Source organism: Pseudoflavitalea sp. G-6-1-2 (assembly GCF_012927185.1).
Lineage (GTDB): Bacteria > Bacteroidota > Bacteroidia > Chitinophagales > Chitinophagaceae > Pseudobacter.
Window position 1 is genome coordinate 1384110 of the sequence record NZ_JABBGB010000001.1, and the last position, 115343, is coordinate 1499452.

The window sequence follows — 115343 nt, forward strand, 5'->3', positions numbered from 1 at the left end:
CAGGGCAGAGTTTGAACAACTCTGTATTACTTATCCTGAGTTGGTGCAGGCCCGTGAGGCATTCGAAGCGAAACTGGAGGATTTTTACATCCAACAGACGTCTACCATCGTATTACCCGCAGAGTTAAGGCTCAGATTTACAGAAGCAATGGAAAACTCTTCTATAAATCAAACACCAACTAAAGTTTTCGCTATGGAAAATTCGAACAGACCCCGGCGGACTAACTGGCTCGCCGTCGCATCCGTTATTCTGTTGATTGCATGTGCCTACTTTGCTTACCAGTTCTATTCTCAGAATGAAACCCTGAAGAAGGCCAACGCCGAACTCCAGCAAAAAGCTGATTCAACCGACGCTATCCTCCAGCAGATCATTGCAGAGCAGAAAGTATTCAAAGATTCGAACGTAACCGTTGTAAGCATGGAAGGAACCAAAGTGGCTCCCCGTTCTTCTGCCAACGTTTACTGGGATTCTACCAATTCGAGCGTATTCCTCGTAGTGAAGAATATGCCGAAACTTCCATCAGATCAGCAGTACCAGCTCTGGGCGCTCATCGATGGAAAACCCAAAGACCTGGGTGTATTCGATTCGGAACAGGAAAAGCTGATTCTGAAGATGAAGGGCACTCAGAAAGCTGAAGCCTTTGCTATCACTATCGAGAAGAAGGGAGGTAATCCGTCGCCGACTCTTGAGAAGATGCAATCGCTTGGTAAAACAAAAGCGCCGTTATGACGCCGCTGACCGCTTGATTGCAACGATGATATTTAAAAAAAAGATTCCTCCGGGAATCTTTTTTTATGTACACCTTTCAGTATCATTGTTGCAAACACCGCCCCCCGTGGAGATCAAACCTTTGTACTTGAAGAAAATTACCGAAAACCTGTTTGTGCCTCTTGCCTGGACCATCGCCGTTCAGGTGCTGCTCTGTCTCCCCGGTTCAACTATCAGCGGAATACCCGGGCCGAAAATCCCCCATTTCGACAAGTTTGTACATTTCATCCTCTTTGGGGTGCTTGGCGTCCTTTGGAGCTATTATGCATGGGCTAAGAAAAAATCAGGACTGAATGTGGCGAAATGGTTTCGTCTCGTATTTCTCGCCGTAGTTGCCAATGGGATAGTGCTGGAGATAATTCAGTACTGCTTTATTCCGGACCGGAGCTTCGACTGGTGGGATATTCTGGCCGATACGGCAGGCGCCGCTGTGGCCTGGGCAATTTGCTATTTTAAGCTGCTGAAAATCAATTAAGGCATCAACCCTCATAAAAAAAATTGGCCTCTGTAGAAACAGAGGCCGTAACCAAAACTAACTGCTTATGAGAAAATTGACTGCTTTATGTGAGTTTAAGAACTACTCATTTTTTATAACGCAAATCCAATGCCATTAGTATAACCTTCTCCGTTAAAGAAGGGTTAACCTCCTACTTATTCTGTTCTGCTGGATCTGCAAAGAGCGTTGTTCTTTTGACACCACAAAGGAACCAAGAGTAGCCGATATTTCCTCGGTTTCGAAGGTGTTTTTTCAAAATGTTAACAATCCATTCATTTTAAATGCGCCTGCATTTACTGGTTTTCCGTGATCTACGAACAGTGCTACGATTAAAATAATATTAAACATCGGTAACAATGTGGTTTATACTGTCACCTTGTCTAAAAAAAATGGAGAAATGCCATACTGGTATGCATTTCTCCACTATCACTAACCCGTAAACGAAAGGGTATTGTTTAATTCGGTTTGGTAAGCTTTTCTGCATTTTCAGCAAACTGCAATGCATCGATGAACTCCTGAATGCTGCCACTCAGTACATCGTCAAGATTATAAACGGTCATGCCTATACGATGATCCGTTACACGTCCCTGAGGGAAATTGTAGGTGCGGATCTTTGCACTTCTGTCGCCGGAACTTACGAGACTTTTTCTGTGACGGGCAATCTCATCTTCCTGCTTGCGCACTTCCTCTTCGTAGAGTTTGGTACGGAGCATCTGCATCGCTTTTTCGCGGTTGCCGAGCTGTGTACGCTCTGTCTGGCACATCACCACCGTTCCGGTAGGAAGGTGGGTAAGTATCACTTTGGTTTCTACCTTGTTTACGTTCTGTCCACCCGCACCACCGCTTCGCGCAGTTTCCATCTTCACATCACTGTCTTTCACTTCTACGTCTACTTCTTCTGCTTCCGGCATCACGGCTACCGTTGCAGCAGATGTGTGAACACGGCCAGATGCTTCCGTGTCGGGAACGCGCTGCACGCGGTGAACACCGCTCTCGAATTTCAGCGTGCCGTACACATCATCTCCGGTTACTTCTACCTGCACCTCTTTGTATCCGCCCACGGTTCCTTCTGTTTCGCTGAGTACGGCAGTTTTGAATCCGCGTTTTTCACAATAGCGAAGGTACATGCGCACCAGGTCGCCGGCAAAGAGACTGGCTTCGTCGCCACCGGTACCTGCACGGATCTCCAGAATACAGTTCTTCTCGTCCTGCGGATCTTTTGGAATCAGCAATTGACGTATATGTGCTTCCAGTTTTTCTTTCTTTTCTTCCAGTGCAGGCAGTTCTTCTTTTGCCAGCTCACGGAGTTCGGCATCATTGCCGTTCAGAGCGTCGCGATAGCTTTCAAGGTCGTTCAGCAGAGTAATGTACTCCGTGCGGGCCAGAACGATCTTTTCCAGACCCCTGTACTCCTTGCTGAGTTCCATGAATTTCCGGTTATTGCTTACGATCTCAGGGTTGGTTAAGGCCACCCCCAGATTCTCAAACCGCGCAGCGATCGCTTCTAATTTGTCTAACATGATTACATTATTTTTACGCCCGGAATTGATTTCCTCCGGATGAAAGGACGGCAAAGTTAATCGATTCACCGTTTATATGGCTTACCGAAAATTCAAAGCAGACCAATTATTTACGGGCAACCGCATGCTGGATGGCGGAGAAGTGCTGATAACCACAGAGCAAGGTTGGGTCGAAGACATTGTGCCCGCCTCCGAAGCCGGGGACGATGTGCAGGTACTCAATGGCTTACTCAGTCCGGGTTTTGTAAATGCACATTGCCACCTCGAACTCAGCCATATGAAAGGCCGCATTCAACCGGGAACCGGCATGGTAGATTTTTTATTGGGGGTGATGAAACAACGGAACTTCCCGCAACCCGAAGTGCAATCCGCCGTATCCGCCGCTGCTGCCGATATGTGGAATGATGGTATCGAAGCCGTAGGCGATATCTGCAATACCCCAGATACGATTTCTGAAAAAACAGACAGCCGCCTCCACTGGCATAATTTCATCGAAACGATGGGCTTCATTCCCGCTACTGCTGCACAACGTTTCGCTCATGCGAAATCTGTATTCGATCAGTTTGAAGCACAGCTTCCCGGCCATAACTCCATTGTGCCGCATGCGCCTTATTCTGTGTCGGCAGCATTGATGCAACTGATTGCCGATCATCCCGGCAACCAACTGCTGAGTCTGCATAATCAGGAGAGCGATGCAGAAGCACAATTCTTACTCGATGGCACCGGCCCCATGACAAGACTCTACGGGTTTCTTGGAATAGATCTATCTTTTTATCAGCCTTCCGGCAAACAAAGTCCACAACTGATATTGCCTGCATTGCATGCCAATCAGTCGATGATATTGGTGCATGATGTAAAAACTGGGGCCTCAGACCTGCAATGGATCACAGGTACCGGTCAATGGAAGAGTGATGCAACTGCACAATCAAATTTATTCTTCTGTCTTTGCCCTAATGCCAATCTCTATATCGGCAACGGTCTCCCTGATATCGACCTCCTGCGCACAAACAATGCTGCTGTTGTATTGGGTACGGACAGTCTCTCCTCCAATCACCAGTTAAGTATTCTGGAAGAAGTGAAAACCATCGCGCATCATTTTCCTCATATTCCATTAGTAGAATTATTACAATGGGCTACGCTTAATGGCGCAAAAGCTTTACAGCTGGATGGTATCATCGGAAGTTTTGAGAAAGGAAAGAAACCGGGAGTGGTGCTGATCGAAAATTTGTCCGACGGCCTGAAAACCGCCTCAGCAAAGCGTTTGATCTGATCCTTCGATTTACGAAAGTACTTCCTGTAAAACCGGTAATGTTTTCAATGTTCCGAAATCAGGCACATGCAACACATAGAATGTCTGGAAGGCATGCAGCAATACCCTTCTTGTTTCCTGATTCAATGGAATCTGATTCAGCTCTTCGGGGTGCATCACTTTCAGCAATTGTGAGGTGATGTAACTGTAAGGATTATCGAGAAAATGCGGATGCACCGGATGTTCGGATGTGAACTCTCCTTCCTGCAAATCGAGGTAATGCGCTTCGGACGTGTATTCGTCGTTCAGTCTGAAACCGTAGATGGTGGCAAGATGCAGTGCAAAGAAAAGCGGGAAGTTTCCGATGGCTTGTCCCTTCGCTTCATCGAGGTGAATGAATGCATCTTCAATAAAAAGATACAAATCCTGATTGGCCTCCGGCTGCTTCAACGTTTTCTGCAACAGCTCCACCATAAAGAGCGCTGCCGCATTCTTCATCACATCGAAAAAGATATTTTGATAGAGATGCGCCCAGCGATATTCTTTGATGCGTTGCAGGTTCTTCAGCTCATTGTGGTACACCTGCATGTCGAGCAATGCACCGGGCTGGAACATATTCGCTTTGCTGCTTCCTTTTTTGGAAGTGGTTCGTACTCCATTCACGATATAACTCTGTGTTCCGAACAGCTCTGTGTAAATAGTTACAATCACGCTGGTTTCGCCATACTTCACCGACCGCAGCACAATGCCTTTTGTATGATGAATAGTCATTGGGACTTATTTTTTGATGAAAACAATTTTGGTGACCATTTGCTCCTTCTTGTTTTCATCGGTAACCAGTACAAGATATATGCCCGATGAAACGGCACTGCCATTGTAGTGGCGGCCATTCCAGATGGCTTGTCCGCCCAATGCGCGGGTCTGGTGAACCAGTCTGCCGTCGGGTTCAGTGATCTTTACGATGGCATTGTTCACCAGTCCCCGGATAGCGATGCTGCCATTGTATCCGGGAGGAACGGGATTGGGAAATACGAGTACATTTTTATTGACTGATTCACCTTCGGTAGCAGTGCTTCTGAACGAGCAGATGCCACTGGGGGTAGAGAAGAATGCTTCGCCGGAATTTCCGTCGATGGCAATCTGTTGAACATCGTTGTTCACGAGTGGACTATTGCCCGCATGAAATCTGAATATAGTTTTTGCACCGTCGGAGCTGATCAGCCAGACGCCGTTTTTTGTTCCGATCCATTTTCTGTCCGCTCCGTCAACGGCCATGGATTGTACCTGCTCATCACGGAAAAGGTAGCCTGCGAAATTATCCGATTGAACTACAGGAAGGATGGCTTCGCATCCGGTATTGGTGGTGGCATCCTGCGGACATTGAATAATGCCGATTCCTTTTGATGTGCCTGCCCAGATGAATCCGCTCTTGTCTTTGGCGATGCTGAGCACATTGTTGTCGGGCAGATTGCCATTGCCACGACCAACGCGGTACCATTTCCATTGATCATCTGCCGGGTTGTCGATATTGTTCCCGTAAGAGAAACAGAAGAGCCCGTTGCCTTTGGGAGCGATGATCCAGATCTGATTGTAATCGTCTGCAATCAGCTGCCCCACTGCGTTTTCGCCAACAGGGAACGGAATGGTGAACGACTTCCAGCTGCCATCCGCTTTTTTCACCAGCAGTTCTCCCGGAGCTCCGTAGTTGCCGGCCCAGAGATTGCCGGAGGCATCGAAACAGAGTCCGCTTACGCGATAGCTTTCTGTGGCGAAGTAAGCAGGCTGAATGGGCGACTGCTGTTTGAGAACAGAGAGAGGTTGCTTGTCGCCGAAGTGCAGCAGGCCATCATCGAACGATCCTCCCCACACCGACTGATCTTTCGGATCGATAGCGATTGCGATAATATCATTGATGCTGTCCGGAAGATTTCCCGCAGCAGCATTGTAATTGGTCCATGTATTGTCGCTGAAACGATAAAGGCCGTTGCGGTTGCCCAATGGTTCCCATTGCGAACTCACGCTGCCGGCGGCTACCCATAATGTATTGTTCTGCACCTGCATGGCTCCGGTAGCGATCGAAGCCGGTGATGCAGGAACATACAATTCAAAGGATGATGGATTCGATGCTGCACTTAATCCATGCACTTCATCTGCGATCCAGTATTGTTGTTTTGAATAGATGGCCTGCAAAGGAGCAGAGATAAAATCAGCTTGCTGCAAAGTGGTTTCTACAGTGCCCGATTGATCGAGCACGAGCACTCTTGCCGACGCTCCGTTTGTTTCGCTGAGCAGAAGTTTGTTCTCTGAAACCCTTGCCTGACGGATATTCCAGCCATCCTGCCAGAAAAGATTCCAGCTGTTGTTCTTCCAGATGAACAATTGATTATTCTGCTGCGCAATCAGCTGATTGTTGAGTATGTTCACAGATTGAACAGGGCCTGCAGGTAATCCATCCTTCCCTGATAACAATTCCCAGTTTCTGTAATCGGCGGGATTGGCGCCGTTTACGGGTGCGCGTTTCAAGCCTTGTTCTGTGGATGCATAATAATAGGAAGCATCAGTAATGGTGTTGAATACACTGATCTTTTCTCCGTTGTTACCGATGATCCAGGTATCGCTCACCTGATGTTTTGCAAGATCGAGTACAATGATGCCCAAGCCGGTGCTGAGCCAGGCTTTCTGCTGTTTCACAAAAATATGATGGATGCTTCTGTTGCCTGAGACAGAGGAGTTCTTAATGTCGGGAATATTCTTCACCACATTGCCGCGGAGCACATCGATATTGCTGCTGTTGTAGGCGATCACCAGCTGATCTCCTGTTTCATCGGCTCCGATAGCGCTGACGCCGGTTTCGGTGAGACCGCTGATGCGGCTGAACCGCTCGATGGATTTATCTGAAAGATCAACGGAAAAAACGCTGAAACCAGTTGCACACCAGATAGTGGATTGCTGTGCCGTTACGGCGATTGCCCGGTGGTATGGGAGGTGATCTCTCCATTGTCCCACCGGTTGAAGCTGCGCAACAACAGTGGAATGAATAAGCAGGTAAAGGATTCCCAATAAGGGTTGCCGGCATGTCATAGTCAAAAATACAAAGGAAAAGAGCAAACCCATAGCGGCAGGGTAGCATTTGTTGCTTTGGAAATCCGGGGGTGTGTGGTGGCAACGCCCGGCGTAATGCTGTCTGAATCAATTCTTCTTTGCGAATCTCACAATATTGGTTTTCTTTGTCCCGGCTTAATTTATCTCATAAAAATCTTTTCTATGTGGGGAACCATTGCCAGAGTGGTGTTGAAATTCCGTTGGATCTTACTCGCCCTGTTGGTATCAGCAACTGCAGTGATGGCATATCACGCATCCAAAGTGCAACTGAGCTATGAATTTACCAGGGCCATCCCCACAGACAATCCTAAATATCAGGAGTACCAGCAATTCCGTCAGCTCTTCGGGGAAGATGGCAATATGATGGTGATCGGTGTACAAACGAAAGATTTCTTTCATCATAAATTCTTCAACGACTACGCAGAGCTGGTGAAAAAAGTACGCGGAGTGAAAGCCGTGGAAGATGTGCTGAGCGTACCTGCAGCCGCCAATCTGCTGAAAGATGCCGAATCGGAGAAGCTGAATGCTGCACCGGTATTTCCAGACAGGTCGATGTCTCAATCGGAGATGGACAGCTGCGCAGCTGCTTTTCTCAGTCTGCCTTTCTATCAGGGATTGCTGTACAATCCTTCCACTTCTACTTACCTGATGGCCATCCGCATCAATAAAGATGTATTGAATTCAAAGGCCCGTAATGAAGTGGTAGCCGAGATCGTAAAAGCCGGAGAAGAGTTTGCAAAGAAACACAGAGTTGAGATGCATTACAGCGGTCTGCCACTGATCCGTACCAATATGGCCACTAAAGTTGCGTCGGAAATGCAGTGGTTTTTGCTGGGATCGATTATCCTTTCCGCCGTGATTCTGCTGCTGTTCTTCAGAAGCGTATCGGCGATGGTGTTGTCGTTAGCGGTAGTGATAATTGGAGTGGTGTGGAGTCTCGGAACAATCGAATGGTGCGGATATAAGATCTCTTTGCTGAACGCATTGATTCCGCCATTGGTAGTGGTGATAGGTATTCCCAACTGCATTTACTTCCTCAATAAATTCCATACGGCTTTCAATGATACGGATGTATCGATGCCGGTGAAAGAAAGAAAATTCAAGGCCCTCCACCTGATGATCGAACGCATGGGGGTGGTAACGCTTTTCTGCAATATTGCAGCAGCCATCGGTTTTGCGGTGTTTGCACTCACCAAGAGTGCGATACTGAAAGAGTTTGGTGTAGTGGCTGGTATCAATATCATGGCGCTGTTCTTTATTTCCATCATACTCATTCCTGCAGTACTCAGCTTTTTGCCTGCGCCAAAACCAAGGCATACAAAGTATCTCGATAACAAATGGCTGCAACGCTTACTGGATAAACTCGAAGTATGGAGTCTCCACAATCAGCGCCAGATCTACATTGTAACAGGTATTGTGCTGATTGTTGCAGTGGCTGGCATCTTCCGTTTGCGTACCGAAGGTTTCATCGTAGACGATCTTCCCAAGACCGATAAGATCTATACCGACCTGAAGTTTTTCGAGAAGCATTTCAAAGGAGTGATGCCGCTGGAAATTGTAGTGGATACCAAAAAGAAGAATGGACTTCGCGTGAGTCCATTGCAGCATTTTGAGAAGATCGACTCCATGAGCCAGTTTATTGCGCATCATCCGGAGATGGCAAGGCCGCTCTCCATTGTTGAAGGATTGAAATTCGCAAGGCAGGCATATTACGAAGGAGACAGCGCCAGCTACGGATTGCCCAACTCATTCGACATCGCTTTTCTTGCACAGTACCTCGGCAGTAAAGACGCAGATTCAACCGGAAAGCAAAACAACTTCACACGCATTGTTCGCACCTTTATGGATAGCACGCGCCAGCGTGCAAGAATCAGTGTGAACATGGCCGATGTAGGCACCAAACGATTGCCGGTGATCATCGACTCGCTGAGCCAATACAGCAAACAGATATTCGATACCGCCAAATACAATGTGCAGTTCACCGGAACAACGGTAACCTTCCTCGAAGGAAGTTCTTTCATCATCAATGGTCTGAAAGAAAGTATCCTCTGGGCATTCGGACTGATAGCGCTTTGCATGCTTTATCTCTTCCGCAGTGTGCGCATACTCATCTGTTCGCTGGTGCCGAATATCATTCCACTGGTTATCACAGCGGGAGTAATGGGATGGGCAGGAGTAGCTATCAAACCATCAACTGTACTGGTTTTCTCCGTAGCGCTGGGGATAGCCATCGACATCACCATACGCTTTCTGGTGAACTACAAACAGGAGTTGCAGCTGAGTTCCAAAACCTCCAGGGAGATTGTAGTGGACACCATTCATAAAACAGGTATCAGCATCATTTATACTTCATTGGTGCTGATAGCGGGTTTTGTAATTTTCTGCCTCAGCGATTTTGGCGGAACAAAAGCGCTGGGATGGCTTACCTCCATGACGCTGGTGTTGGCTACGCTGACAAATCTTATATTTTTACCTGCACTTTTATTATCGTTAGTGAAAAAATAAAGTTATCTTGACTTTCGGAAACGTATTGCTGCTTTTGGGTTTACTCAACAATTGTGATACGTTCCCGGAAATCAAACTAACGTCACATGAGAAAGAAGCAATCACTGCTGTCTGCAGTATTGTATTCGGGTAACTTCTTGCCGGGCTTTGTAAGCAAGCCTGATACTTCGGAGCCATTGAGCGCTCCGGCTCTCCCTGTGTTTTCTGTTTTTCGGGATACCCATGCAGGTAATTCCGTTCAATCCGATAAAACTTTCGATGTATTGTGTCTGATAGGCGACTGCCTGTTAAGGCCTTTCTGTACTGTGTTTCAGCCGTTTTTTTATGCAAACGTGTTGAAGGGCTGGTGTGCGTATGCAGGTGTTTGCCGATACAGCTGAAGCAATTCAATCAATCATTTTAGTGCGTGAATTATAAGCGGGTGTGCCTTTCCAGGCGCGCCCTTTTTATTTCTTATGTTTATCATGAATGCAATTTATCTTCGATAAATAGTAAATATGTAAATGATTTATAAACAATAGCACTTTTGATTGATGTATGGTTTTGGTAGAAATTTACCTGTATTTGAGCAGCATTTTTTTCAAAATACTGCTCATTAATCTTATCTTGAATTGACTGTTTACGGGTATTAAAAAGCAGTCTGTAGACTGAAAATGCCCGTTTGCAAAACATCAGACCAAAACCAAAACTGACTCAAATGAGAAAATTTCTAGCCCTGCTACTGGCAGCAGTGTTTTCCATTGCGTATGCCCAGTCGCAAACCCGTACAATCACGGGTAAAGTCACGGATGAAACAGGAAACCCAATCCCCAATGTTTCCGTTATCATCAAAGGTTTGAACACCGGAACAACCACAGCTGCAGACGGCAGCTTCTCACTCCCGGTTCCTTCCTCAGCAAAAATATTGGTGTTCACTTCGGTTGGCCAGGCGCCGCAGGAAGTGGCAATCGGAACCAAAACTGTACTGTCTGTTCAGTTGAAGCCGGCCGATAAGGAGTTGCAGGAAGTTGTGGTAGTAGGTTATGGTCAAACACTGAAGAAAAAAGATCTTACCGGGTCGGTTGCTTCGGTTAAAGGAGCGGCCATTGCTGAAAAACCTGTTCAGAGTTTTGAAGCAGCGCTTGGCGGCCGCGCCGCAGGTGTGCAGATCTCGGTTCCCAACGGTGTGCTCAACAATCCACCCGTATTCAGAATTCGTGGTACCAATACCATTTCGCTGAGCTCCTATCCATTGGTGGTAGTGGATGGTATTCCGGTATTCACTGGCGACGTGAGTTCTTCCAGTGCATCGAGCAATGCCCTTTCTTCTATCAACCCGGCTGATATCGAATCCATAGATATTGCCAAAGATGCTGCATCAGCTGCCATCTATGGAAGCCGCGCTGCCAACGGCGTTGTGTTCATCACCACCAAAAAAGGCAAACCCGGAAAAGCAAAAGTCAATTACAACGGATGGGTTGGCTGGAACCAGACGCAGCGTTTGCCCAAACTGCTGAATGCACAGCAGTACACCGATATCAAGAACGAAGCCCTGAAGAATACAGGCCAGTTCGATAACGATCCTTCCAATACCAAAACAGATTTTTATTTCGCGCGAACAAATGATAAAGACGGAAAACCTATCGAAACAAACTGGTTCGATTATATCTATCGCACCGGTCTTTCTCATAACCACACTGTAAACGTTGCTGGTGCAAACGACAACACCAGTTACTACTTTTCGATCGGTTACTCCGATCAGGAAGGTGTGATCAGAAAGAACGCGTTCAAACGCATGAACGTACTCTTCAATGTTGATCAGAAAGTAACCAAATGGTTGAATGTTGGCGGTAAGATCAGTTACTCCAACGAAAAGAATATTTCTGCAACCAGCTCTGGCTCGCTGCCTGGAGAAGCCTTCGCCACCGGAGGTCTCGGTCGTATTGGTCTGGTGCTTCCTCCAAATGTTGGACCTTACAATCCCGACGGATCTTACAACCAGGCAAGCAACGGAGCGCTGGGTGTAATGAACAACAAGATCCCCAATCTCGGTTATTACAATCCACTTGCGTCACTCGATCTCAACAGAGGCAATGCCGAAGTGAATCACGTTACTGCCAGTGGTTATGGACAGGTGAAACCCTTCCCCTGGCTCACTTTCCGCAGCTTGTATGCCATCGACTACATCAATGTGGACAATGATATTTTCTGGCATCAGAACTCCGGCGAAGGAAACGCAGCCAGAGGCCAGGCTTACGGCATCTTCTATAAGACCAAACGTGGTGTATGGACCAACACCCTCGCATACGATAAGGTGTTCGATGATAAACACACTGTTCAATTGCTGGTAGGTTCTGAAGAACAGGTGTCCAACTCCACAGGATATGGCATCAACAGAACAGGGGTGCCCGATCCATACTTCACAAATGTTCAGTCCGGTGGATGGGCAGTTAACCAAAACTCAAGCCCTGTGCTCGGACAGAACTATCTCTACTCCATGTTTGCGAGTGCCAAGTACAATTATGATGAAAAGTATTACCTCACTGCCAATGTTCGTCAGGATGAATACTCAGGTCTTGGTTTCAATAACAGAAAAGGAACCTTCTACGGATTTTCTCTCGGATGGGAAATGTCTCAGGAGAAATTCTTCACCAAAGCTGGTCTCGATAAGATCTTCGACAACTTCCGAATCAGAGGAAGCTACGGAACTGTAGGTAATATCGGCGGTATCGGAAACTTCGAATCTTACAACCTGTATTCAGCCAGCTTATATGGTGGCAACCCCACACTGGGCTTCACTGATATCGGTAATCCTGGACTTACCTGGGAAACCAGTAAGAAACTCGATGTGGGTCTGCAGTTCGGCGTATTCAACGACAGAATAAATGTTGAGTTTGCCTATTACAAAAACGATGTGGATGGACTGATTCTTGGCGTACCGCAGATTCCATCGGCAGGTATTCCCGGCAATACCATTCGCATGAACGTTGGATCTCTGTACAACAAAGGATATGAGCTCACCATCAATGCCACTCCGGTAAAAACAAAAGACTTCACCTGGACAACCTCCTTCAATATCGGCATCAACAAAAATGAAGTAACGGAGTTGGCTCCCGGACTCACGCAGATCATCACCACCACTCCTGCAGGAGCTTCCACCAGTGAATCTGTAAGTTCAACGCAGGTTGGATATTCAGTGGGAACACTGCGTGTAGTTCGCACCGGAGGTGTAGATCCTGGTTCAGGAAGAAGAATCTTCTTCAATGCAAAAGGAGAAAAAGTAATGTACAGTCATGATGCGCAGGGTTGGAGATATGCCGACGGTTCTCCTGCGCCATCACTCTCTCCCAATGATGGCTTGCCATTATACAACGCACTTCCCAAACAAATGGGTGGCCTCAACAATACATTTTCTTACAAAGGATTTGATCTGGATGTGATGGTTACCTATCAATACGGAGCCTATATCTATTACGGAACCAATTCCGGATTGCACGATCAACGTTTCTGGAATAATCAGGACGACATTCTCGATCGCTGGCAAAAGCCCGGTGATGTAGCCAAATTCCCTAAAGTGATGTATGGCGATAATATCTCCAATGGCTCAACCATGCCGCTTGACATCAATGTGTTCAAAGGCGATTTCATTAAGCTGCGCAACGTACAGCTCACCTATTCTCTGCCAAAATCGCTGATCTCCAAAGCCAAGCTGAGCAATGTAAGGGTATACGTTAGTGCGCAGAACTTCGCGATGATCACCGATTATCCCGGACCTGACCCTGAAGTATCTACCAATGGTAACAATGCGGCCAACCCTGGGGTTGATCGCAACCAGGCAGGTAATGCGCGCACTTACACAGCCGGTATAAGCATTGGATTTTAATTGACTCAATTAAAAAAAGAAGTATGAAACATCTACTTATCATAGCATTGGTGGTTAGCATGCTCGGTGGCACTTCGTGCATGAAGAAAGACCTGATGGAGCCGCTTCCGCCCACATCACTGATCGATAGTTTAGCATTCGATACCAAGGATCGTATCAGCAATCAGATCCGCAGCATTTACGCAAGCTTCAAAAGCGGGCAATTCTACGGCGGACGTTATGTTATATACAATGATATCCGCGGGGAAGATTTCATCAACAACGGATCGAATCTTGTAACGGGCACATCCACCTGGAACTTCTCGCTCACCAATACAGCGCAGGAAGTGCAGGGACTCTGGAGTCAGGCTTACAACGTGATCAATCTCGCCAATCTCTTCATTGAAGGCATGGAAGCAAAAGGAAAAGCAGTGATCGGAGACAGCATTGCTTTGGATTATATTGCTGAAGCAAGAATGCTCCGCGCTATTTCTTATTATAGCCTGTTGCAATTGTATTGCCGTCCGTACTGGGATGGAAACGGAAGTAAACCTGGCCTTCCGCTGCGACTGGTAGGCAACAAAAAAGTAGCTGATTATTCTATGGCGCGCAGCACTGTTGCTCAGATCTATGATCAGGTGATTCAGGATCTCGATTATGCAGAACAGAATCTCCCGCTGGAATATCTCACCAATAAACCGGGTGATCCTAAAGCATGGAGCCTTAATCTGAGCACCACCAGAGGACATCGCAACACTGCCATTGCATTCAAAACCCGCGTTTATCTTTCCATGAGAAAGTATGAGGATGTAATCCGGGAAGCCAACAAGATTGTTGCGCAGGATGTTGCTCCATTCTCTGCAACTTCCGGCACGCCCCATAAAATGCAGGCAGATTTTCTGAGTGTTTTTAAAACTTACGAAAATTTGGAATCCATTCTTTCCATGCCGATGGCGGCAGCTGAAGCGCCCGGCACGCAGAATCAGCTGGCATATTATTTCAATGCAGCAGTGAATGGAATCGAGTACAGGCTCAGCCTGGAACCTGATGGCATTTTCAAAAGCGCTGAGTGGAAGGCTTCTGATATCCGCCGCAATCAGATCTATACATCCGATGCTGGCAAACCTTCCGAAGCAAAATGGCTGACCAAATATTCTGTGGGTAGTCCATATACAGACTGGGTACCGGTGATAAGATATTCTGAAGTGCTGTTAAACCTGTCTGAAGCGTTGGTAAGAAAAGATCTTGCATTGAATGCGCGTGCTACTGCATTGCTCAATGCGGTTAGACAAAGATCGGATCCAGCTACTACTATTACTCCACTAGACTTCGATGACATGATAAGCAAATTGTTGATCGAACGTCGCATCGAGTTTTTGGGAGAGGGAAGAAGAAGTCCTGATATAATGAGGCTGGGCCTCACTTTCCCGGCAAAAGGCGGAGTGCCGGCAGTGCCTCCTACCGAGTTGAAATACATCTGGCCGATATCCGCGCAGGAGTTATTGCTGAATACAAAAATGGAAGACAACAGGTAAATTAAATTTTCAGTTATATCAATCTTTCCAACAGCCCAGGCCGCTCAGCAATGAGCGGCTTTTTTATTTTCGTATGTGCCAGTGAGTAATATGATCGCGTGAAACGCTTTGTGGACGCAGGTTCTGTTGCTTGTGCAATCGGTAATGCAGGTATGATGTTTCTGCAGAAAAGGGGAAAAGTAGTGCATAAAAAATCAACGGTAAGTGGGTAGAATATTAAAAAAAGAAAATGCAGTTATTAATTCTTTGCTAAAAAAATTGATTTGTTATGCAACTATCCGTATATATTTGCCCTCCTTTTAGCGGTTTAACAGGTTGCGAATACGCGTAACCGTTACATGATTATTCTAAAACATAAACTCACGTACATGAGAAAAATGCTGTTGCTCGTAGCATCTTTCCTGCTATTGTCCTGGCAACTCTCGGCTCAATCCCGTACCATCTCGGGGAAGGTGACGGATGCAAAGTCTGCACCCGTTCCTAACGTTTCAGTTACAGTTAAGGGTGCAACATCCGGAACAACTTCCAATGAAGAGGGTGTGTACTCCATCACTGTGCCCGACAACGCCAAAACGCTGGTATTCTCGGCAATTGGCATGGCTTCAATGGAAGTAGCCATCGGTTCCCAGACAAATATTTCCGTAATCATGAAGCCCGAAGAGAAGCAGCTGCAGGAAGTTGTGGTGGTTGGTTATGGTAAAACAACCAAACAAGCTTACACAGGTTCTGCTACCGTGGTGAAAAGTGAAAGGCTTGAGAACAAGAGCGTAGCTAACGTATCGCAGGCATTAGCCGGTGAGGTAGCTGGTGTTCGTGTGATCAACCCTTCTGGCCAGCCTGGTACTGAAGCTACCATTCGTATCCGCGGTTTCGGATCTGTAAACGGAAACAGAAACCCGCTTTATGTTGTTGACGGAATTCCTTACACAGGAAGCATCAACGCCATTAACATGGCGGACGTTGAGTCGACTACTGTTCTGAAAGATGCGACTGCTACTGCCATTTATGGTGCGAGAGGCGCAAACGGTGTGATTGTGATCACCACAAAAAGCGGAAAAGGCAAAGGGTTTATTGAAGTTGATGGAAGCCTTAGCACCAACAGATCGATGATCCCGCGTTACAAAGTGATCAAGAATCCTGAGCAATATATTGCACTCGGATGGGAAGGTCTGGTTGGTGAAGGTGAGCTCTATGGTGAAGCCGATCCTATCCAATACGCTAATGATAATATTTTTGGCGCTGCTGGTTTGGGTTCTTTCTACAATATGTGGAAGGTAACAGATGGCAGTCAGCTGATCGATCCTGTTACAAAACAGGTAAGACCTGGCGTAGAAAGAAAATACACTCCTGAAAACTGGGAAGATTATGCATTTTCTGCCAGCAACCGTCAGGAAGTAAATCTCAAAATGGGTGGTGGTGATGCTAAAACCAGCTTCTATACTGGTTTGGGTTACCTTAATGATGTTGGTTACTCCATCAACACCAGCTACAAAAGATTGTCTGCCCGCCTGAATGTTAACCATGAGATCAAGAAATGGCTGACTGGTTCAATGAACCTCTCTTATGCCAATTCAAAAAGACAAAGCAATGGTCAGGGTAGCAATTCCAACAGCGTTTTCTGGTTTGTAGACAATATGCCTTCGATCTATCCTCTTTTCAAAAAAGATAAAGACGGCAACAATATTACTGAACCTCAGTTTGGTGGTTTTGAATACGACTATGGTGGAACACGCAGAAGATTTGCAGGTCAGACAAACGCCATTGCCGATGCTAACTACGATACACATAATGACGACAGAAATGAACTGAACGGTGCTACTGCACTGACACTGAAGTTCACAAAGAACCTGTCTTTCGAGACTCGCCTGGGTGTACAGTACTACAATAATAACTTCATCAATCGCAGCAATAAGTACTTTGGATCTTCTGCAAGTCAGAATGGTTCAATTTTCAGCAGAAAAACTGAGTTACTGAACTACAATGTGCTGAACATGCTTCGCTACAGCAAATCATTCGGAGATCACAACTTCGAAGCTTTGGCTGCTCATGAAAATACAGACTGGAAGCTGGTAACAACCACGCTCTCCAAGTACAACATGGTGAAGAATATCTCCGAAGACTTCAACAATGCTGTAGTAACCAGCCCTACAACATCTTTCACTGAGCAATACAGGCTCGAAAGTTACTTCGGTCAAATCAACTATGATTTCAAAGGAACTTACTATCTGAGCGGAAGCTTCAGAAGAGACGGCTCATCAAGATTCCGTAAAAACAAATGGGGCAATTTCGGTTCCATCGGCGCAGGCTGGATTGTGAGCAACGAAGATTTCATGGATAAGCAAAATATCTTCACATACCTGAAGTTGAAAACCAGCTATGGTCTGGTGGGTGATCAGGCGGGTGTTGGTTATTATCCTGGTTACGATCTCTACAATATCGATAACCTGAATGATCAGCCAGCGTTCTCTTTTAATTCAAAAGGCAACCCAGATCTCACATGGGAGAAATCAAAGATCTTCCAGGTGGGTACCGAGTTCAAGATCAAAAAGTTCCTGACGGGTTCACTTGAGTACTATATCAAGAACACCGATAACCTGATCTTCGACAGAAGAGTAGGACCTTCTATCGGTTATGCACTTACCCGCATTAACGGTGGAAACCTGAGAAACCAGGGTCTCGAAATTGATCTTACCGGACACATCCTTCAGCAAAAAGATTACTACGTTAATCTTGGTGTGAACGCAGAGATCTTCAAAAACAAGATCACTGAGATGCCGCTTGATCTTACAACCGGCAAGGAAAAAACAATCGACATTCAAGGCAGAATGGGTTGGGGTAAGGGCCACTCCATTTATGATTACTACATGCGTGAGTTTGTTGGTGTAGATCCGGCAGATGGTTCTTCTACCTGGACTACCTTCTACAATGATGCCAACAACAACGGCAAAATGGATGCTGGAGAAAGAATCGCTTCTTTGACGCAATTCAATGCAGAAAATCCTGATAAGGCAGATGCCATCAAAAAAACAACAACCAAGAGCTATTCACAGGCAACCCAGTTCTATGTTGGCAAATCTGCTCTTCCAAAGATCAGAGGCGCTGTAAACCTCACTGCAGGTTACAAAGGATTTGATCTGGCAGTTCAGATGCTGTACAGCTTTGGTGGATATGCATACGATGATGCATATGCAGGTCTCATGGCCGATGGAATTGTTGGTGAGAACAACTGGCATGAAGATATGATGAAGAGATGGCAGAAACCAAACGACATCACCGATGTACCAAGACTTACCAATGGTAACAACCTGAATGTGGTTTCTACTTCAACACGGTTCCTGACTAAGGCCAATTACCTCGCGCTGAACAATATTCGACTGGGTTATACATTCCCTGCTTCATTGATCAGCAAGCTGATGCTAACTGATGCTTCGGTTTGGATTTCCGGAGATAATTTATGGCTGAAAACCAAAAGAGCAGGTCTCAACCCCGCTACAGCTGAAAATGGAGGTTCCGACACTTATCGTTATGCTCCTTTGTCAACGCTCACGGTTGGTCTCAGAGTTAAATTCTAATCTCAAAAAATTGCAATCATGAAAACTATTCATAAAATATTATTGATCCCTGCATTGGTAGGCTCAATGGTAATGACCGGATGTAAAAAGGATTACCTGAATGCCGAACCCAGTGAGCAGATTTCTTTTGAGGAACTGATTGAGCTGGCGAAAAAAGATCCATCTATTCTCGATGGAAGTGTGGCTGGTCTTTATTCAACCATGTACAATCCTGGAACAGGTGGTACAACTGATCATGATGATTTTGGTCAGAAAGGATACGACATCTACAGTGATATGATGTCTGGTGATATGGCAATGCCTTCCGTATCTTATGGTTGGTATGGTCCGGTTGTTCGTCTTACTTCAACCATCGATTATACCAGTGCTTACAACTATAAGCCATGGCGCTATTATTACCTGCAGGTGATGGGAGCAAACTCTGTGATGGACATATTGGGTGGCGATGATTTTGAGCCGACAGATGCTGTGAGAAAAAGAATCATGGGACAAGCGCTTGCAATGCGTGCTTACGCATACTTTTATCTTAGCCAGCTCTATTCACAAAAAGGATATGGTGATGGTACAGAGAAAATTTTCCCGATCTACAGAACTTCGAAAGGTGTAAACCAGCCGAAAAGCACTGCAAAACAGGTTTGGGATCTGATGATCTCCGATCTTAACAGAGCGATCACCTATCTAAATGGTTTCGAAAGAAAATCAAAAGATCAGATAGATGTAACAGTAGCGAAGGGGTTGCTCGCGTATGTGCTTTCGTCAAGAGGTACTAACGAAGATCTTCAGAAAGTTGTTACGCTCACTAATGATATCACTAATGCTTATCCGCTTACTACAAGAGGGGAAACTGTGGCAACGTTTTCACAAACAGGTACTTTGCTGAATCCGCAATCTGGTTTCAATAGCGTGAGAACACCAAGTTGGATCTGGGGTGTAGATCTTACCCTCGCTGCCAATCTCGATCTGGCATCATGGTGGGGACAGATGGACGTCTTCACTTATAGCTATGCTTCTGTAGGTGATTATAAAACAATCGACAATGGACTACAGTCGAAATTCCGTTCTGATGATATCAGAAAAGATCAGTTTGATGAGGAAGGAATTCCTGTCAACAAATTCTTTGATCCTGCACGTAAAGAAGAAGGACAGAGAATTGTGGTAACTGATTACGTGTACATGAGAGCAGATGAATTCCAGTTGCTGAATGCAGAAACATATGCACGTTTGAATGACGATGCCAATGCAAAAACATCACTGAAAAAACTGCTGGCTGAGCGTATCGGAGATATTAGCTATGTTGAAGCACTCTCAGGAGATGCACTGAAAAAAGAGATCTACCTTCAAACGCGTTTGGAGTTGTGGGGAGAAGGAAAAGCTTATCTCGCGATGAAACGCAATAAGCAGTCTGTAACCAGAGGTACAAACCACCTGTATCTTCCTGGCAAAACCTGGGCTTATGACGATAAGCAGCTCACTTTCCCGATTCCTCAGGCGGAAGTGTTGAACAACCCTGTGTTGGATAAGTAAGGAGAGTTAAAGTAGAATATAGTTCCAGATGAGGGCCTGCATCAAATGCAGGCCCTTGTTATTAAGGGAGTATAAAGATTCACTTCTCTAAAGACTATGAAAACAAGAACAATCAATATTATCAGAAACTGCTTGCAGGTTGCTTACTTCTTTGCTGCTTTTGTCCTTGTGTTTTGGAATACTAAGATTGGTAGCGGACAGGATAAAATACAGTTATTCGGACCAGTTCTAAAAGGAGCTGCGTTAATTGTTTTAGGCATAGTGTTTTTGACCTCGATTCTTTTTGTTTATTTCGGGTACATTGAAGAGAAGGGTAATGACTCAAGACATGAATAGCGCCCATTGGAATAATAGCCTTAAATAAAAAGCAAACGGAGATCAATGGATCTCCGTTTGCTTTTGCCCTGAATAGTTATCAGGCTATTGAATCTCTTATTTAATTTTTATCTTACCGGGTCAGTCAGTAGCGGGGATCTTACTTCAACACCTCCGCCAGCTTCTGTTCCAGAGCTTCTCCACGCAGTGATTCCGCTATCACAATTCCTTTCGGATCAACCAGCACATTGTATGGAATTCCATCGAACTGATACAATGCAACTGCCTTGCTGTTCCAGAATGCCAGATCACTTATCTGCGGCCAATCGAGTTTGTCTTCTGCAATGGCACCGGCCCATGCTTTCTTATCCTTATCGAGCGATACACCCAGTACAGTGAAATTCTTGCTCTTGAATTTATTGTATGCAGCTACTACATTCGGATTTTCTGCACGGCAGGGCCCGCACCAGCTTGCCCAGAAATCGACCAATACGTATTTCCCTTTGAAAGATGATAAGGTGATATTTTTCCCATTCACATCAGGCATGGCCAGTTCAGGAGCAGCTTTGCCGATAAGTGAATTAGACTTGCGGTTCTCAGCCGCAGCCTGCTGCTGCTTTTGCATATCAGCTACCTGCGTTTTATAAGCTTCGTATCTTTTCTGCAGATCTGTAAGCGTAGGATCGTTCGGGAATTTCTTCAACAGGCCTGCCAGTTGGCTTTCAAACTCTGGTTGTTCCAGTGTTGTGGATGCACGGCCAAGCGCGAATGCCGCAACAACTGGTTGTTTGATATCGTTGAGAGATTTTCTCAGGAAATCATTCAGTCCTTTAATGGCATCATTCTTTTTGTTGGTAGCCAAAATGAGTACGGAGTCTGCTGCTGCGAAACGTTTCAGGCTATCGAGTGCGAGCATGGAACGATCGATTTCATTTCTGCGGTCTGCATATGTGAAAAGGAAATCGCGGAGCTCTTCTGTACCTTCAGATCCTGATACGGAATAGAATTTCTCTTTTCCGGCAAAGTCGATATTGAGTGTAATGGGTGATGCATCGTACACCACGGGAACCAACGGACCATTCTTGATCACTACATTGTAGAAACCTCCTTTGGCACCTTTGCCTTTCAGGGCGAAATCTTTCGCTGTTGCGGGAATAGTGATGGAGTCGAGTTGAACAGGCGGTGTTTCAGTTCCGAAAGGAACTTCGTAGAGGAAAACCGTGATCTTTCCGTCTTCGATTGCTTTGGGATACAATGCAGAAACCTGATCTGCATTGGCTACGGTTCCTTTTACTTCGAGGTTTTGTTTGGAATCGCCTGAGCAGGCTGCAAAAACTGTTACTGCACACAGAACGATCCAATTCAGTTGTTTTTTCATGTAATCTTTTTTGCTGGTTATATGGACGAATCCAGTTTTTTCAAAAGTATATCGTTGGTGATTTTAGGATCGGCTTTCCCTTTGGAAATTTTCTTCACTTCTCCTACAAACAATCCTATCAATCCTTTTTTGCCTTTTCGATATTCGGCTACTTTTTCCGGCATCTTGTTCAGTACTTCTTCCACCCATGCTGCCACGTTGCCTTCGTCTGAATCCTGCAAGAGGTTAAGCGATGCAGCGATATCCAGCGGATCGCGGTTAGGTTCAGCGATCAGTGCAGGAAGTATTCTGGTTGATGCGATGGAGAAGTTGAGTTTGCCTGTATCGATCACCTGAATGAGCGATGCGATGGCCACAGGTTGCAAAGGGAATTCCGTAATGCCTGCACTGTTTTCGTTGAGCCAGGATTTAACCGGACCAAGCAGCCAGTTGGCAGCGGCTTTGTTGTTGGCTGTATGTGCGATCACTCCTTCAAAATAATCTGCCAGTTCTTTTTCGTCGCAGAGTACGCGGGCATCGTAGAGTGGTAATTGCAATTGCTGTGTATATCGTGCAATGCGTTGCTCGGGTAATTCCGGAATGCTCGCGCGGATAGATTGCAGCATCTCTTCGGTAACGCGGAATGGCACCAGATCGGGGTCAGCGAAATAACGATAGTCGTTTGCTTCTTCCTTGGTTCGCATTGCAAAAGTGGTTCCGGTAGTTGCATCGAAGCTGCGTGTCTGCTGCACGATGGTTTCTCCGTTCTCCAGCATTTCGATCATGCGTTTAGCTTCGAGGTCTATGGCGCGTTTTACGTTGCGGATGGAGTTGAGATTCTTCACCTCTACCTTGGTACCGAGTTTGGGATCTCCTTTTTTGCGAACGGAAATATTGGCATCACAGCGCATGCTGCCTTCTTCCATATTGCCGTCGCAGATGCCGAGATAACGAACCAGTTTGCGAAGCTCGGTGAGATAAGCAAATGCTTCATCACTGCTTCGGATAACCGGATCTGTTACTATTTCGAGCAATGGAACACCGGCACGATTGTAATCGACACAGGTATTTTCAGGATCTACATCGTGAATGCTTTTGCCTGCATCCTCTTCCATATGGATGCGGTTCAGTTCGATGGCTTTTTCTTCTTCACCAACGCGGATATTCACATAACCGCCGATGCAGATAGGGGTGGTGTGCTGAGATATCTGATACCCCTTGGGGAGATCGGGATAGAAATAATTCTTGCGTGCGAAATAGTTATTCGGACTGATGGTGCAATGACATGCAATGCCCATTCTGATGGCGTACTCCACAGCTGTTTTGTTCAGTTTGGGAAGTGTGCCGGGATGGCCCAATGTAATTGCACTGATATGCGTGTTGGGATCACCGCCGAATGCAGCACTGTCGCCACAGAACAACTTGCTGTTGGTGAGCAGTTGAGTGTGCACTTCAAGTCCTGCTACTAATTCGTATGCATCGTAATTGATTGCCATAAAGTTGGTATTGGCCAGAGCATACAAAAATACCTTATTCCATGCGGATTGCAAGGGGGATAAAAAAAGCCCGGAATACGAACAGGTACCAGCTGTATGCGTATTCCGGGTAGCTAAATCGGGTTGTTTCTGATGGCTATTCGCATCGGCCCATGCCCTAATGCATTGTATCTTTTAGAGATTGGCGGTTTTCAGCTTTTTGGGAGTGAGAATATCGAGGTTAACCGTTTTGCCATCGCGGAGGAGTTTCACGGAAGACTTTGGTTTGTCTTTCGCTTCGCCTACTTCGCGTGATAATTCATCGGCGCTGTTCACCTTTGTTCCATTAAATTCTGTGATAATATCATCTTCCTTGATGCCTGCTTTTTCAGCAACAGATCCTTCCTGCACATCCAGCACTTTTACACCTACGCCATTTTCGGTATCCTGAGCTTTGATGCCGATTCTGGGGCGGCCGTTGCTGCCGAAGCTGAATGCGCGAGGTTCGGAGAAATTGAAGCCCTGACCGAGTTCATCGAGTTTGAATTCTTTGAACATATCGTTTGGCACGTCGAAGTTGTAATTGAAAGATTGAGCTTCCGCCTTAGCCTGTCCCAACGTAGCGGTAATCGTTTGCTCTTTACCGTCGCGGAGAACGAGGATCTTCACTTTGTCTTCGGGTTTGTGTGAGCGGATGATGCGGGAAACATCATTTTCGTCCTGCACTTTTTCTTCGTCGATCTTGCGGATCACGTCTTTTTCTTTCAGTCCGGCTTTCTCAGCTGCACTGCCTTTTGAAATATTGGTGATCCTTGCACCGCCCGGAGCTTCTTCAGTGGTAACACCGAGGAATGGACGTGTTTTGCCCATTCTGTCGTCGTTGAACATTTCAAAACTGTTGGCGCCTCCGCGACCCTGGCGGAAAGGGGAGGTCATTACAATGCGGCCCGATCTGGCATTGCGGATGCTGAGGTTTTCATTGTCGTATTCATCCATGGGTTTGCCATTGATGGTTACGGTGCCGTCTTTGATTTCGATTGTGATCTTTTCATCCTTGTCGGATTTTTTGCGGATGATCAGCTCATCGTATTGTTTCAGTTTGTTCTTTGAGTCTTTTTGTTCTTTGTCTTTTGAATCGTTTGATTCCTGGGCAAAGGCAGTGCCTGTAAGGAGGGTGGCTGTAGCCAGCGCCATGGCAAGAGCATATCTTTTCATGAAACGAAGTTTAATTATTTTACTACGGAATGTTTCGTAGATCAAATATAAGGAATTTGCTGAAATACGAAAGTATTCGGAAATGAAGTGGGCGTTTTAACAGAGTTGCAACAAATGAAGGTGTAAACCTATAACAGGACAAGACCCTAACCACGGAACGACCACGGAAAAAACACGGACGGCAAGGGGCCAACCACGGAACAACCACGGGTAGACCTCGGACCAGGCACAGGCCAACCACGGAACAACCTCGTAGCAAGCTCGGACCAGCTTCGGGTAAACCACGGAGCAGCCACGGCTCATCCCCGGAGTAAGCATGGGTAAACCATGGAGTAACCTCGGGCAGACCACGGGACACCCACGGAACAGCTGCCTTCCAAATCCAAAAGAAAAAGCTGCCCTGGGAACCAGGACAGCTTTCAATTATCTAACGGATCATTCTACAACAATCCCTTTACTTTTTCAATTGCAGCGCTGAGCTGACTTGCATCCTGCCCACCCGCAGTAGCGAGGTTCTTCTGGCCACCGCCACCACCTTTGATCAGCGGTGCGATATGTTCTTTGATGATCTTTCCGGCATCGAGTTGTTTTGCAGCAACTACCGTATCGGAAATACCCACTGCTACAAATGGCTTGCCTCCGATATTGGCGCAGAGTACTGCCACATAATCGTTGAGATTATTCTTGAGATCGAATGCCAGTTTTTTCAGTGCATCTGCATTGCCTACTTCAACGATTTCGCCTATGTAAGTAACGCCATTGATGATCTGATCTTTTTGCAGCAGTTCGTTGCGAACGCCAACAAGCATGCGATTCTCCAGATGCTCCAGCTTCTTCTTCAGTTCGCTGTTTTCTGCGAGCAGCTGATCAACAGCTTTGGAGAGTTCTTTGGGATTCTTGAGCGACTGCTTCACCTGTTTCAGATCGTTGATCTGCTCATCGATGTATTTTTCAGCAGCGAGTCCGCACACAGCTTCGATTCTTCTTACACCTGCAGCAACAGCAGTTTCCTGTTTGATGCGCAGCAATCCGAGTTCACCGGTTGAGCCAACGTGCGTACCTCCGCAAAGTTCGATAGAGTAGTTGGGATCCATGATCACCACGCGAACCACATCGCTGTATTTCTCTCCGAAAAGCGCCATGGCGCCGAGTTGCAGGGCTTCTTCCTTAGGCAGTTCCTTAATCACCACTGGAATGTTCTCGCGGATCTTTTCGTTCACCATCATTTCTACTTTGCTGATCTCTTCATCCGTCATCTTAGCGAAGTGGGAGAAGTCGAAGCGCAGGTATTCATCATTCACCAATGATCCTTTCTGTGCTACGTGTGTGCCGAGAACGCGGCGCAGCGCAGCATGCAGCAGGTGTGTTGCTGAGTGATGGATGGCAGTATGTTTACGGCGCTCAACATCCACCTTCGCATCAACAGGAGCCGTGATGTTCACGGGCAGTGTATCGGTAAAGTGAACAATGAGGTCGTTTTCTTTTTTGGTATCGGTAACAGGCACCATTTCTCCATCGAAGCTGAGGATACCGGTATCGCCCACCTGTCCGCCACTTTCTGCGTAGAATGGTGTGGTGTTGAATACCAGCTGGAACGATTCTTTTCCTTTGGCTTTGATCTTGCGGTACTTCTGCACTTTGGTCTGGAGTTCCAGCATTTCGTATCCAACGAAGCTGGGGCTGTTGTTCTCTTTACCGCCATCTTTTACCAGTACCACCCAGTCTTCTGTTTCGAGTGATGTGGCTGCACGGCTGCGGTTCTTTTGCTCCAGCAGTTCTTTGTCGAACGCGGCCCTGTCTACGGTGAGATTATTTTCACGTGCGATGAGCTCGGTCAGGTCGATCGGAAAGCCGAAAGTGTCGTACAGTTCAAATGCTGCGCTGCCACCAATAGTGCCATTGGCTGCAGTTGCGATCAGTTCATCTACTTTCTTCAATCCTTTTTCGAGTGTGCGGAGGAAAGCTTCTTCTTCTTCCTTGATCACTTTCTTCACAAAATCAGTCTGCGCCTGCAGTTCGGGGAATACATCCTTGAACTGATGTGCCACTACCGGCAATATCTGATGCAGCAGCGGCTGCTTGTAATCGAGATAAGAATAGTAGTAACGAACCGCGCGGCGGAGGATGCGGCGGATCACATATCCGGCTTCCGTGTTGGATGGAAGTTGTCCGTCTGCAATAGCGAATCCTATTGCGCGGATATGATCTGCGAGTACGCGGAAGGCGATTGCCTGACGGCTATCCGATCCATCATATTTTTTGTTTACGATATTGCCGATGGCTGCAATGGTTTCGGAGAACACATCGGTATCGTAGTTGGATTGTTTGCCCTGGATCACACGAACCAGTCTTTCAAAGCCCATTCCGGTATCCACGTGTTTTGCAGGAAGTGGTTCGAGTGTTCCGTTCTTCAGTCGGTTGAACTGAATGAATACGTTGTTCCAGATCTCGATCACCTGCGGGTGATCGTTATTCACGTGTGATGCACCATCGCTCTGTGCTCTTTCCTCATCAGATCGGCAGTCCACATGAATTTCGGTGCAGGGGCCGCAAGGACCGGTATCGCCCATCTCCCAGAAATTGTCTTTCTTTTTTCCGAGCAGGATGCGGTCTTCCGCAATCCATTTCTTCCATTCTGTAGCTGCTTCTTCGTCTTTCGGCAGGTTTTCTTTGGCATCGCCTTCAAAGATGGTAACGTAGAGGCGGTCTTTCGGGATCTGGAAAACGGTGGTCAGCAGTTCCCAGCTCCATTCGATCGCTTCTTTTTTGAAGTAATCGCCGAAGCTCCAGTTGCCGAGCATTTCGAACATGGTATGGTGATAGGTATCAACCCCTACCTCTTCCAGATCGTTGTGTTTGCCACTTACGCGAAGGCATTTCTGTGTATCCGCCACTCTTTTGTTGGGAGATTGTTTGTTGCCAAGGAAGAAATCCTTGAACTGATTCATCCCTGCGTTGGTGAACTTCAGGGTAGGATCATTTTTCAAAACAATAGGAGCAGAAGGCACAATAACATGGCCTTTAGACTTGAAGAAATCAAGAAAATGCTGGCGTATAGCTGCGCTTGTGATCATAAACGGAACAATCTTTGATAATGTGAAGGCCTTACCTGCTACCCCCGGTATAACAGTTAACTATCGGAATTTTAAGAGAATGCAAAAAAATCCGCTTTTTCCTGTAGGTTTGTAGCGTTGGCTCTGAATAACGTGGTGCAAAGGTAATCCAATTAGCGCTGTCTTTTAAATGAAATCAAATCCTGTGACCACGCTGTCTCATGAAAAAGATCAAGTATTACTATAATACCAATACGCTTCGGTATGAGAAGCTGGAGACGCCGTTGCGCGTTAAACTGCTTCGTGTATTGGGCTTCATTTCCGCCGCAATAGTTACTGCACTTATTATTGTGTCTATCGCATACCGGTATTTCCCTTCGGCCAACGAGAAAAAACTCCTTACCGAGAATGAAAGGCTCGAAGAGCAATATGAGAACCTCGATCATGCAGCGGGCAAACTGTCGCAACGGCTTAAAGAGCTGGAAGAGAGGGACAATGAGATCTACCGCGTGATCTTCGAGGCCAATCCCATCCCCGATAGCTCACGTGCCATGGAGATTGCACAGCAGAAAGAATGGAAGATGGTTACCAGCATGACCAATTCCGAACTCGAAAACTCCATCGTTCAAACGCTCAACAATCTGAATAACAGGATGTCCAATCAGGATGCATCCTATGCCGATATCACCAAATTCATCGCCAATAAAGAGGAGATGCTGGCATCGACTCCCGCCATTCAACCCGTGAGCAACTCCGATCTCAAAAGAGTCGCCTCAGGTTATGGCAGCCGTATCGATCCGGTTTACAAAACCATCAAATTCCACGCTGGCCTTGACTTCTCTGCTCCACAGGGTACTCCCATCTATGCAACCGCCAACGGCGTTGCGAGAACTGCAGGTAATCTGGGCAACGGTTATGGCAATCACGTAGTGATCAATCATGGTTACGGATACGAAACCCTGTACGGGCATATGTTCAAAGTGAAAGTGAAAGCCGGCCAGCGCGTTAAACGCGGAGAAGTGATCGGATGGGTAGGAAGCACGGGTAAATCAACCGGACCTCACTGCCACTACGAAGTGCACAAAAATGGCCGTCCGGTAGATCCTATCTACTTCTTCTACAACGACTTAACACCAGAGCAGTTCGACAGAATGCTGAAGATGGCCGCGAGCAGCAACCAAAGTTTCGATTAGAATCATACCTTATTATATATGTAGCCCCTGCCCGAAAGCAGGGGCTTTTTCGTATTGTCACTATTTTTCATGACTCATTCTTTGACAATACTATGACGAAGGCAGCCAACCATATTGGGTTTTTATGCGTTGTAGCTGTACATTTGCACCGCTTTATGCACCATCCGCCCGATATACTAACCTTGGCTTATAAACAGCCAATCATGCACGAACAGCTGGACTTGTTGTTTGAAAAAGAGCAGCTTATTCCGGGTTCTGTTCAGTATATGATCCATCGTTACCAGAAGCATTCGCAATGGAATATCGAGGATACGGGTATGTTGGTGTATCATTTCCGCAAGAATGAGCCGAAGGAGAATTATCTCGAACTTCGTTTCTGTCTTTCCGGCAATGTATACTGCAAGCAAAAAGCCACTGAGTGCGATCAGTGCAAGTTCGGCAACAGCCGTACCTGCAACGACCGTGAAGAAACAGTGGATGTATTGAGCTTCCGTTTTTCCCCTGCTCATCTTTCTCAGTTTGTTCGTCCGGATGCAGTGGCCAATACTGTTTCTGACGAGATACTTCAGTTTCAGCATGCTTCTTCTTTCACGAAAGTGCTGAACCTCTGCGGCAGAACCCGCATGGTGCTGGAAGCGTTGCTGAATCATAATTACACAGACAGTCTGGAGAATATCTACATCAATGCACAGGTGCAGATGCTGTTGCTTTACAGTCTGGAATGTATGCTGGGCGAAGAGAAAGGAACTCAGGGCATCGAAGTGTTCCAGTGCAAGTTCCTGGCGAATGAAGCAGACAGGGACAAGATTGTAAAAGCGCGCGAGATCCTCATTCAGCATATCGGCGAGCCTATCACTATTAAGGAGCTGAGCCGTAAAGTTGCCATCAATGAATGTTACCTCAAGAAAGGTTTCAAGGAGTTGTTCGGCACAACAGTATTCGACTTCTATCAGAACCAGCGCATGGAACATGCACGTTATCTCCTTTATGAAAAAGGGTTGAGCGTTACGGAAGTTTCTATGATGCTGGGATACTCTTCTATCTCACACTTTTCAACAGCGTTTAAGCGTCACACGGGGATTAAGCCTTGTGAGTTGTTGTTGCATTAATTTTATTGTGTTTGATGTTTTCGTTGATTTTCCTGTTTCGCAATGGGATATGAAAATCTGTCGAAAAACAGGCCGGGGAGGGGTTAACTCCGATTAGGCTGTAATCAAGGAGGATTGGGCATTAGAACAAATCCGGGCGATGGCCCAACCTGTTTTAAGGCCATCTTTTCATATCCCCTTGCTCCACATCGCTGAATGTGCAACATTCAATTGTCGTAAAATTATTAGAACCCACAAATAGCTATTTAGAATGATGCATTAGTTGATGAAACTGCGAGGCTGAAGAATACCCGGCATTTTAATTAGGAGAATGAAAAAGCAAATGCAACATCAATTGTAAAGCAGGATTGTAAAAGATACTATTACTCTGAGAGATGCACCCGCAAGCCTTCCTCTCTCCCCCTTTCGGAGATTGGCCGGGGAAGGGGTATGTAACTCCGGCCTTAAAACGGGTTGCGTGAGAGTCCGGCTTTATTCCATCGCTTAATCCTCCTTGATTACAGCCTAATCGGAGTTAACCCCTCCCCGGCCTGTTTTTCGACGGCGTTACATACCCCTCACCGGCAAGGCCATTCAACAAAACCGCCATAACTCTTTCCCCAATCCTTATTCCGTTTCGCGTAAACCCGTTTTCCCTTTACAGTAACAGCTTCTTTCCCGGTCAATCTAATTTTGTACCTCCACATTATGTCAGGCTGAATCTAACCCTCTGCCTGAAAGAAAACCCATTTAGACTTTTGCCAGCAATCAACTTAACTGCATCAAACCATTGATGGCCGGGATGATTGTATGCGGCTAAACACCTGAACAATGCGAACAATATTAAGCGGATCGATATATGCAACTGTCCTGCTGCTGATGGCAGGCTCTACGGTTATGGCGCAGGATGCACAGAAAGATAGTGTGTCCAACCGCGTTAGTGACCTGCAGGAAGTAGTGGTAACCGGACAGTACCAGCCACAATCACTCCGCAAAAGTGTATACCAGGTACGCACCATCAATGCAGACAGGATCAAGGCACAGGCCGCTACCAATCTTACCGGTGTTCTGAACAATGAACTCGGTATCCGTTTCTTCAACGACAGAGCCCTCGGAACAACCGATATCGAACTGATGGGAATGAGCGGACGAAATGTAAAGATCCTGCTCGATGGTGTACCCATGGTGGATCGTGGCGATACCCGCGAAAGCCTTAACCAGATTGATGTTCACAGCATCGACAGGATCGAGATCGTTGAAGGACCCATGTCTGTTTCTTATGGGTCCGATGCACTGGCGGGCGTTATCAACATCATTACAAAGAAACCAGGCAAAAGCAGTTTGTCTGTTTCTGCAGGCATGCAGGAAGAATCTGCCGGTGGCGAATACAATCCTTTGCTGAATAAAGGAATGCACAATCAATACCTGAATCTTGGATGGCAGAAGAATGGATGGAGCATCGCTGCAGGTGGAGCTCACAACGATTTTGGCGGATGGAAAGAAAGCAGAGATGTGGAACTCGCCAAACAGGAATGGCATCCAAAAGAGCAATGGCTTGGCAATGCAAGACTGGGTTACAGAAATGCTGCATTCAATGCATGGTATCGTTTCGACATGCTGAGAGAAACGATCTCCAATAACGGACCGATTTTCGAAGCCACCAATACAACACCAGATCAGAACTTTTTTTCGCGAAGGTTCATGCATCAGGTACAGGCTGAATACAATTTCAGTCATCGCCTGCAACTCAGTGGGATCGCGGCTTACACGGATTATTCGAGAAGAACGCAGACCACTATCCTCGATCTGAATACAGGCAAACGCACATTGTCGCTTGGAGAGGGTGAGCAGGATAAAGCGAAATTCAACAGCCTCGTTGCAAGAGTGACTGCACAATACAAAGTCTCTGAGAAATTATCCTTTCAACCCGGATTCGATTTCAACAGAGAGTCGGCTTCCGGTGCGAGAATTCAGGGAACACCTTCCATTACTGATTTCGCATTCTTTGCTTCGGGGGAGTGGAAGCCAACTGAAGGGATCAATATACGTCCGGGTTTGCGCGTGATACGCAACTCGGTGTATGATGCACCTCCGGTGATTCCATCGATCAATACCAAGTTCGATGTCGGAAGAGATTTCGATCTGCGATTGGCTTATGCAAGAGGATTCCGTTCACCGGCACTTCGCGAACTGTATTTCTATTTCTTCGATGCAAGCCATTCCATCAAAGGCAATACAAATCTGGAAGCAGAGACTTCCAACAGTTTCAACGGATCACTTACCTGGCATCCTGTTCTGAAAAATGACGTGAAGCTGAAAACCAGTGTGGGAGCGTTTTACAACGATTTCAGAAATCAGATAAATTATGGGTATGATGCGTTGAATCCGGATATAATGACTTACGTGAACATCGATCGTTTCAAAACCACCGGAGTAACTATTAGCTCTACTGTCAGCTACAAAGCATGGCAGGGTACGCTGGGCTTCTCTTATATCGGGAGATACAATCGGTTTGCAGATGATACAACGTATTCTAAAAATTCAACTTCACCCACATTCGTGTGGTCGCCTGAAGTGAATGCAAATCTGAGTTACAATATCAGAAAGATCGGAACCAGCGTGAGCGTGTTCTACAAGTTCACCGGTAAACGTCCGGTTTATCAGGCAACAGTGCGTGATGGAAAACCTGTTGCTGCGCTGGCCGAAACGGCGAGCTTCCACTGGGCTGATGCAACAGTGAGCAAGTCGCTCGGGAAATTCATTACGCTGAGTGCAGGCGTGAAGAACATCTTCGATGTAACCACGCTTAACAGCACGCTCGGAGATGCAGGTTCAGTGCATAATTCAGGCGGTGGCAGTGTGCCGCTCAGTTATGGTCGCTCATATTTTGCGGGAATTGCTTTTCAATGGAATCAATAAAATATCAATAAATAGTTACACCCATGTTGAACAGATTTTCAGCCCTATTGATGCTTACTGCAATCGGATTTTCTGCCTGCGAGAAAAGTGATCCGCCATTACCGGACAATCAGATTCAGTTCGAAGCAGCTGTGCAGGGTATCGGCACTGACGAAGTATCGAAAGATGTAGTGATCAAATTGAATCGCAATACAGATGTAGCCATTCCTGTTACTGTAGAAATAGCAGCAACAGGCGTTGCATATGGAGTTGAGTATACCACTGCTCCTGAAGCGAGTGCAAATGTGATCAGTCTCACTATCCCTGCGGGAAGCAGCTCCGCTAAATTCACTGTTACCAAAAAAGCAGGTGTACTGCTCGATGGCGATGAGTATCTGGATTTCACTATCAAAACGGCCGGTGCTCCTAAGGGGCAGGTTAACAAACTGAAACTCTCCTTCTCTACCATCATATCAACCGGAACAACGCTTGAGCTCAATGGAGGTGATGGTGGTGCCAATGCAGTGAATTCAGTGTATGTCGATCTGAGCAACAATACGCAGGTGCCTGTTAATAGAAAGAGTTACGATCTGTTGTTTTACACTGGTGCTGATTTTCGCGTGTTGCTGAACAACGCTGCAGGATGGGCTGCCATCAAAGTAAATAAAGCTGATCTCAATGCCGTGTCTGCGGCTGATGTGAACCTGGCTGATCTGGCAGTTGGTCAGGGTAAAGGTACACTGTCGCTGATCGACGATGTAACAGGTGATGTTACCAAAAACGCCATGGGACAGGTTTCTGCTACTGATGGCGACAACAAAGTATTTGTGATCAGCAGAGCAGGTGTTACCAGTCTGAATCCAACGGTTGCTGAACTCGTGAAAGTGCGTGTATTGAGAAATGGAAACGGATATACACTTCAATATGCTACACACATCAATGCCACCACATTCAAAACACTGAATGTTGAAAAGACTGCTGTACATGATTTCCGCTTCGTGTCACTTAACACCGAAGCTGTCGTAAATATTGTTCCTGAAAAGGATCGCTGGGATATCGTATGGGGCTACAGTGTGTACAAGGCATTCGATCCTGAAAACAATGTATGGCTTCCATATGGTGTGTCCGATATTGTTTTCCTGAATACCGAAGGTAAAGTGCAGGCAGCTGAAGTGCTCAACAGTGCTGTATCGTATGAGAATTTCGGGGAGGCCAATATTGCTGCACAGACATTCAGCGGCGCACGCGATTTCATCAGCACCAAATGGAGAGCTACTTACCCTACTGCCGGTGTTAAGACCGATCGCTTCTATGTTATTAAAGATGCTAATGGCAATGTGTACAAACTGAAGTTTGTAAGCTTCCATCCGGCTGATGGCGGCACACGCGGCAAGCCGAAGATCGAATACAAACTCGTAAAGAAGGCATAACCTGAAAATAATTTATCGTGAGAAAGATATTATCAGCATTCTTACCATTAATCCTTTTCCTATTCTCCTCAGCCAGTGCACAGCAACGCATTGTATCACTCAACGGAGCGATCAGTGAGATGCTGTGTGCACTGGACCTGGAGCCGCAGATAGTTGGAGTGGATGTTGCAAGCACGTACCCTGCTTCGCTCAAAAAGAAAACAAGCGTAGGACATAACAGAACGCTGTCTGCTGAAAGCATACTGGCGCTTCGCCCTTCGCTGGTGCTGGCTGTTGAAACAGATGTAAAACCTGAGGTGCTCGAGCAGCTTCGCTCTGCAAAAGTGAACATCGTATTGGTGCAGCAGGCTTACTCTGCCGACGGTACAAGAAAGCTGTTGCAGGATGTTGCCAAAGCCACCAACACTACTGATAAAGGAAACAAAGTGCTCGCAACATTCAACAAAGAAATGGCTGCACTGAAAGTGGCTGCTACCGGTAAGAAAGTATTGTTCGTGTATGCACGCGGTACTGGATCTATGACGGTTTGCGGAGTGGAACAATCGCCCAACTCCATGATCAGACTGGCCGGCGCTTCCAATGCGATGACTGAATTCAAAGGGTTCAAGCCATTGACTACCGAATCGCTCGTGGCAGCTAATCCTGATGTGATTCTGCTGTTCGAAAGCGGACTGCAAAGTGTGGGCGGTGCAGAAGGACTGCTGAAAGTTCCCGGCATCAGCAGCACCAATGCAGGAAAAAACAAAAAGATCATTTCGATGGACGGGCAGTTTCTCGCAGGCTTCGGTCTTCGTCTGCCACAGGCCATCGCTACGTTGAACAAAAAGATCAGTGGGTAATTGAGATGAGGAACAAGTGGATAACGATAACATTGATTGTGTTGCTGATTGCAGTGGTGATTTTGTCTGCCGGTATCGGCGCGATGAAGATCCCGCCCGCACAGGTGATGGCGGTATTGCTGAACAAGCTGGGCATTCACCTGCCTGTGATCTACGATGAGGGTGTGGAGAATGTATTGCTGCATATCAGACTGCCGCGGGTAGTGATGGCTGTACTGGTTGGTGCTGGCCTCGCTATCTCAGGTGTGGCTATGCAGGGATTGTTTCGCAATCCGCTCGCAGATCCGGCGCTGATAGGCATTTCATCAGGTGCATCGCTCAGCGCAGTGCTGGTGATAGTGCTGATCTCATCGCTGCCTGCATTGCATATCGATAATTATCTGCCCAGATATTACCTGCTCAATGTCATTACTTTTCTCGGCGCCTGCGCTACTTCGTTGCTGGTGTTCCGCATTTCGAGATCAGGCGGCAAAACCATGCTGGTTACATTGCTGCTGGCAGGTGTTGCTCTGAATGCGCTCTGCCGCGCACTCACCGATCTTATCACCACAACAGCCAATGACGAGCAACTGCGCAATGCCACTTTCTGGAGCATGGGAAGTTTAGGTGGCGCCAGCTGGAATGTAGTGCTTACGCTGCTTCCATTTGTACTCGCTCCGATATTGATGTTGCCGGGGCTCGCCAAATCGCTCAACGCATTTGCGCTGGGAGAGAACGAAGCAGCTTACCTCGGCATTAATGTAAAAAGATTGAAAACAAAGATCATCATACTCGCAACACTGGCCGTGGGCGCTTCTGTTGCAGTGGCAGGCATCATCGGATTTGTGGGATTGATTGTGCCGCATATGGTGCGATCGGTTTCTGGAAACGATCATCGCAGCCTCCTGCTCAACAGTACATTGCTCGGCGCATCGCTGCTTACGCTCGCGGATGTGTTCAGCAGAACCATCATCGCACCGGCAGAACTGCCGATTGGCATTGTGACTGCTGTATTGGGTACACCGGTTTTTGTGATGTTATTGATCAAACAAAAGAAACAGTTGCGAACCGTATCATGATCATCTCTGCACACAACATATCGTACCGGATCGGACAACGCCCGATACTCAACAAACTGAATTTCGATATTCAGCCCGGTGAAGTAACCGTGGTGCTTGGTCAGAACGGAGCAGGTAAATCTACCTTCCTCAAAATATTGTCGGGCGAAGCCAAACCAACTATAGGGCAGGTTTTGCTCAACAACATAGATCTGCATTCGATACCTGTGAATAAACTCGCTACCATGCGCGCCGTGTTAAGTCAGCAGTATGCGCAGGGGCTTCAGTTCAACTGCGAAGAAATTGTGATGATGGGCCGCTATCCATATTTCGGAGGACAGCCCGGAGCAGATGATCATCGCATTGTTCGCGAGAGCATGCTGGAGATGCAGGTAGATCATTTGCAGCGGCGCAACTATCAGGCGCTGAGCGGAGGCGAACAGCAACGTGTGCAGATGGCCAGAGTACTGAGCCAACTCCGAGGCAAACAATCCGGCAGCAAATGGAAGAATGAACAACAACAGGGATTGTTGTTGCTCGACGAACCTACTTCGAGCATGGATTGCCTTCATCAGCAACTCGCATTAAGCAAAGCAAAAGAATTAGCTAATCAGGGATACACGGTTGTGGTGATTTTGCACGATCTCAATCTTGCTGCGCAGTTTGCAGACACTATTCTGCTGCTGAAACAGGGATGTATTGTTCGTGCAGGCAATGTGCGCGATGTGCTTACGTCTGAACATCTCAGCGAAGCCTACAACATGGAAGTGGATATTCTGGAACCGGAAGATTATGACTTCCCGATTCTGATCCCTGCGAGGCACAAAAATAAACCCGTATTACTTCGATCTTAAAAAATTAACTATGAATACAATCATCACTTTGCCACTGAAAGACCAATGGATTGCGTTGCACAAAGAACAGCCACGCCTGCGTATCCGCGATGCCGCGAAACATCTTGGCAGCACGGAAGCCGGACTGCTGGCCTCTTTCGCAGGAAGCCGCGTTATCAGATTGGATGAGACAAGGCTGCGTGAACTGTGGCAACGCATGCCCGAACTTGGATTTGTTATGGTGCTCACCCGCAACGAAAGCTGCGTGCACGAAAGAAAAGGTGTGTTTGAAGAAGTAACACTTCATGGGAAAATGATGGGAGTAGTTGTGGGAGCCGATATCGATCTCCGCATGTTCTTCTCGGCATGGGCACATGGCTTTGCGGTGTTCGAAGATGCAGAAGCTGGTTTCAAGCAATCCTTCCAGATTTTCGATCAGCAGGGAACTGCTGTGGTGAAAGTGTTTCTCACCGATCAGAGCAATCAGGAATCTTTCACCAATATCGTTCGTGAGTTTGAGGCTGCCAATCAAAGTACAGAGCTGATCCCCTTACCTGCACCCGCCCCGCATCAGTATGCAGATGCTGATGTGAATGTTGCTGAATTCCGCCAGACCTGGAGTGAGCTGAAAGACACGCACGACTTCTTCCCCATGCTGAAGAAATTCAATGTAAGCAGACTGCATGCATTGCGCATTGCAGGCGATTTCGCCCGCCAGCTCGATAATGGCGTAGTGAAGCAGCTGCTCGAACATGCTGCTGCGACGGATCTCGAGATAATGGTATTCGTTGGCAACAACGGCAATATCCAGATCCATACCGGACCAGTGAAAAAGATTGTTGAGATCCCCAATTGGATCAATGTGATGGATCCTTTATTCAACCTGCATTTACGCCTCGATCATATCAATACAGCCTGGTTGGTGAAGAAACCAACAGTAGACGGAGTGGTGCACTCCATTGAAGTATTCGATGCATCGGGTGAACTGATTGTTCAATTCTTTGGAAAAAGGAAACCCGGTATTCCTGAGTTGCCAGCCTGGACTTCCCTGGTCAACGGCCTGCAATAACCGGTTGCGTCCCGCAAACTTTTTTCCATAATGTGGAAAGGTGCGGCCCTGTTCTCAGGGCTGCACTAAAAACTTTTAACCTCACACTTTATCCCTTACTGAAGAAGATCCTCATTCAGCCACCAATAAAAGAACATTGAAATGAAAATTATTTTCTCCATGGTCAGCATCAAACCATGGATCTTACTGATAACATTTTTCACAGCATTCTCCGCCATGGCCAATGAAGAAGGCCCTGGCGTGATCAAAGGACAGGTAACCACATCCGACGGAAAACCTGCGGAGATGGTATCTGTTTCTATTAAAGGAACTTCCCATTCCGCTATCACGGATGATAACGGACACTTCGTTATAAAGAATCTGAAACCCGGCACCTATACCATCGAACTGTCGCTGGTAGGGCACGAAAGCATTTTTCAATCTGTGGTAGTAGATGGAGAACATGCTGCAGAAGTGAAGCTGCAGATCAATCTTGCAGAGAAGCAGTTGCAGGAAGTGTTTGTAGTCGCAGGCAAAACCGGTTACAAGTTGAACAATGTTTCTTCCTCTCTTCGTCTTACAACGCCTATCAATAAATTGCCGCAAAATATTCAGGTGGTAAGCCGTCAGCTGCTGGCCGATCAGGGCACATTCGATATGCTCGAAGGGGTGAGCCGTAATGTGAGTGGTGTTTCCAAACTGGAGCACTGGGATATGTATGTTCGTCTCAATATGCGCGGCTCACGCATTGCACCGTTTCGCAATGGCATGAATGTGGAATCTACATGGGGGCCGCTCGCCGAAGACATCAGCATGGTGGAACGTGTGGAGTTCGTGAAAGGTCCTGCTGGTTTTATGATGGCGAATGGAGAGCCCAGCGGTTTCTACAATATCGTTACTAAAAAACCAACCGGACAAACAAAAGGCGAAGCCAATGTTACACTCGGCAGTTACGATACTTATCGCGCAGCTGTTGATCTGGATGGAAAGCTCTCCGGTGATGGCAAGTTGCTCTATCGCCTCAATGTAATGGGACAATTGAAAGGTTCTCATCGTCCGTTCGAGTTCAGCAACAGATACTCGATTGCACCCGTGCTGAAGTATCAGTTCTCTCCGAAAACCTCGCTGACACTTGAATACACTTATCAGAACATGAGATCAACTCCCATTGGAACGGCTTATGTTTTTGCTCCCAATAAATATGGTTCTACGGGGCGCAATACAACTATTGCCGAGCCGGGAATGGAACGTTCCGTGTTCAGAGATCACAGCAGTTTTCTGATATTCGAACATCAGTTCAATCCTGACTGGAAGTTCACAACACAGCTCGCTTATTTCAACTACGATCAGGTAGGCACTTCCATGTGGGCAGACTCCGTGAAAGCCAATGGCGACGTGTATCGCAATATGGGCATCTGGGATGCGAAGAATGAAGGCAAGTATGCACAGGCCTTTGTGAATGGTAAATTCACTACCGGTGCAGTTGCGCATAATATTCTTGCCGGCCTCGATTATGGCGACAAAAATTACATCGCAGATTTCAGCCAGAGCTTACCGGTGAATGGCAAAAACATCTTCAACATCTACAATCCTGTTCACAATATGACGCCTGATGAGTTTCCTGTATTCGACAGGTCCATCAGGCTGAAAGACAGACCGGGCGCCAGCCGCCTCAGTCAGAAAGTGCTGGGAGTATACGTGCAGGATGAACTGCATTTCTGGGATGACCGTATTCGTCTTACACTGGCTGGTCGCTTCACTACTTCCAAAGATGAAGAATATGGCGCAGGTGTGAGCGAATCGAAAGTTACTCCGCGCGTAGGTCTCAGCGTATCTGTTGATAAGAACACTTCTGTGTATGCGCTGTACGATGAAGCATTTGTTCCTCAGACAGGAAAAGACAAACACGATAAAAAATTTACTCCGGTTACCGGACACAATATCGAAGCAGGTGTAAAACGTGACTGGTTCAATGGCAAATGGAACTCTACTGTTTCGGTATATCAGATCACAAAAAACAATGTGTTGGTTACCGATCCGGAGGATACCAAATTCTCCATTCAGCTCGGACAAACAAAAACAAGAGGAGTGGAAGCGGACATTCGTGGAGAAGTTGCCAAAGGATTGAATCTGGTGTTGAACTATGCCTTCACCGAATCTTTCATATCGAAAGATACAGATCCCAAGAATGTAGGTAATGCCACACCCGGCACTACAAAGCATATCAACAACGGATGGCTCAGCTACCAGTTACCCGGCAAGCTGAAAGGCTTCGGTGTTTCTACAGGGTATCAATGGCAGATGGGTCGCTCCAGCTGGTTTGTGTTCGATGGTTCAGAAGCGTCGTTGCCTGCTTATTTCAGGTTTGATGGAGCTGTCAGCTGGCACAAAGGGCACTACGGTGTTAACCTGAACGTGAATAATATTCTCGATAAATATTTGTACTCCGGATCACCATATGGAAACTATTTCTACTGGCAAACCGAGGCATCGAGAAATTTCAGGTTAACACTTCAATACCGCTGGTAGTTCTGCAAAATCAAAAACTGACTAACTTTATCGAATGACCCTCAAGAAACTAATTGGCAAAGCCCACCTATGGCTCGGACTCGCATCCGGGCTTGTGGTTTTCATAATTGCTGTTACGGGCTGCATCTATGCTTTTCAGGATGAGATCAGTGATCTCACCCAGCCTTACCGCTTTGTAGAGAAACGCGATCAACCTGTGCTTTCTCCTTCAGTGATCGGAGAGATTGCGCAAAAACAATTGCCCGGCAAACATCCGCATGGTGTGGCCTATGATAGCAGAGGCCGGTCGGCAACTGTATCTTTTTACAATGCAGATCCTGAATATTACTACATCGTTTACATCAATCAATACACCGGAGAAGTGCTCAAAGTAAAGGATATGAGCAGCGACTTCTTCCGCTTTATTCTCGATGGGCATTTCTATCTGTGGTTGCCGAATGAAATCGGACAGCCGATTGTAGCATGGAGTACAGTTGTATTTGTGGTGATGATGTTCTCCGGAATGATCCTCTGGTGGCCACGCAATAAAGCTGCACGCAAGCAACGTTTCAGTGTTAAGTGGAATGCTAAATGGAAGCGCGTTAATTATGATATGCACAACGTACTTGGTTTCTACATGACCTGGGTGGCTATCATCCTCGCCGTAACCGGACTGGTATGGGGTTTTCAGTGGTTTGCAAAAACATTGTACTATGCAACCGGCGGAGAAAAAACATATGAGTTCTATGAACCGCTGTCAAAAGACAAAGCCGCTGCGCAATACACAACTGCCGCTGCTGTTGACAAGCTCTATGAAAAAATAAAAGTGGAAGAGCCGGGTGCGAAATTCATTGAAGTGCATTTTCCTGCCACGGACAGTTCGGGCATAGAAGTGGCCATCAATCCCGATCCCGGCACTTACTGGAAATCTGATTACCGGTATTTTGATCAATATTCATTGAAAGAATTATCAGTAACGCATGTCTACGGAAGATTCAAAGATGCGAAGGTGGCAGATAAAATCGCCAGAGCGAATTACGATATTCATACCGGAGCCATCTGGGGATTGCCTGGAAAGATCCTGATGTTCTTCGCAAGTCTGATTGCTGCGAGTTTGCCAGTGACGGGCTTTCTGATCTGGTATGGAAGAAAAAAGAAAAAGAAAGCTGCTTCACCTGTAGCATCAGTGAGCAGAAAACTGACGATGCAGGAAGCGTAAGAAATCTATAGATTCATAAAACAAGAGGCAGGAACATCATTCCTGCCTCTTGTTTTATGAAAAGAAAAACTGCTTCTCAATACACTTTCTTTTCGCTGGAGATCTTGTAGGTATGCGAGTATCCTCCTGCTCTGGATGTAACAACCCCGTTTTCAATTATTTCTCCGAAGCCAGCTACATCAGACACTTCAATACAGTTGTTCTTGTCGTATTTGTACGTCTGTTCTACAATTCTGGCTTCGCCCAGACTTTCCACTACTTCGCCTTTACTGTTCTTTCTTTCGGTGATCTCGGTTTCTTTCCGGTAAACATAATTGTTGTTGGAGAATTTAGTTTCGAGTTCAAAAAGATCTTCTTCAAAAACTGTGAACACAGCAAGTGCGAGGTAGGTGAATTTCCATGGATTGATATGGGAATCGTACCTGCGTTCAAAAGTGAAATAAGTGGTTCTTCTGTTTACTTCAGGTGTTGTTGAATCGGGGCGTTGTACGTTTCCATTCTGGTCGTAATGCCAGGACAGTGTTTTGAAGAAATCCATTTTTTTGTTGGAATAGTATGATCCTGTTACACGACGGTTATTGTCGTAGAAGTAATAGGTGGTGTCTTTCCAGAGACTTATATCGCCGTTGCCTGTGTAATTGCCTGCAACAAAGGCCAGTCTGTTTTGATTGTCGTAGATATATGTGTAATCTTTAGCACGGTGATAGAGTGTAGTGGAAGGATCACTCTGCGCGTAATAAGCAGCGGATTTAAGTATGCCGTTCACGTAATTGAAAGTTGCGTACTGGTACATGGTGTCGAGGCCGCCTGCACCGGGTGAAGGCCTTCTGTGAGACTCTACGCGCGTGAGCATTCCGTTTTGGTTATAGGAAAACTGGTGATAGACATTGTTGAGATCGATTTTCTGGAGCTGAATCACCTCCTGTTTGGGTTTGGGAGGTTGTTGCTCATTGCCCGCAGAAGTTTTCTTACAGGCAGCAGCAATGAGCATAGTACAGATTAAGCAGATGATAGTTTGCTTCATGAATCAAATTTTGCTGCAAGTAAGATGACAATCAGCAACTGATAAGATCATGTGTTTCCGGACTGTAGTTTTATCGAAACAGGCTGTCTGAAAAGCTGGATTTGAAAATTGCCGGGGCAATGTTTACGGCAGAAAAAATGCCGGATCAGTTACGATCCGGCATTTGCAATATCATCAGGTTGTCGATTATAATATTTCTTTCAGACTCTCTTCGGTTGCTTTGATGGTTGCATCAAGATCCTGCTGTTGCATGGCATTGTTCAGGAACCAGCTTTCGTATGCAGAAGGCGGAAGATATACGCCGCGTTTTAGCATGGCATGGAAATATTTATTGAACAACGCGTTGTTCGCTGCTGCTGCACTGGCGAAATCAGTAACTGGCTTGTCGCTGAAATGCACACTGAGCATAGATCCCAGCTGATTGATCACGTAAGGTGTGCCGGAGGCGCGCAACACTTTATCGAGGCCATCGCGGAGATAGGTTGTTTTTTCGTCGAGTTCTTTGAGGAGATTGGGTTGCTCGTTGAGGATGTTCAGCAAAGTGTATCCTGCAATCATGGCAATAGGATTTCCGCTGAGCGTTCCTGCCTGATACACGGCACCCAGCGGAGCAATCATTTCCATGATGGCGCGTTTGCCACCGAATGCACCAACGGGCAGACCACCACCAATTACTTTTCCGTAGGTAACGAGGTCGGCATCGATATTCAGTTTTTCCTGTGCACCGCCACGGGCGAGACGGAAGCCTGTCATTACTTCGTCGAAGATGAAAACGATCTTTTCTGTGTCGCAGATCTTACGGATACCTTCGAGGAATCCGGGTTGTGGAATGATGCATCCCATATTGCCGGCAACCGGTTCTACGATGATGGCAGCAATCTGATCTTTGTTTTCGGCAACGAGTTTTTCTACACCTGCGAGATCGTTGTAAGAGCAGGTGAGTGTGTCAGCTGCTGTACACGCTGTAACGCCGGGTACATGCTGAATGCCGAGTGTGGCAACACCGCTTCCTGCTTTTACGAGAAAGGAATCTGCATGGCCGTGGTAGCAACCTTCGAATTTGATGATCTTGTTGCGGGCTGTGTAGCCACGCGCTAAGCGGATGGCGCTCATGCAGGCTTCAGTACCGCTGCTCACCATGCGGATGAGATCTACGTTTGGCGCCATGCTTTTGATCAGCTCCGCCATTTTTATTTCGAGCTCGGTAGGCGCTCCATATGATGTGGAGAACACGGCTTGTTCCTGAATGGCTTTCACCAGCGGAGCGTATGCGTGGCCGAGGATCATTGGTCCCCATGAAGCGATGTAGTCGATGTATTTGTTTCCATCGGCATCATAGAGGTAAGTGCCTTCGGCACGCTGAATGAACAGCGGCGTGCCGCCAACACTTCTGAATGCGCGCACAGGAGAGTTCACTCCACCGGGAATGCTTTCCTGTGCACGGTTAAAAAGTTCAATGCTTTTTGTGGTCTGCATATTGAGAAAGTTGTTTTTTGTTTTTGGCTCGCTGCATTACCCAATCAGTCTTACGGCGTCTTTTGCAAAGTATGTGGCAATCAGATCGGCGCCTGCGCGCTTGAATGCTGTAAGCGTTTCGAGAATGGCTTTGTCTTCGTCGAGGAAACCCGCTTTGGCAGCGGCTTTGATCATGGAGTATTCTCCGCTGATATTGTACACGCTTACCGGAACGGTTACTGCATCTTTCACTTCGCGAAGTATATCGAGATACGCCAGACCGGGTTTTACCATCACGATGTCTGCGCCTTCTTCCACATCCATCAGTGTTTCTTTGATGGCTTCGATGCGGTTGGCGTAGTTCATCTGGTAGGTTTTCTTATCGCCGAATCCGGGTGCGGAATCGAGTGCATCGCGGAATGGTCCGTAAAAGCAGGAAGCATATTTCGCACTGTAGGCCATGATGCCTGTTTTGGTGAAATTGCTTTCTTCGAGCGCTTCGCGGATGGCGCCGATGCGGCCGTCCATCATATCGGAGGGTGCAACAATGTCGGCTCCGGCAATGGCATGGCTTACGCTCATGGCGGCAAGTACATCAACGGTGGCGTCGTTTACGATATCGTGGCCTTCCACAATTCCATCATGTCCATAGGAGGAGAACGGGTCGAGGGCTACGTCTGTCATTACCACCATATCGGGGCAGGAGTTCTTGGCAGTTTTGATGGCACGCTGCATCAGCCCATCGGGGTTCACTGCTTCGGTCCCTTTATTGTCTTTCAGTTCGTCGGGTACTTTTACAAACAGCAGAATGCTTTTCAGGCCGAGACTCCAGAGCTCTTTCACTTCGCGCGCGAGCTGATCGAGGCTCAGTCTGTAATAACCGGGCATGGTGCTGATCTCTTCTTTTACGTCTTTACCTTCTACGATGAACAACGGCACAATAAAATCATCCGGGCTCAGAATGGTTTCTGCAACCAGTGCACGGATAGCGGGCGACTGACGGAGGATCCTGTTTCTTCTTTGTAAATACATACCAGATATTTTTAGGGAATTAACGTTAATGTATAATCGATAAGGTTATTCAGCAAACAACCCGCAGTGTTGGCTGCGGGTTGCAAGGTAGTGATTTGTTACACCCAGTCTTTAGGGCGGAGGCAGACATCGAGCAGTCTGGCTTCCTCGCTTCCCGGTGTGGGTTGATAATTGTATTCGAATCTTACAGTTGGTGGCAGGCTCATCAGAATGCTTTCGATGCGGCCATTGGTTTTGAGACCGAAGATGGTTCCGCGATCGTGCACCAGATTGAACTCGGTGTAGCGTCCGCGACGGATCTCCTGCCAGTGTTTGTGCGCTGCGTTGTATTCCATCCCTTTTCTTTTGTTCACGATATCTATGTAAGCAGGAATGAATGCATTGCCACAGGCCTGTCCGAAACGGAACCAGAAATCTACATCTTTGAGTGCATCGGGACGTTGGTAATCGTAGAAAATACCGCCGATTCCTCTGCGTTCGTCGTTGCGGTGTTTGTTTACGAAGTAGTTGTCGCACTCGCGTTTGAAATTCGGGAATATGGCCGGATCGAATTCATCACACACGTTTTTGTAGGTGCCATGAAAATGAATGGCATCTTCATCGAACAGATAATAAGGCGTAAGGTCGGTGCCGCCACCAAACCAGCGATCGATCACTTCATGATTCTTATCGTACAGTTCGAACATGCGGTAGTTGCAGTGAACGGTAGGTACAAAAGGATTTATGGGATGGATCACCAGTGAAAGTCCGCAGGCGAACCAGTTATCGCCATCAATTTTCAATTGCGATCGCATGAGATCGGTTACAGGGCCATACACGATGGAGGTGTTTACGCCTCCTTTCTCAAACACTTTGCCGTTGGCGATCACGCGCGTTTTACCGCCGCCGCCTTCGGGGCGCTGCCATTGGTCTTCGAAGAACTTTGCCTGTCCGTCTGCTTCTTCCAGCGCTGCACAAATGCGGTTTTGCAGGTCGTGGATGAATGCAATCCAATTGTCTTTGATGGGGATAGTTTTCATACGCTTCTATTAAAAATGATTCAGTAAATCTGAGCTATCCTACTTCGCATAATTCTTCACAGCATCCACAAATGCCCTTGCATGATCTACGGGAACATTCGGAAGAATGCCGTGACCGAGATTGGCAATGTGACGATGGCCGCCGAATTCGCCGAGCATCTTCTTCACTTCTTTTTGAATCTCAGGAATGGGCGACAACAGTTTTGCAGGGTCGAAATTCCCTTGCAGCGTGATGTTGTCTCCAGCGAGTTTGCGTGCAAAGGCTGGTGTGTTGCACCAGTCGATGCCGAGACCATGAGCGCCGGTGGCAGCCATTCTGTCGAGGCTATGCCATGCGCCTTTGGCGAAGATGATGGTGAGCACTTCGTCTTTGAGTGCTTCTACGATCTGACGGATATAGCGAAGGCTGTAGGTTTCAAAATCATCCTGACTCAGCAGTCCGCCCCAGCTGTCGAAGATCTGGATCACGTCTACACCTGCCTGCACTTGTCCTTTCAGATAAGCGATGGTAGTGTCTGTGATCATCTGCAGCAGTTGGTGTGCTGTTTCAGGTTGGGTATAGCAAAATGCTTTTGCTTCGTCGAAAGTTTTGGAGCCCTTGCCCTGTACCATGTAGCAGAGGAGGGTCCATGGAGCGCCTGCGAAACCGATGAGGGGAACGCGGCCTGCCAGTGTCTGTTTGGTGAGACGCAGTGCATCGAATACATAACCGAGGCTTTCATTCACATCGGGAATGCGGAGCCTGCTGAGATCGCTGAATTGTTTGATGGGATCGGGAAGGAATGGTCCTTTGCTCTCTACCATCTGTACTTCCAGTCCCATTGCTTCAGGCACTACAAGAATGTCTGAGAAAATGATGGCTGCATCCACTCCCACCTGCTCTACCGGTTGAATGGTGATCTCCGTTGCAATTTCGGGTATACGGCAACGTTCGAAGAAAGAGTACTTGGCTTTCAGCTTCATGTAATCGGGGAGATAGCGGCCTGCCTGGCGCATCATCCATACGGGTGTACGCTCGGTTGCTTCTCCGCGTAATGTTCTTAATAACAGGTCGTTTTGCAGCATCTGTATTGTTATTGAGTATTTACTTGTTGATAAAATATTGCGACACCTGGTTCAGCATCGACTGCTGATCGGGCTGTTCACTGATAATTATTTTGTTGCCGGTATTGGCAGCAAGCGCTTTGGCCGTGGTGTTGCCGATGGCAAAACAAACGGTGGATTCCGGCAGCTGATTGGCTGAGAAGAAACTGCTCACTGCGCTCGGACTGAAAAAAAGAATACCATCCATTTCTTCTTCGACAATCACCGGTGTTTCGATGGTATCGTAAGTGGTGATCTCGTGTACCGTGATGGCATTGCTGCCGAGCAGAGCAGGCAGTTCGTCGCGGCGCTGGTTGCTGCAGAAGAAAACGATCCTTTCTACATTTCCTGCGGCGATGATCTCTGCAGCCAGTTCGCCTCCGTTGAATACCGATCCTGCCGGTGTGGTATCGAAGAGATGCATCACTGCTTCGCGTGTGGCGCCTGCGAGTGAAAAGATATTCCAATGAGCGGCGGAGCCATGTTCGCCTGCTACACGTAGTGTGGCGGCTACGATCTCTACTGCATTTCTGCTGGTGAACACCACGGCTGTGCCCGGCTCGAAAGTGAGTGGCAGTATGGTTTCCAGCGTTTCACTGTTCAGTACGGGTTCTATGCGTATCAGTTCTGTCTCGCGGCAATGGATACCTTGCTTTGCCAGTACTTTGGCAAGCGAAGGCGTTAGTTTTTTGGTGCTGAGAATACGGTACTGTTTCATCTGATCAGGCGTTGCGCTGTTTGTGAATACCGTCTGCAATTTCCTGACCTCCGAGAGCCAGCAGTTCTTTGGCGAATACAGTGCCTGCATCGCTGGCTTCCGAAACAGGAATGGTTTTATCGATCTCCACTTTGTCTTTTCCGTCTACCGATAAGATGTTTCCGCGGAATATCACGTTACCATCTTTTACAACAGCGAGTGCACTGATGGGAGTGGAACATCCGCCGAGCAGTGCGCGGAGAAAATCTCTTTCTATTTTGGTGCAGATCGCTGTGTCGGCATCGTTGAATGCGGCACAGGTTTGCAGTAATTTGTTGTCGTCGGCGCGGCAGGCTACTACGATGGCGCCTTGCGCGGGTGCAGGCAGCATCCAGTCCAGTTCTGCGGAGTTATGTGGACGAAGACCGATGCGCTCCAGTCCGGCAGCAGCGAAGATGGCGCCGTTCCAGTTGCTCTCTTCCACTTTGCGCATGCGTGTGTTCACATTGCCGCGAAGGTTTTCGATGGAGTGATGAGGATAGCGGTTCAGCCATTGCGCTTTGCGGCGGATGCTGCTGGTAGCAATGATGCAGGCCGACTCGGCGAGTGCTTCATCGAAAATAAATTGCTCGCCTTTGTAGATCAGCAGGTCTTTGTAGGAGGCGCGTTTCAGCACGGCAGCCTGGGCAATGCCCTGCGGCAGTTGCGTAGGCACATCCTTCATGGAGTGAACCGCGATATCGATCTTGTTATTGAGCAGTGCGATATCGAGACTTCTGGTGAAGATGCCCTGAACGCCCATTTCGTACAACGGGGTTTTGAGATCGATATCTCCTTCGCTGCGGATGTATACCAGTTCTGCATCAACACCCTGAGTGGCCAGCAGGTCTTTCACCTGATTTGCCTGCCATACGGCGAGCTGGCTTTCTCTTGTTCCTATTCTGATCATAATATTATTTCAATTGATGTCACGGCAAAGTTACCGGTGTACGGCATTGGCCGGGCATTGTTACCCTGCTATGACAACTGGTTGTTGGCAAATTAATTCCTACCCGTAGCAATAAACTCGTTGATAGCCTCGATGTACTGGCATCCACGCTGGTTTTGCGTGCGCATCTTACTGGCCATGCCATTGATCACTCTCTGGATCTTCAGATCGGAATCGGTACTGCATGCGGTTACTTCGCCCGGACAAAGTTGAATATATGAGGGGAAGGTTTGAATTTCTTTCAGTTTGGTTTTTACTGCTTTCAGAACGGGAACATGCTTGCGCATTTCGTACCATTCGATGAATTCAGCAATATGTTCTTCAATGATGGCGAAGGCTTTGGGCACTTCTGCTTCCCGCTTTTGAAGGGTGGCATCATTGATCTTCGACAGTTCGTCTACATTCACGAGCTGTACATTAGGCAGCTGGCGCGCGCTTTCTTCTACGTTGGTAGGAATGGAAAGATCGATCACCAGTTTCTGGCCCTGGCCTTCCAGGTGAGAGGCAAGGATGGTAGGCGTAGCTGCATTGGTAGCTACGATGATGATATCAGACTGACTGATATGCTGAGTAAGCAAATCGGCAGGAACATATTGTACACCCAGTTCAAAAGCCAGCTCTGCTGCTTTCTCCTGCGTGCGGTTGATGAGGGTAATATTGGTGGTACCCAGATAGTCGATGATATTTTTGCAGGTAGATCTTCCGATCTTTCCTGTACCCAGCAGCAGGATCTGCTTGTTGGAAATATCCTGAATATGTTCTCTGATATATTGAATGGCAGCGAAAGAAACTGAAACAGTTCCGCCGCTGAGCGATGTATTGTTCTTGATGGCTTTGGACGATTGCAGTACTGCATTCACCAGCCTTTCGAGGAATGTTCCGATAAATTCTTTCTCGCGTGCAAACTTCACGGCCAGTTTGAGCTGACCTACAATTTCGTAATCACCGAGAATCTGAGAGTCGATACCGGCGCCAACCGAGAAGAGGTGTTGAATGGCGCTGATGCCACTTTTTACATATGCCAGTTGAGAAAAGGTATCGGAGCTTCCTTCGGTTTCGCTGCAGAGGAGTTCGATCAGCTGTTCGGGCTGTTCGGCAATTCCGTAAATTTCTGTTCTGTTACAGGTGGAAAGAATGAATAATTCAGTGAGGCCATAAGAAGGTGCCAGTGAAAGGAGGGAAGCGTATTGGTCGTTATTGATGGCAAATTTCCCTCTGATGGCAGCGTCTGTCTTCTTATAGTTGATCCCGGCAATAAAAAACTTCGATATGTCTTTGCTACTCTGTCCTGGCATGAAAGTAAATTTCTAAATCACTGCGCAAAAGTACCGTAGGAACCTTCAATCACCTAATCCGTCTGTCATTGGTTTGTCATTTTACTGTATGATAAAGGTCACATAAATGCCTGACAAGTATCAGCATTGCGGCCAAATGCGCGTCTGTATGAGTTTTACGAAGAAATGGTGAGGGTGGGTTGCCTTACTTGCAGAGGAATCATGGATCAACCTGAATTTTTCTTCCAATTCAAAGTTACTTTTGCAAATTCAATCAAACAGGCAATGGCAAAAAAAGGAATAGTACTGATGAACCTTGGGAGCCCCGACTCCACAGAGGTAAAGGATGTGCGGAGATATCTGGATGAGTTTCTGATGGATGGGCGCGTGCTCGATACGCCGGTATTGTGGAGAGCGCTGCTGGTGAAAGGTATCATTGTGCCTTTCAGAGCGCCGAAATCTGCGGAGGCGTACAAAAGTATCTGGACGAAAGAAGGATCTCCCCTTATCGTGATCAGCGAACAGCAACGTGATGCACTTCAGGCGCTGGTGGACGAACCGGTGGTGATAGCCATGCGTTACGGAAACCCTACGCCCTGGGCGGCATTTGATGAGCTGATGCAAAAATCGCCTGATCTGGAAGAAGTGGTGGTGGTGCCGATGTATCCTCATTATGCGATGAGCAGCTACGAAACGGCGGTGGAGTACGCCAAAAAGGTGCATAAGGAGAAGAAATATCCCTTCAAACTAACTTTTGTTCCTCCATTTTATAATGAACCGGGGTATATCGATGCGCTTACCGAAAGCATTCGTCCGTATCTGAATGAAGAGTACGATCAGATTGTGTTCAGCTACCACGGAATTCCTGAAAGGCATGTTCATAAGACGGATCCATCCGGTAAGCATTGTTTGGGTAATGCCAACTGTTGTATGCAGGATAATCCGGCGCATGCTTTTTGTTACCGTCATCAGATCATCACCACTACCCGTTTGGTAGCGGAGAAACTGAATATCCCGAAAGAAAAATACAGCTTCTCATTCCAGAGCCGCCTCGGCAGGGACGAATGGCTGAAACCTTATACAGCAGTGCGTTTGGGCGAAATGCCGAAGGAAGGGATAAAGAAACTGCTGGTGGTTTGTCCGGCATTCGTGGCCGATTGCCTGGAGACGCTGGAAGAAATGGCGGAGGAAGGAAAGGAGATTTTCTTACACGCGGGCGGAGAGAAATTTACGCTGATCCCCTGCATGAACAGTCAGGCTGCCTGGATCGGGGCACTGAAGAACCTGTTGCAGACCGCGAAATAAACCTTATCTAACCAATAACTATGTATCTCTACATCAAGGCATTACACGTAATATTCATTGTCACCTGGTTTGCGGGGCTGTTCTACATGCCCCGTCTGATGGTGTACAATGCGGAGGCGGGAACGCAACCCGAACCGGCGAAGACCATTCTGAGAAATCAGTATGGAATTATGATGAAAAGGCTTTGGTTTGGGATCACCTGGCCGTCGGCGGTATTGACGTTGATACTTGGATTAAGTACCTGGCACCTTCTTGGGGCGTTTCCGGATTGGCTGAAGATCAAATTGCTATTTGTGATTGGGTTGTTTGTTTATCACGGTACGCTTCATGCGATAGCGAGGCAGCAGTGGAAAGGAAATTTCCGGTACAGCGGGCAGCAATTGAGGATCTGGAATGAGGTGGCCACAATATTTTTGGTAGCGATAGTGATGCTGGTGGTAGTGAAAGAAAATATGAGTTGGGTGTGGGGATTACTGGGACTGATTTTATTTGTGGTGGTGCTGATGAGTGCGATCAAAATTTACAAACTGGTGCGTACAAAAAAGCAGAATGGGTAGAAAAAGCAACAAATGATTACCCATACCGGGGATGTGCAACCGGAAATGGACAAAAATAAAAAGAGGGCGTTCCGATTTGAAGGAACGCCCTCTTCAATTGTATGAGGAAAGCCTTGATTTTCAGGGAGCCGACATTTAGCTTTTGGAGGGCCAGAATGCACGTGTGTGCTGAATCTCAGGCTTTTCTAAGATAGTAGTGATATCAGAGATTAAAAACGGGAACTCGTAATTGGGAAAGGCATAAAAAAAGAAAACCTTTTCTGTTTTTTAGAGTTTTTAAAGGAAAGGGGAGCAGGAATACTCCCCTTTTTAACCCCTAAACCCTAAACCGTAGAAAAGGTTTTCATATAATGAGTTCAGAATAATAAAGAGCTGGATTTCATTGTTGCAACTACTGTTTTCGTGAGCAACATTGATATAGTTTCATAAACTGTGCCAAACGTTTTAATTGTGTAAAAAACTGCGGCAAAAATGATGAAACTACAGATCGTTTTAATGCGGTTTTAACATCGCTTATCCTGAACTGTTGGCTGTTATGGTTAACCGCACTGAAAGGGGCGAAAACCTAAACAAACCAGACCATGAACAAGACGGTTCAAACGATCGAATCTGACCATACTATGACAAAAAAACTGTGCTACTAAAATTTCTCACGAAGTGAGAAGAGATTCCTGAATTAGAATAACGTGTACCGTTAGAAATTTGTCCTTACTTAAAGCTACAGAACTTCATCTAATTCTTTAGGATCGGTGGAGAGCTTAACCAGAGAATAACCCAATCTCAGGGATTGGAAGCCTTTGCAGGCGCGTTTCAGAGTTACTTACGAGAAAGCATCGCTTTCGGTTTTTCAAATATCAGATATTTTTTGAAACTGCGATATTAAATTCTGATATTTTTTTTTAATATAATCTTTCAATGAACCGGTGATGCACAACCGAACTGCTTTCTGTACCGGAAACACGCTTGTCAAATAGCTGAAAATCTGTGCAGTAGTCGGTTCTGCAAGACTAGCCATTTTGCTCTTTCGTTTCAAGCGCTGTTTTGTAAATAATTATTGACTGTTTACGGGTGTGTTTTTTAATGGTTAATGAAGCTGTTTTTCGTAGCTGCCTGAGATTGATTTCTTCCCCTGAAAATTGTCCTGCCGCGGCATCCTCCCATTCCGGGTTTTCAACCGCTGCTTTCAGGCAGATTTTATAGCCCGACATGCCCCTGATTACCCTGAATTTTCAGTACCTTTGCACACTTTTAAACAACGGATTTTTACCAATCCGGACTGCCTTCCGAGGAAAACGGCCCGGATATTAGCCCGAATAATAATATGTCAGCCAAATATCAGGAATTCTCAAGATTGAACCTGCCCGAAATAGAGCAGGAAGTACTGGCCAAATGGGCTGAGACCCAGGCTTTTGAGCAAAGCATAGCCCTTCGCGAAGGCGCCCCCCATTTCGTGTTCTACGAAGGCCCCCCCTCCGCCAACGGCATGCCCGGCATTCACCACGTGATCAGCCGTACCCTGAAAGATCTGGTTTGCCGCTACAAAACCATGCAGGGCTTCCAGGTAAAAAGAAAGGGCGGATGGGATACCCACGGTCTCCCCATCGAACTCGGCGTTGAAAAAGAACTCGGCATCACCAAAGAAGATATCGGTAAGAAAATTACCGTTGAAGAATATAACCTCAAATGTCGCGAAGCAGTTATGCGCTTCAAAGACAAATGGGACGATATCACCCGTAAAATGGGTTACTGGGTAGATCTGCAGGATCCCTATATCACTTTCGATAACTCTTATATCGAAACCCTCTGGTGGATATTGCAGCAATTCTACAACAAGGGGCTGCTCTACGAAAGCGTAAGCATCCAGCCCTATTCTCCTGCAGCAGGTACCGGTCTCAGCTCACACGAACTGAACATGCCCGGCACCTACAAAAATGTAAAAGATACTTCGGCTGTGGCCATGTTCAAGGCCATCGAGAACGACCGTACAAAGTTCCTCTTCGAAAAGGCCAGGGCTAACGGAACCACCGAACCGGAGATCTTCTTCATGGCATGGACCACCACACCATGGACCCTCCCTTCCAACCTCGGTCTCACCGTTGGGCCCAATATCAACTACGTACTGGTGCACACCGTGAATCCATACACGCATATTCCGGTTTACGTTGTACTGGCGAAAGACCTGCTGGGCAAGTATTTCAAGCCCGAAGGCGAGAACATTCCCGTAGGCGAGTACAAAGAAGGCGACAAACTGCTTCCATGGACCATCCTTGAGACGTTCAAAGGATCAGCTATCGAAGAAGCCCGTTACGAACAACTGCTTCCCTACGAAGCCAATACCCCTGAAATTGCAGGTGGCGATCCGTTCCGCGTTATCGTCGGCGATTTCGTTACCACTGAAGATGGTACCGGTATCGTACACACGGCTCCTGCCTTCGGTGCAGATGACTATAAAGTGGGCAAGAAGTATGGCATCGGTATTCTGGTAATGGTCGACAAGCAGGGCAAGTTTGTGGACGGCCTCGGCGAGTTCAGCAACCGTTACGTGAAGAACTACAAAGACGAGAAGGATTATGTGGATGTGAACGTAGACATCTCCGTGAAACTGAAAAAAGAGAACCGCGCCTTCAAAGTAGAAAAATACGAACACAATTACCCGCACTGCTGGCGTACTGATAAACCAGTGCTCTACTATCCGCTCGAAGCATGGTTCATCAAAACCACTGCGCTCCGCGAGAGAATGGTGGAACTGAACAAAACCATCAATTGGAAACCGAAGTCAACCGGCGAAGGCCGCTTCGGCAACTGGCTCGAGAACATGGTGGACTGGAACCTCAGCCGCAGCCGTTTCTGGGGAACTCCGCTTCCCATCTGGAAAACAGAAGGAGAGGAGAATATCGAATTCAAGTGCATCGGTTCTATCGAAGAACTGAACAATGAGATCCGCAAAGCCAATGAAGTGCTGGGCGGTGATGTGAATAAACATTATCTCCACGAAGGCATCCTCGATCTGCACAAACCTTATGTGGATGAGATTGTACTGGTAAGCCCTTCGGGCCGTGCCATGAAACGTGTACCAGATCTGATCGACGTTTGGTTCGATTCAGGCGCCATGCCATTTGCACAATGGGGCCTCGACTACGATAAGCTGAAAGCCGGCGACCCACGTCCTTTCAAAGCTCCGTTCGGCACCAACTACCCCGCAGACTATATCGCGGAAGGTGTTGACCAAACCCGCGGATGGTTCTATACCCTGCATGCGATCTCTGCCCTGCTCTACGATTCAGTAGCCTACAAAACCTGCGTGAGCAATGGTCTGGTGCTGGATAAAGACGGCAACAAAATGAGCAAGCGCCTGGGTAACGTAGTGGATCCGTTCAAAACAATCGGTGAATTCGGAGCCGATGCAACCCGCTGGTACCTCGTAACCAATGCTTCTCCCTGGGACAATATGAAGTTCGACCTGGAAGGCATCCGCGAAGTGCAGCGTAAATTCTTCGGTACCTTATTTAATACTTACCAGTTCTTTGCGCTGTACGCCAATGTAGACGGGTTCAGTTTCAAAGAAAAATACATTCCGTTGGCGGAGCGTCCGGAGATCGATCGCTGGATCTTGTCTTCCCTCAATACATTGGTGGCGAAGGTGCAGGCGAGTCTGGACGATTACGAGCCAACACAGGCAGGCCGTGCTATTGAAGAATTTGTAGGCGAGCAACTGAGCAACTGGTATGTGCGCCTCTGCCGTCGTCGTTTCTGGAAAGGAGAATATGAGCACGACAAGATCTGCGCGTATCAGACCCTGTATGAGTGCCTGGAGAAAGTGAGCATACTGATGGCTCCGATCTCTCCGTTCTTCAGTGACAGACTCTTCAATGCCCTGAACGATGTAACTGGTCAGCGCAAAGAAAAATCCGTACACCATGTGCTGTTCCCTGTGAGCGACAATACAGCAATCGATGCGCTGCTCGAAGAAAGAATGCAACTGGCGCAGGATGTTTCTTCACTGGTACTGAGCCTCCGTAAGAAGGTCAACATCAAGGTTCGTCAACCATTGCAAAAAGTGCTGATCCCTGTGCTGAACCCCGGCATGAAGGAGCAGATAATGAAGGTGGAAGACCTCATCATGAGCGAAGTGAATGTGAAGGAACTGCAATACCTGACCGAAGCAGACAGCGGGTTCATCAAAAAGAAGATCAAGCCGAACTACATTGCATTAGGTAAGAAACTGGGTGGAAAAATGAAGGCGGTTGCGGCTGCGCTTGGCAGTTTTACACAGGAAGATATCAGAACGTTAGAAAAAGAAGGGTCAATTTCATTGTTAATTGATAACGAACCCTTAATATTACAGGCTAATGAAGCTGACATTACCAGTGAGGATATCCCCGGCTGGATGGTAGCTAACAAAGACTCTCTGACAGTAGCACTCGATATCACCGTAACCCCTGAACTGGTAAGCGAGGGTAATGCCCGCGAACTGGTTAACAGAATCCAGAAGATCCGGAAAGACAATGGTTATGAACTAACGGACAGGATCAAGGTTCAGTTGACCGACCACCAGGAATTGAAAGGTTCAATCGACCAATTTAGTACCTATATTTGCGCGGAAATTTTGGCAGATAAACTGGAATTAGTCCCTGAATTGCCTGATGGCACTGAAATTGAGGTGAATGATATTCCATTAAAAGTGTTTGTCACTAAAAAAGCCTAACAGTATGGCAACCAAGAAGAAAGCAGCCAAGCCAGCAAAAAAGGCCGTCGCTCCGAAAAAAGCGGCGCCGGCCAAAAAGCCTGCTGCCAAACCTGCTGCTGTCAAGAAACCTATTGCTAAGCCTGCTCCTAAAAAAGCAGCAAAGCCTGCACCGGCAAAAGCTGCTGCAGCGAAGAAGCCTGCGACAGCGCCGGCGAAAACAGCAGTGGCCAAAAAGCCAGCGGCGAAGCCCGCTCCTGCTCCTGTTAAAGCTGTTGCCAAACCGGAAGCTAAAAAAGCAGTGGCTGCTGCCCCTGTGAAAACTGCAGTGAAAGCGCCGGAAGTAAAGAAAGCAGTTGAGGTAAAGCCCGAAGTAAAGAAGCCCGAAGTAAAAGAAGTTAAGAAACCGGAGCCCGTTGCTCCCCCGCCCATTCCGAAGAAAACCCCAGCGCCTCCCCCGAAACCAGTGAAAGTGGTAATTCCGGAACTGAAAACAAAATCTGTTCGGAAGTACGAGCCGGATTTTACCAAATCTGTATTAGATCAACCTGAAAACATACAAACGGGACCTACCATGAGATACAGCGACAGTGAATTACAAGAATTCAAAGACCTGATCCTGAAAAAACTGGAACAGGCCAAGAAAGAACTGACTTACCTGCAGGGACTCATTACGCGTAAGGATGAAATGGGTGGCGATGAAAATGAGAATCGCTATATGACCATGGAAGACGGCAGCATGAGCATGGAACGCGAACAACTCGCGCAAATGGCCAGCCGCCAGATCAATTATATCGATCACCTGGAAAAAGCCCTGATGCGAATCGAGAACAAAACCTACGGTATCTGCCGTGTCACAGGTAAACTCATCGATAAAGCACGCCTCCGTGCAGTGCCTCATGCTACATTGAGCATCGAAGCCAAACAGATGATGAACAAATAAGCGTATTTAACTTTATAAAAAGCAGAAGGCCGGCTGAATAAGCTGGCCTTCTGCTTTTTGATGCTATGGATCAAAATATGATAGCTGTTTCCTGCAGATGCCGCGAAGCAGGTTCAGGGTTACCGGCAATTACATCGTTGCAATAAAAAAGCCGTTCTGGTAAAAGAACGGCTTCTTCATTATTCCAATTAATTACTGGCTTATTTAAACGCAGCAGGAACAGGCTTTCCAAGCAGATTCTCGTACCAGAATCTTGCCTCTTCAGCCATTCTGTGTGCACGTTTTTTGCCACTGTTGCCGCCGATATTGTGGCGCTCACCGGGATAGGCCATGAACTCGAAATGTTTGCCCAGTTCCTCCATTTTATCGATCAGCACAAGGCTGTTCTGAAAATGCACGTTATCGTCGGATGTTCCATGCACAATACGGATCAGTCCTTTGTACTTGTTCGCATAGGCCATCACTGCAGTATTCTTGTAACCTTCAGCATTATCCTGAGGTGTATCCATGAAACGCTCCGTGTAATGTGTATCGTAGAACTGCCAGTCGGTTACCGATGCATTGGCGATTCCGAAATCATACACATCAGATCCGTAGGTCATGGCCATGCAGGTCATGTATCCGCCGAAGCTGCCGCCGGTCATGGCGAGTTTGTTGGCATCAGCCCAGGGTTGGCTTTTCAGCCAACGGCCCGCTGCCATGAAATCTTCGATCTCATATTTGCCGAGCTGACGATAGATATAGTTCAGTCCATTCTTTCCGAAGTGACCGCTGGCGCGGTTGTCGATCGCTACCTGAACCAATCCTTCCTGTGCCCACCATTGTGTGTAGCCGCCGATGTTTTTCCAGCGATCGTACACAGTTCCTGCATCTGGTCCACCATAGATGCTCACCAGAATAGGATATTTTTTTGCGGGATCGAAGTTGATCGGGTAAGTGATGGTTACAGGCAATTCAAACAAACCATCAGCAGATTTCACGCGAACCAGTTCGGTGCGTGGAATAGCGTAGTTGTCGAACTCTGTTCCTTTGGTATCGCCCAGCATGCGCACCGTTTTTCCTTTTCCGTCTACCAGTGCCATGGCGTATGGAGTAGAAAGATTGGAATAAGTGGTGATGAAGTATTTGCCGGTTGGAGATACATTGATCATGTCGTGAGAGAAATCTCCGAAACTCAGTCTGGTAAGGCCTTTGCCGTTCAGTCCGATTTTGTAGAGATCATATCTTGCAGAATTCTCTTTGCGTGCTTTGATGAAAAGTGTGCTGCTTTTTTCATCGAATTTCAGCACTTCTGTTTTCCAGAAATTTCCGGTGGTGATCTGATTGATCAGCTTTCCGGTGATATCGTGATAGTAAAGGTTTTCCCAGCCGTCTTTATCGCTCTTCACGATAAAGCCTTTGTTGTTGGGAAGAAACTCAACGCGATCGTCGCCTTCGAGTACGATCCATGTTTTCTGTTGTTCTTCGTAAACAACATTCTTAGCGCCTGTATTGAGATCAATATTGTACAATTTCAGATCGTTCTGATCGCGGTTCATCCATTGCACCCAGCATTGGCCGTTGGGCGACCAGATAGGAGCGCCGAAGTACTGATCGTCTTTCTGATTGAAGTCGGCCCATGTGGTGTTGCCGCTTTCAACGTTCACGATTCCGATCTTCACTTCAGGATTCTTTTCGCCTGCTTTAGGATAGCGGGTATTTTCGAGATAGCCGTCTTGTCCGCTGATCACATAGATCGGGAAAACGGGCACCATCGATTCGTCTGAACGCATGAAGCAGAGTTGCTTACTGTTGGGGCTCCACCAGAAAGCGCGGTAGTTGCTGGCTCTTCCGAGGATCTCTTCGTAATACACCCAGCTGGCGTAACCGTTGAGAATGGTGGTAGAACCATCGGTAGTGAGTTGCTTTTCTAATCCTCCCAATATTTCTCTTACGTAGAGGTTGTTATCAGCTTTGGTGTAGGCCACCAGTTTGCCATCGGGTGATGCTGTGATATTGCGTGCTCCCTCGATCTTGCCGATCGGTGGAACAGTTTTCTCCGCAGGAGCTGTGTAGGGAACGGCCTTTCCGGACTTCACATCCACAGAAACAGTAGTGGCCTCGCCGGAGGCGTTGCGCTGCACTTCGATGTAATGTTCATCGTCCACCCATCCACGGATGGTGGGCAATGGTTTGGTGATATTGGCAGGCAGATTGTTTTTCAGCAGTTGCTCAGAACTGAACTGCTTTTTTTGTGCTGCCACGGGCAATGACAGGGTTACCAGCAGAAAACATGCGGCAGCCGACAGTATTTTCTTATTCATGCAAAAAATAATTAGGGAGTGAATGTACGAAATCACCGGCCAAAACCGGTAAATGCACCTGAATTGGACAAGCATTGTTGCCAATACAGCTATATCTGCTGCGAACTGCCTGTGAAGTACAGACGCTTGCGGGAACGGGAGCAGGGCTCGAATTCATGAATCAGGTCGTGCTATCATAAAATTGAAAGGGCCGGCTTCAACAAGCCAGCCCTTTCAATTTTATGATAACCTTCGATTATTTCACTTCCTGCATCTTCACCAGCTTGTTGTAGAAGCCTTCGAGTGCAATCAGCTGATCGTGTGTGCCACGTTCAACGATCTTTCCACGCTGCAGTACAATGATCTCATCTGCGTGGCGGATAGTGCTGAGCCTGTGTGCGATCACGATGCTGGTTCTGTTGGCCATCATTTTGTTGATGGCATCCTGCACCAGTCTTTCGCTTTCAGTATCGAGCGAAGAAGTGGCTTCGTCGAGAATGAGTATCGGCGGATTTTTCAGTACAGCTCTTGCGATGGTAAGCCTTTGCCTTTCACCACCACTGAGTTTGCTGCCGCGGTCGCCGATATTGGTTTGATAGTTCTCGTCTTTCTTCATGATGAAGTCATGTGCATTGGCGATGCGCGCCGCATGCTCGATCTCATCGATGGTAGCCACCGGATTACCCAGGGCAATATTGCTGGCGATGGTATCATTGAAGAGGATAGGCTCCTGCGTTACGATACCGATCTGGTCTCTGAGTGAGAGCAGAGAAATGTCTTTGATATTTACACCATCGATCAGCAGTTCGCCGCTGCTCACATCGTGGAAGCGTGGTACCAGATCGGCAAGCGTAGACTTACCGGCGCCGGATGATCCAACCAATGCAATGGTTTTTCCTTTTTCGATGGTGAGATTGATATCGTCGAGAATGGTTACATCTTCATACTTGAAGCTTACATTCCTGAATTCGATGCTGTTGTTGAAGGTCTGCATCGTAACAGGGTTTGCTGCTTCTTCCACCACAACCGGGGCTTTCAGGATCTCTTCCACACGTGCAATGGCTGCGCTTCCGCGTTGTGCATTGTAGAAGGCAGTGGAAAGCGATTTTGCCGGGTTGATGATCTGCGTAAAGAAAACGATGTAAGTGATGAATGCACCCGGCGCGAGTACAGAAGGATTTGCTTCAGTACCATTCAGTACAAGCTGACCACCGAACCAAAGAATAGCACTCAATATCACAATGCCGAGGAACTCGGATAAAGGAGAAGCGAGATCGCGGCGGAAAGCCATCTTTACGCGAAGCGAATGCAGGTTGTTGCTGGTTTTTAGAAAACGGCTGCCCAGGATTTTTTCTGCGTTGAACGATTTCACTACGCGGAGACCGGTAATGGTTTCGTCGAGTATCGACAACAAGATGCCCTGCTCTTCCTGTGCTGCGCCGGATTGTTTTTTCAGCTTGCGGCTAACACGACCGATAATGAAACCGGTAGCTGGCAGCAGTATCAGCAGGAACAAGCTCAGTGCGGGACTAAGAAACACCAGTGCAAACAGAATGATGATGATATTGAGCGGATCGCGGATCAGCCCTTCGAGCGTACTCATGATGCTCCACTCGATCTCATTGAGATCATTGCTCATGCGGCTCATGATATCGCCTTTGCGCTGCTCGGTAAAGAAGCCGATAGGAAGCTTGAGTATTTTAGTGTAGAGGTCTTCTCTGAACTGCGTCATTACATTGTTGCGGAGAGGGATCATCATGCGCAACGCCATATAGATACAGAGGTTCTTCAGCAGAATGGAAACGATCAGCGTGATGCAGATCGCTGCCAGCGCCCATACTTTATTGTGCTCTTTGATGATCTCTGCCAGGCCATATCTCAGGTATTCCATCAGGCTGGATGAGCTGAAGCTCAGTACCGGTTTGGCTATAGGCTGCATGGGCGGCTCGAATATCATTTGCAGAAACGGTGCCAGCAAACCCAGAGAAATGAGGGAGAATATGATAGATAACAGGGTAAACAGCAGGTACAGGAAGATTTTTCCTTTCTGGTTCTTCAGGTAAGAGAGAATCGTTGAAAATCGCTTCATGGAACTTAAATATAGATAAACAGCGCAAAGTAACTAATTTTACAACGATTAATCAGTTAAAGAGATGCAAGAAGGTAAAAGACAAAAACAGATAGCCGGCCTCCTGAATGAGGAGCTGAACGATATTTTCCAAAGACTGGGCCTCAGCATGCTCGACGGGGGAATGGTGTCCATTTCAGGCGTAAAAATCACCCCCGATCTGCTGGAAGCCCGGATCTACCTGAGTTTCTTTCAGGTGAAGGATGCCGCCGCCGCCCTCAAAAAAGTGGAAGACAGAAGCTGGGAAATCAAAAAAGAACTCACCGCCCGCGTAGCAAAACAGCTCCGCAGGATGCCCGAACTGAGATTTTATACCGACGATACCCTCGATCACGTATTCAAAATGGAGGATCTTTTCCGCCAGATCAAGAAAGACGAGGAAGGATCTGCCCAGTAATTCCGGCTTTTACCTCACATAAACCCTTTGATGTGAATTTTCTCTTCGCCTGGCGCTACTTCAAAGCAAAGAAATCTACCAATGCCATCAATGTGATTGCGTGGGTGAGCATGATTGCCATCATGTGCATCACGTTCGCTTTTATTGTGGTGCTGAGTGTATTCAACGGTTTTGAAGGATTGGTGAAATCGCTGTATTCATCATTCTACACCGATATACGCATTTCGCCGGTTAAGGGAAAACTGATCAACCTCAGCGAGGCACAACTGCAACAGTTCCGCAGTAACCCGGCCATTGCGCATTTCTCCCTGCTGGCAGAAGAGAAGGCATTGCTGCTGAACGGCGATGTGCAGGTGATTGCAGACATCAAAGGAGTGGATGAACATTATCCCGAAGTATCCGGCGTTCCGCAGAAAATGTTCCGTGGAAGCTTCAATACCGGCAGCACCGATTATCCCAATCTGATACTCGGCAATGGCGTTGAAAATGCATTGGGACTCGAAGCTGATAAGAATATCTATCCGCTTACGGTGTATATTTTCAAACGCGGAGCGGCAGTGAATACGAACGATCCCTATCAATCTGCTTCAGCTGCGAATATCAATACAGCAGGTACATTTCTGATTCAGGCAGATATCGACAACAAGTATGCGCTCACCAATCTCAGTTTCATGAAAACCATGATGGGACTGAAAGAGGATGAGTACAGCGCTGTAGAAATTGCACTGAAAGAAAATGCCAAACCCGACGATGTGCAACGCGCCCTGCGTAGCATGTTAGGCAGCAACTACAAAGTAGAAACGAAATACGAACAGAACCAAAGCCTCTACAGTGTTATGACGATGGAGAAATGGGCCACTTACGGCATTCTCACGCTGATGCTGATTGTAGCGGCATTCACCATGATCGGTGGATTGACCATGCTGGTACTGGAAAAACAAAAAGATATCCAGGCGCTGAAAGCGATGGGAGCTGATAACGGTCTGGTACAAAAAATTTTCCTGAGTGAAGGCATACTGCTGGCCGGCATCGGAGCCGGAGCGGGCATTGTGCTGGCGCTGATCTTCTGCTGGATGCAGGTGAAGTTTCACCTGATACCGCTCGAAGGAGGAACATTTCTGATCGATTATTACCCTGTGCAGATAATGCCTGCAGATTTTATTTTGATACTGGTTACAGTGGTGCTGGTGGCGGTACTGGCTTCGTGGTTCCCTTCCCGTAAGGCGGCATTGCAGCCGATAGAGTTGAAGACTTCCTGATTGCTCAACCCCTAAATACGCAACCTTGAACCTGATTCCTTACACAAGCTTCCGGCTCAAAACGGAACTGTCTGCACAACAGATCGAAGAAAAACTTACAGCTGCCACAGGCGATCTCGATAATCTTGGAACGTTGGATCACCTTGCTGCGAATACTTTCAATACAAGCTTCGGCGATCATGAATTTCTGCTGAAAAAAACGCCGCCAAACAGGTGGAAGACTACGCCAGTTGGCAGGGTGAAAATAACGGAAACGTCTGCTTATACAGTTTTGCAGATAAACATTCGCAACTCCTGGCTGAGTATCATTCTTAATCTGTTGTTTCTTGGATATTTCTTATACCAGATCGTTAAGCTGGTAATTGGAATAGCCACGGAACCTTCATTAGGATGGGCGGCCTTTGCAGTTGCATTTTTCTTTATAGTTTTTGTGGGCCTGGCTTTCCTGATTTCCGAATCCCTGTTTGCGTTATATGTGCAGGATTACCGGAGGTTTCTCGAAAAAGAGATACAGGCAAAGAAGCTTATCTCATAAAAAATCCCGGCTGGATGGCCGGGATCGTATTGATTTAAGATGATCTTTCTTAGTAATCGCCGAGTGTTTCGGGCAATTGAGCGAGGGCTTTGGCCAGTTGCTCGTCGTTGGGAGCAATGCCATGCCATTCGTGGCTGCCCTGCATGAAGTCTACACCTGCGCCCATGGCGGTTTTCATCAGCACAACAATTGGTTTGCCTTTTCCTACGAAGGTTTTGGCTTTTTCCAGTGCTGCTACCACTTCGTCTACATCGTTTCCTTTATCGAGGTGAACTACTTCCCATCCGAAGGCGTCGAATTTGGCGCCGAGGTCTCCGAGTTTCATTACTTTATCGGTAGGTCCGTCGATCTGTTGTCCATTCCAGTCTACAGTTGCAATGAAATTGTCCACTTTCTTGGCCCCTGCGAACATGATGGCTTCCCAGTTCTGGCCTTCGTCCAACTCACCGTCACCACAAAGCGAAAACACTACATTGCTTTCTCCGTTGAGTTTTTTGGTGAGGGCTGCGCCGATGGCAACGCTCATTCCCTGGCCCAATGAGCCGGAGGCGATGCGAACGCCGGGGAGATGTTCGTGCGTTGTGGGGTGACCCTGCAGGCGGGAATTGAGTTTGCGGAAGGTGGCCAGTTCTTTGATATCGAAATACCCGGATCTGGCCAGGGTTGAATAGAAAACCGGGCTAATGTGTCCGTTAGACAGGATAAAGACATCTTCATTTGGGGCATCCATCTGAAAAGGTGTGGGGTTGTGCTTCATTACTTTAAAATATAACGCTGTAAAGTAATCTGTACAACCAAGTGAACCACCGGGGTGGCCGCTTGCGGCACCATGAACCATTCTGACAATATCCCTGCGGATCTGAGAAGCGATGTCTTTTAATGCTGGCATAATCGGTCTTTAAAAATATGGAAGGCAAAACTACAAGAAATTGTAGACCAAGTGATGAACTCTATTAAACTTTTCTTTACTTTTGAATTCCAAATTGCCCGCCTTAAACAATAAAGTTGCCTGAATTGAAGTTCAATATAGCGAATGTGCTGTATTTGTGACTCCGGCACTAAATTTGCCCCTACCGGCCAGATTAGCAGCACGTAGATATTAAACAGACAAATATTTAGGAAACCAAAACCAGGGCTGATGTTTGATGTATTACTTTCGATAGCTATTTCATTTACCGTCACCTTTCTAGCTATCCCTGTAATTATTACAGTGGCCGAGAGAAAAAAGTTGTACGATATTCCTGATGAAAGGAAGATCCATGAAGTACCTATTCCATCCCTTGGGGGATTGGGTATTTTTGCAGGCTTTGTTCTCGCCTGTCTTGTGGCCATGCAATTTCAGAAGTCAACAGAAATGCAGTACTTCCTCGCTGCAGCTTTTGTGATCTTCTTCCTCGGATTAAAAGACGACATTCTCGTTATATCTCCCATCAAGAAATTTATCGGTCAGGTACTGGCTGCATTCCTCATCATATATAAAGGAGGTGTTCAGATCACCAGCATGCATGGATTCCTGGGAATTCATGAACTGCCCGAATCTTTCAGCCTGCTCCTTACGTATTTTACTGTGATCGTGATCATCAATTCGTTCAATCTGATCGATGGTATCGATGGGCTGGCGGGCAGTCTGGGACTGATGACGTCCATTATTTTCGGATTCTATTTCCTGCAAAATAACCTGATCGGCTATGCGATCCTTGCCTTTGCACTCGCGGGCAGTGTGGCTGCATTCCTGATCTTCAATTTTCAACCGGCCAAAGTATTCATGGGCGATACCGGCTCCTTATTGTTGGGGCTGATCACTTCCATACTGGCCATCAAATTCATCGATGCGGCCAATGCTACCGATGTGGCCTATCCGCTGGCAGCATCTCCAGCACTGGCATTCACTATTCTGATGATCCCGCTGCTGGATACATTAAGAGTATTTGCCATCCGTATCGTAAATCGTCGCTCCCCCTTCAGTCCCGATAGAAACCATATCCACCACATGCTTCTGGACAGAGGCCTCAGCCACAGGAATATTGCCCTTGGCCTGGTTGCTGTTAACCTGCTGTTTGTGGTACTGGCCTATAGCCTCCGTAATGTAGGATGCACCTGGATCATCCTCGGCGTAATCGGATTTTTCTTTTCCGGTATCGCCGCACTTTATTACACAAGACCCCAACCGCGCCTTTTCGTTGCCAGATCTGTTGAAAGAGAAGGAAAAGAGAAAGGCACCACTAAAATTGTCCCCCTTACCAAGGATACCATCTTAGAACACAAAAATTGAGTCCCTTCACATAAATCTCAAGGGTCTTTTACGTTCTTCTGAATTGTAAAAGACCCTGATTTATTAAATTCCTGTCCCAATCTTTGTGCAATTTTTCCGATTTGACGTAGGTTTGCAAAGCACTTAATTCATTTTAATTATGTCAGACGAGTTAAATATTGATGTTATCATCGATCAGGCGCAGGAAGCCATGGAAAAGGCTATTAACCACCTCGAAGCCGAATTGATCAAAGTACGTGCAGGAAAGGCTAACCCAAATCTGGTAGACGGCTTGGTAGTTGACTATTACGGAACCCCCACGCTGATCAGCCAGGTAGGTAACGTAACCGTAGCAGATGCAAGAACACTGTCCATTCAGCCCTGGGAAAGAAATATGCTGCAACCGATCGAGCGCGCTATCATCAACGCCAATATCGGCGTTACTCCTCAGAACGATGGCGTAATCATCCGTCTCTTTATGCCGCCACTCACCGAAGAGCGTCGTAAAGAACTGGTGAAACGTGCACAGGGCGAAGGCGAACATTCAAAAGTGGCCATCCGCAATATCCGCCGCGATGCCATCGAGAAGATCAAAAAGCTTCAAAAGAACGGCCTCAGCGAAGACGTGAGCAAAGACGCAGAGAAAAATGTGCAGGATACCACCGACAAATTCATTGCCCTGGTGGAGAAACACCTCGCGGCAAAAGAAAAAGAAATCATGACTGTTTAAGTACAGCACTGCAATATTGCTGAAGGCTGTCTCCCGGAGACAGCCTTCTTTTTTTCAAACAGCCCTTCAACAAAAAGGGACATTCCTGTTCGGAAAAAATGCTATACCTTAAATCAATTAAATGCAGGTATGGGAAAAATTACACTATCCTCCATCAGTACACGCGCACCGAAAGAACTGGATAAGCAGGAAACGAAAGCCAAAACAGAAGCGATTCTCCAGAAACTGGATGATCTGCAGAACCTGCTCTACGCCGAATCGAAACATTCCATTCTGATTGTAATTCAGGGTATGGATGCCAGTGGAAAGGATGGCGTTATCCGCAATGTATTCGGAAAACTCAATCCGCAGGGAGTAACCGTGCGGTCTTTCAAAGTGCCCACTGCAGAAGAGCTGTCGCACGATTTTCTCTGGCGCATTCATCACGCAGCACCCGCCAAAGGCGTGATCCAGATCTTCAACCGTTCGCATTACGAAGATGTATTGGTTACACGCGTACACAACCTGATCGATGATGCTACTGCAAAGAAACGCATGAAGGCCATCAACGACTTTGAACAGCTGCTTGCCGAACACAACAGCACACAGATACTGAAATTCTACCTGCATATCTCACCCGAAGAGCAGCAGGAGCGCCTCAACGAACGCATTGAAGACCCCGCCAAACAATGGAAATACAATGCCCAGGATTTCGAGGAAGCCAAAAAATGGAATACATACATGAAAGCATATGAAGATGCTTTCGAACACTGCGATAATATCCCCTGGACCATCGTACCAGCCGATCAGAACTGGTACAAAGAACACGTAATCGCATCAACGCTCCTGAAAACCTTGCAGGGGCTGAACATGAAATACCCCGGACTGAAGAAAGATTAATCGTCTAACGGAAATCCACATCGTGGAAATCAATATATGGCTGGCAATTATATATTATATAGTTTTGCCATGGTTTTTATTCATTCAAACTAAAACCTCATCAATATGGGAATGCTTAAAGACTTTAAAGAGTTTGCACTGAAAGGAAATGTAGTTGATCTTGCTGTTGCAGTGATCATCGGTGGTGCATTTGGTGCTATCGTTTCATCACTCGTTGATGATGTGATCACTCCATTGTTGCTGAATCCTGCACTGAAAGCGGCTAACGCTGAAAACATCGATTCGCTTTCATGGGGTGCCGTGAAATACGGAAAGTTCCTTTCTGCTGTGATCAAGTTCCTGATCATTGCATTTATTCTGTTCCTGATTGTTCGTTTCATGAAGAAACTCATGAAAGAGAAACCCGCCGCACCTGCCGGCCCTACACCTACAGAGCAATTGCTCACAGAGATCAGAGATGAGCTGAAGAAAAAGTAACCTAACTATTATTTATATTTTATGATGCGAAAAATCTTGCTCTTTTGCGCATGCACTTTGTCATTGTATAGCCTCAAGGCTCAGACGCCCAGCGTAAAAGAAATGAAAGCCGCTACCGAAAAACCTGTTGCTATCGATACTGCGCATAAAGCCGGATGGAGAAAAGGCGGACTCTTCTCTCTCAACTTCGGCCAGGGCAGCAGCAAGAACTGGGCTGCCGGTGCGGAAAAATTCTCTTTCACAGTTGCCAGTACCATGAACCTCTTCGCCAATTACCGCGATGGAAAATTCTACTGGAACAATACACTCGATCTCGGATATGCCATTGTGAATACCACCTCATTGGGTAGCCGCAAAACAGATGATAAGATCGACTATTTCGGAAAAGTAGGGCATGATCTCACAAAAACACTCAGTCTGTCAGGCGTTGTGAACTTCCGTTCACAATTCACCGACGGGTTCGATTATACCTATCTCGGGAAGGATACTTACAAACGAAAAACATCGAGTTTCTTTGCTCCTGCCTACCTGATCGTGGCGCCGGGTCTCGACTGGCACCCTGTTCCATATTTCAGTCTCTTCGTTTCTCCGATCTCTGCCCGTATGGTGTTCGTAACAAACCCATGGAGCTACTACTTCCCTGATGGTGTTATTCCTCCCGGAGATGGCGGTGGTTTTGAAAAACCCCTCGCTACCCTCTACGGAGTAGACCCTAATCAGAAAGTTAGAACCGAGCTCGGTGGATTCGCCTCCGCCAACTTCGTAAAAGAAGTGGTGAAGAATGTGACCTTCAAAAGCCGTCTCGATCTGTACTCCAACTACCTGAGCACCTACCGCTATACTCCCATTGGTACCCGCCAGGTGCTCAAGGAGAAGCTCAAAGCCAAGCCACAGAACATAGACGTATTCTGGACCAACCTCATTTCCATGAAAGTGAATAAGTTCCTGAATGTTACGTATAATTTCGATCTGATATACGACGATGATGTGCGTCAATTCGGCCCGGATAACAAATCTGCCGGAACGCAGCTCAGATCACTGCTGAGTGTGGGTTTTTCAGCTAAATTCTAAGCAGGATATTTCATACATTTGTCGCCTGCCATCCCCGCAAAGGTGGCAGGCGGCTTTATTTCCGGGCATTTCAATCAGTGTGTGAATCTTGAGAAACTAGTTGAAAATCCGGTAAGTATCCAAAAAAACAGCATGCTAAATCAGTCTCAGTACCAGATCAAATTGCCTCAGTTCGAGGGGCCTTTCGACCTCCTTCTCTTCTTTATCGAGCGGGATGAGCTGGACATTTACAATATTCCCATTACCGAGATCATCAAAGAGTTCCTCGGATACATCCACGCACAGGAGAAACTGAACATAGAGCTGAGCAGCGAGTTCATCCTCTTTGTGAGCACCCTTATGCGTATCAAAGCAAAAATGCTGCTTCCCCGGAAGGAGCTCGATGCACAGGGTAATGAGATCGATCCCCGTCAGGAACTGGTAGATAAAGTTCTTGAATACAAACGCTACAAAGAAGCTGCCGTTCAGATGGCCGAACTGGAAGCAACACGTATGCTGATGGTTCGCCGTGGTAACCTCGCTAAGGAAATGTCTACCATCGGTGAAGATTCCGGTGAGGGAACCGAGATCCAATCTATCACACTCTTCAAGCTGATGAAGACCTTCGAGCGTGTGATGAAACGCCTCGAGCAGCGCAACAACAAACCTGTTCACACTGTGGTGCGCTACAACTACACCATGGAAGAAAGCCGTGAACATATGGTGTCTACGCTGCGCAGAGAAAAGACTGTGCCGTTTGAAAAAATCTTCGACAAGGCCAATGACCGCATCCAGGCGATCTTCTTATTTCTGAGCATGCTCGAACTGGTGCAGCTGAAATACCTCACCATCATGGTGGGCGAAGGCAGAAACAACTTTATCATCGAATACAATGAGGATAGAGAAGATGATGAGTTTGGTTTGGATATCAATGCTGCTGTGAATGCCTCCGGTATTGCAGCAGAGAAGACTTTGAGTGACGATGAGGATGCGTTTATGGCTGAAGCTTTGAGCAGTGAAGAAGAGGAAGAATTTGTAGAAGAAGAAAGTGGTGATGAAATTGTAAGCGAAGGGGCAAATGCCGATGCAGAGGAAGAAGAAAGTGAAGATGGAGAAGATGACGACGACGAAGAAGAAGAAGATGATGATGAAAGTGAAGAGGAGGACGAAGATGATGAAGACGACGACGATGAAGACGAAGAAGATGAGGACGAAGAAGATGAGGATAATGATGAAGAAGACACCGCTAAGAAAAACTAATTTTGAACATATTCAAGCCTGAGCACCACGCTCAGGCTTTTTCTTTTCCTACTCATAGATCTGCAGCAGCACCGGCTTCTCCGAACTATCCAGAATGCCTGCGAGCTTTTTCAAAAATGGTTTGGACACTGTAGGGCATCCATCACTCTGGCAAATTGGATAAGGATCTACTTCGGTATTCGGAACGCATCCATGCGAATGCAGCACAACAAACCTCTTGAACGCATTGCTGTTGGTATTGTCCAATCCGAACAACTTATAGGCAAGTCCGAATCTGCCCTGATAGGGGTTTCCGATCTTGTACTTCCCAAGCGATGTACAACCGCATCCCGGCTCATTTCCATACTTCCTTCCGTTCAGCCATCTTTCATTGCAGCGCCCGTGTGTAACCAGGCTGGCATCTAATACAGAATCGCGCTTCATATCATAAATGAAGAATCGGTTTTTGCCCGATTCGATTTTCATATCTATGAGAAAACAAATGCTTGTATTGCACTGGTTGGCTTTGGCGTAGGCAAGTAATCCATCTGCCTTTGAATGGAGTTCCTTAATGAGCGTGGAATTCACAGAACGGGCTACATTCCTTTTGGACGGTGTAGCCTTCATTTTGTAATAGTACCAGCCTGCGCTGGCCAGTACAAACGTGAGTATCAGGGCGAGGCTGATCAGCAAAGCTTTCTTCATGATATGGGTTTGATGGGGCAGCGGATTACTGCCAGCGGCTTTGATGCAGCTGTGAGGAGCACTCCATAAAAATTACAACGTGAGGATTACAATTTAACATTTGTAAGAACCTGCTCGCCCACCATCGTCCGTACCGCTGCTGCAATGCCTGTTGCATCATAGCCGCATTCGCGGTAAAGCTCTTTGAGGCTGCCGTGCTCAACAATTCTGTCGGGGATGCCCAGCATCTTCACATCAGCCTTGTAGTTATGGGCTGCCATGAATTCGAGGATCGCGCTTCCGAATCCACCTACAATTGTTCCGTCTTCAACAGTTACAATTTTGTTGTACCTGCCGAATACTTCGTGCAGCAGTTCTTCATCGATCGGTTTCACAAAACGAATGTCGTAATGTGCAGGATCGATGCCTTCTGTGCGAAGTTCGCGGATGGCTGTGGTGGCAAAATTGCCGGGATGGCCGAAGCTCAGAATGGCGATGTCTTTTCCATCTTTCAGCTTTCTTCCTTTGCCGATGGTGATTTCCTCGAATGGTGTTCTCCATTCGGGCATAACACCTTCGCCACGTGGATAGCGGATGGAGAAAGGAGTCTGGTTCTTTTCGAGCTGAGCCGTGTACATGAGGTTGCGGAGTTCGCTCTCGTTCATTGGAGCGCTCACCACCATATTGGGGATGCAACGGAAATACGCGATGTCGTAAGCACCATGGTGTGTTGGTCCGTCTTCTCCTACCAGTCCACCTCTGTCTAAGCAGAAGATCACCGGAAGGTTCTGGATCGCTACATCATGGATCACCTGATCATACGCGCGTTGCATGAAAGAAGAATAGATATTGCAGAACACGCGCATGCCCTGTGTGGCCATACCGGCGCTGAGGGTTACTGCATGCTGCTCGCAGATGCCTACATCGAAAGCGCGGTGCGGCATTTTCTCCATCATAAATTTGAGAGAGCTGCCTGAAGGCATTGCGGGTGTGATACCAAGGATCTTATCGTTCTGTTCTGCCAGTTCGATGATGGAATGGCCGAATACATCCTGATACTTGGGTGGCTGCGGAACTTCAAAACTCTTCTTGTAGATCTCTCCGGTGATCTTATCGAAAAGACCGGGTGCATGCCAGCGGGTCTGGTCTTTCTCTGCGAGTGAATAACCTTTTCCTTTTACTGTTACAATGTGCAGCAGTTTGGGACCGGGGATATTCTTCAGATCGTGAAGGGTATCTGTGAGCTTTGAAATATTATGTCCGTCGATAGGTCCGAAATAGCGGAGCTTGAGCGCTTCGAAGAGATTGCTGTTCTTGTTGAGGAATCCTTTGATGCTGTGATCGAGCTTGCTGGCCATTTCGCGTGTGAAGTTCTTTCCTACGGGAAGTTTGCCGAGCGCTTTCCAGATATCGTCTTTGAATTTGTTGTAGGTCTGTGAAGTGGAGATATCGGTGAGATATTCCTTGAGCGCGCCCACATTGGGGTCGATGCTCATGCAGTTGTCGTTGAGAATGATCAGTACATCAGCATCGGCAACACCTGCATGGTTCATGCCTTCGAAGGCAAGGCCTGCAGTGAGTGCGCCATCGCCGATCACGGCAACTGCTTTTCTGTTCTCTCCTTTGTACTTCGCGGCCATTGCCATGCCGAGTGCACCGGAGATGGAAGTAGAAGAGTGCCCTACGCCGAAAGTATCGTACTCGCTTTCGTGACGGTTGGGAAATCCGCTGAGACCATGGTATTTTCTGTTGGTAGGAAATGCATCGCGGCGACCGGTGAGTATCTTATGTCCGTACGCCTGATGGCCTACATCCCATACCAGCTGATCGTATGGCGTATTGTAAATGTAATGCAGTGCTACAGAAAGTTCCACTACCCCAAGGCTGGCAGCAAAATGCCCGCCATGCACACTCACCACATCGATGATGTACTGGCGCAGTTCGTCACAAACCTGGTGCAATTGTTCCCGGCTCAGTTGTTTGAGATCGGCGGGAGAATTGATCATGCTGAGTAGTGGGCCTGGGGCAATGTTCATTCCTTACTGTTTAATGGTCAAAAATACGGTGAATTTTCCAGCTTTGCCCCATTCTGTGGCGGGGTTTTCCGCTGGGATTTTCATACAGGAAACTTTAACAGATTCTGTCGTTTTTCTAGACAAATACCCTACATTGACATGCCGATAAGCTAGTTATTCGGCCATATATCCCAAATAGACGGGGTTGCATACCCAAAAACGTAGATTTGCTTAGTTCCGATTTATGACCATGCGAAAGAAAATATCTTATTACTGGCTCTGCCAGATCTTGGGCTGGAGTGCGTTCATACTGGTGTATACGTTCTTCTATCTCACCCTCCGTTCCCGTGAAACACCATTTTTCTACGAAGTGCTGTTTCTGGAGGCTGCCGTTGGTTTTATCATCACCCATGTGATGAGAATGTTCATCCAGCGGTTCAAGCTGGTGGATAAACCCATCAATGAGCAGGGATTCTACATCTTCTTCGTTTCCTTTGTGTTCGCGTTCATTTATGCAGCTGTTGGCACTACGCTGGAAAGGATCCTGGGCATCGAGCCGCCAAAATATTCCACTGTTCCGCTGATCAATCAAATCATGCGCGCGGCGATGGGATGTTTTTTGTTCATCCTAATCTGGAACCTGATCTACTTTGCTTATCACTATATCATCCGTGCAAGACAGGCACAGCTGGATCGTGTTCGTCTTCAGGCGCTGGTAAAAGAGCTGGAACTGAAGACCATCAAGGCACATATCAATCCTCACTTCATATTCAATGCCCTCAACAGCATCCGTGCGCTGATCGACGAAAATCCCAATCGCGCCCGCAATGCCATTACCGAACTGAGCAATATCCTGCGAAGCAGCATGCAATCCGAGAAACTGGAAACTGTTCCGTTCGAGAAAGAGCTCAGCATCGTAAAAGACTATCTGGCGCTGGAATACATCCGCTTCGAAGACCGTCTTCGTGTAGAATACCAGATCGATGAAGATACCCTCGATCAGCCAGTACCGCCCATGATGCTGCAAACCCTCGTGGAGAATGCCATCAAACACGGTATCGGCAAACAGATCAGCGGAGGTGTGGTGAAAGTGATCTCCGATTTCCGGAACAATTTCCTCGAACTGATTGTACAGAATACCGGCCACCTCAATGGATATGTGAATGGCGATGGGTTCGGCCTCAGCAGCACCCGCAACCGCCTGCAACTATTATTTGGTGAAAAAGCTAACTTTGAAATAAGGCAGGTAGACAGCGGACTGGTAGAAGCCCGCATATCGATCCCTGTTGAAACTATATAATCAGGTATATGATCAGAGCCATCATTATAGACGACGAGCGCCTCGCGAGAAACGAACTGAAAAAACTGCTGACCGAATTTCCCGAAATCGAAGTAGTGGCCGAAGCTGCCAATGCCGGTGAGGGAATCGAGAAAATTGAGAACATCAATCCCGACCTCGTTTTTCTGGATATCTCCATGCCGGGCAAAACCGGTTTCGATATGCTGTCCGAACTGGACCGCATCCCCAACGTAATTTTCACTACCGCATACGATGAGTTCGCACTTCGTGCATTTGAAGTGAATGCACTCGATTATCTGCTGAAGCCTGTAGAGCCCAAACGGCTGGCCGATGCCATTCAGAAACTGCATTCGCACGAAGACCGCGATCAGCTTCCTGTGAACCCTGCCAACGTTAATCATTCCGTATTGAGCGAGAACGATCAGGTATTTGTGAAAGACGGAGAACGTTGCTGGTTTGTGAAGCTGTCTGAGATCCGTCTCTTCGAAAGTGTGGGCAACTATGCCAAAGTGTATTTCGGGCCAAACAAACCTCTGATCCTGAAATCACTCAACGCACTGGAAGAAAGACTGGATGAGAAAACATTCTTCCGCGCCAACCGCAAACATATCGTAAACCTCCGCCTGATCGATAAGATCGAGCCCTACTTCAACGGAGGATTGCTGCTCGAACTGAAAGGAGGAGAGAAGATCGAAGTGAGCCGCCGCCAGACAGTGAAGTTCAAAGAAATGATGAGCCTTTAACACCCGGTAATAAAACAAACCTACTACATAACCATGCAGAAAATTCTCTCTCTGATTGGCCTGCTTGCCATTGGGCAAACCAGCATTGCACAATCAATAGACAAGATCATCAATGCCACAGAAGTTGAACGCATCGAAAGAACGCTTTCAGCGGATGATATGGAAGGCCGCCGCACTTTCACCAAAGGCATCGACAAAGCAGCTGATTTCATTGCAGCCGAATTCAAAAAGGCAGGCATTCAGCCGGTAAAAGGCGATTCTTATTTTCAGGAATTTGCTATGCTGAAAGGAAAGTTCCTCAATGCAAAAGCCACTATCAATGGCAAGAGCATCGAAGAAAAAAATATCGTAGCTCTCACTGCCGCTACCAACCTGAAAGCCGATCAGAATGCCGGATACGAGAAAGTAAGGATCGAAAGCCGTCAGGAATTTTACAGCACTATCACCCGCCTGCTGGATACGGATAAGAATTACCTGCTCACCGTAAATGATACGCTGGGCCGCATGTTCAATCAACTCAAACGTTTGCGCGAAAGTTTCTTTGAATCGCGCGGAAATGTAATTGCAGTGCTCACCAATGAAAAACCTGATACCTACTCTGTAGAGTTCAATCAGGAAATCAGCCGCTCTCCGCTGAAGAATGTGGTGGGCATGATCCCCGGAAAAAAGAAAAAGGACGAGTATGTGATCTTCTCCGGACACTACGATCACCTCGGTATCGGCAAACCTAACGAAGCCGGCGACTCCATCTATAACGGAGCCAACGACGACGCTTCCGGCGTTACTGCCGTAATTATGCTGGCTAACTATTATGCACAGCTGAAGAACAACGATCGCACCATCATCTTCGCCGCCTTCACTGCAGAAGAAGTTGGTGGATTCGGTTCACAGTATTTCTCCAAACAATTCGATCCGTCTAAAGTGATGGCCATGTTCAATATCGAAATGATTGGTACAGACAGCAAATGGGGTAACAATTCTGCGTTCATTACCGGATACGAAAAAACCGATATGGGTAAAATTCTGGAGAAGAATCTCGAAGGTTCTGCTTTCAAATTCTATCCTGATCCATATCCCGACCAGCAGCTGTTCTATCGTTCGGACAACGCAACACTGGCCAGACAAGGCGTTCCGGCGCATACCATCTCTACTTCCAAAATGGATAGCGAGAAATTCTACCACACACTGGATGATGAGATCGAAACACTGGATATGAAGAATATGGCGGAGATCATCAAGTCGATTGCAGTGAGTGCAAAATCGATCATTGCCGGAAAAGATACTCCTTCGAGAGTGGATACCAAAGACCTGAGATAATTTCAGAAGATATAAAAGCGAAGGCCTGCATGTAGAATGCAGGCCTTCGCTTTTTATTGTAATCAGGTTTATTTGAAATTGCTGAGAACTTTGTTCATTTCGGCAACAATCTTATCGTTGCAGAGATTGCCGAGACTGCCTTCGTGCGTATGATGCAATTGCTTTTTGTAATTGAAATTGAACTTTCCTTCTTCGATATCATTTCCCACCTGCTTGTATGCTTCGCGGAAAGGAATGCCTTTGTTCACCAGTTCATTCACGGCTTCCACACTGAAGAGATACCTGTATTTTTCGTCGTCGAGAATGCCTTCTTTCACGGTCATATTGCTTAACATCAGCTGCATCATTTCGAGACAGGCTTTCAGTTCTTCGATGGCAGGGAAGAGCACTTCCTTGGTGAGCTGCAGATCGCGATGGTAGCCCGATGGCAGATTGTTCACCAGCAAAATCAGTTCATTGGGAACGGACTGAATGCGGTTGCATTTGGCGCGGATCAGTTCAAATACATCGGGATTCTTTTTGTGCGGCATGATGCTGCTGCCTGTGGTGAGCTCCGACGGAAAAGAAATGAATCCAAAATTCTGATTGATGTAGAGGCAGCAGTCCATCGCCAGTCTGCTGAGGGTTGCAGCGATATTGCCGATACCCTGACCAACGATGCGTTCTGTTTTTCCGCGGCTCATCTGCGCATACACTGCGTTCCAGTTGAGTGTGCCGAAATTCAGCAGCTCCGTGGTGCGTGTACGGTTGAGCGGAAAAGAACTGCCGTATCCGGCGCCGCTTCCCAGCGGGTTTTTGTTGGCAACGTAGTAAGCTGATGCCAGGCAATCCATATCATCCACCAAACCTTCAGCATAGGCTCCTAACCAGAGACCAAATGATGAGGGCATGGCAATCTGGAGATGGGTATAACCCGGCAGTAAAACGTTCTTATGTTTTTCGCTGAGTGTTATCAGCAGGTCGAATAATTTTTTTGTCTGATCTTTTATAGCAAGCACTTCGGAGCGGAGATAGAGTTTGATGTCTACGGCCACCTGATCGTTGCGGCTGCGGCCGCTGTGGATCATTTTGCCGGCTTCGCCGATGCGTTGGGTGAGCATCAGTTCTACCTGCGAATGCACATCTTCCACATGCTCTTCGATGCGGAACTGGCCTTCGTTGATCTCTTTGAGAATGCCTTCCAGTCCACGTACGGCGAGTGCTGCTTCTTCTTTGCTCATGAGGCCAACTTCGCCGAGCATGGTCACATGCGCGATGGAGCCCTGCACATCAAAAGGAGCAAGCAACAGGTCGAATTCTTTATCACGACCTACAGTGAATCGTTCGATCTGTTCAGACATGGAAGTGTTTTCTTTCTGCCACAGTTTCATAATACCTGGTTTAAGAGATCAATGTATAAGGCTATGCCTGATTCTATTTCTTCGATGTAAATGAATTCATCCGCAGTATGGCTGCGTGCTGAATCTCCGGGACCCATCTTCAGTGCCTGAAACGGCATGAGGGCTTTGTCCGAAGTGGTGGGTGATCCGTAATAAGTTCTGCCCAATGTTATGCCGGCTTTCACCAATGGATGATCCAACGCAATGCTGGTAGAACGGAGGCGTGTGCTGCGCGGTGTTACTTCGCTCTGCACATTGGCGCGGATCACTTCGAGGATCTCTTCGAAAGTGTACAGTTCGTTCACGCGAACATCCACTACAAACTTGCATTGTGCAGGCACTACGTTGTGTGCTTTGTTATCGGTTTCGATCACGGTAACGGAAGTTTTAACCGGACCAAGCAGATCGGATACTTTCGGGAATTTGTATGTGCTGAACCACTCGATATCGCGAAGCGCTTTGTAGATGGCGTTGTCGCCTTCTTCGCGGGCTGCGTGGCCTGCGCGTCCGTGTGAAATGGCATCGAGCACCATCAAGCCGCGTTCCGCAACTGCCATCTGCATTTGTGTTGGTTCACCAACGATTGCAGCAGCAATGGGAGGAAGTTGCGGCAGCAGAATTTCAACACCATCCTTCCCGCTGATCTCTTCTTCTGCCGTGGCTGCGAAGAGCAGGTTGTGCGAAAGATCAGCGCGATCGTAGAAATGCAGAAAGGTGGCGAGCAGTGATACCAGCGGTCCGCCTGCATCGTTGCTGCCGAGTCCGAACAGTTTGCCTGCGTTTTCGATGGGCGAGAACGGATCGAGCGTATAGCCTTTGTTGGGCTTCACCGTATCATGATGCGAGTTCAGCAGAATAGTTGGCTTTGCACTATCGAAATGTTTGTTGGTTGCCCACACATTGTATTTGAACTGCTGTGCGGCAATGCCACGTTCTTCGAGAAATATTTTGATGAGTGCCGCAGTGCTCTCTTCCTCCTTGCTGAAAGAAGGAGTAGCGATCAGTTGCTTCAGCAAACCGATCACAGACTGCTGCAATGTTGCGAGATTATTATTCATGTACGATGCTTGTGCCGGCACTTCCGGCGATCAGTTGATGCAGCTGTTCGGCCTTGCCTATGATTACTTTTTCTACGCCACTGCGAACGGCTGCAAAGGCATTATCCAGTTTTGGGATCATGCCTGCGAATATTTTTTCAGATGCTTTGAGTTCTTCGTAATACGCAGGATGGATGCTGGGTATCACGGTGCTGTCGTCGTTGGCATCGAGCAGTACGCCGCTCTTCTCGAAGGAGTAGATCAGTTGTACGTTGTACAGTTTGCTCAATCCTTTCGCGGTTTCCTGTGCAATGGTATCGGCATTGGTGTTGAGCAGTTGCGCTTTTCCATTGTGCGTGATAGGGGCAAGTACTACTGTGAGACCGAGTTTGAGCAATCCACTGAGCAGGTTGGCATTCACCTGATCAACATCACCTGCGAAACCATAATCGATGCCGCCTTTCTCGCGCTTGTGTGCGAGAATGGCGTTGCCATCTGCGCCGGTGAGGCCGATGGCATTGCATCCATGCGATTGCAATGTGGCCACCACGCGTTTGTTGATATCGCCGGCATACACCATCGTAACGATCTTCAGTGTGTCGGCATCGGTGATTCTTCTGCCGTCTACCATCTGCTGAGGCACATTCATTTGCTCTGCCAGTTGAGTGGCCAGCTTGCCTCCTCCATGCACCAGAATCTTCTTGCCGGGCAAAGCTGCAAATGATTGCAGGAAGTCCGCGAGCTTGGCTTCATGGTCGATAATGTTTCCTCCGATCTTAACTACGTACAGTGTCTCCACGTTGGCTTATTTCGATTGTAAGATGTTTGACAGTACAGCCTGTGCTGCCCATACGCGGTTGGATGCCTGTTGTGTTACCACGCTGTTTGGTCCGTCGAGGATCTCATCGCTCAGTTCTACATTTCTTCTTACGGGCAGGCAGTGCATCACGCGCGCATTGTTGGTGCGGCTGAGTTTGGCGTTGGTGAGCATCCATGCAGGATCGTTGCAATAGATCTTGCCGTACTCATTGTTGAACGTGCTCCAGTTTTTTACGTACACGAAATCTGCATCCTTCAATGCTTCTTCCTGATTGTGTGTGATGGTGGCTCCGTTGGTGAACTGGGTATCGAGTTCGTAATCTTCGGGATGCGTGATCACGAAATCAGCTTCGCCCCATGCATTCACCCACTGCGAGAAGCTGTTGGCCACGCATTGCGGCAGCGGCTTCACGTGTGGCGCCCATGTGAGCACAATCTTGGGTTTGCGACCCGCCGGAAGCGGATTGGCTTTGAGACATTCATTGATAGTGATGATGTCTGTGAGGCTCTGCAATGGATGCAGCGTTGCACTCTCCAGGCTCACTACAGGAATGCCTGCGTATTTGATGAACTGACGGATGAACAGCTCGCTGTAATCATCCTCACGATTTTTTAGTGATGGGAATGTGCGGATGGCCAGCACATCGAAGTATTGTCCCATGATCGGCGCTGCATCTTTCACGTGCTCTACAGTACTGCCGCTCATGATGGCTTCTTCTTCGAATTCAAGCGCCCATCCTTCCTGACCAACATTGAACACAATGGCTTCCATACCGAGGTTCTGTGCTGCAATCTGCGTGCTCAGTCTGGTACGCATGCTGGGATTCAGAAAGAGTAAACCAATGCGCTTGTGCTGACCAAGCGTTTTGTGCAGAAGTGGATGCTGCTTGTATTCCAGTGCCTGGCTTACCAATGCCTGAATATCGTTTACGTCTGCTGCTGAAATGAATTGTTTCATCTTTTTAGTGTACCGGGTTTGTTGATGGAACCATAGAGGCGATGGTGGCTTTGATCTCCTGAATAAACTGTGCCGCTTCTGCTTTTGTAAGCGCCAGTGAAGGAAGCAGACGTATTACGTTTGGCTTTGCTTCACCGGTGAATATTTTCTTTTCCCAGAGCAGGTTCTTGCGGAGGTCTTTGAGCTGTTCAGGAACGTCGAAGCCGATCATCAGTCCATATCCGCGTACATTGCTCAGTTCGGGAATTTGTTTCAGCTCATCCATGAGGTAGTTGCCTACTTCGGCGGCATTGCTCATGAGGTTTTCTTTCTCCATCACTTCCACTACTGCGAGTGCAGCTGCACAGGCGAGGTGGTTGCCTCCGAATGTGGTGCCGAGCATGGAATGTTTTGCCTGAAAAGATGGAGCGATCATGATGCCGGCAACAGGAAATCCATTGCCCATGCCTTTTGCCATGGAGTAGATATCTGCATTTACTCCTGCGAAATCATGAGAGAAGAATTTGCCGCTGCGTCCGTATCCGCACTGGATGCCGTCTGCGATGTAGGCTGCGCCGTACTCTGTGCAGAGGCTGCGGATCTTGCGGAGGAAAGATGGTGCAGCTATATTGATGCCGCCCACTCCCTGTATGCCTTCGATGATCACCGAAGAGATCTCGCTGCCCTGCGCTTTAAAGCAGGCTTCGAGTGCAGCTTCGTCGTTGAAAGGCAGGAAGATGATATTGGGATTCTGGTTAACCGGTGCAACGATAGACGGATTGTCTGTAGCTGCAACAGCCAGAGATGTTCTTCCGTGGAATGCTTTTTTGAAAGCGATTATTTTCTTGCGGCCATTGGCGAAGGAGGCGAGCTTCAGCGCGTTCTCGTTGGCTTCTGCACCGGAATTGCAAAGGAACAATTGGTAATCTTCCTTGCCGGAGAGCTTGCCGAGTTTGGTGGCCAGTTCTTCCTGCAAAGGAATGCGGATGGAGTTGGAATAGAAACCTACGCGGTTCAGCTGCTCAGTGAGTCGTTCCACATAGTGAGGATGTGTGTGTCCTATGGAGATCACGGCATGGCCGCCATACATATCGAGGTATTGCGTCCCTTTGTCATCCCATACATTGGAGCCTTTGGCTTTAACGATGGTGATGTCGTTGATGGGATAAACGTCGAAAAGTTTCATGTTGCTAATTGGTTTCCTTTGTCTAAAAATAATTTGCTTTCAGTCTGAGTCCGGCACATTCGTCGAGGCCGAAGATCAGGTTCATGTTCTGTACTGCCTGTCCGGATGCGCCTTTCAGCAGGTTGTCTATCACCGAATGAACCACCAGTTTGCTGCCTACTTTCTCCAGCTGAATCACACATTTGTTGTTGTTCACAGCCTGTTTGAGAAATACGGGTTCTTTGCTGATTACGGTGAAGGGGGCATCCTGGTAGAAATCTTCATACATCGCCTGCAGTTCGGTTTCGCTCAGGTCGCAATCGATCTGCGAGCTGATGAAGATGCCGCGGGTAAAATCTCCGCGCCAGGGAATAAAGTTGAGTTCGCTGGTGGTTTTGCCACTCGCATCTGCTTCTCCGAAACCGGATTGCAGTTGCTTCAGCGATTGTGAAATTTCTTTCACGTGCTGATGCGTGAGCGTTTTGTACGCCTGAATATTGTTGGCGCGCCAGCTGAAATGAGAAGTTGTGCTCAGCCCCTGTCCGGCTCCGGTAGATCCGGTGATGCCGGTGGTATGCACATGCTCCAGCAATCCTGCTTTTGCAAGCGGCAGCAATCCAAGCTGGATAGCCGTAGCAAAACAGCCTGGATTGGCGATATTGTTCGCTTTGCGGATGGCCTCCTTGTTGAGTTCGGGAAGGCCATATACGAATGATCTGTTGTCGATGGTGGTATTGGGTTGCAGGCGGAAATCCTGTGACAGATCGATGATCTTCACGTTTGGTGCGATGGTATTCTCCTGCAGAAATTTCCTCGCTTCTCCATGGCCAACGCAGAGGAAGAGCACATCGATATCGTTGCTGAGTTCAGCTGCGAAAGTGAGTGGTGTTTCTCCTACGAGATCCTGATGAATGGAGCTTACGGGTTTTCCGGCATTGCTGCGGCTATGGATGAATGTTATGTTCGCATAGGGGTGATTGATCAGCAAACGGATCAGTTCACCGCCGGTGTATCCGGCTCCGCCAACAATACCGATGGATATTTTGGGTGTCATTGTTATTTGTTTTCTTCGTTCACTGCATTCCAGATAGCGGTCTGGTTACCGAAGATCTTGGAGAAGCCGCGAACGTCGTCACCGCTCCATCCGTTGTTCATTTCTCCGTACTTGCCGAATTTGCTGCTCATGAGATCGAACTTCGATTCGATGCCGATCACCTGGAAGCGATAAGGCTGAAGGTGAACGAATACATCGCCGGTTACGTTCTGCTGTGCGTTCTGGAGGAATGCCTCGATGTCGCGCATTACAGGATCCAGAATCTGACCTTCATGGAGCCAGTTGCCGTAGAACTGTGCAAGCTGGTCTTTCCAGTTGAGCTGCCATTTGGTGAGTACGTGTTTTTCGAGTGCGTGGTGCGCTTTAAGAATTACCATCGGAGCAGCTGCTTCGAATCCTACGCGGCCTTTGATGCCGATGATGGTGTCACCTACGTGAATATCACGGCCTACGCCATAAGCGCCGGCAATGCTTTGCAGGTATTGGATGGCTTCTGCAGGATGTGCGAATGATTTTCCGTCAACTGCTTTCAGCTCGCCCTTTTCAAATGTGAGTTTTACTTCACGGTCTTCTTTGGCGGTAACCTGCGTAGGCCATGCTTCTTCGGGGAGCATGCCTTTGGAGTTGAGGGTTTCTTTTCCTCCCACAGATGTTCCCCAGAGTCCTTTATTGATGGAGTACATGGCTTTGCTGAAGTTCATGTCCACACCTTTGTTGGTAAGGTATTCGATCTCTGCTTCGCGGCTCAGTTTGAGATCGCGGATGGGAGTAAGGATTTCCACGTTGGGGATCATGATGTGGAAGATCATGTCGAAGCGAACCTGATCGTTGCCTGCGCCGGTAGATCCGTGTGCAACTGCGTCGGCATTCAGCTTCTGTGCGTGTTCTGCGATGTGCAATGCCTGAATGAGGCGTTCAGCACTCACACTCAGCGGGTAAGTATTGTTCTTGAGCACATTTCCGTAGATGAGAAAACGGATAATGCGGTCGTAGTAAGATTTCACTGCATCGATAGTGGTATGTGTTTTCACTCCCAGTTTGTATGCATGTGCTTCGATCTGTTTCAGTTCTTCTTCACTGAAACCACCGGTATTCACAATGATGCTATGCACATCATATCCTAAATCTTCACCGAGATACTTTACGCAATACGACGTATCGAGGCCGCCGCTGAATCCGAGTACAATTTTCTTTGCCATCGCTTTATTCTGAAAAAATGTTTAAAAATTAAAGAGCTGTGCAAACAGCTTTTTGTTTTTGGTAGCTGGTTTCTGGTCTTTTTCTTTTTTGAGAAAGGGTTGCAAAAACTTCCATTGCTTGATGCGGATCAGTCTTTCGAAAATGCTTTTCTTCTGTTCAAAGAATTCTTTCGTTTCCTGAGGCTCGTAGTGATCTTTTGGATCGTAGAGCATGGCAGTGCAGAGGCAGTTCTTCCTTTCTTTGCTCATGAGGATCTCGTAGTTGATGCAGCTTTTGCAGCCTGCCCAGAAGGTATCATCCTGTGTGAGTTCGGAATAGGTAACAGGTTCGTAGCCGAGATCGCTGTTGATCTTCATTACGGCGAGGCCGGTAGTGAGACCGAAGATCTTGGCATCGGGGTATTTCTGTCTGCTGAGATCGAAGATTTTGCGTTTGATGGCCTTTGCAAGCCCTCCTTTTCTGAAATTGGGAGAAACGATGAGGCCTGAGTTGGCAACATATTCGCCGTGGCTCCATGTTTCGATGTAGCAGAAGCCTGCCCATACACCCTCCTTGTTGAAGGCGATCACGGCTTTGCCTTCACGAATTTTCAATTGGATATATTCCGGGGATCTTTTGGCAATGCCGGTACCTCTGGCTTTGGCAGATGAGGCCATTTCATCACAAATGATCTGTGCGAAGCCCAGATGAGATTCATCGGCAATCAGAACCTGGAATTGTTGTTGAGTTTCCATTTTATGGCTCTACAATAAAAGGTGAACAATTACTAAGACATTTCGGGAGTGGAACGCAGGAATACCCGCCAAAGGCCGGGGCTGCATAGTGTTCCAGTAATAATCAGGGGGACTCTATGGTAATTGAGTATCAACGTCGCACCTGAACGGGGACGGGCTGTGGATGAAAAACTGTACGGAGCTGTACAGGAAAAATCCCACGCAAGATAGAGCTGGCAGTTAATGCCATCACTTCTGCGAGTTTATGGAGATTTTTTTGCATTTCTCTAGTGGATGTACTTTGTACTCAATTTTGTTTAACCCTACAAATGTAAATACGAATTTTGGTATACAGGGATTTTTTACTGTAAAATTTTCGTTTACAATTTCAGCCCCAAAGCTGAAGGGGCCGAAACAATAAGTTAAAAAGGCAGTTGATTATCTGCTGATAAGGGGAACCGAGTGGATAGCAGCGCTCATTTCGCGGATCAGACCGGCATCTTTCTCGATGGCGTTTCCGATTACGATAACGTCGGCGCCAGCCTTGCAGTTGCGGTAAGCTTTCTCCGGATCGGTGATTCCGCCTCCGATTACGAGGGGGGCCTCGATCACCTGACTCACTTTTTCGATCATGCTTTCGGTAATGGGGCGTTTGGCGCCGCTTCCGGCATCCATGTAAATCACCTTCATGCCCAGCATTTCGCCGGCCATGGCGGTACACATGGCAATTTCATTCTTGTCTGCCGGGATGGGCGTAGCATTGCTGATATAGCTCACGGTGGTGGGTGCTCCGCCATCGATAACCATATAGCCGGTGGAGATGATCTCAAGTCCGCTCTGTTTCACCTGCGGTGCCGAGATCACATGCTGGCCGATCAGCAGTTCGGGATTTCTGCCTGAAATAAGAGAAAGGTACAGCAATGCGTCTGCATGTCTGGACAATTGGGAGGGGGAACCCGGGAACAATACAACCGGGATGTTACATTCTTTTTTAACCTGCATCACCACTTCGTCGAGGTGATTGGATACAACCAGACTTCCTCCGATGAGGAGATAGTCGACGGATGCGTCCATTGCCAGGGTAGTCAGTTCAGTGATCTTTTCTACGGTCACTTTATCCGGATCAATGAGAACGGCAAACGATTTATGTCCTTTCGCTTTCTGTAAGACTAGTGATTGGTAAATACGATTCGTCATGCCTGTGCTATTGGATCATTGCAAAAATGCGAAAAGTTTTTTGGATGGCCTTATGTATTTCAGAATGTGGAAAATAGGTGGGGTAACGGGAGGGAAGAGACTAGCGCTGATGGACAGGTGAATATGGGTTGGTTTGTTTGCCGGGCGGTGGTTTGGGATCAGCCTTTCAGGGACGCCAAACAGGCCGGGCAGAGTAGAATGAGGGATCGGCAAAGGGATGTAGGATAGGGCTTTTTGTACGCTGGCCGGGCTTTTGCGCAACCTGTTCGAAGGCCCTGAAAGGCTGATCCCAAACCACCGCCGGTAACCGCCGGATGTGCAGCTGAAGTTTCCCGCCCGTTACGGGTGAGGTGGGGATGAGGGGAGGGTGCACGAGGTAGCGGTAGAATGACGTGGTTGAAATTGACCGGATTCGGGGATGGAGGCAGGCAAAGGGATGAGCGCTTCAACTATTGATTGCCCGGTACAGCGCATATATGATAAGGTAATATTGGTGAGGTATGGCTGCTGTTCCATAAAGTGGTGGAAGCACAAAGAAGTATTTGGGTTTGCGGGTGTGCTTTGGGTTGAGAATCTTTATTATGACTACACTCAGAAAAACCTGCACATGCAGCGGGCCCTGATGCCTGAGAGGGGGTATGGAAATCCTGTCCTTAAAATATGTTGCACAGAAGCTGACAGTTGTTCCAGGCTTCCATCCTGCGTACATAAAGTTGATCGGAGATACAACACTGCCGGGCATATTTTTCAGACGGATTTTCATACCCCCGTCGAAGGCCGTTGTGATGAAATTGTTATGCAGGTGTTTCTTCAAAAAAGGAAATGTATTTTCATCCGGCCGCTTACGATTAAAATGATTTTAATTTTCGATTGTTGATATACGTTAGTGTATTTTTCTGGTATCAGATTTGAAGTAAAAACGATGCCCGAAAATTTGTTTCCGCATCGCGCGAACAAAATTCTGATGAGCTTGTAATTCAATTTGCTTCAGGCAGTTGGTTCCCTTACAACCGGCATGGGCGTTGAATTAGTGCGAAATAGATAATATAAAAAATTATGATGAAAAACAAAAAAAGTTTGTCGGAGAATTGTCAGGGAATGTGCAAAAATCCACAAACCTACTGCCAGTAAGCAACAGGGAATTCCCATAGCTCCTTATCCACATGCTGTGCATATTTCCAATCTTGAAATTTCACATTCAAAAGATATTTTCGTTTTCCTCCTTCACTATTTAATTTATTGATCTAATTTCTAACCTTATGACTAAAAAGCAATCTGCCAGAGGTCTGCAGTTCAGTCGCCGCTTCACCGCCGAAGACAAGAGCGTGTTCGAACTGTTTGAGTATGATTACCGTACCTCCATAATCCGTAATCCAAGCGGAGAAGTGGTGTTTGAAATGAACAATGTAGAGGTACCAAAACAGTGGTCGCAGATTGCAACAGATATTCTCGCCCAGAAGTATTTCCGCAAAGCAGGTGTTCCACAGGCCGACGGTTCCACAGGCCGCGAAACATCCATTAAACAGGTTGCCCATCGTATGGCCAACTGCTGGAGAGTATGGGGCGAACGCAATGGATACTTCGCTTCTGAAAAAGACGCACAGATATTTTATGAAGAGCTGGTGTATTGCATCCTCAACCAAAGCTGCACACCCAACTCACCCCAGTGGTTCAATACCGGCCTCTACGAGAGCTATGGCATCAAAGGCAAACCACAGGGCCACTACTTTGTAGATGCGCAGGACGGAAAGCTGAAGAAATCAACTTCCGCTTATGAACGCCCACAGCCTCATGCCTGCTTTATCCTCTCCGTAGATGATGATCTGGTGAACGAAGGCGGTATCATGGACCTGTGGATGCGCGAAGCCCGCATCTTCAAATACGGCAGCGGCGTAGGAACCAATTTCTCCCATATCCGCGGAGAAGGAGAAAAACTCAGTGGTGGCGGTACTTCCAGCGGCCTCATGAGCTTCCTCAAAATCGGCGACCGCGCAGCAGGTGCCATCAAGTCCGGAGGCACTACCCGCCGCGCAGCGAAAATGGTCTGCCTCGATCTCGATCACCCCGAAGTGCTCGATTTCATCAACTGGAAAATGGAAGAAGAGAAAAAAGTAGGAGCCCTCATCGCCGCCGGTTACCCCAGCGATTATGAAGGCGAAGCATACCGCACCGTAAGCGGACAAAACTCCAACAACTCCGTTCGCATTCCCAACGAGTTCTTCACCAAACTGGAGAACGACGAAGACTGGGAACTCAAAGCTCGCACAGACGGCCGCGTAATGAAACGCCTGCCTGCCCGTGAAGTCTGGAATCAGATCGCTTACGCCGCATGGCGTTGCGCCGATCCCGGTACACAGTACGATACCACTATCAATGAGTGGCATACATCTCCCAAAGGTGGCCGCATCAATGCATCCAACCCTTGCAGCGAGTATATGTTCCTCGACAATACAGCCTGCAACCTGGCATCTGCCAACCTCCGCAAATTCTACGACGAGAAAACAAACACCTTCGATGTGGAAGGTTTTGAATATACCTGCCGCCTCTGGACTACCGTGCTGGAGATCTCCGTGCTGATGGCGCAGTTCCCTTCCAAAGAAGTGGCTCAGCTGAGCTACGATTATCGTACTCTCGGTTTGGGTTATGCCAACCTCGGCTCCATGCTGATGGTAATGGGCATCGCATACGACAGTGAAGAAGCACGCGGCATCGCCGGCGCTATCACTGCTATCATGACCGGCATCTCCTACAAAACATCTGCTGAACTGGCCGGCATTCTCGGACCCTTCGCACGTTATCAGGAAAATGCTGAAGATATGATGCGCGTGATGCGCAATCACCGCCTCGCTGCTTACGATGCAGATGAGTATGAAGGACTGAGTGTAAAACCTGTTGGCATCAAAGCCAAGTATTGTCCTGATTATCTGCTCAAAGCCGCTACCAAGGCCTGGGACGAAGCAGTTCAACTCGGCGAGCAATACGGATACCGCAATGCGCAAACAACCGTGATCGCTCCCACCGGAACCATCGGTCTGGTGATGGATTGCGATACCACTGGTGTTGAACCGGATTTCGCACTGGTGAAATTCAAAAAATTGAGCGGTGGCGGTTACTTCAAAATCATCAATCAGTCCGTTCCTGCTGCATTGAAAAATCTCGGATACAAATCGAAAGAGATCGATGCCATTGTGAAATATGCAGTAGGGGCCGGCAGCTTCGCTGGCGCTCCGCATATCAATCACCAAACGTTGAGCGAAAAGGGATTCATCGCCGAAGAGATCAAAAAACTCGATACTGCCGTTACATCCGCTTTCGAAATCGGATTCGTATTCAACGTATACACGCTCGGCGAAGAATGTCTCCAGCGTCTCGGATTTAAACCCGAACAATATTTCAACTTCGAATGGAGCCTGCTCGAAGCGCTCGGCTTCACCGACGAAGAGATCGAAGCTGCCAACGATTACGTTTGCGGTACCATGACTGTTGAAGGTGCACCACATCTGAAAGCAGAACATCTCCCCGTATTCGATTGTGCCAACAAATGCGGCAACAAAGGTGAGCGCTACATCCATGCACACGGACATATCCGCATGATGGCAAGCGCACAACCTTTCCTCAGCGGCGCTATCTCGAAGACCATCAACCTTCCGAACGAAGCGAAGATCGAAGAGATCGCCGATGCTTACCTCATGAGCTGGCAACTGGGTCTCAAAGCCTGCGCACTTTATCGCGACGGAAGCAAACTCAGTCAGCCACTCAGCAATAAGAGCGATAAGAAAAAGAAAACTGAGGATGATGCCACAGCAACAGCGGAACAACCCGCTGCAGAACAGCAGCCCGAAACACTGATTGTCGATCTCGGCAAACTCACTATTCAGGAACTGCTGGATGAAGTACAGAAACGTGTACAGGCATCTCCCGATACCAAACTGAAAAGACAGCTGGCACGGATCGTAGAGCACAGAACATTGCCTGCGAAACGAAGAGGTTATACGCAGAAGGCCAAGATAAACGGACAAACCATCTTCCTCCGAACCGGCGAATACAACGACGGGACAGTGGGTGAGATCTTCATCGATATGGCCAAAGAAGGAGCAACCATGCGCAGCATGCTGAACTGCTTCGCAATTGCAGTGTCCATCGGTCTGCAATACGGCGTGCCACTCGAAGAGTTTGTAGATAAGTTCGTGTTCACGCGCTTCGAACCGGCGGGCATGGTAGATCACCCGAATATCAAGAGCACCACTTCCATTGTAGACTTCATTTTCCGTGCACTCGCATACGAATACCTCAAGCGTTCAGACCTGGTGCATGTGCTCGACAGACCCGAAGTAATGAATACCGGCTCGGACGATTGGGACGAAATCCCCACTTCGCTTGAGTACGATAAAAAAACACCCGAATTGAGTGATGTGCGTGTAGTGGCTGCAAAATCCGGTCATAAAGCGCCGGATGCCGAAGCGAGTAAGACCAATCGTGCAACAGTGAAAGCAGAAACCGGAGGGCTCGATGCATTGAATGCAGCCGCGAAAAGCATGCAAAGCGATGCACCCGCCTGCAATACCTGCGGACATATCACCATCCGAAGCGGCACCTGCTACAAATGCCTGAACTGTGGCAATAGCATGGGCTGCAGCTAAAAATGTGTTTGATTTGATCTGAAATAGAACCCCGCTGGTAGTACTGGCGGGGTTATTTTTAATATTGAAAATCAGTCACTTAGCTGTGTTGAGCCGATTAATCCTCCTATTCGGCTCATGTTTTTCTGATAGTTGAGCTGAATAATCTTCTATTTGGCTCATAATTTAATTAAATTTGAGCCGAATAATAATCCTAATCGGCTCATGACCTACAATTGGCAACAATCTACCTGGCCGGAATTCAGCTACAATCTGGCTGCTGTTGATGATGTGCTCCTTCAGTTTGCACAGGAAACAGGCGATGTGAGTGGCATGCTTCGTGCCCTGCCCGATTCCGCAGCACAGGAAACCATCACCGGATTGCTGATTGCTGAGGCCATCAAAACTTCTGCCATTGAAGGAGAGTTTTTCAGCAGACAGGATGTAGTGTCTTCCATCAGAAACAGATTGGGACTTAATTCCACTCCCGAAAATGTAAAAGACAAAAAAGCGCAGGGAGCAGCCGAGCTTGTAGTGGATGTGCGCAACAGCTTTGCAGAACCACTAACTGAAGAAAAATTATTCGAGTGGCATAGGGCACTGCTGAAGCAAAGCCGGAATATCAATACGGGTGCATGGAGAAAAGATGAAGCGCCCATGCAGGTGATCTCGGGAACCATCGGAAGAGAAACCATTCATTTCGAAGCTCCGCCATCTGCACGTGTTCCCGAAGAAATGAAACGATTCATTCAGTGGTTCAACGACACTGCTCCGGGTGGCGCAAAAGAAATCAAAAAAGCTCCCGTTCGTTCTGCCATTGCGCATTTATATTTCGAGAGCATACATCCGTTTGAAGATGGCAATGGCCGTATCGGAAGGGCCATTGCGGAAAAGGCATTATCGCAAACCATCGGAAGGCCTGTGATACTGAGCCTTTCAGCCACCATCGAAAAAAATAAAAGCGATTATTATGCAGCGCTCTCCGCTGCACAGAAAACAAACGAGATCACTCACTGGCTTATCTATTTCACACAAACAGTATTGCAATCGCAGCGCGAAGCAAAACAAATGGTGGAGCTCACTTTGCAGAAAACGAAATTCTTCGACAAGCATAAAGAGCAGCTGAACGAGCGTCAGCTGAAAGCCATCAACAAAATGCTCGATGCACTTCCCGAAGGTTTCGATGGGGGAATGACGGCAAAGAAATACATGAGCATCACACGCGCCTCCAAAGCCACTGCCACCCGCGATTTGCAGGAGCTGACAGAAATGGGCGCGATTGTTTCAGAAGGAGGAGGAAGAAGCGTGCATTATAATCTCAATTTGTAAATACTCCTTATGACCCCACTTGATCAATTTAAGATCTTCGCCGGAAAAGAATACCAGAACGAAGATGGAGAGTCCCATCGTGTGAAAGTTGAACCAGGATTTACTGAAGATGAAATTGAGGACCTGGCGCAAATTTTTCCTGAAATGCGCATTCCGGACGACATCATGGAATTGATGAAATATGCTTCCGGTTTTAAATTTGATTTCTTTGAACCTTTTTCCTTTAACACAATCGGGTGGTTTGGTTTAGAAAATATTTTCCCTGCACAGGTGCAGCTTACCGGAGATGGGTTAGGTAACTTCTGGATAATAGACATCAAACAAAATGGAGATTGGGGAGAAGTGTTTTTTGCCTGCCACGACCCGGCAGTAATGGTGAAGCAAGCTGATAATCTCACCGAGTTTCTGCAACAGCTACAGGAGTATGGCGAAAAACATGAGCATTCTGTATTTCACCGGATTTATGAAGAGGAAAGGTTTAACGCCTGGGAGCAACCTGATGCAGGTCTCATCGATCTGGAGGTTGCGCGAAATTCCAATGATCCCGCACTGAAGCAGTTTTCACTAATCCTTCCGGAAGGTTGCAAAATTGCCGACTTGCGAAAAGAATCAAACGGATCTGGATTTTATTGGGGTATCAGAGGCTTTGATTTAGACAATGTAATTCGTAATAATGATGAGTTACTATGGGCCTTTGTTCCAACAGAAAAAAAGAGTTTCTGGAGCCGGCTCTTCGGCCGCTGATAAAATAAAAAAGGCCCGGAACTCCGGGCCTTTAATCGTATATCTAAACTTTACTTTGCCGACTGCTTAGTCAGATATTCTTCAATGAATTTTTTTGTTGCGAGCTCTGCTCCTTTCTTATTCAGGTGCCCCTTGGTTCCGAAATACTCGAACTGATAGTTCAGGTAATCTCCGAGATAATAAAACTCCATTCCCTGTTTTTTGCAATACGCATTGAAATCAGCCAGATGTTGTTTTGCCTGCGCTGATGTATCAGCTCTTCCCAATGGCAATGTGAACAACACAGGTGTGATCTGATTCTTTTTGCATACTTCCAGGATCTTTCTGAAATACTTGTATTCAGTTTCGGACTTATCGAGCTGGAAATCGAGGCTCACCGTCATGGTATCGGTATTGTCGTAACGATTGCCGTAGTCGTATCGTGAGCCGGAAGCCGTATCGAAATCAGGCTTCATGAAATTGCCCCAGGTGTTGGAAAAGACATGCGGTCCCCAGTAATAATTGTACTCTGCATATTTCCACAGCGGCATATACCGGTCGAAATACCACTTGATGCCGTATGGTTTGTAAAAGCTGAAAACTTCATCATAGTTGAGATAAGGCATCATGCGGCCATCAGCGATATCTGCGAGTTCATTTGTGTTGATGGCACTGGGATTATCGATGCAGAAAAAGAACCGTTTTGTTTTGTTCTGATTGCGGTTGAAGAAAAGATCTGCCAGTACACTCTGTGTGCCGATGAGGCTGCCATCGAGTGAAATATTGATGCCTTTCTCGTGCAGTATGCTATCGGCCATCGCCACATCAAAACCAACATACGCGTGTGATGCTCCGAGCACCACATAATCGTATTGCTGCTTTTCTTTCTGCAATATCCATTGTGTTTTGTACTGCATGGTGCTTTTGTACCTGCTCTCCAGCCAATAATGCAGTACGAACGCTATCAGCGCAAGCGTAACTAATCCTGTGATTACATATTTAGGTCTCATACCGGTGGCTTAGAATTGAAAGTAAATAAAGCTCTGTGCATTCTTGAACGATCCGAAGAAAACAAACAGCAGGAACATATATCCGAATACGGCATAGCGAAGGCCTACCGAGCTATCCAGTTTTTTGCTCCACTTTTCGTTTCTCCAGAATTTTTCAAACACCAGAAAATGCGCCAGCATCAATGCGCCTACCAGCAGTGAATAACGAAGCGCTGCGGTGAATGCCGGAAACTGATCGGGAAAGTTCTCGTAATTGAAAAGCCCTTTGATCACATTGAATGCTGTATGGAACGAATCTGCTCTGAAGAAGATCCAGACAAACTGCAGAAAGAGAAATACGATCAGCTGACTCAATGTGTTGTTGAGCCAGACAGGCAGTTTCGAGAATGTTTTCTTTCTCCATTTCTTGGTCATGAACTCGTAGCTCATGGCGATGCCGTGCAGCACACCCCAGATGATGAAGGGCCAGCCCGCACCATGCCAGAGTCCGCTGATGAAGAAAGTGAAAACCAGTCCGAATACCACAGCCCATTTGCCCCAATCGCGCCGATTGATCACAATCGGCGTATAGAGATAATCACTGAACCAGGTGCTCAGCGAAATATGCCATCTTCTCCAGTAATCGGTAATGGTCTTCGCCTGAAAAGGAAAATTGAAATTCTTCATCAGCGTGAAACCCATTACCCTTGCAGATCCCAGCGCAATGTCGGAGTACCCCGAGAAATCACAATAGATCTGGTATGCGAAGAAGAAAGTTCCGATGAATACCCACACTGTGTTGTATCCGTAAGTGCCACTGTACATGGCATCTACCACAATGGACAACCTGTCTGCAATTACGATCTTCTTGAATAGTCCCCATGCCATCAGACGCAGGCCACTCATCACACGATCATAATCCCAGGTGAATTTTTCATGGAACTGATGAAGCATGTTCTGCGGCCTTTCGATTGGCCCTGCCACCAGCTGTGGATAGAACATCACATACAGCGAATAAATTCCGAAATGCCTTTCTGCTTTCTGATTGCCACGATACACTTCGATGGTGTAGCTCATAGCCTGGAATGTGTGAAAGCTCAGACCGATTGGGAGAATGATATGCAGGTAAGGTATCTGATTGGTGTATCCAAAGAGATTGCACAAACCTGTGATATTGTCGTTGATGAAATTGTAGTACTTGAATATTGCCAGCACGCCAATATTGGCAATGAGGCTCATTACCAGAAACCGTTTTCTGGCAGCCGGGGTTTTGGCAGATTCGATCCAGATCCCTGCATAATAATCTATCACAATGGTGAAGCCCAGGATCAGGATGTACTCTGGTTTAAAGAACATATAAAAGCCGCAGGATGCAATCAGCAACAGCAGCCACCTGAACTTATGCGGCAGACCGAAATACAGGGTAGTGACGAAAATGAAAAATATCAGGAACTCAATCGAATTGAATAACATTCATCCGGTTTATAAGGGTTTACAGAAACTATGCACCGAGTTTGCTCTTCACAGCATTGGCCATATCTCCTACATTCTTCCAGCTCTGAATCTCCGAAGCTGTGAACTTCACTTTGTAATGCTTCTCGATTGCCACCACCAGCTGAATATGATAAAGGCTGTCCCACTCTTCGATATCATTGGCAGTTGTTGCCTCGGTGAGTTTGATATCGCTGTTGTCAAGCACGTCGATAAATATTTCATTCAGCTGCTCCAAAATCTGTTGCTGTTCCATTGTTGATTATTTTCTTTTGATGTAAATGTTTTTATCGTAAGGGTAGTCAGCTACACTGATGGTGTAGTTGTTGGCTTCGGTGGTGGTGAACCCCAGTTTGGGATAATGCTCGCGCACCAGTTCATTCTTTTTAGTAGGAAGATATTCTCCCGTTACCTCACTGAAGCCCTGTTCTTTTGCAAGATCGATGATGCTTTTAAGTGTAAGCAGCTCCATGCCTCTTTTGAGTACACGGCAGCTCATGATCCAGCTGTCGATGAACAGCGTGTCCGCACTTTTCTTTTCAAGAATGATGAAGGCAATCAGGCCGTAATCTCCGTAGATATCTTTCAGCGAAAAAGATAACGTGAAATGATCGGGTGATTGTGCAATGCGCCTGATATCATCCTCCGTATATCTTACAGTGCGGAGGTTGAATTGATTGCTTCGCTGTGATAATTGCGCGATGCGCGGTATGGTGAAATTGTCGAATGGTTTTATCTCGCATTCCATGCCAAGGCTGGCGAGAAATTCTTCTTCATTGGCAAAGCTTTTCTGAAGAATATTTCTGTTGGCTTCTTCCTGGTATTGTTTGGTGCGTTGCTCATCTTCTTCTGTGAAACTGGCTGTTTCAAAGAGGTTGAGCGTACGCAGGTAAGGCATGTATTCTGCAGGATCTTCGGGCAGTTCGGGAACGGTGATGTCGGGGATGTTTTGTTTCACCATTTCGCGCTCGAAAGGGTTGTCGTCGAGGAACACCATGGAGTCGAATCCAATATTGAGGATGCTCTGAATATGCCGGATATTGTCCACCTTGGTTTCCCAGTTGGCCACAAACACGGCTATGTCGTCGAGTCTCAGCTTCATATCCGGATGACTGATGAATGGCTCTTTGGCAATGCTCTCCGTGTTCTTGCTGCAAACGGCGATGATGATGCCGCGCTTCTTCAGCTCTTTTGCCCAGAGTTGCAGATCGGTGAAAGCCTTGCCCAGACCGAGATCTCCGATCTGAATGCCTTCGAGGCCATCATCTCCGATGATGCCTCCCCAGGTGGTATTGTCGAGATCGAGGATCAGGCATTTTTTGAAGCTGCCTGCAATGGCCTGGATCACTTTATGCAGTTGCTCTGCCAGATCGGGAAGTATATCGATGCTGAACACCATGTCTGCACTGATGTACATTTTGGCATCGCTGAATTGTGCGTATCCGCGTTGTGCCACCAGCGCCGCGAGATCTACCAGGAAGAGATTTTTTTCTTCCTGCGCCAGATCCATCAGGCCCATATTGAGTTTGCGCAGCTGATATAAAAATGAAGAAGGGGTTTTGGTGCTGAAGTTTCCGAACACTGCATCGTTGAGTTCAGGAAAAGTATTGAAGATCACACGGGCTTTCAGCTGGCTGCTGATCTGCTGGTACAGATTTTTCGCATAGGCTGTTTGGTTAGCTCCGAACTGACTTTTCTCTTCTCCGGACAGTGAATAATATTTCTTCAGCAGTTTTTCCGAGCTGCGGAGAATGATCACATAGTCCGGCTTGCTTTCATACAACTCGGAACCCGGATCGAACACCTGAAGGTCTATCTGATTGTAATCGGCTTCGAAAATATCATAGTGGATCCCTTCGGAAATGCCGAATCCTTTGAGTGCCTGGTGAATAAATTGGGATGCTGAATCTGCAACGATAGCAACACGGATGGATTTCAATCCATCGACGGGCTTTTTGAGGTATTTCTTCAGCGCTATAAAACTCCGGTTATCAGGTGCCATATGCTATTGTTCAAATAATAAAACTCGATTATTTGTAATATCATCAGGAAGACCCATAAAGGATATTCTATGCGCTAACTCAGAAGAGTGCTGAATATTGCAAGATTTAAGAGGCTGCCTGTGATTAGCATTTCATGGTATAGGAGAATAAACAATGGCTATTCTATAGGCTATCAGCAGGGTGCGAAGATAATGGATAAGATCACAAGGAACAAGAGGCGGTTTGAAATAGGCGGGTCAATGGGTAGTTTTACCTTTTTATCCGGCGGAGTTTCGGTTTTTCGCAATTGATTATTATTTTAAGTGCCTGATTAGACCTTTACGCAACCAAATTTCCGGACGGTATGAAAAAACTCACCCTGATGGCGCTCACGGCGCTGGTGATATTATTCGGCTCATGCAGCCGCTACATTACTACTTATGAAGCCGCCAATGGCAAAGCGAAGTGCGGCAAACTGCTACGATAATCGTGCTTAAAACAAAGCCGCTCCGAAAAAACGGAGCGGCTTTTTATTGAAATGTGTCGTAAGTCTTATTTTATTCTTCTTACAAAATCGCCCAGATAACTACAGGTATTGATTGCCTCCTTAAAGAATGGAGTGGTATTATACTCTTTTGCCAGTGCTGTAAACCTCACCTTATTCGTCATGATCTTCTGCTCATGTTCTTTCTGCAGTTTGGAGTAAGTATCCCATTCCATGTTCCGTCCCCATTGCGGAACAGGGATTTGCTTCTGCTCACATTTAGCCACCATAAAGAGGCTGCGGGCTTTGAAGTTCTTATCCTTGCTCAGGTTGAATGCCTGGAGATAATGATCTCTCGATGAAAATACACCGTAGTATTCTTTCTCACCGGGTTTGAGACTTTTGGTGTCTGATGGTAAACCTTCTCCTCCGCCCCATCCGTATTGGGAGAGAATCCAGCTATTGCCCCAGTAGCTCATGCCATAGAGCCCCTTGGCGATTTCATAGTGCAGCTGTGCCTGTTTTTCAGGATCAGTTGCTTTGGCCAGATCCTTCTCCAGTTGCATCATGCGCTGAGTGAACGTGAGCTTGGTGTATTTCTTTGTATCCTGTTTGGTAGGAGCGTGCGTGTCTTCAATCAGATCTGCAAAAGGATTGCCGAGCAGATAAGTAGCGTAAGGCTCTTTGGTGTAGTAAGATGCCGGGATCTTCGCAAACCATTTTTCTGCTTCTGCATATTTGAATTCGCGGAGCAGTGATGTGCCTGCAACATCATTCACATCGTCTTTGCTGAAAGTGTTATTGCTCACGATGAATTTCTCGAATGAATTCAGCTTGCTGCTGCTCATCAGATTGATCAGTTGCTGAACCTGCTCAGAAGAGAACTCTGTGCGGAGTGTGCCTACTGTGTTGGAATAGAATCCCCATCCTTCATGGATATATTTCTGCTGAATCCATTCGGCTGTACCCTGACAAAGCAGGAACTTAACCTGATCTGCATTCTTCAGCGCTTTGTAGCGCGGAGCGAGTACGTCGTTGAATACACGGCGATAGAATTGTGCATATTCATTGCGTGCTTCTGCTTTCTTCTGCAGCCATTGCAATGATGGATAGATCTGCTCTTCGAATTTCTGATCGATGGTTGGTTGTGTATTGATGGTGAGCAACAGATTGGTCATGCCCCACTGATCCTGCAATTCTGATGAGAGGTTGAGCTTCTTTGTATCGTCCAGTTGCTTGCGGGCTGATGCAAAATCTCCGCTGATCAGAAATGCATGTGCTGCAGCTACTGAAAGCAGATTTTTATTGGCGCCTTTTTGTTTGGATGCATCCTGACAGAATGCTCCGAACTCTTTGGCTTCCGCGCGCCACTGCGCAACTTCCTGTGAGTTCTCACTGATGTTGGTAGAGTTGAGCGTTACTTCCTCTGAAGACTTCCCTCCCGGAGCGAAGTAATTGTCTTCAAGTTTATTCACTTCACGGATCAGGAGTATTTCAAACATCGGTGCAGACGGTGCCAGCTTCTGAATTGTTTTGAGCGTATTCAGTTCTGGTTTGAAACTGCCGAGTGCGAAGAGGCCGAGCAGGTTGGCTTTTTCAAGATCGTTTTTGCAGAGAGCGAGTACCGCTTTGCGATTGGCTTCGTCGAATCTTTTTACAGACCAGTCGAAGCTCATGTAGTTGGATATGCGCTTCACCTGTTCTTTGCTGAAAAGCTGACTGAAGATATAGGCGGCTTCGTTCTTCTGGCCGGTATGCATCAGAGCGCCGGCTTTGAGTGAAAGACCGAGATCCTGCAGAATGCTTTTTGTTGGGTTTGGTTTGATCTGCTGATCGTATGCCTGAATGGCTTCGTCATAGCGGCCTGCATAATGTGCGAGGCGGGCTACCTGATAGGCCAGACGCAGTTTTATGAAATCATTTTTGGCTACTGCATAGAGCTGATTGCCGTTCTTCTGCAGTTTGGCCATTTTATCTTTGTCGCGCTGAATAGGCTCCCATGCAGTCCAGTCGCCGGTTACATTCGGTTCCACCTGTTTGGCATACATGATGTAGCCGAGCGCTTCCAGATCTTTGTTCTGCATGAAGTAATTGGTCATGCCATTGTTCTTCACAGAATCGGGAATGCTGAGCGGTTGATTTTTTTCGAGGTGGAAGTAGAGATTGGAGAGATCCTTTCTCGCAAACTTCACCACAAAATCGTTGGCATCTTTTTTAGAGAAGCTGTTGTTGCCATAGCCTACCCACTCAGCAGAAGTAACGTCGGATGTTTTTACCGGTTCTTCTTCACGATACAGAAACTGCACGTTGGTGTAGTAGAATGGCTGATAGCCGGGAACATTGGTATTGTCCTTGGCAAAGAAACTCACATAATAATCATACGGGTCGTCGTCTCCGCCTGCGCATCCGATGATGTTGTACGGAAAGCACAACGCAGCGGCATTAATGCAGGCTACTAAGAATAGTTTGCAGTTCATAGGTTGTGTAATTATTCAGCGTTAATGAATCTAAATGGTATAAAGAAACGGTCAGCTTTTCATTCCTGATCTTAGGTTTGAGTATGCGGGCCGACTTCATAATATCGTCAAAGTTACTATCTTCCTGTCTTATCAGATCATCTTTGTGCAGCTCATAACCCAATAGTAAAGTGTCTTTGAGCAGGCGATACGTGTTGCCTTTCCTGTTAGTCAATCCCGGTACATCGAGGGCAGCTGTGGGGAGGTCCTGAATGAGGCCTGTGTATTTATCCTGCCTGAATAAAACCTTCCAGTTGAAAAGAGGGAAAGCTACGTCTAACTCAAGCGGGTAGCGGTTTAGAGAGGATGTGTACAACTCCAGTTCTTTCGGATCGAGAATGGAATTGGTGGTTGCCGGATCTTTCAGATTTCCCATATTGTAACACATCAGCAATCCGCGGTCAACGGGTGGAACACCTGTTCTGTGCATGTATTTGCATTGGTATAGTCTGATGGTTGCCGAGAGTGTCTTTCCCTGAATCCAGGGATATTGTTTGATGTGTTGCAGCAGCAGAAAATATTTGTCGCGGGTTTGTGCAGTCCAGTCACAATCAATCTGAACCTCACTGACCGGCGCGTCGGGCAATTGCTCTTTTGCGGTATTCTCGATCAGGGCAGCTAACCGGGAAGCCAGTAAAACTGTTGTACCGGAATCCAGGTACCGGAGCGTTTCGTTGGTGATGAAAACCGTGGGGATGATCCTGATCTGGTTTTCAGATAGGAACTGTCTGGACTTTGTTCCGAACTGAACTTTCGCAACCGGACCAGCCTCTTTCCGCTGCGGATCCCAAACCACATCGAAGAATTTCACATAGAGTTTCTGACTGAGTTTCTTCAGGGTTGCTTCTTCTGTACCATTGAAAACGGCCTGCGATTTCCAGTAATAAAAGGCAGGTTCGATGGTATGCGGCTTGTTCTCTTCGCCACAGCCGGCTGCGAAAAGGGCTATCAGACCAGCGAAAGCGGTCAGAATGAAGCATTTATTTTTCCGGAGATTCATATCGCCCAAAAGTAAATTGTTTTTTGGGTATGGTTTCCTCTCCTTACTTTTACGGCCCTTAAAGTGTGCTAATGACGGTTCAATTTGGCTATGATAAGAAGCAGGTGATACAGGCATTACGGTATCATTTCCTTTCGAGACCCGAAATAAAGGTACTCCTGATCATCATCAATGTATTTGCGATCCTTTCCGCGGTACTTTTCGCCTATAAGATTATTCAGCCGATTTCATTTCTGATGTTCTCGCTGCTCTGGTTTGTACTGATGCTGGTGATCTGGCGCATCCTTCCGGCAAGCATCTACAAAAAATCGAGCACGTTCAAGGACCATTTCATTATGCACTTCGATGAGAGTATCGTAACGCTCGAAACCGAAAGAGGGTCTAAGGACTGGAGCTGGAACCAATTCAGCCGTTTCGTGGAGAGCCCGTATTTCTTCCATCTTTACTTCGATGCACGCTCTTTCTTCATCATTCCGAAAGAAGCATTCACCGACATTACAGAATTGCAGCAGGCACGCAACTGGATGAAGAACAAGATCGGCAAGTAAGCCTTTCTCTATCCGGGTTTGTATTTGCTTTCTTCAAAGATTTTTCTGGGATCTGTCTGCAGCAATTGTTGCAGCGTGAGATCTTTGTGCTTGCTCAGGTATTTTCTGATGATCTGTCTGCCTACCCACATGCCTACAAATCCGGGTGAGTTTTTGCCCATGGCCTGCGTGAATGGCGCATCTGAAACATATTCGCGGATCAGGTCCGGTTCTGTTTTGTAGAGCAGGCTATTGGTGAGAAAGAAGTTCCAGATATCGGCTTCATTGGCTTCGCAGAATTTCAGCTGATTGGCTGTAAAGCCCGTGAGCAGTGAATCTGCCGTGTAAGGGAGAAACATTTCGAGAGTGTGCAGTCTTTTCCCTTTTTCGATCATCAGCGATACCAGATCGAGGCTGCCGCCTTTTTCGGGATAGATATCATCGATGATGTTTTTCATGCTGTTCACTGAAATGTATTCGGGTGCGAACCTGCGTGAGATATAGGAGGGGTATAATTGCTGACCGAGTTCCGACTGATACATGGAGAAATTGCTGCCGAGGTGCAATTGCAGGCCAATGGCCAATCCATCCGGCGTAATCACATCTCCGTATTTTCCCAATGCTGCATCGAATGAAGCATCCATCGGCCCGATGAAAGTGATCACCTTTTCAGGCAGCCGGTAATCGGGAAAATAGTATCGCACATACTGCAATCCTTTCCTGATTTCTTTTTCGTAAGGAGAAAAGTCTTTGAATAATTTATCTGCTGAGTCTTTGATGGGGCGATAATCTTTGATGAACCTTTTCATGGCTGCCATAGGATCAGCGGGAGCGCCGCCGGCATCCTGAGAACCGATCCCCAGAATATGATTGGCGAAATCGCTGGTGAATCCGCCATACTTTCCGGTCATTTCATGCATCAGCACGGGCAGACGGTTCGTGTCTGCAGCGAAGAAATCCTGTTCGTACCGCTGTACGCTGAGGTTTATTTTGATATCGGAAACATCGGGGGCTTTCTTATCCTTACAGGCGTAGAGGCCCGTAGCCAAAAGCAGTACAATAGCGGTTTTCTTCATGCCAGACAAACGTTTGCTGCAAAAATATGTTGTAAAAGGAAATGTAAAATTTAAAATCCCGCAATGGGGCTTAAATTTGAGGTATGAAGATAGCTCTCGCCCAACAAAATTATCATATCGGGAACTTTGAAGACAATACCCGGAAGATCATTGGCGCCATCCAATACGCCAAATCGAGAGGTGCAGACCTGGTAGTATTTTCTGAACTGAGCATTTGTGGTTATCCTCCGAGAGACCTGCTAGAGTTCAACGATTTCATCAATGAATGTTATAAAGCCATCGACATCATAAAAGAGCATACCGATACAATCGGAGTGATTGTTGGATGTCCGCAGCGCAATCCTGAAAAAGAAGGGAAGGATCTCTTCAATGCAGCATGGTTCCTGTACGAAAAACAAGTGCTGGGTGTTGCACAGAAAACCTGTTTGCCCAACTACGATGTGTTCGATGAATACAGATATTTCGAGCCTGCTTATCATTGGGAAGTGATCCGCTTCAAAGGCAAACGAATCGCACTGACCATTTGTGAAGATATCTGGAACCTCGGCGACAATCCGCTTTACCGCATCAGTCCCATGGATAAGCTGATTGTTCAGCAGCCGGATCTGATGATCAATATTTCCGCATCGCCATTCGATTACGATCACGACGACGACAGGCTCGAAGTGCTCCGCGCCAATGTGCTGAAGTACAAACTTCCGATGTACTACTGCAACACCATCGGTTCACAAACCGAAGTGGTGTTCGATGGTGGAAGCCTGGTTATGGATGCACAAGGCAGAGTGGTAAAAGCCATGAAAGTATTTGAAGAAGACTTCGCCATTGTAGATACGGAACAGGAGCAGTCTACGGTAACCACCAAAGCGCCGGCTCCGCTGAAACGCGCTACAGCCACGCTCGACAAAGAAATGCGTGTGTCGAAGGTAGACGATCCCGATCAGATCATCAACTACCTCACTTCAGAAAAAAATATTGGAGAGATACATCAGGCACTGATACTCGGCATACGGGATTATTTCAGAAAGATGGGCTTCTCCAAGGCTATCCTCGGATCGTCCGGAGGTATCGATAGCGCTGTGGCATTGGCGTTAGCTTGTGAGGCATTGGGAAAAGATAACGTGCGGGCAATTCTGATGCCTTCCCAATATTCGTCCGATCACTCGGTAACAGATGCCGAACAGCTCAGCAAAAACCTCGGAAATCCATACGATATCGTTCCGATCAAGGATGTGTACAATCAGTTTCTGGATACGCTCAAGCCTGTGTTCAATGATCTTCCTTTCGGACTGGCAGAAGAAAATATTCAAAGCCGTTCGCGCGGCAATCTGCTGATGGCCATTGCCAATAAGTTCGGATACATTCTGCTGAATACTTCCAATAAGAGTGAGTTGGCTACCGGCTATGGTACTCTGTATGGCGATATGGCCGGAGGGCTCAGCGTGCTCGGTGATGTGTATAAGATGCAGGTGTATGCGCTGGCGGAATACATCAACCGAAATGGTGTTATCATTCCTGAAAGCATCATTCACAAAGCGCCTTCGGCAGAACTGAGGCCAGAGCAGAAAGACAGTGACAGCCTGCCGGAATATACGCTTCTCGATAAAGTGTTGTATCAGTACATCGAGAGAAGGCAGGGACCGAAAGAGATCATCGCAATGGGAATCGACGAAGCCATTGTGAAACGCATTTTGAAACTGGTGAACAATGCAGAATACAAAAGAAACCAGTTCTGTCCTATCATTCGCGTAAGCTCAAAAGCATTCGGCATTGGAAGAAGAGTGCCGATTGTAGGCAAGTACCTGAGTTGATTACAATTTGTTTCAATAGAAAAGCCTGCTGTATTTCTGAAATGCAGCAGGCTTTTTTCAATCCTTCCGAAGAAGGTCAAATGATTTTCGATTACTGACGCGTCAATGTGATGGTGAATTGGGAAGTAACTGGTCCTCCCGTTTGATTCTGTACAGCAATCAGGGTTGTTTTGGTAAGAGAAATCACTTCATACTTTCCTGCCGAAATAAATGCGTTAGTTCCAATGGTAATGGTGTTTGATTCAAGTTTCCAGGTAGTGATTTCGTCCCGGTCGCATTTTTGTCCAAGATCAACAATAGCCATTTCGTTTTTAGCTTTCAGTTGCAGCTGATCATCCTTAACGCAGTCTTTGATGCCAGACATAACGGAGTTGTCGGCGCCATTGTCTACTTTCAGTTTGGCTTCGGTGAGTTTGTAGTTCCCGATAAGATTTTCAGAAGTTACAGCAAGCTTGTCGTCGTCTTTGTCTTTCTTGCACGAAGAGAATGCGAAAAGTGTTACACAGGAGATAAGGGCAAACCTTAGAAGGTTCTTTTTCATATTGGGGGTTATTGGTGAACGGTCTGAACTTCCCAATAACAGAACTCCGGGATTTTTATTGTGTAAAGCCGTTTTTCTCTCTTTTCGGGCATCCGTGTGGCAAGTTGGCAAGCATATTGCAACGGCTTTGTTCGTAATTTCATATCTTGATATAATTCAATTACGCTAAACCCGGTTTATGGTATTAACAGCCGACGACATAAAACAACTCAACGAAAAGATCCAGCACCACAGCACATTTATCGACAGGCTCCGCGACGAGACTGCCCGTGTGATTGTAGGGCAACATCATATGCTCGACAGATTGCTGATAGGCCTTCTCAGCAATGGTCATATTTTGCTCGAAGGCGTACCTGGCCTTGCCAAGACCCTTACCATTAAATCATTGGCCCAGGCTGTTCAGGGAAAGTTCAGCCGTATTCAGTTCACACCCGATCTGCTGCCTGCCGACGTGATCGGTACCATGATCTACAATCAGCAGAAGCACGAGTTCATGGTTCGCAAGGGACCCATCTTTGCCAATTTTGTACTGGCAGATGAGATCAACCGCGCTCCTGCCAAGGTGCAGAGTGCATTGCTCGAAGCCATGCAGGAAAAGCAGGTGACCATCGGCGATACCACATACAAACTCGACGAACCATTTCTTGTGCTGGCCACTCAGAACCCGCTGGAACAGGAAGGAACTTATCCATTGCCCGAGGCGCAGCAGGATCGCTTTCTGATGAAAGTGATCGTAGAATATCCCACCAAAGAAGAAGAGCAGATCATCATCCGTCAGAATGTGATGGGAATGAAACCACCGGAAGTATCGAAAGTGGTAAGCATGGATGAGATCATGCAGGCAAGAAGCCTGGTGAAGCAGGTGTATATGGATGAAAAAGTAGAGCAATACATTCTCGATATCGTATTCGCAACGCGTTATCCTGAAAGATATAAACTGGAGAAGCTGAAGCCGCTCATCTCTTATGGCGGATCACCCAGAGCCAGCATCAATCTGGCACTCGCCGGCAAAGCGCATGCTTTCCTCAACAAGCGCGGCTTTGTGATTCCCGAAGATATCCGCAGCATTTCAAAAGATGTGCTTCGCCATCGTATCGGACTTACCTACGAAGCGGAAGCAGAGAACGTAAATGCAGTGGACATAGTAGATGATATTCTCCGTGCCATTCAGGTACCATAACAACTCTTCATGCTTACAACCGCTGAAATAATAAAAAAAGTAAGAGAGCTTGAGATCAAGAGCAAGCGCCTCACGCGCCACTTGTTTGCAGGTGAATATCACAGTGCATTCAAGGGCAGAGGCATGCTGTTCAAAGAAGTGCGGGAATACCATGCGGGGGATGATCCGAGGTTTATCGACTGGAACGTTTCTGCCCGGTTCAATCATCCGTTCAGCAAAGTGTTCGAAGAAGAACGTGAGCTGTCTGTGATGCTGCTGGTAGATGTAAGCGCCAGTTCGCTCTTCGGAACTTCGCAGGCGCGCAAGAAAGACCTGATCACCGAAATCGGCGCTGTACTGGCTTTCTCTGCCATCAGCAATAACGATAAGGTGGGATTGCTTTTCTTCAGCGACAAAGTGGAGAAATTCATCCCGCCGAAAAAAGGCAGAGATCATGTGTTGTACATGGTGCGCGAATTGCTGACCATGCAGCCCAAACATAAGGGAACCCAGCTGGGAGAAGCATTGCGCCGTTTCACCAATTCAACCCGCCAGCAATGCATCGCCTTTCTGCTCAGCGATTTTATCGATACCAATTTCACAGATGCGCTGAAAGTGGCCGGTAAAAAGCACGACCTCATCGGAATCAAGATCTACGATAAAATGGAGATGGAGCTTCCCGATGCAGGCATGATACTGGCAGAAGATGCAGAGACTGGCAAAAAGCAATACATCGATACCGGAGATTATCTGGTGCGGCAAAAGCATCAGGCAGAATTCTTTAAACATACTGAAGTCTGCAAGCAGGCATTTACTCAGGCCGGCTCCGATCTCTTACATATACGAACAGACGAAGATTACGTGAAAGTGCTGCAAAAATTCTTTATCGGCAGAAATAAATAGATCCATGAAAAAAGCCTTACTATGGCTTATTGCAATATTCAGTACCCTGTGTTTAAATGCGCAGGTGTTGGTGAAAGCGACCGCTGATAAGGATGGCATCCTTATCGGCGAACCCGTGCAGCTGTTGCTCGATGTGCGGATGCCGCTCGGCGCCAAAGTAGCATGGTTCAATCTCGATACCATTCCCGGTTTCGAATTCATCGAAAAAGGAAAGGTAGATACCATTGAAGGCGTCGATGGCAAAAAGGTACAGCAGACCATTACACTCACCAGTTACGATTCAGGATACCAGGTAATTCCGAAACTCTCATTGAAAGTGGGGGATGCCACGTACAGCACCGATACCATCGGCATCGATGTTGGATATACGCCGTTCAATCCTGAATCTGAGTACAGGGATATCAAAGAAATTGAAGAAGTGCCCAATCCTTCCGCCGGAAAGATCCCCTGGATCATTGGAGGACTAACCCTGCTGGCGCTTGCCACCATTGCATGGCTGCTGCTGTCTAAGAAGAAAAAAGCAGAACTGCCTGTAATGCCCGCCAAACCTGAGCTTACGCCATATGAGGAAGCCATTCAAACCCTCGATGCACTGAAGCAGAAGGGATGGCCACAACCTGCCGAAAGCAAATATTTCTATACTCAACTGAATGATGTGCTCCGCATTTTCGTGATGCGCAAGCTCAAAATATCATCGCTCGAAAAAACGAATGCAGAACTGATCAGGGCACTCGGCACACTGAATCCTGATGCTGAACAGTTCAGGCAAATGGCACATGCCCTGCAGATTGCAGACTTTGTGAAATTTGCGAAATACACTCCGGACGCAGCTGACAACGAACAGAATTTCAACAGCATCCGTTCGGCCATTACCATACTCAATAATATCACCTGACCTTGCTGTATAACTGGTTTCAACATATCACATTTGCCCATCCCTGGTTCTTCGCGCTGTTTCTGCTGGTGCCCATAATGATCTGGTGGTACCTCAAAAAAAGTGCAGGGCAGGAAGCTACGATGCTCGTAAGCACACTCACCAACGAAAAAGGTTCCAGCTCATGGAAGAACATGCTCAGCCATTCGCTGATTACTTTTCGTTGCCTGGCAGTAGTTTGCCTCATCATTGCGCTGGCGCGTCCGCAAACGCGCAACGACGAAGAGCTGAAAACCGGACAGGGCATCGACATCATTCTCTGCATCGACGTCAGCGGCAGTATGTTTGCACAGGATCTGCTTCCCAACAGACTGGAAGCTGCAAAAAAAGTAGCGGCAGATTTTGTGGATAGCCGCGTTACCGATCGTGTAGGTGTAGTGATCTTTTCAGGAGAAAGTTTTACGCTGGTGCCGCTCACCACAGACAAAGATGTGCTGAAAGCCAGCATCTACAATATTCAGCTCGGCGCACTGGAAGATGGCACAGCCATCGGCGATGGACTGGGTATCAGTGTTGCCCGTCTCAAAGATTCCAAAACCAGAAGTAAGGTGATCATCCTGCTCACGGATGGAGAAGATCAGGGTGGAAGAATCAGTCCACTCGAAGGAAAGGATCTTGCCAAAACCTATGGCATCAGGGTGTACACCATCGGTGTTGGAACGGATGGCTATGCGCCTGTACCCATACCAGACGAATCCGGACATATAGTTACCCGCCAGCAAAAAGTGAATATCGATGAGCCATTGCTCCGTCTTATCGCTGATCAAACCGGCGGACTCTATTTCAGGGCGCGCGACAACGAAAGCCTGAAGGGCGTGTATTCTGAGATCGATCAGCTCGAAAAGTCAAAAGTGGAAGTAACTACTTTCCGCCGCTATACCGAACGTTTTCATCCCTTTGCGATTGCCGCCGCTGCATTACTTTTGCTTGAAATGGCATTGCGGTACACCTTGTTCAGAAAGTTCCCGTAATGTTGCAGTATCGATATGAAAGCAACAGTGTATAAATCAACAGGCAGCTGGTATGTGGTAAAAGCGGAAGACGGCCGTTTTTACAATGCACGTATCAAAGGAGTATTCAAGATAGATGGCATTACATCTACCAATCCTATTGCCGTTGGTGATACTGTGGGCATTTCGCAGGAGGCAGGTACAGACGGCAATGCCATGATCGATGAGATAGTTCCACGCCGCAATTACATCAACCGTCAGTCTCCCTCACATAAGAAACATCACCATATTGTTGCTGCGAATATCGATCAGAGTCTGCTGTTTGCTACGCTGAAAGATCCGCGCACATCGCAGGGCTTTATCGACCGGTTTCTGGTAACCTGCGAAGCCTATCATGTGCCGGCCATCATCGTTTTCAATAAAGCAGATCTGTATAAGAAAAAAGAAGAAGAGAAGTTTGAAGAAGTATCGGCCATCTACTCTGCCATCGGATACAAAGTGATGCGCATGTCGGTAGCTGCGAAAGAAGGAGTAGAAGAAGTGCAGGCGCTGCTGAAAGACAAAACCACTTTGATGAGCGGGCATTCAGGTGTAGGAAAATCATCTTTCCTCAATTCGATCTTTCCGGAGCTGGCATTGAAAACACAGGATGTAAGCGGATGGAGTGGTAAAGGCATGCACACAACCACATTTGCCGAAATGTTCGATCTTCCTTTCGGAGGCAGGGTTATCGATACGCCCGGTGTTCGCGAATTTGGTCTGGTAGATATTTCAAAGCAGGAGTTAAGCCATTATTTTCCTGAAATGGCAAAGCTGATCACGGAGTGCCAGTTCAACAACTGCATGCACATCAATGAACCGGGATGCGCTGTGAAAGACGCAGTGGCAAAGGGTTTGATCGCAGAAGACAGATATGTAAGCTACTACAATATCCTCGAATCGATTGACGACCGCAATTATTAGCGGCTACTTATTTCCTCAACATTCATTGCAAAAGATCTCCTGTACGAAGTGCAAACTCATACTGTACGGAGTGAGGGGGAAGCCGGAATGGCTAAACCTTGAACTTCCGGGCTTTGGGAACTTTTTCGCCGCTGAGAATGCGTTCGGCACCTACGTTCTTGCCATTGGAAGGACATCCGTATTTGGGTCCGAACACGCTGTTCCACAGCTTGCAGGATGTGCCTGCATTCAATACCAGAAAGCAGGCCATCATCAATACGATCGAGCGGGTTGTTTTCATAAGCAAAAACTTCTTCCGGTAAAACGTATATGGCAGACAAATAGTATTCCCCGAAGGGAATTGTTCTATCCGTTATCACCGGTTACCTGATCTCTGAACCAGTCGGCATAACGAACATAATTGTTGGCTATTCTGTCTATTTCTCCATGGATCTGTGTGGCGTCGATATCCTTTACTTTTTTGGCAGGTACACCCGCCCAGATGGTTCCTGAGGGAACGATGGTTCCTTCGAGCACTACAGCGCCGGCTGCGATGATGCTGTTGCTGCCGATCTTTGCATTGTCCATCACAATAGATCCCATACCGATGAGCACATTGTCTTCGATGGTACATCCGTGCACCAATGCGTTGTGACCAATGCTCACATTATTTCCGATAATGGTTTGTGTGCGTTTGTACGTGCAATGGATTACGGCGCCATCCTGAATGTTCACTTTGTTGCCGATGCGGATGCTGTTCACATCGCCGCGAACAACGGCATTGAACCAGATGCTTCCTTCATTTCCCATCACTACATCACCAACGATAGTGGCATTGGGCGCAATAAAACAATTTTCTCCGAATTGAGGATATACTCCTTCTACGTGTAGTATTACTGGCATACAACAAATATCCTGATTTTTTTGCAGTCCATGATTCATTTCAGAACAAGTGCGGGAATTTGGCGTTCTTTGCATGCATAAGTGAATCAGTATGAATCAAAGGGAATTATTTCTGCGGCATGTGGCCCAGACCTCACCGGCTCCGCTGGCATTGGAAATAGTAAAAGCCGAAGGCAGCATTCTTACAGACGCAAAGGGCAGAGAGTATATCGATCTGATTGCCGGCATTAGTGTGTGCAATGTAGGGCATCGCCATCCCAAAGTAGTGAAGGCCATCAGGAAGCAGGCAGACGAATACCTGCATCTGCTGGTGTACGGAGAACTCGTTGAGTCTCCCCAGGTTCAATACGCGAAACTGCTCACAGACAATCTGCATAATTCCCTGAACTCGGTGTACTTCACCAACTCAGGAGCCGAAGCGGTGGAAGGCGCCATGAAACTGGCCAAACGTGTAACCGGACGCACACAGATCATTGCATTCAATCAAAGCTATCACGGATCAACACAGGGAGCACTCAGCATCATCGGAGATGAATACTTCCGCAATGCATTCCGTCCTCTGTTGCCCGATGTATTGCATATGGATTACAACAGCCAGGAAGCCATCGATGCCATTACCGAACGTACTGCCTGTGTGATAGCAGAAACCATTCAGGCGGAGCGCGGAGTGTATGCTCCATCGAAATCGTGGATGAAAGCGCTGCAGCAAAAATGCAAAGAAACCGGTACCCTGCTGGTTCTCGATGAAATACAAACAGGATTTGGAAGAACCGGCAACTTGTGGGGTTTTCAGCAATTCAAAATAGTACCCGACATCGTACTGCTTGGCAAAGCGCTCGGAGGCGGAATGCCGCTTGGCGCTTTTGTGGCCAACAGAAAACTGATGCAGCACCTCACTGAAAACCCGGTACTGGGCCATATCACTACATTTGGTGGCCATCCGGTATGCTGCGCAGCAGGGCTTGCGGCTTTCAAAGTGCTGCTTAAAGGTGGAATGATGGAAGCAGTAGAAGCAAAGGAAACACTGTTCCATAACCTGCTGCATCACCCGAAGATCAAAGCCGTTCGCTCAAATGGTCTGATGATGGCCGTAGAGTTCGACAGCTTCGAAACCAATAAGAAAGTGATCGATGCCTGCATCAACCGAAAGAATGGTGAGACGCGCGTACTCACAGATTGGTTCTTGTTTGCGCCGCAATGCCTGAGGATTGTACCGCCGCTGAGCATCAGTGCAAAGGAAATCAAAAAGGCATGTGAGATTATTGTGGAAGCAATTGATGAATAGACAAGACTGAATTTTACAATAAAAACCCGGCAGGTACTGCCGGGTTTTGCTTTATGAGCGTCTGAAGCGCTTATTTATTTCGGCAGATAACCCGCTACTACTTTTTCATAGGCAGCCACCTGATCGCTGATCCAGTTTGCATCTTTGCCCATCACTTCGGCCATTAGTTTAGCTACGCCAGGAGCCGCTTCCAGCGAGGCTTTTGCATCGAGCAGAATTGCCCTGGTGCGTCTGCTCAGAATATCTTCGACTGTTACGGCCCACTCCTGCCGAATGCCCCAGATCACCATCGCACGCGTGTATGGCAGTTGTGGATGGATGAGTTCATTCAAACCAGCATCGTTTGCTGTGAGCTGTTCGATGCCATCGATATCGGTTCCGTAATAATAATCGTTGGTATTGAAATCCGAAGTCGGCTGCGCACCATGAATGGCCAGATCTTTTGTTACGCTTTCATGATATGGCAACTGCGCATGTACGGCAGCGGTATTCACTACATCTTCAGACATCTTCCGGTAGGTGGTCCACTTTCCTCCTAGAATGCTTACCAGTCCTGATTCGGAAATAGTGATATGATGATCGCGGGAGATCTCCGCTGTTTTCTTTGCACTGCTTTTCACCAGTGGCCGCAATCCTGCAAAAATGCTTTTGATATCGGCGCGACCGGGATCTTTGGTAAGATAACGTGCTGCGTGATGCAATATGAATTCCACTTCTTCTTCCATGGCTTTGGGTTCCGGCGAAATATGATCAACCGGTGTATCGGTAGTGCCTACAATTATTTTGTTATGCCATGGAACAGCGAAGAGCACACGGCCATCATCGGTATGTGGAATCATGATAGCGGCTTCGCCGGGCAGGAAAGATTTATCGAGCACCAGATGGATGCCCTGACTCGGCGCTATGCTCGCCGGACGTTGTGGATCATCCATATGCTGAACGGTATCTGAAAAAACACCGGTGGCATTGATCACCACGCGGGCTTTCACTTCATATTCTTTTCCAGAGAGCATATCGCGAACCTGCACGCCGGCAATTTGTCCGTCTGTTTTGAGAAATCCGGTAACAGAAAAATAATTCAGGATGGTGGCTCCGGAACCTGCTGCCGTTTGAGCAAGATTGATAGCGAGGCGGGCATCATCGAACTGTCCATCGTGATAGAGCACGCCACCACGCAATCCTTCGGGATCGAGTGTGGGCGCAAGTTTCAGTACTTCTTCGGTGCTCAGCCACTCGGAGGCTCCGAGGCCGAGGCTTCCGCTCATCCAATCATACACTTTCAATCCGAATCCATAGAACGGGCCTTCCCACCATTTGTAATTCGGAACAATGAAAGATTGATTCTTCACCAGATGCGGTGCATTCTGCTTGAGCAGTCCGCGTTCCCTGAGCGCTTCCATCACCAGTTTGATATTTCCCTGCTGAAGGTAGCGTACACCTCCGTGTACGAGTTTGGTAGATCGCGAAGAAGTGCCTTTGGCAAAATCGTATTGCTCGAAGAGAATTGTTCGATATCCTCTGGAAGCTGCGTCCACCGCTGATCCCAGCCCGGTAGCTCCGCCTCCGACAATGAGAATATCCCAGATGCCATTGAATGCATTCAACTGATCAAGATGTTGTGTTCTGTTCATGATTGTTCCGATTGCTTGGGGTGATTGGGTAAATAATGCCGTTCATAACAAATCGGTAAGGGCAACAGGGAAGTACTCGTTTTTGGTTGTAATTTTCTTACTACAAATTAAACAACGTTTTGTTATGGGATCTACTATTTTACAAAAGTCTGTCCGGAATGGGGTTGGGATAGCCATGCTGCTGGCTTCCGGCACCGCAATGGCGGGCCATCAGCCGGGCAACGCGGTTGACTCTGTGCCTAAACCGGGCTTCGCCTATACCGAGATAAAAACACTACCGCTCAAGCCAGAGCGAAATTTTTCTTTCAGTACCGACGAAGGTACCTGGATGTCGGTGGATATCAGTCCGGATGGAAACACCATTCTGTTCGATCTGCTTGGCGATATCTATTCTATTCCCGCTTCAGGTGGCAAAGCTACACGCCTCACCAAAGGGTTTGCCTTCGATACGCATCCGAGATTTAGTCCTGATGGAAAGAAAATACTCTTCACTTCCGACAGAAGCGGATCTGAAAATATCTGGTACATCGATACAGAGAAAAAAGATACCATTCAGGTAACAAAAGACAGAGATCAGAACTATCCCAGTGCAGCCTGGACGCCCGATGGCAACTACATCGTGGCCAGCCGTGGCCGGCTCGATATGCGTCTGTGGCTCATTCATAAAGATGCGGGTTCAGGCACGCAGCTGATGGATGCACCCGGCAACAAAACCATCGATCCGGCTGTGAGTCCTGATGGCCGTTACATCTATTATTCCTCCCGCGGCGGATTCTGGAATTACAATGCGCAGCTGCCGCAGTATCAGGTAGCGGTGTACGACAGGGAGAATGCCCGCACCACCACCATTTCATCCCGCTATGGATCTGCATTCACGCCTGTGCTGTCGAAAGACGGCAAATGGCTGGTCTACGGATCGAGGTTTGAAGATAAGACCGGACTCATACTCCGCAACCTCTCCACCGGTGAAGAAAAATGGCTGGCATACCCTGTTCAACGCGATGATCAGGAATCCATCGCCACGATGGGCGTACTGCCAGGCATGACTTTCACTCCGGACAGCAAAGCACTGATCGCTTCTT

General features: G+C 47.3%; 88 protein-coding genes (2 of these 88 cut by a window edge). 47 read left to right on the plus strand and 41 right to left on the minus strand.

Translation table 11 applies throughout. The features are described from left to right. Positions 1 to 730, plus strand: partial view of an anti-sigma factor gene (locus HHL16_RS05860; RefSeq protein ID WP_169424198.1) — the 3' portion only. It extends 71 nt beyond the left edge of the window; 730 of the gene's 801 nt are visible here — the last part of the coding sequence; the start codon falls outside the window, past its left edge; its stop codon occupies positions 728 to 730. A 127-nt stretch (positions 731 to 857) separates the two neighbouring features. Next, entirely contained in the window at positions 858 to 1244 is a 387-nt protein-coding gene (locus HHL16_RS05865; RefSeq protein ID WP_169424199.1) for a VanZ family protein, read from the plus strand. A 476-nt stretch (positions 1245 to 1720) separates the two neighbouring features. Here HHL16_RS05865 and prfA read toward each other — a convergent pair whose 3' ends face one another. Beyond that, on the minus strand, positions 1721 to 2785 hold the full coding sequence (gene prfA / locus HHL16_RS05870) for a peptide chain release factor 1 (RefSeq protein WP_169424200.1): 1065 nt from the start codon (positions 2783 to 2785) through the stop codon (positions 1721 to 1723). Between the two features lie 76 nt (positions 2786 to 2861). Between prfA and HHL16_RS05875 the strand changes: the two genes are divergently transcribed. Beyond that, entirely contained in the window at positions 2862 to 4055 is a 1194-nt protein-coding gene (locus HHL16_RS05875) for an amidohydrolase family protein (protein WP_169424201.1), read from the plus strand. A 9-nt stretch (positions 4056 to 4064) separates the two neighbouring features. On the opposite strand, the gene recO is transcribed toward HHL16_RS05875, so the two are convergent. Both recO and HHL16_RS05885 read right to left on the minus strand, forming a co-directional pair. Further along, positions 4065 to 4805 carry a DNA repair protein RecO gene (gene recO / locus HHL16_RS05880; protein WP_169424202.1) on the minus strand — a complete coding sequence of 247 codons (741 nt, stop codon included), beginning with the start codon at positions 4803 to 4805 and terminating at the stop codon, positions 4065 to 4067. Positions 4806 to 4811: 6 nt separating this feature from the next. After that, entirely contained in the window at positions 4812 to 7115 is a 2304-nt protein-coding gene (locus tag HHL16_RS05885) for a two-component regulator propeller domain-containing protein (RefSeq protein ID WP_169424203.1), read from the minus strand. A gap of 183 nt (positions 7116 to 7298) precedes the next feature. Here HHL16_RS05885 and HHL16_RS05890 point away from each other — a divergent pair, with 183 nt between their 5' ends. The 5 genes from HHL16_RS05890 to HHL16_RS05910 all read left to right on the plus strand — a co-directional run bounded on the left by HHL16_RS05890 (position 7299) and on the right by HHL16_RS05910 (position 20113). Next, on the plus strand, positions 7299 to 9641 hold the full coding sequence (locus HHL16_RS05890) for an MMPL family transporter (RefSeq protein ID WP_169424204.1): 2343 nt from the start codon (positions 7299 to 7301) through the stop codon (positions 9639 to 9641). A gap of 697 nt (positions 9642 to 10338) precedes the next feature. After that, on the plus strand, positions 10339 to 13503 hold the full coding sequence (locus HHL16_RS05895) for a TonB-dependent receptor (protein ID WP_169424205.1): 3165 nt from the start codon (positions 10339 to 10341) through the stop codon (positions 13501 to 13503). Between the two features lie 23 nt (positions 13504 to 13526). Beyond that, positions 13527 to 15017, plus strand: a complete 1491-nt coding sequence (locus HHL16_RS05900) for a RagB/SusD family nutrient uptake outer membrane protein (RefSeq protein WP_169424206.1) — start codon at positions 13527 to 13529, stop codon at positions 15015 to 15017. A gap of 368 nt (positions 15018 to 15385) precedes the next feature. After that, a complete protein-coding gene (locus HHL16_RS05905; RefSeq protein WP_169424207.1) occupies positions 15386 to 18589 on the plus strand; it encodes a SusC/RagA family TonB-linked outer membrane protein in 3204 nt (1067 codons plus the stop codon). 18 nt (positions 18590 to 18607) lie between these two features. Next, the gene (locus HHL16_RS05910) at positions 18608 to 20113 is read left to right on the plus strand and encodes a RagB/SusD family nutrient uptake outer membrane protein (RefSeq protein ID WP_169424208.1); all 1506 of its coding nucleotides are present in this window, start codon (positions 18608 to 18610) and stop codon (positions 20111 to 20113) included. Positions 20114 to 20588: 475 nt separating this feature from the next. Here the strand turns inward: HHL16_RS05910 and HHL16_RS05915 are convergent, their stop codons facing one another. From HHL16_RS05915 to alaS, 4 genes are all read right to left on the minus strand, one after another. Next, positions 20589 to 21806, minus strand: a complete 1218-nt coding sequence (locus HHL16_RS05915; protein WP_169424209.1) for a TlpA disulfide reductase family protein — start codon at positions 21804 to 21806, stop codon at positions 20589 to 20591. A gap of 17 nt (positions 21807 to 21823) precedes the next feature. Beyond that, positions 21824 to 23281 carry an Asp-tRNA(Asn)/Glu-tRNA(Gln) amidotransferase subunit GatB gene (gene gatB, locus HHL16_RS05920; protein WP_169424210.1) on the minus strand — a complete coding sequence of 486 codons (1458 nt, stop codon included), beginning with the start codon at positions 23279 to 23281 and terminating at the stop codon, positions 21824 to 21826. Positions 23282 to 23455: 174 nt separating this feature from the next. Then, a complete protein-coding gene (locus HHL16_RS05925) occupies positions 23456 to 24475 on the minus strand; it encodes a PDZ domain-containing protein (protein ID WP_169424211.1) in 1020 nt (339 codons plus the stop codon). A 440-nt stretch (positions 24476 to 24915) separates the two neighbouring features. Further along, entirely contained in the window at positions 24916 to 27549 is a 2634-nt protein-coding gene (gene alaS, locus HHL16_RS05930; protein ID WP_169424212.1) for an alanine--tRNA ligase, read from the minus strand. Between the two features lie 200 nt (positions 27550 to 27749). Here alaS and HHL16_RS05935 point away from each other — a divergent pair, with 200 nt between their 5' ends. The 10 genes from HHL16_RS05935 to HHL16_RS05980 all read left to right on the plus strand — a co-directional run bounded on the left by HHL16_RS05935 (position 27750) and on the right by HHL16_RS05980 (position 41621). Then, the gene (locus HHL16_RS05935) at positions 27750 to 28721 is read left to right on the plus strand and encodes a M23 family metallopeptidase (RefSeq protein WP_169424213.1); all 972 of its coding nucleotides are present in this window, start codon (positions 27750 to 27752) and stop codon (positions 28719 to 28721) included. A gap of 203 nt (positions 28722 to 28924) precedes the next feature. Then, positions 28925 to 29830 (plus strand): AraC family transcriptional regulator, encoded by a 906-nt coding sequence (locus HHL16_RS05940; RefSeq protein ID WP_240965845.1) that lies wholly within the window; start codon positions 28925 to 28927, stop codon positions 29828 to 29830. Between the two features lie 810 nt (positions 29831 to 30640). Next, the gene (locus HHL16_RS05945) at positions 30641 to 32728 is read left to right on the plus strand and encodes a TonB-dependent receptor (RefSeq protein WP_206022257.1); all 2088 of its coding nucleotides are present in this window, start codon (positions 30641 to 30643) and stop codon (positions 32726 to 32728) included. Positions 32729 to 32751: 23 nt separating this feature from the next. Continuing rightward, a complete protein-coding gene (locus HHL16_RS05950) occupies positions 32752 to 34137 on the plus strand; it encodes an HmuY family protein (RefSeq protein ID WP_169424215.1) in 1386 nt (461 codons plus the stop codon). 17 nt (positions 34138 to 34154) lie between these two features. After that, on the plus strand, positions 34155 to 34976 hold the full coding sequence (locus tag HHL16_RS05955; protein ID WP_206022259.1) for an ABC transporter substrate-binding protein: 822 nt from the start codon (positions 34155 to 34157) through the stop codon (positions 34974 to 34976). A 5-nt stretch (positions 34977 to 34981) separates the two neighbouring features. Further along, entirely contained in the window at positions 34982 to 36034 is a 1053-nt protein-coding gene (locus tag HHL16_RS05960) for an iron ABC transporter permease (protein WP_169424216.1), read from the plus strand. Continuing rightward, complete coding sequence (locus HHL16_RS05965; protein ID WP_169424217.1) at positions 36031 to 36867, plus strand: heme ABC transporter ATP-binding protein; 837 nt, start codon at positions 36031 to 36033, stop codon at positions 36865 to 36867. The genes HHL16_RS05960 and HHL16_RS05965 overlap by 4 nt, the downstream gene beginning before the upstream one ends. 10 nt (positions 36868 to 36877) lie before the next feature. After that, positions 36878 to 37915 carry a ChuX/HutX family heme-like substrate-binding protein gene (locus HHL16_RS05970; protein ID WP_169424218.1) on the plus strand — a complete coding sequence of 346 codons (1038 nt, stop codon included), beginning with the start codon at positions 36878 to 36880 and terminating at the stop codon, positions 37913 to 37915. Positions 37916 to 38056: 141 nt separating this feature from the next. Then, a complete protein-coding gene (locus tag HHL16_RS05975; RefSeq protein WP_206022261.1) occupies positions 38057 to 40423 on the plus strand; it encodes a TonB-dependent receptor in 2367 nt (788 codons plus the stop codon). Between the two features lie 34 nt (positions 40424 to 40457). Continuing rightward, the gene (locus tag HHL16_RS05980; RefSeq protein ID WP_169424219.1) at positions 40458 to 41621 is read left to right on the plus strand and encodes a PepSY-associated TM helix domain-containing protein; all 1164 of its coding nucleotides are present in this window, start codon (positions 40458 to 40460) and stop codon (positions 41619 to 41621) included. Positions 41622 to 41697: 76 nt separating this feature from the next. Here HHL16_RS05980 and HHL16_RS05985 read toward each other — a convergent pair whose 3' ends face one another. The 8 genes from HHL16_RS05985 to hemA all read right to left on the minus strand — a co-directional run bounded on the left by HHL16_RS05985 (position 41698) and on the right by hemA (position 50214). Beyond that, on the minus strand, positions 41698 to 42645 hold the full coding sequence (locus tag HHL16_RS05985) for a hypothetical protein (protein WP_169424220.1): 948 nt from the start codon (positions 42643 to 42645) through the stop codon (positions 41698 to 41700). Positions 42646 to 42831: 186 nt separating this feature from the next. Continuing rightward, positions 42832 to 44121, minus strand: a complete 1290-nt coding sequence (gene hemL / locus HHL16_RS05990; RefSeq protein ID WP_169424221.1) for a glutamate-1-semialdehyde 2,1-aminomutase — start codon at positions 44119 to 44121, stop codon at positions 42832 to 42834. A 36-nt stretch (positions 44122 to 44157) separates the two neighbouring features. Next, the gene (gene hemB / locus HHL16_RS05995) at positions 44158 to 45132 is read right to left on the minus strand and encodes a porphobilinogen synthase (RefSeq protein WP_169424222.1); all 975 of its coding nucleotides are present in this window, start codon (positions 45130 to 45132) and stop codon (positions 44158 to 44160) included. 98 nt (positions 45133 to 45230) lie between these two features. Beyond that, on the minus strand, positions 45231 to 46151 hold the full coding sequence (gene hemF / locus HHL16_RS06000; RefSeq protein ID WP_206022263.1) for an oxygen-dependent coproporphyrinogen oxidase: 921 nt from the start codon (positions 46149 to 46151) through the stop codon (positions 45231 to 45233). Positions 46152 to 46190: 39 nt separating this feature from the next. Beyond that, positions 46191 to 47216 carry a uroporphyrinogen decarboxylase gene (gene hemE / locus HHL16_RS06005; protein ID WP_169424223.1) on the minus strand — a complete coding sequence of 342 codons (1026 nt, stop codon included), beginning with the start codon at positions 47214 to 47216 and terminating at the stop codon, positions 46191 to 46193. A 19-nt stretch (positions 47217 to 47235) separates the two neighbouring features. Next, a complete protein-coding gene (locus HHL16_RS06010) occupies positions 47236 to 47952 on the minus strand; it encodes a uroporphyrinogen-III synthase (RefSeq protein WP_169424224.1) in 717 nt (238 codons plus the stop codon). Between the two features lie 4 nt (positions 47953 to 47956). Further along, positions 47957 to 48880 (minus strand): hydroxymethylbilane synthase, encoded by a 924-nt coding sequence (gene hemC, locus HHL16_RS06015; RefSeq protein WP_169424225.1) that lies wholly within the window; start codon positions 48878 to 48880, stop codon positions 47957 to 47959. Between the two features lie 92 nt (positions 48881 to 48972). Further along, on the minus strand, positions 48973 to 50214 hold the full coding sequence (hemA, locus tag HHL16_RS06020; protein WP_169424226.1) for a glutamyl-tRNA reductase: 1242 nt from the start codon (positions 50212 to 50214) through the stop codon (positions 48973 to 48975). Between the two features lie 264 nt (positions 50215 to 50478). Between hemA and hemH the strand changes: the two genes are divergently transcribed. Both hemH and HHL16_RS06030 read left to right on the plus strand, forming a co-directional pair. Then, positions 50479 to 51498, plus strand: coding sequence for a ferrochelatase (gene hemH, locus HHL16_RS06025; RefSeq protein WP_169424227.1), 1020 nt, complete (start codon positions 50479 to 50481; stop codon positions 51496 to 51498). A 20-nt stretch (positions 51499 to 51518) separates the two neighbouring features. Further along, the gene (locus HHL16_RS06030) at positions 51519 to 52055 is read left to right on the plus strand and encodes a CopD family protein (protein WP_169424228.1); all 537 of its coding nucleotides are present in this window, start codon (positions 51519 to 51521) and stop codon (positions 52053 to 52055) included. Between the two features lie 1007 nt (positions 52056 to 53062). Here the strand turns inward: HHL16_RS06030 and HHL16_RS06035 are convergent. After that, entirely contained in the window at positions 53063 to 53263 is a 201-nt protein-coding gene (locus HHL16_RS06035; protein ID WP_169424229.1) for a hypothetical protein, read from the minus strand. A 113-nt stretch (positions 53264 to 53376) separates the two neighbouring features. On the opposite strand from HHL16_RS06035, the gene ileS reads away from it, so the two are divergent. Both ileS and HHL16_RS06045 read left to right on the plus strand, forming a co-directional pair. Next, complete coding sequence (gene ileS, locus HHL16_RS06040) at positions 53377 to 56760, plus strand: isoleucine--tRNA ligase (RefSeq protein WP_169424230.1); 3384 nt, start codon at positions 53377 to 53379, stop codon at positions 56758 to 56760. A gap of 4 nt (positions 56761 to 56764) precedes the next feature. Beyond that, complete coding sequence (locus tag HHL16_RS06045; protein WP_169424231.1) at positions 56765 to 57682, plus strand: TraR/DksA C4-type zinc finger protein; 918 nt, start codon at positions 56765 to 56767, stop codon at positions 57680 to 57682. A gap of 200 nt (positions 57683 to 57882) precedes the next feature. Here HHL16_RS06045 and HHL16_RS06050 read toward each other — a convergent pair whose 3' ends face one another. Next, positions 57883 to 59985, minus strand: a complete 2103-nt coding sequence (locus HHL16_RS06050) for a S9 family peptidase (RefSeq protein WP_169424232.1) — start codon at positions 59983 to 59985, stop codon at positions 57883 to 57885. Between the two features lie 235 nt (positions 59986 to 60220). Beyond that, a complete protein-coding gene (locus tag HHL16_RS06055) occupies positions 60221 to 62053 on the minus strand; it encodes an ABC transporter ATP-binding protein (protein WP_169424233.1) in 1833 nt (610 codons plus the stop codon). Between the two features lie 64 nt (positions 62054 to 62117). Here HHL16_RS06055 and rbfA point away from each other — a divergent pair, with 64 nt between their 5' ends. The 3 genes from rbfA to HHL16_RS06070 are packed head-to-tail and all read left to right on the plus strand — an operon-like array spanning position 62118 to position 64283. Continuing rightward, on the plus strand, positions 62118 to 62489 hold the full coding sequence (rbfA, locus tag HHL16_RS06060) for a 30S ribosome-binding factor RbfA (protein WP_169424234.1): 372 nt from the start codon (positions 62118 to 62120) through the stop codon (positions 62487 to 62489). A 32-nt stretch (positions 62490 to 62521) separates the two neighbouring features. Then, complete coding sequence (locus HHL16_RS25300) at positions 62522 to 63748, plus strand: FtsX-like permease family protein (RefSeq protein ID WP_169424235.1); 1227 nt, start codon at positions 62522 to 62524, stop codon at positions 63746 to 63748. Positions 63749 to 63773: 25 nt separating this feature from the next. After that, the gene (locus HHL16_RS06070; RefSeq protein ID WP_169424236.1) at positions 63774 to 64283 is read left to right on the plus strand and encodes a hypothetical protein; all 510 of its coding nucleotides are present in this window, start codon (positions 63774 to 63776) and stop codon (positions 64281 to 64283) included. A gap of 49 nt (positions 64284 to 64332) precedes the next feature. On the opposite strand, the gene HHL16_RS06075 is transcribed toward HHL16_RS06070, so the two are convergent. Next, complete coding sequence (locus HHL16_RS06075) at positions 64333 to 65172, minus strand: transketolase (protein ID WP_169424237.1); 840 nt, start codon at positions 65170 to 65172, stop codon at positions 64333 to 64335. Positions 65173 to 65421: 249 nt separating this feature from the next. Here HHL16_RS06075 and HHL16_RS06080 point away from each other — a divergent pair, with 249 nt between their 5' ends. The 6 genes from HHL16_RS06080 to HHL16_RS06105 all read left to right on the plus strand — a co-directional run bounded on the left by HHL16_RS06080 (position 65422) and on the right by HHL16_RS06105 (position 70930). Then, on the plus strand, positions 65422 to 66555 hold the full coding sequence (locus HHL16_RS06080) for an MraY family glycosyltransferase (RefSeq protein WP_169424238.1): 1134 nt from the start codon (positions 65422 to 65424) through the stop codon (positions 66553 to 66555). 139 nt (positions 66556 to 66694) lie between these two features. After that, on the plus strand, positions 66695 to 67264 hold the full coding sequence (frr, locus tag HHL16_RS06085) for a ribosome recycling factor (protein WP_169424239.1): 570 nt from the start codon (positions 66695 to 66697) through the stop codon (positions 67262 to 67264). Positions 67265 to 67393: 129 nt separating this feature from the next. Continuing rightward, positions 67394 to 68143: a PPK2 family polyphosphate kinase gene (locus HHL16_RS06090; protein WP_169424240.1), complete on the plus strand. Its 750-nt coding sequence runs from the start codon at positions 67394 to 67396 to the stop codon at positions 68141 to 68143. Positions 68144 to 68248: 105 nt separating this feature from the next. Beyond that, positions 68249 to 68620 (plus strand): large conductance mechanosensitive channel protein MscL, encoded by a 372-nt coding sequence (mscL, locus tag HHL16_RS06095; RefSeq protein WP_169424241.1) that lies wholly within the window; start codon positions 68249 to 68251, stop codon positions 68618 to 68620. A gap of 21 nt (positions 68621 to 68641) precedes the next feature. After that, the gene (locus HHL16_RS06100; RefSeq protein ID WP_169424242.1) at positions 68642 to 69691 is read left to right on the plus strand and encodes a DUF3078 domain-containing protein; all 1050 of its coding nucleotides are present in this window, start codon (positions 68642 to 68644) and stop codon (positions 69689 to 69691) included. Positions 69692 to 69823: 132 nt separating this feature from the next. Continuing rightward, a complete protein-coding gene (locus HHL16_RS06105) occupies positions 69824 to 70930 on the plus strand; it encodes a segregation/condensation protein A (protein WP_240965862.1) in 1107 nt (368 codons plus the stop codon). Positions 70931 to 70978: 48 nt separating this feature from the next. On the opposite strand, the gene HHL16_RS06110 is transcribed toward HHL16_RS06105, so the two are convergent. Continuing rightward, a complete protein-coding gene (locus tag HHL16_RS06110) occupies positions 70979 to 71614 on the minus strand; it encodes a murein L,D-transpeptidase catalytic domain-containing protein (protein WP_169424243.1) in 636 nt (211 codons plus the stop codon). An 86-nt stretch (positions 71615 to 71700) separates the two neighbouring features. Continuing rightward, on the minus strand, positions 71701 to 73629 hold the full coding sequence (dxs, locus tag HHL16_RS06115) for a 1-deoxy-D-xylulose-5-phosphate synthase (protein ID WP_169424244.1): 1929 nt from the start codon (positions 73627 to 73629) through the stop codon (positions 71701 to 71703). A 229-nt stretch (positions 73630 to 73858) separates the two neighbouring features. Here dxs and HHL16_RS06120 point away from each other — a divergent pair, with 229 nt between their 5' ends. From HHL16_RS06120 to HHL16_RS06130, 3 genes are read left to right on the plus strand one after another with little or no spacing between them, the layout of a single operon-like run. Continuing rightward, positions 73859 to 74908: a histidine kinase gene (locus HHL16_RS06120; RefSeq protein WP_169424245.1), complete on the plus strand. Its 1050-nt coding sequence runs from the start codon at positions 73859 to 73861 to the stop codon at positions 74906 to 74908. Positions 74909 to 74916: 8 nt separating this feature from the next. Beyond that, entirely contained in the window at positions 74917 to 75651 is a 735-nt protein-coding gene (locus HHL16_RS06125) for a response regulator (protein ID WP_169424246.1), read from the plus strand. 33 nt (positions 75652 to 75684) lie between these two features. Beyond that, a complete protein-coding gene (locus HHL16_RS06130) occupies positions 75685 to 76968 on the plus strand; it encodes a M28 family peptidase (protein ID WP_169424247.1) in 1284 nt (427 codons plus the stop codon). Between the two features lie 68 nt (positions 76969 to 77036). Here the strand turns inward: HHL16_RS06130 and argH are convergent, their stop codons facing one another. The 9 genes from argH to HHL16_RS06175 form a co-directional block, all read right to left on the minus strand. After that, positions 77037 to 78338: an argininosuccinate lyase gene (gene argH / locus HHL16_RS06135; protein WP_169424248.1), complete on the minus strand. Its 1302-nt coding sequence runs from the start codon at positions 78336 to 78338 to the stop codon at positions 77037 to 77039. Further along, positions 78335 to 79405, minus strand: a complete 1071-nt coding sequence (locus HHL16_RS06140) for a M20 family metallo-hydrolase (protein ID WP_169424249.1) — start codon at positions 79403 to 79405, stop codon at positions 78335 to 78337. Before HHL16_RS06140 ends, argH begins: the two co-directional genes overlap by 4 nt. Then, positions 79398 to 80183 carry an acetylglutamate kinase gene (gene argB, locus HHL16_RS06145; protein WP_169424250.1) on the minus strand — a complete coding sequence of 262 codons (786 nt, stop codon included), beginning with the start codon at positions 80181 to 80183 and terminating at the stop codon, positions 79398 to 79400. Before argB ends, HHL16_RS06140 begins: the two co-directional genes overlap by 8 nt. Before the next feature lie 6 nt (positions 80184 to 80189). Beyond that, complete coding sequence (locus tag HHL16_RS06150) at positions 80190 to 81161, minus strand: acetylornithine carbamoyltransferase (protein WP_169424251.1); 972 nt, start codon at positions 81159 to 81161, stop codon at positions 80190 to 80192. A 4-nt stretch (positions 81162 to 81165) separates the two neighbouring features. Then, the gene (locus HHL16_RS06155; RefSeq protein WP_169424252.1) at positions 81166 to 82326 is read right to left on the minus strand and encodes an aminotransferase class III-fold pyridoxal phosphate-dependent enzyme; all 1161 of its coding nucleotides are present in this window, start codon (positions 82324 to 82326) and stop codon (positions 81166 to 81168) included. Positions 82327 to 82348: 22 nt separating this feature from the next. Next, on the minus strand, positions 82349 to 83359 hold the full coding sequence (gene argC, locus HHL16_RS06160; protein WP_169424253.1) for an N-acetyl-gamma-glutamyl-phosphate reductase: 1011 nt from the start codon (positions 83357 to 83359) through the stop codon (positions 82349 to 82351). A 2-nt stretch (positions 83360 to 83361) separates the two neighbouring features. Next, the gene (argG, locus tag HHL16_RS06165) at positions 83362 to 84558 is read right to left on the minus strand and encodes an argininosuccinate synthase (protein ID WP_169424254.1); all 1197 of its coding nucleotides are present in this window, start codon (positions 84556 to 84558) and stop codon (positions 83362 to 83364) included. Between the two features lie 21 nt (positions 84559 to 84579). Beyond that, positions 84580 to 85293, minus strand: a complete 714-nt coding sequence (locus HHL16_RS06170; protein WP_169424255.1) for a GNAT family N-acetyltransferase — start codon at positions 85291 to 85293, stop codon at positions 84580 to 84582. A 417-nt stretch (positions 85294 to 85710) separates the two neighbouring features. Beyond that, on the minus strand, positions 85711 to 86469 hold the full coding sequence (locus tag HHL16_RS06175) for a geranylgeranylglyceryl/heptaprenylglyceryl phosphate synthase (protein ID WP_169424256.1): 759 nt from the start codon (positions 86467 to 86469) through the stop codon (positions 85711 to 85713). Between the two features lie 1259 nt (positions 86470 to 87728). On the opposite strand from HHL16_RS06175, the gene HHL16_RS06180 reads away from it, so the two are divergent. From HHL16_RS06180 to HHL16_RS06190, 3 genes are all read left to right on the plus strand, one after another. Then, a complete protein-coding gene (locus HHL16_RS06180; protein ID WP_169424257.1) occupies positions 87729 to 91109 on the plus strand; it encodes a vitamin B12-dependent ribonucleotide reductase in 3381 nt (1126 codons plus the stop codon). 204 nt (positions 91110 to 91313) lie between these two features. Then, positions 91314 to 92417, plus strand: coding sequence for a Fic family protein (locus HHL16_RS06185; protein ID WP_169424258.1), 1104 nt, complete (start codon positions 91314 to 91316; stop codon positions 92415 to 92417). 9 nt (positions 92418 to 92426) lie between these two features. Beyond that, positions 92427 to 93161, plus strand: a complete 735-nt coding sequence (locus HHL16_RS06190) for an SMI1/KNR4 family protein (protein ID WP_169424259.1) — start codon at positions 92427 to 92429, stop codon at positions 93159 to 93161. Between the two features lie 50 nt (positions 93162 to 93211). On the opposite strand, the gene HHL16_RS06195 is transcribed toward HHL16_RS06190, so the two are convergent. From HHL16_RS06195 to HHL16_RS06210, 4 genes are read right to left on the minus strand one after another with little or no spacing between them, the layout of a single operon-like run. Then, positions 93212 to 94150, minus strand: a complete 939-nt coding sequence (locus HHL16_RS06195; protein ID WP_169424260.1) for a hypothetical protein — start codon at positions 94148 to 94150, stop codon at positions 93212 to 93214. Between the two features lie 9 nt (positions 94151 to 94159). Beyond that, positions 94160 to 95602, minus strand: a complete 1443-nt coding sequence (locus HHL16_RS06200; RefSeq protein WP_169424261.1) for an MBOAT family protein — start codon at positions 95600 to 95602, stop codon at positions 94160 to 94162. A 28-nt stretch (positions 95603 to 95630) separates the two neighbouring features. Continuing rightward, positions 95631 to 95876, minus strand: coding sequence for an acyl carrier protein (locus HHL16_RS06205; RefSeq protein ID WP_169424262.1), 246 nt, complete (start codon positions 95874 to 95876; stop codon positions 95631 to 95633). 6 nt (positions 95877 to 95882) lie between these two features. Continuing rightward, a complete protein-coding gene (locus HHL16_RS06210; RefSeq protein ID WP_169424263.1) occupies positions 95883 to 97622 on the minus strand; it encodes an HAD-IIIC family phosphatase in 1740 nt (579 codons plus the stop codon). Positions 97623 to 97966: 344 nt separating this feature from the next. On the opposite strand from HHL16_RS06210, the gene HHL16_RS25195 reads away from it, so the two are divergent. After that, positions 97967 to 98089 (plus strand): hypothetical protein, encoded by a 123-nt coding sequence (locus tag HHL16_RS25195; RefSeq protein WP_277349343.1) that lies wholly within the window; start codon positions 97967 to 97969, stop codon positions 98087 to 98089. Between the two features lie 65 nt (positions 98090 to 98154). On the opposite strand, the gene HHL16_RS06215 is transcribed toward HHL16_RS25195, so the two are convergent. Together HHL16_RS06215 and HHL16_RS06220 are read right to left on the minus strand one after the other, a co-directional pair. Beyond that, entirely contained in the window at positions 98155 to 100563 is a 2409-nt protein-coding gene (locus HHL16_RS06215; protein ID WP_169424264.1) for a hypothetical protein, read from the minus strand. Then, a complete protein-coding gene (locus HHL16_RS06220; RefSeq protein ID WP_169424265.1) occupies positions 100529 to 101602 on the minus strand; it encodes a hypothetical protein in 1074 nt (357 codons plus the stop codon). The genes HHL16_RS06215 and HHL16_RS06220 overlap by 35 nt, the downstream gene beginning before the upstream one ends. Before the next feature lie 71 nt (positions 101603 to 101673). Between HHL16_RS06220 and HHL16_RS06225 the strand changes: the two genes are divergently transcribed. Further along, positions 101674 to 102150 (plus strand): YcxB family protein, encoded by a 477-nt coding sequence (locus HHL16_RS06225; RefSeq protein ID WP_169424266.1) that lies wholly within the window; start codon positions 101674 to 101676, stop codon positions 102148 to 102150. A gap of 8 nt (positions 102151 to 102158) precedes the next feature. Here the strand turns inward: HHL16_RS06225 and HHL16_RS06230 are convergent, their stop codons facing one another. Further along, positions 102159 to 103205, minus strand: coding sequence for a hypothetical protein (locus HHL16_RS06230; protein ID WP_169424267.1), 1047 nt, complete (start codon positions 103203 to 103205; stop codon positions 102159 to 102161). An 83-nt stretch (positions 103206 to 103288) separates the two neighbouring features. On the opposite strand from HHL16_RS06230, the gene HHL16_RS06235 reads away from it, so the two are divergent. Then, positions 103289 to 105013 (plus strand): NAD+ synthase, encoded by a 1725-nt coding sequence (locus tag HHL16_RS06235; protein ID WP_169424268.1) that lies wholly within the window; start codon positions 103289 to 103291, stop codon positions 105011 to 105013. A 91-nt stretch (positions 105014 to 105104) separates the two neighbouring features. Here HHL16_RS06235 and HHL16_RS06240 read toward each other — a convergent pair whose 3' ends face one another. Further along, the gene (locus tag HHL16_RS06240) at positions 105105 to 105554 is read right to left on the minus strand and encodes a lipocalin family protein (RefSeq protein WP_169424269.1); all 450 of its coding nucleotides are present in this window, start codon (positions 105552 to 105554) and stop codon (positions 105105 to 105107) included. A 178-nt stretch (positions 105555 to 105732) separates the two neighbouring features. Here HHL16_RS06240 and HHL16_RS06245 point away from each other — a divergent pair, with 178 nt between their 5' ends. From HHL16_RS06245 to rsgA, 5 genes are read left to right on the plus strand one after another with little or no spacing between them, the layout of a single operon-like run. Next, on the plus strand, positions 105733 to 106734 hold the full coding sequence (locus HHL16_RS06245) for a MoxR family ATPase (protein ID WP_169424270.1): 1002 nt from the start codon (positions 105733 to 105735) through the stop codon (positions 106732 to 106734). Positions 106735 to 106743: 9 nt separating this feature from the next. Next, positions 106744 to 107616 carry a DUF58 domain-containing protein gene (locus tag HHL16_RS06250; protein ID WP_169424271.1) on the plus strand — a complete coding sequence of 291 codons (873 nt, stop codon included), beginning with the start codon at positions 106744 to 106746 and terminating at the stop codon, positions 107614 to 107616. A 4-nt stretch (positions 107617 to 107620) separates the two neighbouring features. After that, positions 107621 to 108511: a BatD family protein gene (locus tag HHL16_RS06255; RefSeq protein ID WP_169424272.1), complete on the plus strand. Its 891-nt coding sequence runs from the start codon at positions 107621 to 107623 to the stop codon at positions 108509 to 108511. 2 nt (positions 108512 to 108513) lie between these two features. Next, positions 108514 to 109521: a VWA domain-containing protein gene (locus tag HHL16_RS06260; RefSeq protein ID WP_169424273.1), complete on the plus strand. Its 1008-nt coding sequence runs from the start codon at positions 108514 to 108516 to the stop codon at positions 109519 to 109521. Between the two features lie 15 nt (positions 109522 to 109536). After that, the gene (gene rsgA / locus HHL16_RS06265; RefSeq protein WP_169424274.1) at positions 109537 to 110463 is read left to right on the plus strand and encodes a ribosome small subunit-dependent GTPase A; all 927 of its coding nucleotides are present in this window, start codon (positions 109537 to 109539) and stop codon (positions 110461 to 110463) included. Positions 110464 to 110554: 91 nt separating this feature from the next. On the opposite strand, the gene HHL16_RS06270 is transcribed toward rsgA, so the two are convergent. Beyond that, positions 110555 to 110743, minus strand: a complete 189-nt coding sequence (locus HHL16_RS06270; RefSeq protein ID WP_169424275.1) for a hypothetical protein — start codon at positions 110741 to 110743, stop codon at positions 110555 to 110557. A 65-nt stretch (positions 110744 to 110808) separates the two neighbouring features. Continuing rightward, positions 110809 to 111345 (minus strand): gamma carbonic anhydrase family protein, encoded by a 537-nt coding sequence (locus HHL16_RS06275; RefSeq protein WP_169424276.1) that lies wholly within the window; start codon positions 111343 to 111345, stop codon positions 110809 to 110811. 91 nt (positions 111346 to 111436) lie between these two features. Here HHL16_RS06275 and HHL16_RS06280 point away from each other — a divergent pair, with 91 nt between their 5' ends. After that, a complete protein-coding gene (locus tag HHL16_RS06280; RefSeq protein WP_169424277.1) occupies positions 111437 to 112630 on the plus strand; it encodes an aspartate aminotransferase family protein in 1194 nt (397 codons plus the stop codon). Positions 112631 to 112704: 74 nt separating this feature from the next. Here HHL16_RS06280 and HHL16_RS06285 read toward each other — a convergent pair whose 3' ends face one another. Then, entirely contained in the window at positions 112705 to 114261 is a 1557-nt protein-coding gene (locus HHL16_RS06285) for a glycerol-3-phosphate dehydrogenase/oxidase (RefSeq protein ID WP_169424278.1), read from the minus strand. 124 nt (positions 114262 to 114385) lie between these two features. On the opposite strand from HHL16_RS06285, the gene HHL16_RS06290 reads away from it, so the two are divergent. Next, positions 114386 to 115343: the beginning of an amidohydrolase family protein gene (locus HHL16_RS06290; RefSeq protein ID WP_206022266.1), read on the plus strand. It continues 2495 nt past the right edge of the window; only the first 958 of its 3453 coding nucleotides appear in the window; it begins with the start codon at positions 114386 to 114388; its stop codon lies off the right edge, out of view.

What these genes read in the sequence shown, in the direction of transcription:
- prfA (WP_169424200.1), bottom strand. Translation starts at nt 2,785, where the DNA reads ATGTTAGACAAATTAGAAGCGATCGCTGCGCGGTTTGAGAATCTGGGG.
- HHL16_RS05875 (WP_169424201.1), top strand. Translation starts at nt 2,862, where the DNA reads ATGGCTTACCGAAAATTCAAAGCAGACCAATTATTTACGGGCAACCGC.
- recO (WP_169424202.1), bottom strand. Translation starts at nt 4,805, where the DNA reads ATGACTATTCATCATACAAAAGGCATTGTGCTGCGGTCGGTGAAGTAT.
- HHL16_RS05885 (WP_169424203.1), bottom strand. Translation starts at nt 7,115, where the DNA reads ATGACATGCCGGCAACCCTTATTGGGAATCCTTTACCTGCTTATTCAT.
- HHL16_RS05890 (WP_169424204.1), top strand. Translation starts at nt 7,299, where the DNA reads ATGTGGGGAACCATTGCCAGAGTGGTGTTGAAATTCCGTTGGATCTTA.
- HHL16_RS05895 (WP_169424205.1), top strand. Translation starts at nt 10,339, where the DNA reads ATGAGAAAATTTCTAGCCCTGCTACTGGCAGCAGTGTTTTCCATTGCG.
- HHL16_RS05900 (WP_169424206.1), top strand. Translation starts at nt 13,527, where the DNA reads ATGAAACATCTACTTATCATAGCATTGGTGGTTAGCATGCTCGGTGGC.
- HHL16_RS05905 (WP_169424207.1), top strand. Translation starts at nt 15,386, where the DNA reads ATGAGAAAAATGCTGTTGCTCGTAGCATCTTTCCTGCTATTGTCCTGG.
- HHL16_RS05910 (WP_169424208.1), top strand. Translation starts at nt 18,608, where the DNA reads ATGAAAACTATTCATAAAATATTATTGATCCCTGCATTGGTAGGCTCA.
- HHL16_RS05915 (WP_169424209.1), bottom strand. Translation starts at nt 21,806, where the DNA reads ATGAAAAAACAACTGAATTGGATCGTTCTGTGTGCAGTAACAGTTTTT.
- gatB (WP_169424210.1), bottom strand. Translation starts at nt 23,281, where the DNA reads ATGGCAATCAATTACGATGCATACGAATTAGTAGCAGGACTTGAAGTG.
- HHL16_RS05925 (WP_169424211.1), bottom strand. Translation starts at nt 24,475, where the DNA reads ATGAAAAGATATGCTCTTGCCATGGCGCTGGCTACAGCCACCCTCCTT.
- alaS (WP_169424212.1), bottom strand. Translation starts at nt 27,549, where the DNA reads ATGATCACAAGCGCAGCTATACGCCAGCATTTTCTTGATTTCTTCAAG.
- HHL16_RS05935 (WP_169424213.1), top strand. Translation starts at nt 27,750, where the DNA reads ATGAAAAAGATCAAGTATTACTATAATACCAATACGCTTCGGTATGAG.
- HHL16_RS05940 (WP_240965845.1), top strand. Translation starts at nt 28,925, where the DNA reads ATGCACGAACAGCTGGACTTGTTGTTTGAAAAAGAGCAGCTTATTCCG.
- HHL16_RS05945 (WP_206022257.1), top strand. Translation starts at nt 30,641, where the DNA reads ATGCGAACAATATTAAGCGGATCGATATATGCAACTGTCCTGCTGCTG.
- HHL16_RS05950 (WP_169424215.1), top strand. Translation starts at nt 32,752, where the DNA reads ATGTTGAACAGATTTTCAGCCCTATTGATGCTTACTGCAATCGGATTT.
- HHL16_RS05960 (WP_169424216.1), top strand. Translation starts at nt 34,982, where the DNA reads ATGAGGAACAAGTGGATAACGATAACATTGATTGTGTTGCTGATTGCA.
- HHL16_RS05965 (WP_169424217.1), top strand. Translation starts at nt 36,031, where the DNA reads ATGATCATCTCTGCACACAACATATCGTACCGGATCGGACAACGCCCG.
- HHL16_RS05970 (WP_169424218.1), top strand. Translation starts at nt 36,878, where the DNA reads ATGAATACAATCATCACTTTGCCACTGAAAGACCAATGGATTGCGTTG.
- HHL16_RS05975 (WP_206022261.1), top strand. Translation starts at nt 38,057, where the DNA reads ATGAAAATTATTTTCTCCATGGTCAGCATCAAACCATGGATCTTACTG.
- HHL16_RS05980 (WP_169424219.1), top strand. Translation starts at nt 40,458, where the DNA reads ATGACCCTCAAGAAACTAATTGGCAAAGCCCACCTATGGCTCGGACTC.
- HHL16_RS05985 (WP_169424220.1), bottom strand. Translation starts at nt 42,645, where the DNA reads ATGAAGCAAACTATCATCTGCTTAATCTGTACTATGCTCATTGCTGCT.
- hemL (WP_169424221.1), bottom strand. Translation starts at nt 44,121, where the DNA reads ATGCAGACCACAAAAAGCATTGAACTTTTTAACCGTGCACAGGAAAGC.
- hemB (WP_169424222.1), bottom strand. Translation starts at nt 45,132, where the DNA reads ATGTATTTACAAAGAAGAAACAGGATCCTCCGTCAGTCGCCCGCTATC.
- hemF (WP_206022263.1), bottom strand. Translation starts at nt 46,151, where the DNA reads ATGAAAACTATCCCCATCAAAGACAATTGGATTGCATTCATCCACGAC.
- hemE (WP_169424223.1), bottom strand. Translation starts at nt 47,216, where the DNA reads ATGCTGCAAAACGACCTGTTATTAAGAACATTACGCGGAGAAGCAACC.
- HHL16_RS06010 (WP_169424224.1), bottom strand. Translation starts at nt 47,952, where the DNA reads ATGAAACAGTACCGTATTCTCAGCACCAAAAAACTAACGCCTTCGCTT.
- hemC (WP_169424225.1), bottom strand. Translation starts at nt 48,880, where the DNA reads ATGATCAGAATAGGAACAAGAGAAAGCCAGCTCGCCGTATGGCAGGCA.
- hemA (WP_169424226.1), bottom strand. Translation starts at nt 50,214, where the DNA reads ATGCCAGGACAGAGTAGCAAAGACATATCGAAGTTTTTTATTGCCGGG.
- hemH (WP_169424227.1), top strand. Translation starts at nt 50,479, where the DNA reads ATGGCAAAAAAAGGAATAGTACTGATGAACCTTGGGAGCCCCGACTCC.
- HHL16_RS06030 (WP_169424228.1), top strand. Translation starts at nt 51,519, where the DNA reads ATGTATCTCTACATCAAGGCATTACACGTAATATTCATTGTCACCTGG.
- HHL16_RS06035 (WP_169424229.1), bottom strand. Translation starts at nt 53,263, where the DNA reads ATGTCGGGCTATAAAATCTGCCTGAAAGCAGCGGTTGAAAACCCGGAA.
- ileS (WP_169424230.1), top strand. Translation starts at nt 53,377, where the DNA reads ATGTCAGCCAAATATCAGGAATTCTCAAGATTGAACCTGCCCGAAATA.
- HHL16_RS06045 (WP_169424231.1), top strand. Translation starts at nt 56,765, where the DNA reads ATGGCAACCAAGAAGAAAGCAGCCAAGCCAGCAAAAAAGGCCGTCGCT.
- HHL16_RS06050 (WP_169424232.1), bottom strand. Translation starts at nt 59,985, where the DNA reads ATGAATAAGAAAATACTGTCGGCTGCCGCATGTTTTCTGCTGGTAACC.
- HHL16_RS06055 (WP_169424233.1), bottom strand. Translation starts at nt 62,053, where the DNA reads ATGAAGCGATTTTCAACGATTCTCTCTTACCTGAAGAACCAGAAAGGA.
- rbfA (WP_169424234.1), top strand. Translation starts at nt 62,118, where the DNA reads ATGCAAGAAGGTAAAAGACAAAAACAGATAGCCGGCCTCCTGAATGAG.
- HHL16_RS06075 (WP_169424237.1), bottom strand. Translation starts at nt 65,172, where the DNA reads ATGCCAGCATTAAAAGACATCGCTTCTCAGATCCGCAGGGATATTGTC.
- HHL16_RS06080 (WP_169424238.1), top strand. Translation starts at nt 65,422, where the DNA reads ATGTTTGATGTATTACTTTCGATAGCTATTTCATTTACCGTCACCTTT.
- frr (WP_169424239.1), top strand. Translation starts at nt 66,695, where the DNA reads ATGTCAGACGAGTTAAATATTGATGTTATCATCGATCAGGCGCAGGAA.
- HHL16_RS06090 (WP_169424240.1), top strand. Translation starts at nt 67,394, where the DNA reads ATGGGAAAAATTACACTATCCTCCATCAGTACACGCGCACCGAAAGAA.
- mscL (WP_169424241.1), top strand. Translation starts at nt 68,249, where the DNA reads ATGGGAATGCTTAAAGACTTTAAAGAGTTTGCACTGAAAGGAAATGTA.
- HHL16_RS06100 (WP_169424242.1), top strand. Translation starts at nt 68,642, where the DNA reads ATGATGCGAAAAATCTTGCTCTTTTGCGCATGCACTTTGTCATTGTAT.
- HHL16_RS06105 (WP_240965862.1), top strand. Translation starts at nt 69,824, where the DNA reads ATGCTAAATCAGTCTCAGTACCAGATCAAATTGCCTCAGTTCGAGGGG.
- HHL16_RS06110 (WP_169424243.1), bottom strand. Translation starts at nt 71,614, where the DNA reads ATGAAGAAAGCTTTGCTGATCAGCCTCGCCCTGATACTCACGTTTGTA.
- dxs (WP_169424244.1), bottom strand. Translation starts at nt 73,629, where the DNA reads ATGAACATTGCCCCAGGCCCACTACTCAGCATGATCAATTCTCCCGCC.
- HHL16_RS06120 (WP_169424245.1), top strand. Translation starts at nt 73,859, where the DNA reads ATGCGAAAGAAAATATCTTATTACTGGCTCTGCCAGATCTTGGGCTGG.
- HHL16_RS06125 (WP_169424246.1), top strand. Translation starts at nt 74,917, where the DNA reads ATGATCAGAGCCATCATTATAGACGACGAGCGCCTCGCGAGAAACGAA.
- HHL16_RS06130 (WP_169424247.1), top strand. Translation starts at nt 75,685, where the DNA reads ATGCAGAAAATTCTCTCTCTGATTGGCCTGCTTGCCATTGGGCAAACC.
- argH (WP_169424248.1), bottom strand. Translation starts at nt 78,338, where the DNA reads ATGAAACTGTGGCAGAAAGAAAACACTTCCATGTCTGAACAGATCGAA.
- HHL16_RS06140 (WP_169424249.1), bottom strand. Translation starts at nt 79,405, where the DNA reads ATGAATAATAATCTCGCAACATTGCAGCAGTCTGTGATCGGTTTGCTG.
- HHL16_RS06150 (WP_169424251.1), bottom strand. Translation starts at nt 81,161, where the DNA reads ATGAAACAATTCATTTCAGCAGCAGACGTAAACGATATTCAGGCATTG.
- HHL16_RS06155 (WP_169424252.1), bottom strand. Translation starts at nt 82,326, where the DNA reads ATGAAACTTTTCGACGTTTATCCCATCAACGACATCACCATCGTTAAA.
- argC (WP_169424253.1), bottom strand. Translation starts at nt 83,359, where the DNA reads ATGACACCCAAAATATCCATCGGTATTGTTGGCGGAGCCGGATACACC.
- argG (WP_169424254.1), bottom strand. Translation starts at nt 84,558, where the DNA reads ATGGCAAAGAAAATTGTACTCGGATTCAGCGGCGGCCTCGATACGTCG.
- HHL16_RS06170 (WP_169424255.1), bottom strand. Translation starts at nt 85,293, where the DNA reads ATGGAAACTCAACAACAATTCCAGGTTCTGATTGCCGATGAATCTCAT.
- HHL16_RS06175 (WP_169424256.1), bottom strand. Translation starts at nt 86,469, where the DNA reads ATGACGAATCGTATTTACCAATCACTAGTCTTACAGAAAGCGAAAGGA.
- HHL16_RS06180 (WP_169424257.1), top strand. Translation starts at nt 87,729, where the DNA reads ATGACTAAAAAGCAATCTGCCAGAGGTCTGCAGTTCAGTCGCCGCTTC.
- HHL16_RS06185 (WP_169424258.1), top strand. Translation starts at nt 91,314, where the DNA reads ATGACCTACAATTGGCAACAATCTACCTGGCCGGAATTCAGCTACAAT.
- HHL16_RS06190 (WP_169424259.1), top strand. Translation starts at nt 92,427, where the DNA reads ATGACCCCACTTGATCAATTTAAGATCTTCGCCGGAAAAGAATACCAG.
- HHL16_RS06195 (WP_169424260.1), bottom strand. Translation starts at nt 94,150, where the DNA reads ATGAGACCTAAATATGTAATCACAGGATTAGTTACGCTTGCGCTGATA.
- HHL16_RS06200 (WP_169424261.1), bottom strand. Translation starts at nt 95,602, where the DNA reads ATGTTATTCAATTCGATTGAGTTCCTGATATTTTTCATTTTCGTCACT.
- HHL16_RS06205 (WP_169424262.1), bottom strand. Translation starts at nt 95,876, where the DNA reads ATGGAACAGCAACAGATTTTGGAGCAGCTGAATGAAATATTTATCGAC.
- HHL16_RS06210 (WP_169424263.1), bottom strand. Translation starts at nt 97,622, where the DNA reads ATGGCACCTGATAACCGGAGTTTTATAGCGCTGAAGAAATACCTCAAA.
- HHL16_RS25195 (WP_277349343.1), top strand. Translation starts at nt 97,967, where the DNA reads ATGAAAAAACTCACCCTGATGGCGCTCACGGCGCTGGTGATATTATTC.
- HHL16_RS06215 (WP_169424264.1), bottom strand. Translation starts at nt 100,563, where the DNA reads ATGAACTGCAAACTATTCTTAGTAGCCTGCATTAATGCCGCTGCGTTG.
- HHL16_RS06220 (WP_169424265.1), bottom strand. Translation starts at nt 101,602, where the DNA reads ATGAATCTCCGGAAAAATAAATGCTTCATTCTGACCGCTTTCGCTGGT.
- HHL16_RS06225 (WP_169424266.1), top strand. Translation starts at nt 101,674, where the DNA reads ATGACGGTTCAATTTGGCTATGATAAGAAGCAGGTGATACAGGCATTA.
- HHL16_RS06230 (WP_169424267.1), bottom strand. Translation starts at nt 103,205, where the DNA reads ATGAAGAAAACCGCTATTGTACTGCTTTTGGCTACGGGCCTCTACGCC.
- HHL16_RS06235 (WP_169424268.1), top strand. Translation starts at nt 103,289, where the DNA reads ATGAAGATAGCTCTCGCCCAACAAAATTATCATATCGGGAACTTTGAA.
- HHL16_RS06240 (WP_169424269.1), bottom strand. Translation starts at nt 105,554, where the DNA reads ATGAAAAAGAACCTTCTAAGGTTTGCCCTTATCTCCTGTGTAACACTT.
- HHL16_RS06245 (WP_169424270.1), top strand. Translation starts at nt 105,733, where the DNA reads ATGGTATTAACAGCCGACGACATAAAACAACTCAACGAAAAGATCCAG.
- HHL16_RS06250 (WP_169424271.1), top strand. Translation starts at nt 106,744, where the DNA reads ATGCTTACAACCGCTGAAATAATAAAAAAAGTAAGAGAGCTTGAGATC.
- HHL16_RS06255 (WP_169424272.1), top strand. Translation starts at nt 107,621, where the DNA reads ATGAAAAAAGCCTTACTATGGCTTATTGCAATATTCAGTACCCTGTGT.
- rsgA (WP_169424274.1), top strand. Translation starts at nt 109,537, where the DNA reads ATGAAAGCAACAGTGTATAAATCAACAGGCAGCTGGTATGTGGTAAAA.
- HHL16_RS06270 (WP_169424275.1), bottom strand. Translation starts at nt 110,743, where the DNA reads ATGAAAACAACCCGCTCGATCGTATTGATGATGGCCTGCTTTCTGGTA.
- HHL16_RS06275 (WP_169424276.1), bottom strand. Translation starts at nt 111,345, where the DNA reads ATGCCAGTAATACTACACGTAGAAGGAGTATATCCTCAATTCGGAGAA.
- HHL16_RS06280 (WP_169424277.1), top strand. Translation starts at nt 111,437, where the DNA reads ATGAATCAAAGGGAATTATTTCTGCGGCATGTGGCCCAGACCTCACCG.
- HHL16_RS06285 (WP_169424278.1), bottom strand. Translation starts at nt 114,261, where the DNA reads ATGAACAGAACACAACATCTTGATCAGTTGAATGCATTCAATGGCATC.